This window comes from Lysinibacillus irui, from assembly GCF_028877475.1.
Lineage (GTDB): Bacteria > Bacillota > Bacilli > Bacillales_A > Planococcaceae > Lysinibacillus > Lysinibacillus irui.
The window spans coordinates 1328600-1443942 of sequence record NZ_CP113527.1; the positions used below are offsets into that span (position 1 = coordinate 1328600).

The 115343-nt window shown below is 37.6% G+C and carries 120 protein-coding genes and 3 pseudogenes (2 of these 123 running past the window's edge); 94 read left to right on the top strand and 29 right to left on the bottom strand.

The window, feature by feature from the left end; genetic code table 11:
• From OU989_RS06350 to OU989_RS06380, 7 genes are all read left to right on the top strand, one after another.
• Window positions 1–1253, top strand: the 3' portion of a protein-coding gene (locus OU989_RS06350; protein WP_274796281.1) for an amino acid permease. It extends 175 nt beyond the left edge of the window; the window shows 1253 of its 1428 coding nt (coding positions 176–1428); its start codon lies beyond the left edge, outside the window; it ends in the stop codon at window positions 1251–1253.
• 222 nt (window positions 1254–1475) lie between these two features.
• Window positions 1476–2276 carry a DUF817 domain-containing protein gene (locus OU989_RS06355; protein WP_274796282.1) on the top strand — a complete coding sequence of 267 codons (801 nt, stop codon included), beginning with the start codon at window positions 1476–1478 and terminating at the stop codon, window positions 2274–2276.
• A gap of 155 nt (window positions 2277–2431) precedes the next feature.
• Window positions 2432–3010 (top strand): pyridoxamine 5'-phosphate oxidase family protein, encoded by a 579-nt coding sequence (locus tag OU989_RS06360; RefSeq protein WP_274796283.1) that lies wholly within the window; start codon window positions 2432–2434, stop codon window positions 3008–3010.
• Between the two features lie 157 nt (window positions 3011–3167).
• On the top strand, window positions 3168–3854 hold the full coding sequence (vanR, locus tag OU989_RS06365; protein WP_274796284.1) for a VanR-ABDEGLN family response regulator transcription factor: 687 nt from the start codon (window positions 3168–3170) through the stop codon (window positions 3852–3854).
• Window positions 3855–3876: 22 nt separating this feature from the next.
• Window positions 3877–4971, top strand: a complete 1095-nt coding sequence (locus tag OU989_RS06370; RefSeq protein ID WP_274797287.1) for a sensor histidine kinase — start codon at window positions 3877–3879, stop codon at window positions 4969–4971.
• Window positions 4972–5058: 87 nt separating this feature from the next.
• On the top strand, window positions 5059–5973 hold the full coding sequence (locus OU989_RS06375) for a D-alanyl-D-alanine carboxypeptidase family protein (protein ID WP_274796285.1): 915 nt from the start codon (window positions 5059–5061) through the stop codon (window positions 5971–5973).
• Between the two features lie 908 nt (window positions 5974–6881).
• Window positions 6882–7985, top strand: a complete 1104-nt coding sequence (locus OU989_RS06380; protein WP_274796286.1) for a CamS family sex pheromone protein — start codon at window positions 6882–6884, stop codon at window positions 7983–7985.
• Between the two features lie 275 nt (window positions 7986–8260).
• Here the strand turns inward: OU989_RS06380 and OU989_RS06385 are convergent, their stop codons facing one another.
• From OU989_RS06385 to OU989_RS06395, 3 genes are all read right to left on the bottom strand, one after another.
• Window positions 8261–9169, bottom strand: coding sequence for a TIGR03943 family putative permease subunit (locus OU989_RS06385; protein WP_274796287.1), 909 nt, complete (start codon window positions 9167–9169; stop codon window positions 8261–8263).
• A gap of 11 nt (window positions 9170–9180) precedes the next feature.
• Window positions 9181–10179 carry a permease gene (locus OU989_RS06390; RefSeq protein ID WP_274796288.1) on the bottom strand — a complete coding sequence of 333 codons (999 nt, stop codon included), beginning with the start codon at window positions 10177–10179 and terminating at the stop codon, window positions 9181–9183.
• A 132-nt stretch (window positions 10180–10311) separates the two neighbouring features.
• Complete coding sequence (locus OU989_RS06395; RefSeq protein WP_274796289.1) at window positions 10312–11511, bottom strand: AraC family transcriptional regulator; 1200 nt, start codon at window positions 11509–11511, stop codon at window positions 10312–10314.
• A 155-nt stretch (window positions 11512–11666) separates the two neighbouring features.
• On the opposite strand from OU989_RS06395, the gene OU989_RS06400 reads away from it, so the two are divergent.
• Complete coding sequence (locus OU989_RS06400; RefSeq protein ID WP_274796290.1) at window positions 11667–12425, top strand: SDR family NAD(P)-dependent oxidoreductase; 759 nt, start codon at window positions 11667–11669, stop codon at window positions 12423–12425.
• 57 nt (window positions 12426–12482) lie between these two features.
• Here OU989_RS06400 and OU989_RS06405 read toward each other — a convergent pair whose 3' ends face one another.
• The 6 genes from OU989_RS06405 to OU989_RS06430 form a co-directional block, all read right to left on the bottom strand.
• Window positions 12483–14144, bottom strand: coding sequence for a methyl-accepting chemotaxis protein (locus OU989_RS06405; protein ID WP_274796292.1), 1662 nt, complete (start codon window positions 14142–14144; stop codon window positions 12483–12485).
• A complete protein-coding gene (locus OU989_RS06410; protein ID WP_274796294.1) occupies window positions 14141–15127 on the bottom strand; it encodes a BMP family lipoprotein in 987 nt (328 codons plus the stop codon). Before OU989_RS06410 ends, OU989_RS06405 begins: the two co-directional genes overlap by 4 nt.
• Before the next feature lie 384 nt (window positions 15128–15511).
• Window positions 15512–16780, bottom strand: a complete 1269-nt coding sequence (locus tag OU989_RS06415; protein WP_274796295.1) for a PTS ascorbate transporter subunit IIC — start codon at window positions 16778–16780, stop codon at window positions 15512–15514.
• A 35-nt stretch (window positions 16781–16815) separates the two neighbouring features.
• Entirely contained in the window at window positions 16816–17079 is a 264-nt protein-coding gene (locus OU989_RS06420; RefSeq protein WP_274796296.1) for a PTS sugar transporter subunit IIB, read from the bottom strand.
• A complete protein-coding gene (locus OU989_RS06425; RefSeq protein WP_274796297.1) occupies window positions 17076–17534 on the bottom strand; it encodes a PTS sugar transporter subunit IIA in 459 nt (152 codons plus the stop codon). Before OU989_RS06425 ends, OU989_RS06420 begins: the two co-directional genes overlap by 4 nt.
• Before the next feature lie 65 nt (window positions 17535–17599).
• Window positions 17600–18511, bottom strand: a complete 912-nt coding sequence (locus OU989_RS06430) for a LysR family transcriptional regulator (protein WP_274796298.1) — start codon at window positions 18509–18511, stop codon at window positions 17600–17602.
• A 138-nt stretch (window positions 18512–18649) separates the two neighbouring features.
• On the opposite strand from OU989_RS06430, the gene OU989_RS06435 reads away from it, so the two are divergent.
• From OU989_RS06435 to OU989_RS06470, 8 genes are all read left to right on the top strand, one after another.
• Window positions 18650–19615 carry an ABC transporter ATP-binding protein gene (locus OU989_RS06435; protein WP_274796299.1) on the top strand — a complete coding sequence of 322 codons (966 nt, stop codon included), beginning with the start codon at window positions 18650–18652 and terminating at the stop codon, window positions 19613–19615.
• The gene (locus OU989_RS06440) at window positions 19612–20637 is read left to right on the top strand and encodes an ABC transporter substrate-binding protein (protein WP_274796300.1); all 1026 of its coding nucleotides are present in this window, start codon (window positions 19612–19614) and stop codon (window positions 20635–20637) included. Before OU989_RS06435 ends, OU989_RS06440 begins: the two co-directional genes overlap by 4 nt.
• Window positions 20638–20689: 52 nt before the next feature.
• Window positions 20690–22351 carry an ABC transporter permease gene (locus tag OU989_RS06445; RefSeq protein WP_274796301.1) on the top strand — a complete coding sequence of 554 codons (1662 nt, stop codon included), beginning with the start codon at window positions 20690–20692 and terminating at the stop codon, window positions 22349–22351.
• Entirely contained in the window at window positions 22344–23414 is a 1071-nt protein-coding gene (locus OU989_RS06450; protein WP_274796302.1) for an MBL fold metallo-hydrolase, read from the top strand. Before OU989_RS06445 ends, OU989_RS06450 begins: the two co-directional genes overlap by 8 nt.
• Window positions 23407–24216 (top strand): hypothetical protein, encoded by an 810-nt coding sequence (locus tag OU989_RS06455; RefSeq protein ID WP_274796303.1) that lies wholly within the window; start codon window positions 23407–23409, stop codon window positions 24214–24216. Before OU989_RS06450 ends, OU989_RS06455 begins: the two co-directional genes overlap by 8 nt.
• 187 nt (window positions 24217–24403) lie before the next feature.
• The gene (locus OU989_RS06460; protein WP_284702027.1) at window positions 24404–25702 is read left to right on the top strand and encodes a M48 family metallopeptidase; all 1299 of its coding nucleotides are present in this window, start codon (window positions 24404–24406) and stop codon (window positions 25700–25702) included.
• 84 nt (window positions 25703–25786) lie between these two features.
• A complete protein-coding gene (locus OU989_RS06465; RefSeq protein WP_274796305.1) occupies window positions 25787–26605 on the top strand; it encodes a YitT family protein in 819 nt (272 codons plus the stop codon).
• 123 nt (window positions 26606–26728) lie between these two features.
• Window positions 26729–27100 carry an MmcQ/YjbR family DNA-binding protein gene (locus tag OU989_RS06470; protein ID WP_274796306.1) on the top strand — a complete coding sequence of 124 codons (372 nt, stop codon included), beginning with the start codon at window positions 26729–26731 and terminating at the stop codon, window positions 27098–27100.
• Between the two features lie 67 nt (window positions 27101–27167).
• Here the strand turns inward: OU989_RS06470 and OU989_RS06475 are convergent, their stop codons facing one another.
• Together OU989_RS06475 and OU989_RS06480 are read right to left on the bottom strand one after the other, a co-directional pair.
• Window positions 27168–27512: a GIY-YIG nuclease family protein gene (locus OU989_RS06475; protein ID WP_274796307.1), complete on the bottom strand. Its 345-nt coding sequence runs from the start codon at window positions 27510–27512 to the stop codon at window positions 27168–27170.
• A 17-nt stretch (window positions 27513–27529) separates the two neighbouring features.
• Window positions 27530–28285, bottom strand: a complete 756-nt coding sequence (locus tag OU989_RS06480; protein WP_274796308.1) for a DUF2087 domain-containing protein — start codon at window positions 28283–28285, stop codon at window positions 27530–27532.
• A gap of 257 nt (window positions 28286–28542) precedes the next feature.
• Between OU989_RS06480 and OU989_RS06485 the strand changes: the two genes are divergently transcribed.
• On the top strand, window positions 28543–29244 hold the full coding sequence (locus OU989_RS06485; RefSeq protein ID WP_274796309.1) for a ZinT family metal-binding protein: 702 nt from the start codon (window positions 28543–28545) through the stop codon (window positions 29242–29244).
• A 322-nt stretch (window positions 29245–29566) separates the two neighbouring features.
• Here the strand turns inward: OU989_RS06485 and OU989_RS06490 are convergent, their stop codons facing one another.
• Genes OU989_RS06490 through OU989_RS06505 form a run of 4 tightly spaced genes read right to left on the bottom strand, consistent with a single transcriptional unit; the run spans window position 29567 to window position 32220 of the window.
• A complete protein-coding gene (locus OU989_RS06490) occupies window positions 29567–30442 on the bottom strand; it encodes an ABC transporter permease (RefSeq protein WP_274796310.1) in 876 nt (291 codons plus the stop codon).
• Complete coding sequence (locus tag OU989_RS06495) at window positions 30442–31362, bottom strand: ABC transporter ATP-binding protein (protein WP_274796311.1); 921 nt, start codon at window positions 31360–31362, stop codon at window positions 30442–30444. The genes OU989_RS06490 and OU989_RS06495 overlap by 1 nt, the downstream gene beginning before the upstream one ends.
• Window positions 31363–31367: 5 nt before the next feature.
• Complete coding sequence (locus OU989_RS06500; protein WP_274796312.1) at window positions 31368–31769, bottom strand: DUF3021 domain-containing protein; 402 nt, start codon at window positions 31767–31769, stop codon at window positions 31368–31370.
• A gap of 1 nt (window position 31770) precedes the next feature.
• Window positions 31771–32220: a LytTR family DNA-binding domain-containing protein gene (locus tag OU989_RS06505; RefSeq protein WP_274796313.1), complete on the bottom strand. Its 450-nt coding sequence runs from the start codon at window positions 32218–32220 to the stop codon at window positions 31771–31773.
• Between the two features lie 218 nt (window positions 32221–32438).
• Here OU989_RS06505 and OU989_RS06510 point away from each other — a divergent pair, with 218 nt between their 5' ends.
• From OU989_RS06510 to OU989_RS06535, 5 genes are all read left to right on the top strand, one after another.
• Complete coding sequence (locus OU989_RS06510; RefSeq protein WP_274796314.1) at window positions 32439–33467, top strand: AbrB family transcriptional regulator; 1029 nt, start codon at window positions 32439–32441, stop codon at window positions 33465–33467.
• A gap of 161 nt (window positions 33468–33628) precedes the next feature.
• Window positions 33629–33769 (top strand): RAxF-45 family protein, encoded by a 141-nt coding sequence (locus OU989_RS06515; protein ID WP_004232534.1) that lies wholly within the window; start codon window positions 33629–33631, stop codon window positions 33767–33769.
• A 104-nt stretch (window positions 33770–33873) separates the two neighbouring features.
• Window positions 33874–35676, top strand: coding sequence for a ribosomal protection-like ABC-F family protein (gene abc-f, locus OU989_RS06520; protein WP_274796315.1), 1803 nt, complete (start codon window positions 33874–33876; stop codon window positions 35674–35676).
• The gene (locus OU989_RS06525) at window positions 35669–36460 is read left to right on the top strand and encodes a GNAT family N-acetyltransferase (protein WP_274796316.1); all 792 of its coding nucleotides are present in this window, start codon (window positions 35669–35671) and stop codon (window positions 36458–36460) included. Before abc-f ends, OU989_RS06525 begins: the two co-directional genes overlap by 8 nt.
• Before the next feature lie 470 nt (window positions 36461–36930).
• Window positions 36931–37665: a hypothetical protein gene (locus OU989_RS06535; protein WP_274796317.1), complete on the top strand. Its 735-nt coding sequence runs from the start codon at window positions 36931–36933 to the stop codon at window positions 37663–37665.
• Between the two features lie 155 nt (window positions 37666–37820).
• Here the strand turns inward: OU989_RS06535 and OU989_RS06540 are convergent, their stop codons facing one another.
• Entirely contained in the window at window positions 37821–38198 is a 378-nt protein-coding gene (locus OU989_RS06540) for a hypothetical protein (protein ID WP_274796318.1), read from the bottom strand.
• 153 nt (window positions 38199–38351) lie between these two features.
• Between OU989_RS06540 and OU989_RS06545 the strand changes: the two genes are divergently transcribed.
• Complete coding sequence (locus tag OU989_RS06545; protein WP_274796319.1) at window positions 38352–38882, top strand: NfeD family membrane protein; 531 nt, start codon at window positions 38352–38354, stop codon at window positions 38880–38882.
• A gap of 15 nt (window positions 38883–38897) precedes the next feature.
• Complete coding sequence (locus tag OU989_RS06550; RefSeq protein WP_274796320.1) at window positions 38898–40451, top strand: flotillin lipid rafts scaffold protein FloT; 1554 nt, start codon at window positions 38898–38900, stop codon at window positions 40449–40451.
• A gap of 39 nt (window positions 40452–40490) precedes the next feature.
• Here OU989_RS06550 and OU989_RS06555 read toward each other — a convergent pair whose 3' ends face one another.
• Together OU989_RS06555 and OU989_RS06560 are read right to left on the bottom strand one after the other, a co-directional pair.
• Window positions 40491–41036 carry a GNAT family N-acetyltransferase gene (locus OU989_RS06555; protein WP_274796321.1) on the bottom strand — a complete coding sequence of 182 codons (546 nt, stop codon included), beginning with the start codon at window positions 41034–41036 and terminating at the stop codon, window positions 40491–40493.
• Window positions 41037–41050: 14 nt separating this feature from the next.
• Window positions 41051–41875 (bottom strand): methyl-accepting chemotaxis protein, encoded by an 825-nt coding sequence (locus tag OU989_RS06560; protein WP_274796322.1) that lies wholly within the window; start codon window positions 41873–41875, stop codon window positions 41051–41053.
• Window positions 41876–42166: 291 nt separating this feature from the next.
• Between OU989_RS06560 and OU989_RS06565 the strand changes: the two genes are divergently transcribed.
• Window positions 42167–43372: an MFS transporter gene (locus tag OU989_RS06565; protein ID WP_274796323.1), complete on the top strand. Its 1206-nt coding sequence runs from the start codon at window positions 42167–42169 to the stop codon at window positions 43370–43372.
• A 24-nt stretch (window positions 43373–43396) separates the two neighbouring features.
• Complete coding sequence (locus OU989_RS06570; RefSeq protein ID WP_274796324.1) at window positions 43397–44125, top strand: sulfite exporter TauE/SafE family protein; 729 nt, start codon at window positions 43397–43399, stop codon at window positions 44123–44125.
• A 47-nt stretch (window positions 44126–44172) separates the two neighbouring features.
• Here the strand turns inward: OU989_RS06570 and OU989_RS06575 are convergent, their stop codons facing one another.
• The 3 genes from OU989_RS06575 to OU989_RS06585 form a co-directional block, all read right to left on the bottom strand.
• Window positions 44173–44955, bottom strand: a complete 783-nt coding sequence (locus OU989_RS06575; RefSeq protein ID WP_274796325.1) for an enoyl-ACP reductase FabI — start codon at window positions 44953–44955, stop codon at window positions 44173–44175.
• A gap of 156 nt (window positions 44956–45111) precedes the next feature.
• Window positions 45112–45705 (bottom strand): hypothetical protein, encoded by a 594-nt coding sequence (locus OU989_RS06580; protein WP_274796326.1) that lies wholly within the window; start codon window positions 45703–45705, stop codon window positions 45112–45114.
• A gap of 136 nt (window positions 45706–45841) precedes the next feature.
• Entirely contained in the window at window positions 45842–46090 is a 249-nt protein-coding gene (locus OU989_RS06585) for a ferredoxin (RefSeq protein WP_274796327.1), read from the bottom strand.
• 106 nt (window positions 46091–46196) lie between these two features.
• Here OU989_RS06585 and OU989_RS06590 point away from each other — a divergent pair, with 106 nt between their 5' ends.
• The 7 genes from OU989_RS06590 to OU989_RS06620 all read left to right on the top strand — a co-directional run bounded on the left by OU989_RS06590 (window position 46197) and on the right by OU989_RS06620 (window position 53648).
• Window positions 46197–47228 carry a YpbB family protein gene (locus OU989_RS06590; RefSeq protein WP_274796328.1) on the top strand — a complete coding sequence of 344 codons (1032 nt, stop codon included), beginning with the start codon at window positions 46197–46199 and terminating at the stop codon, window positions 47226–47228.
• The gene (locus OU989_RS06595) at window positions 47229–48671 is read left to right on the top strand and encodes a RecQ family ATP-dependent DNA helicase (protein ID WP_274796329.1); all 1443 of its coding nucleotides are present in this window, start codon (window positions 47229–47231) and stop codon (window positions 48669–48671) included. It abuts the gene before it with no gap.
• A gap of 86 nt (window positions 48672–48757) precedes the next feature.
• The gene (locus OU989_RS06600) at window positions 48758–49498 is read left to right on the top strand and encodes a LysM peptidoglycan-binding domain-containing protein (RefSeq protein ID WP_274796330.1); all 741 of its coding nucleotides are present in this window, start codon (window positions 48758–48760) and stop codon (window positions 49496–49498) included.
• 113 nt (window positions 49499–49611) lie between these two features.
• Window positions 49612–50373: a metallophosphoesterase gene (locus tag OU989_RS06605; RefSeq protein ID WP_274796331.1), complete on the top strand. Its 762-nt coding sequence runs from the start codon at window positions 49612–49614 to the stop codon at window positions 50371–50373.
• A 113-nt stretch (window positions 50374–50486) separates the two neighbouring features.
• The gene (locus OU989_RS06610; RefSeq protein ID WP_274796332.1) at window positions 50487–51452 is read left to right on the top strand and encodes a YpdA family putative bacillithiol disulfide reductase; all 966 of its coding nucleotides are present in this window, start codon (window positions 50487–50489) and stop codon (window positions 51450–51452) included.
• A gap of 59 nt (window positions 51453–51511) precedes the next feature.
• The gene (locus OU989_RS06615; RefSeq protein ID WP_274796333.1) at window positions 51512–52072 is read left to right on the top strand and encodes a glycerol-3-phosphate acyltransferase; all 561 of its coding nucleotides are present in this window, start codon (window positions 51512–51514) and stop codon (window positions 52070–52072) included.
• Between the two features lie 4 nt (window positions 52073–52076).
• Window positions 52077–53648 carry an aminotransferase class V-fold PLP-dependent enzyme gene (locus OU989_RS06620; RefSeq protein ID WP_274796334.1) on the top strand — a complete coding sequence of 524 codons (1572 nt, stop codon included), beginning with the start codon at window positions 52077–52079 and terminating at the stop codon, window positions 53646–53648.
• Here OU989_RS06620 and OU989_RS06625 read toward each other — a convergent pair.
• Window positions 53628–54596, bottom strand: a complete 969-nt coding sequence (locus tag OU989_RS06625; RefSeq protein ID WP_274796335.1) for an asparaginase — start codon at window positions 54594–54596, stop codon at window positions 53628–53630. The genes OU989_RS06620 and OU989_RS06625 overlap by 21 nt on opposite strands.
• 84 nt (window positions 54597–54680) lie before the next feature.
• Here OU989_RS06625 and prsW point away from each other — a divergent pair, with 84 nt between their 5' ends.
• The 20 genes from prsW (at window position 54681) to OU989_RS06725 (ending at window position 72704) form a co-directional block, all read left to right on the top strand.
• Window positions 54681–55355, top strand: coding sequence for a glutamic-type intramembrane protease PrsW (gene prsW / locus OU989_RS06630; protein WP_004232588.1), 675 nt, complete (start codon window positions 54681–54683; stop codon window positions 55353–55355).
• 98 nt (window positions 55356–55453) lie between these two features.
• Complete coding sequence (gene sleB / locus OU989_RS06635; RefSeq protein WP_274796336.1) at window positions 55454–56263, top strand: spore cortex-lytic enzyme; 810 nt, start codon at window positions 55454–55456, stop codon at window positions 56261–56263.
• A gap of 15 nt (window positions 56264–56278) precedes the next feature.
• The gene (locus tag OU989_RS06640; RefSeq protein ID WP_274796337.1) at window positions 56279–57562 is read left to right on the top strand and encodes a PepSY1/2 domain-containing protein; all 1284 of its coding nucleotides are present in this window, start codon (window positions 56279–56281) and stop codon (window positions 57560–57562) included.
• A gap of 86 nt (window positions 57563–57648) precedes the next feature.
• Window positions 57649–58308: a flagellar brake protein gene (locus OU989_RS06645; RefSeq protein WP_274796338.1), complete on the top strand. Its 660-nt coding sequence runs from the start codon at window positions 57649–57651 to the stop codon at window positions 58306–58308.
• Window positions 58309–58403: 95 nt separating this feature from the next.
• Window positions 58404–59078 (top strand): (d)CMP kinase, encoded by a 675-nt coding sequence (cmk, locus tag OU989_RS06650; RefSeq protein WP_274796339.1) that lies wholly within the window; start codon window positions 58404–58406, stop codon window positions 59076–59078.
• Window positions 59079–59180: 102 nt separating this feature from the next.
• Window positions 59181–60317: a 30S ribosomal protein S1 gene (gene rpsA / locus OU989_RS06655; protein ID WP_274796340.1), complete on the top strand. Its 1137-nt coding sequence runs from the start codon at window positions 59181–59183 to the stop codon at window positions 60315–60317.
• A 1268-nt stretch (window positions 60318–61585) separates the two neighbouring features.
• On the top strand, window positions 61586–62896 hold the full coding sequence (gene der, locus OU989_RS06660; RefSeq protein ID WP_274796341.1) for a ribosome biogenesis GTPase Der: 1311 nt from the start codon (window positions 61586–61588) through the stop codon (window positions 62894–62896).
• 107 nt (window positions 62897–63003) lie between these two features.
• Window positions 63004–64020, top strand: a complete 1017-nt coding sequence (locus tag OU989_RS06665; protein ID WP_274796342.1) for an NAD(P)H-dependent glycerol-3-phosphate dehydrogenase — start codon at window positions 63004–63006, stop codon at window positions 64018–64020.
• Window positions 64021–64244: 224 nt separating this feature from the next.
• Entirely contained in the window at window positions 64245–64457 is a 213-nt protein-coding gene (locus tag OU989_RS06670; protein WP_155590613.1) for a DUF2768 domain-containing protein, read from the top strand.
• Between the two features lie 23 nt (window positions 64458–64480).
• A complete protein-coding gene (locus tag OU989_RS06675; RefSeq protein WP_274796343.1) occupies window positions 64481–65263 on the top strand; it encodes a YphF family lipoprotein in 783 nt (260 codons plus the stop codon).
• Window positions 65264–65355: 92 nt separating this feature from the next.
• A complete protein-coding gene (gene spoIVA, locus OU989_RS06680; RefSeq protein ID WP_274796344.1) occupies window positions 65356–66834 on the top strand; it encodes a stage IV sporulation protein A in 1479 nt (492 codons plus the stop codon).
• A gap of 198 nt (window positions 66835–67032) precedes the next feature.
• The gene (locus tag OU989_RS06685) at window positions 67033–67305 is read left to right on the top strand and encodes an HU family DNA-binding protein (RefSeq protein WP_004232618.1); all 273 of its coding nucleotides are present in this window, start codon (window positions 67033–67035) and stop codon (window positions 67303–67305) included.
• Window positions 67306–67515: 210 nt separating this feature from the next.
• Window positions 67516–68085 (top strand): GTP cyclohydrolase I FolE, encoded by a 570-nt coding sequence (folE, locus tag OU989_RS06690; protein ID WP_036126769.1) that lies wholly within the window; start codon window positions 67516–67518, stop codon window positions 68083–68085.
• 62 nt (window positions 68086–68147) lie between these two features.
• The gene (gene mtrB / locus OU989_RS06695) at window positions 68148–68366 is read left to right on the top strand and encodes a trp RNA-binding attenuation protein MtrB (RefSeq protein ID WP_008180408.1); all 219 of its coding nucleotides are present in this window, start codon (window positions 68148–68150) and stop codon (window positions 68364–68366) included.
• Between the two features lie 313 nt (window positions 68367–68679).
• Entirely contained in the window at window positions 68680–69450 is a 771-nt protein-coding gene (locus OU989_RS06700) for a heptaprenyl diphosphate synthase component 1 (protein WP_274796345.1), read from the top strand.
• Window positions 69451–69465: 15 nt separating this feature from the next.
• A complete protein-coding gene (locus tag OU989_RS06705; protein WP_274796346.1) occupies window positions 69466–70170 on the top strand; it encodes a demethylmenaquinone methyltransferase in 705 nt (234 codons plus the stop codon).
• 19 nt (window positions 70171–70189) lie between these two features.
• Complete coding sequence (gene hepT, locus OU989_RS06710; protein ID WP_274796347.1) at window positions 70190–71164, top strand: heptaprenyl diphosphate synthase component II; 975 nt, start codon at window positions 70190–70192, stop codon at window positions 71162–71164.
• 86 nt (window positions 71165–71250) lie between these two features.
• The gene (ndk, locus tag OU989_RS06715) at window positions 71251–71667 is read left to right on the top strand and encodes a nucleoside-diphosphate kinase (RefSeq protein ID WP_016994415.1); all 417 of its coding nucleotides are present in this window, start codon (window positions 71251–71253) and stop codon (window positions 71665–71667) included.
• Window positions 71668–71773: 106 nt separating this feature from the next.
• A complete protein-coding gene (locus OU989_RS06720; RefSeq protein WP_274796348.1) occupies window positions 71774–72169 on the top strand; it encodes a hypothetical protein in 396 nt (131 codons plus the stop codon).
• On the top strand, window positions 72132–72704 hold the full coding sequence (locus tag OU989_RS06725) for a tyrosine-type recombinase/integrase (RefSeq protein ID WP_274796349.1): 573 nt from the start codon (window positions 72132–72134) through the stop codon (window positions 72702–72704). The genes OU989_RS06720 and OU989_RS06725 overlap by 38 nt, the downstream gene beginning before the upstream one ends.
• 941 nt (window positions 72705–73645) lie before the next feature.
• On the opposite strand, the gene OU989_RS06730 is transcribed toward OU989_RS06725, so the two are convergent.
• Together OU989_RS06730 and OU989_RS06735 are read right to left on the bottom strand one after the other, a co-directional pair.
• The gene (locus tag OU989_RS06730) at window positions 73646–74044 is read right to left on the bottom strand and encodes a hypothetical protein (protein ID WP_274796350.1); all 399 of its coding nucleotides are present in this window, start codon (window positions 74042–74044) and stop codon (window positions 73646–73648) included.
• Between the two features lie 42 nt (window positions 74045–74086).
• Window positions 74087–74308 carry a helix-turn-helix domain-containing protein gene (locus OU989_RS06735; RefSeq protein ID WP_274796351.1) on the bottom strand — a complete coding sequence of 74 codons (222 nt, stop codon included), beginning with the start codon at window positions 74306–74308 and terminating at the stop codon, window positions 74087–74089.
• 151 nt (window positions 74309–74459) lie between these two features.
• On the opposite strand from OU989_RS06735, the gene OU989_RS06740 reads away from it, so the two are divergent.
• On the top strand, window positions 74460–74750 hold the full coding sequence (locus OU989_RS06740; RefSeq protein WP_274796352.1) for a hypothetical protein: 291 nt from the start codon (window positions 74460–74462) through the stop codon (window positions 74748–74750).
• A 180-nt stretch (window positions 74751–74930) separates the two neighbouring features.
• Window positions 74931–75119: a hypothetical protein gene (locus OU989_RS06745; RefSeq protein ID WP_274796353.1), complete on the top strand. Its 189-nt coding sequence runs from the start codon at window positions 74931–74933 to the stop codon at window positions 75117–75119.
• Between the two features lie 171 nt (window positions 75120–75290).
• Here OU989_RS06745 and OU989_RS06750 read toward each other — a convergent pair whose 3' ends face one another.
• Complete coding sequence (locus OU989_RS06750) at window positions 75291–75719, bottom strand: hypothetical protein (RefSeq protein WP_274796354.1); 429 nt, start codon at window positions 75717–75719, stop codon at window positions 75291–75293.
• Between the two features lie 255 nt (window positions 75720–75974).
• On the opposite strand from OU989_RS06750, the pseudogene OU989_RS06755 reads away from it, so the two are divergent.
• The 23 genes and pseudogenes from OU989_RS06755 to OU989_RS06865 form a co-directional block, all read left to right on the top strand.
• A pseudogene (locus OU989_RS06755) lies at window positions 75975–76103 on the top strand (recombinase family protein); the annotation flags it as partial.
• Window positions 76104–76226: 123 nt separating this feature from the next.
• Complete coding sequence (locus tag OU989_RS06760; protein WP_274796355.1) at window positions 76227–76460, top strand: hypothetical protein; 234 nt, start codon at window positions 76227–76229, stop codon at window positions 76458–76460.
• A gap of 319 nt (window positions 76461–76779) precedes the next feature.
• Window positions 76780–76992, top strand: a complete 213-nt coding sequence (locus OU989_RS06765) for a hypothetical protein (RefSeq protein WP_274796356.1) — start codon at window positions 76780–76782, stop codon at window positions 76990–76992.
• Window positions 76993–77253: 261 nt separating this feature from the next.
• Window positions 77254–77376, top strand: a pseudogene (locus OU989_RS06770) (nucleoside-diphosphate kinase); the annotation flags it as partial.
• A 252-nt stretch (window positions 77377–77628) separates the two neighbouring features.
• Complete coding sequence (locus tag OU989_RS06775; RefSeq protein WP_274796357.1) at window positions 77629–78777, top strand: thiolase family protein; 1149 nt, start codon at window positions 77629–77631, stop codon at window positions 78775–78777.
• 16 nt (window positions 78778–78793) lie between these two features.
• A complete protein-coding gene (locus OU989_RS06780; RefSeq protein WP_274796358.1) occupies window positions 78794–79561 on the top strand; it encodes a 3-hydroxyacyl-CoA dehydrogenase in 768 nt (255 codons plus the stop codon).
• An 82-nt stretch (window positions 79562–79643) separates the two neighbouring features.
• Entirely contained in the window at window positions 79644–81269 is a 1626-nt protein-coding gene (locus OU989_RS06785) for a long-chain fatty acid--CoA ligase (RefSeq protein WP_274796359.1), read from the top strand.
• Window positions 81270–81394: 125 nt separating this feature from the next.
• Window positions 81395–81625, top strand: a complete 231-nt coding sequence (locus OU989_RS06790) for a hypothetical protein (RefSeq protein WP_274796360.1) — start codon at window positions 81395–81397, stop codon at window positions 81623–81625.
• Window positions 81626–81706: 81 nt separating this feature from the next.
• Entirely contained in the window at window positions 81707–82480 is a 774-nt protein-coding gene (locus OU989_RS06795) for a CheR family methyltransferase (protein WP_274796361.1), read from the top strand.
• A gap of 302 nt (window positions 82481–82782) precedes the next feature.
• Window positions 82783–83964, top strand: a complete 1182-nt coding sequence (gene aroC / locus OU989_RS06800) for a chorismate synthase (RefSeq protein ID WP_274796362.1) — start codon at window positions 82783–82785, stop codon at window positions 83962–83964.
• 3 nt (window positions 83965–83967) lie between these two features.
• Window positions 83968–85059 (top strand): 3-dehydroquinate synthase, encoded by a 1092-nt coding sequence (gene aroB, locus OU989_RS06805; RefSeq protein ID WP_274796363.1) that lies wholly within the window; start codon window positions 83968–83970, stop codon window positions 85057–85059.
• Window positions 85056–85421, top strand: coding sequence for a chorismate mutase (gene aroH, locus OU989_RS06810; protein WP_274796364.1), 366 nt, complete (start codon window positions 85056–85058; stop codon window positions 85419–85421). The genes aroB and aroH overlap by 4 nt, the downstream gene beginning before the upstream one ends.
• Window positions 85422–85443: 22 nt before the next feature.
• On the top strand, window positions 85444–86544 hold the full coding sequence (gene hisC, locus OU989_RS06815; RefSeq protein WP_274796365.1) for a histidinol-phosphate transaminase: 1101 nt from the start codon (window positions 85444–85446) through the stop codon (window positions 86542–86544).
• Window positions 86541–87638 (top strand): prephenate dehydrogenase, encoded by a 1098-nt coding sequence (locus OU989_RS06820; protein ID WP_274796367.1) that lies wholly within the window; start codon window positions 86541–86543, stop codon window positions 87636–87638. The genes hisC and OU989_RS06820 overlap by 4 nt, the downstream gene beginning before the upstream one ends.
• Window positions 87639–87697: 59 nt before the next feature.
• Window positions 87698–88990 (top strand): 3-phosphoshikimate 1-carboxyvinyltransferase, encoded by a 1293-nt coding sequence (gene aroA / locus OU989_RS06825; protein ID WP_274796369.1) that lies wholly within the window; start codon window positions 87698–87700, stop codon window positions 88988–88990.
• 89 nt (window positions 88991–89079) lie between these two features.
• On the top strand, window positions 89080–90348 hold the full coding sequence (locus tag OU989_RS06830; RefSeq protein WP_274796370.1) for a tetratricopeptide repeat protein: 1269 nt from the start codon (window positions 89080–89082) through the stop codon (window positions 90346–90348).
• A 14-nt stretch (window positions 90349–90362) separates the two neighbouring features.
• Entirely contained in the window at window positions 90363–90920 is a 558-nt protein-coding gene (locus tag OU989_RS06835; protein WP_036123193.1) for a ReoY family proteolytic degradation factor, read from the top strand.
• A 140-nt stretch (window positions 90921–91060) separates the two neighbouring features.
• Window positions 91061–91510, top strand: a complete 450-nt coding sequence (locus OU989_RS06840; protein WP_274796371.1) for a DUF2487 family protein — start codon at window positions 91061–91063, stop codon at window positions 91508–91510.
• Window positions 91511–91664: 154 nt separating this feature from the next.
• Entirely contained in the window at window positions 91665–92171 is a 507-nt protein-coding gene (locus tag OU989_RS06845; protein WP_274796372.1) for a QcrA and Rieske domain-containing protein, read from the top strand.
• Window positions 92172–92185: 14 nt separating this feature from the next.
• Window positions 92186–92860 carry a menaquinol-cytochrome c reductase cytochrome b subunit gene (gene qcrB / locus OU989_RS06850; protein ID WP_008181573.1) on the top strand — a complete coding sequence of 225 codons (675 nt, stop codon included), beginning with the start codon at window positions 92186–92188 and terminating at the stop codon, window positions 92858–92860.
• Window positions 92861–92901: 41 nt separating this feature from the next.
• Window positions 92902–93675: a menaquinol-cytochrome c reductase cytochrome b/c subunit gene (locus OU989_RS06855; protein WP_274796373.1), complete on the top strand. Its 774-nt coding sequence runs from the start codon at window positions 92902–92904 to the stop codon at window positions 93673–93675.
• A gap of 224 nt (window positions 93676–93899) precedes the next feature.
• Window positions 93900–94496 (top strand): lipoprotein heptaprenylglyceryl N-acetyltransferase LhaT, encoded by a 597-nt coding sequence (locus tag OU989_RS06860; protein WP_274797288.1) that lies wholly within the window; start codon window positions 93900–93902, stop codon window positions 94494–94496.
• 60 nt (window positions 94497–94556) lie between these two features.
• A complete protein-coding gene (locus OU989_RS06865) occupies window positions 94557–95231 on the top strand; it encodes a zinc metallopeptidase (protein ID WP_274797289.1) in 675 nt (224 codons plus the stop codon).
• A 55-nt stretch (window positions 95232–95286) separates the two neighbouring features.
• Here OU989_RS06865 and OU989_RS06870 read toward each other — a convergent pair whose 3' ends face one another.
• Window positions 95287–96156: a YitT family protein gene (locus OU989_RS06870; RefSeq protein ID WP_274796374.1), complete on the bottom strand. Its 870-nt coding sequence runs from the start codon at window positions 96154–96156 to the stop codon at window positions 95287–95289.
• A 115-nt stretch (window positions 96157–96271) separates the two neighbouring features.
• Between OU989_RS06870 and OU989_RS06875 the strand changes: the two genes are divergently transcribed.
• The 6 genes from OU989_RS06875 (at window position 96272) to OU989_RS06900 (ending at window position 101310) form a co-directional block, all read left to right on the top strand.
• Window positions 96272–96607: a nucleotide pyrophosphohydrolase gene (locus tag OU989_RS06875; RefSeq protein WP_274796375.1), complete on the top strand. Its 336-nt coding sequence runs from the start codon at window positions 96272–96274 to the stop codon at window positions 96605–96607.
• Window positions 96607–97404: a 4-hydroxy-tetrahydrodipicolinate reductase gene (gene dapB / locus OU989_RS06880; RefSeq protein ID WP_274797290.1), complete on the top strand. Its 798-nt coding sequence runs from the start codon at window positions 96607–96609 to the stop codon at window positions 97402–97404. Before OU989_RS06875 ends, dapB begins: the two co-directional genes overlap by 1 nt.
• A gap of 19 nt (window positions 97405–97423) precedes the next feature.
• The gene (gene mgsA, locus OU989_RS06885) at window positions 97424–97828 is read left to right on the top strand and encodes a methylglyoxal synthase (RefSeq protein WP_274796376.1); all 405 of its coding nucleotides are present in this window, start codon (window positions 97424–97426) and stop codon (window positions 97826–97828) included.
• A gap of 33 nt (window positions 97829–97861) precedes the next feature.
• Window positions 97862–99007: an N-acetyl-alpha-D-glucosaminyl L-malate synthase BshA gene (gene bshA / locus OU989_RS06890; protein ID WP_274796377.1), complete on the top strand. Its 1146-nt coding sequence runs from the start codon at window positions 97862–97864 to the stop codon at window positions 99005–99007.
• Entirely contained in the window at window positions 98994–100163 is a 1170-nt protein-coding gene (locus tag OU989_RS06895; RefSeq protein ID WP_274796378.1) for a CCA tRNA nucleotidyltransferase, read from the top strand. The genes bshA and OU989_RS06895 overlap by 14 nt, the downstream gene beginning before the upstream one ends.
• Before the next feature lie 163 nt (window positions 100164–100326).
• On the top strand, window positions 100327–101310 hold the full coding sequence (locus OU989_RS06900; protein WP_274796379.1) for a biotin--[acetyl-CoA-carboxylase] ligase: 984 nt from the start codon (window positions 100327–100329) through the stop codon (window positions 101308–101310).
• 43 nt (window positions 101311–101353) lie between these two features.
• Here OU989_RS06900 and OU989_RS06905 read toward each other — a convergent pair whose 3' ends face one another.
• From OU989_RS06905 to OU989_RS06915, 3 genes are read right to left on the bottom strand one after another with little or no spacing between them, the layout of a single operon-like run.
• The gene (locus tag OU989_RS06905; protein ID WP_274796380.1) at window positions 101354–102190 is read right to left on the bottom strand and encodes a DUF4097 family beta strand repeat-containing protein; all 837 of its coding nucleotides are present in this window, start codon (window positions 102188–102190) and stop codon (window positions 101354–101356) included.
• On the bottom strand, window positions 102187–102792 hold the full coding sequence (locus tag OU989_RS06910; protein WP_274796381.1) for a DUF1700 domain-containing protein: 606 nt from the start codon (window positions 102790–102792) through the stop codon (window positions 102187–102189). Before OU989_RS06910 ends, OU989_RS06905 begins: the two co-directional genes overlap by 4 nt.
• The gene (locus OU989_RS06915; RefSeq protein WP_274796382.1) at window positions 102785–103105 is read right to left on the bottom strand and encodes a PadR family transcriptional regulator; all 321 of its coding nucleotides are present in this window, start codon (window positions 103103–103105) and stop codon (window positions 102785–102787) included. The genes OU989_RS06910 and OU989_RS06915 overlap by 8 nt, the downstream gene beginning before the upstream one ends.
• A gap of 410 nt (window positions 103106–103515) precedes the next feature.
• Here OU989_RS06915 and panB point away from each other — a divergent pair, with 410 nt between their 5' ends.
• The 10 genes and pseudogenes from panB to dinG all read left to right on the top strand — a co-directional run.
• The gene (gene panB / locus OU989_RS06920; protein WP_274796383.1) at window positions 103516–104355 is read left to right on the top strand and encodes a 3-methyl-2-oxobutanoate hydroxymethyltransferase; all 840 of its coding nucleotides are present in this window, start codon (window positions 103516–103518) and stop codon (window positions 104353–104355) included.
• Window positions 104352–105206: a pantoate--beta-alanine ligase gene (gene panC, locus OU989_RS06925; protein ID WP_274796384.1), complete on the top strand. Its 855-nt coding sequence runs from the start codon at window positions 104352–104354 to the stop codon at window positions 105204–105206. The genes panB and panC overlap by 4 nt, the downstream gene beginning before the upstream one ends.
• 2 nt (window positions 105207–105208) lie before the next feature.
• Window positions 105209–105592, top strand: a complete 384-nt coding sequence (gene panD, locus OU989_RS06930; RefSeq protein WP_274796385.1) for an aspartate 1-decarboxylase — start codon at window positions 105209–105211, stop codon at window positions 105590–105592.
• A gap of 412 nt (window positions 105593–106004) precedes the next feature.
• On the top strand, window positions 106005–106562 hold the full coding sequence (locus OU989_RS06935; protein WP_274796387.1) for a hypothetical protein: 558 nt from the start codon (window positions 106005–106007) through the stop codon (window positions 106560–106562).
• Window positions 106563–106966: 404 nt separating this feature from the next.
• Entirely contained in the window at window positions 106967–108736 is a 1770-nt protein-coding gene (locus tag OU989_RS06940; protein WP_274796388.1) for an ABC transporter ATP-binding protein, read from the top strand.
• A 31-nt stretch (window positions 108737–108767) separates the two neighbouring features.
• Window positions 108768–109304 (top strand): MauE/DoxX family redox-associated membrane protein, encoded by a 537-nt coding sequence (locus OU989_RS06945; protein WP_274796389.1) that lies wholly within the window; start codon window positions 108768–108770, stop codon window positions 109302–109304.
• A gap of 37 nt (window positions 109305–109341) precedes the next feature.
• Window positions 109342–109872, top strand: a complete 531-nt coding sequence (locus OU989_RS06950; RefSeq protein ID WP_274796390.1) for a TlpA family protein disulfide reductase — start codon at window positions 109342–109344, stop codon at window positions 109870–109872.
• A gap of 29 nt (window positions 109873–109901) precedes the next feature.
• A pseudogene (locus OU989_RS06955) lies at window positions 109902–110102 on the top strand (aspartate 1-decarboxylase); the annotation flags it as partial.
• Window positions 110103–110320: 218 nt separating this feature from the next.
• On the top strand, window positions 110321–112471 hold the full coding sequence (locus OU989_RS06960; protein ID WP_274796391.1) for a 5'-nucleotidase C-terminal domain-containing protein: 2151 nt from the start codon (window positions 110321–110323) through the stop codon (window positions 112469–112471).
• 181 nt (window positions 112472–112652) lie between these two features.
• Window positions 112653–115343: the 5' portion of an ATP-dependent DNA helicase DinG gene (gene dinG, locus OU989_RS06965; protein ID WP_274796392.1), read on the top strand. The gene runs 81 nt beyond the window's last position; only the first 2691 of its 2772 coding nucleotides appear in the window; it begins with the start codon at window positions 112653–112655; the stop codon falls past the right edge of the window.

Consider the following 115343-nt stretch of genomic DNA (forward strand, 5'->3'; position numbering starts at 1 on the left):
TAACTATGCTATGTTTGGGTGAATTGTCTGTTGCAATGCCAGTATCCGGTTCATTCCAAACATATACGACGAAATTTATTGGCCCTGCAACTGGTTTTGCTGTTGGATGGTTGTATTGGTTAGGCTGGGCAGTAACTGTGGCCCTTGAATTTTTAGGTGCTGGACAACTTATGCAAAGATGGTTTCCTGAATCACCAGTATGGATGTGGTGTCTACTATTTGCTGCCCTGCTCTTTGTATTAAATGGATTATCAGCAAAAGCATTTGGTGAAGCAGAATTTGTCTTCTCAAGTATTAAAATATTGGCCATCCTAATGTTCCTTGGGGTTGGCGGAGCGGCAATGTTTGGTCTAATCGATATGAAAGATGGATCAAATGCCCCATTCCTTTCTCATTTTTATGAGGGTGGACTTTTTCCAAATGGTGTAACAGCACTGTTAATTACAATGATTACGGTGAATTTCTCATTCCAAGGGACGGAGTTAATTGGTATTGCGGCTGGGGAAAGTGAAAATCCTGAAAAGACAATCCCTAAATCGATTAAACAAACAGTTTGGCGCACGCTATTCTTCTTTGTTTTATCAGTCGTTGTGCTTGCTGGAATGATTCCTATGGATAAAGCTGGTGTTGTTGAAAGTCCATTTGTTGTTGTACTGGATAGTATAGGTATTCCTTATGCAGCAGATATTATGAACTTTGTTATTTTGACAGCCTTATTATCTGTTGCGAACTCTGGTCTCTATGCAGCAACGCGTATGCTTTTCTCTCTTTCTGTTGAAAAGATGGCAAGCCCTTTATTAGGGAAGGTTAATAAAAGAGGGATTCCAATGAATGCCTTATTGATTACACTTGCTGTGGCTGGTTTATCACTACTTTCAAGTGTATTCGCCGCAAAAACAGTATTTGTTTGGCTACTCTCCCTAGCAGGGTTAGGTGCACAAATTGGTTGGATTGCTATTACTGCTTCGCAAATTGCTTTTAGAAGATCCTATATCCGTCAGGGAGGAAAAGTAGAAGATTTAAAATTCAAAGCACCATTATACCCAGTAATTCCTATTTTAGGTTTGTTGGCAAACTGTATAGTTATGGCAAGCTTGGCTTTTGATCCTGCTCAACGATTAGCTCTTTATTGTGGAGGAGCATTCTTTGTTGGCTGTTATATCGTCTATTATTTAAAAGTGAAGAAAGTTGTGAACTTACAAATAAACCAACAAGAAGTACAACTAAAATTAGATCAAAAAATGTATCTTTAATGACAAGAGTGGCTGCATGTTGCGGCTACTCTTTTTTATTTGTTAAACCCATTTCCTTCCTAATCAGGAACAAGAAAGACGTATTTTGCAAAGAATAGTTGCAAAATAAAGAGAAAAAAATTTATCGTTTTTCGATAAAAAAATATTGAAATAGAATAATTAATCGTTTATTCTTCATACAAGAAGAAATTAAATTCTGACCAAGTTCATTGAGGTGGGTGCATGTTAAAGAAGCTTTTTAAAGATCTAGGAGTCTTTACTTATCATCAAGCATTATCTTGTATTTTTCCTGTTGTCATATTTATGACACTTGCACTTTCTAAAGCTATTCAAATTCCTGGCGTAGCAAGATACGACTTCATTCTGATCATCTGTCTTGTGACCCAATATTTAATGTATAAATTTGGCTTAGAAACAAAGGATGAAATAAAAGTAATCTGTCTGTTTCATATTATTGGCCTTGTGCTAGAGCTCTATAAAGTGAATTTTAATTCGTGGTCCTATCCTGAAGAAGCATGGACAAAAATAGCAGGTGTGCCATTATACAGTGGTTTCATGTATGCCAGTGTAGCCAGTTACATTTGCCAGGCATGGCGTCGCTTTGATTTGAAAATCGTCAGATGGCCCAAAAGTTATGTAGCCATTCCTCTTGGTGCCATGATCTACTTAAATTTTTTTACCCATCATTTTATATATGATTTTAGGTGGGTATTAATGGCTTTACTTTTTATAGTGTTTTATCGAACAGCTGTCAAATTTACAGTACGAGACTCTATCTATAAAATGCCTATCGTTGGGTCATTCTTTTTGATTGGTTTTTTCATTTGGATTGCAGAAAATATCGCCACTTTCTTTGGGGCATGGTCCTATCCTAACCAAGAAGTATCGTGGAAGATCGTTCATTTTGGTAAAATCAGCTCTTGGTTTCTGCTGGTAGTCATTAGCATTATGATTGTTGCACAGCTTAAATTATTTTATCGCGATGCAGGTGAGGATGAAAAAAAGACAAAAAGAAAGGCTTGAGAAATTATTAACTAAAGACTTCTAAAAGAGCACAATTAAATAGAAGAAATTTCTATGGTTTTTAGTTGTACCCATTCCTTTTCATTAAACTGTCTCTTTTTTAGTGATAACACCTACTGTAGACTCCTTTTATAAGATATAAGGGGGACATAAGGATGGACAAAGACATTCGAATGAAGAACAGAGCTTGTATAGATGAACATCACATAAAACAATTTTTAGAGCACGCACAAACCGCTTTTCTAGGTTTAGTGGATCAACATATCCCATATGTTATTCCGTTAAATTATATCTTCAAAGATGGTAGTTTCTATTTCCATGGTGCCAATGAAGGAAGAAAAGTAGCCATACTGACGACCAATCCGAATGCTTGTATTACCATATGTGAAAGCTATGGAACAATGGTAGATCCCATTCCAGCTAAGACGGATACAGCTTATATGAGTGTCATCGCCAATGGTGAGGTCGAAATTGTCACAGATATCAATGAGGCAACAGTTGCTATGCAGGCAATGCTTGATAAATATGTGCCAGACTATTACCAAGCCCCATTGTCAAAATCACATATAGAAAAGTATCAATCATCTTTAGGTAGCAAAACGCTTGTATTAAAAGTGAGACCAAACAATCTAACTGCAAAAGAACATAAACTTAATGAACAAATGCAATATTATCCTGGGAGAGTTGTGACACAGGACCTGAACAGAAAATCCTCTCCTCTAGCAATCAATTAAATTTAAAAGTAGATTTAGGGAAAACATATTTTTCTAAATCTACTTTTTTATTTGTCCACAAGACATTTTCTTATTAATAGATATAACTACTAGTAAATGCTATAATGCCTGTGAAAAATCCATTAGCATCAGGGTGGTAGAAGGAGAGGGGCATTTATTGAATATTTTAGTTGTAGATGATGAAAAAGAAATTGCAGATTTAATTGAGCTTTATTTAAAAAATGAAAATTACCATGTGTTTAAGTATTATAATGCCCAAGAGGCTTTGGCATGTATTGAGCGCGAAAATGTGGATTTAGCTGTTTTAGATATTATGATGCCAGATATCGACGGCTTTACTATTTTACAAAAAATACGAGAAAGATTTAATTTTCCAGTGATTATGCTTACGGCAAAGGAAGAAGAGATCGATAAAATAAATGGATTTTCTTTAGGGGCAGATGATTATATAACAAAGCCTTTTCGTCCATTGGAAATGGTTGCTCGTGTAAAGGCACAAATACGGAGATTTACATTGTATAACCAAGGTTCAAAGCAAAACGAGGATATCATTGATTTCGCAGGTTTGATGATCAACAAGAATACAAGACAAGTCTTTTTAAATGAAAGACCATTATCCCTCACACCCACGGAATTCGCGATTTTATGGTACTTATCTGCAAATCGAGGGAAGGTTATTAGTTCAGAGCAATTATTTCAAGAAATTTGGGGAGAAAAGTACTTTAATAGCAATAACACTGTAATGGTTCACATTCGGCATTTACGAGAAAAAATGAAAGATTCTGTGGACAACCCAAAATTTATTAAAACCGTATGGGGAGTGGGGTATACCATTGAAAAATGAGTTTGGCAGACTGAAGAGAAAAATGGTAGTACAAATTATTATTATCCTTCTCTTAGCGATCATCATAGGTTTATTTATAAATTTTGCATTCATTGATGGAGTCTTGCAAGCTCCTTTTGCAGATGCCTTTGTTGACTTTTGTGAAAAAGTCTTGCAGCTCGATTATTTTGCTGCACAAAATGCCTACAATGTGTTATTCCAACAAAATAAACCCCTTTGGCTTGCTATCGGTTTTATTGTATTATTATTAATCATTTTTTATATTGCCTTATCTCGCTTTACTCGTTATTTTCATCAAATTAGTACGAGTATCACAATGCTTGCCGATGAGTCAGATAAGGAAATTCAACTTCCCGAAGAGCTTGATTTCTTGGAGAAAAAACTAAATGATGTGAAAAATAAATTAGAAAAACGTGCGAGAGATGCTCAAGAAGCGGAACAACGTAAAAATGATCTAGTTGTCTATTTAGCGCATGATATTAAAACACCCTTAACATCCATTATTGGCTACTTAAGCCTTTTAGATGAGGCAAGGGATATGCCTATTGAGCAAAAAGAGAAATATGTTGCGATTACGCTAGAAAAGTCAAATAGACTAGAACAATTAATTAACGAGTTTTTTGACATAACAAGATTTAATTTACAATCCATCGTTTTAGAAAAAGACCTTATTCCTCTAAATTATATGCTAATGCAAGTAGCTGATGAATTTTACCCATTGCTAGCACCAAAAGGGCAAAAAGCGGTTGTCAAAATAGATGAAGAAATTAATATATATGCAGATGGTCATAAATTAGCAAGGGTATTTAATAATATTTTAAAAAATGCCATTGCCTATAGTGATTCAAATAGTACAATTGAAATTAGTGCAAAAAGCGAAAACAATCAAACGTATATTTCGTTTACTAATACAGGAAAGACAATTCCTCCTGAAAAATTGAACATGATATTTGAAAAGTTTTACCGTTTAGATAATGCTAGGTCTACACAAACAGGTGGAGCTGGTCTTGGTTTAGCCATTTCAAATGAAATTGTCCAAGCCCATGGCGGGACCATTACGGCAGCTTCTAATAATGGGAAAACAGTTTTTACTGTGATGATTCCAACGAATTCTTAAGAAACCTTAAGAATTCACTAATAGTTAATTAAAAAAAAGCTCCTTTTTTTATGGTTGAATAAAACTATAAGAGAAGGAGTTGTTTTTATGACGAGAAAAGGTGTTTTAAGTATATTGTTCCTTATCATCATGCTACTTGGTTATTTACTAGTAAAAGAAACACCCGTGTCACTACGTCAGGAAATTGTCGAATCACCTAACGTAGTGCAAACAATGGGTAGTAATATGCTCAATATCGATTTATACAGTGCTAATGCAATATTAGTGAATTTAGATGAAAATCAAGTGCTACTAGAAAAAAAAAGTGAGGAAATGATTTATCCTGCATCCTTGACAAAAATGATGACGGTTTTAGTCGCGATTGAACAGATTTCAAATTTACAAGAAGAAATCGTGTTACAAAAAAATATCTTTAATGATTTATTCGAGGAAAATGCGTCTGTGGCGGGGTTTCTCCCGAATGAGAAGGTAACTTTAGAGGATTTATTATATGGTTCCATGTTACCCTCAGGTGCAGAAGCATCCATTGGTTTAGCTGAATATGTTGCTGGATCAGAAAAGGAGTTCGTAAAACTTATGAACGATAAGGCACAGCAGCTAGGAATGAAAAATACACATTTTATGAATACAACGGGATTGCATCATCCTAAACATTATACGACAGTAAAGGATATGTCTTTACTCTTACAATATGCATTAACCAATCATGAGTTTCGCAATGTTTACACAGCAGAACGATATTCTATTAAGCAAACAAACCTTCACCCCGAAGGCATTACATTTACAAGCCGCATGTTTCAGCATATGACTACATCTGCATTGCCAGGAGGAGAAATTGTAGGTGGTAAGACAGGCTATACAGATGAAGCTGGTTTGTGTTTAGCAAGTCTAGCCGTTGTAAATGGACAAGAATACGTGTTAGTAACAGTAGGGGCAGAAGGAAATCCTCGTACGGAGCAATACAATATCACCGATGCGCTTTCGGTATATAGTCAATTATAGGCTGCATAAAAGTGAGGAAAATACTCCAATGTGATGGAGCTTTTGATCAAAAATGTGTGGCTCCCACTCCAAGTTGAGGAGAGGGCGCTCATAAAAGGATGGCCCCCGCTCCAAATTTGGGAGTAGCCCGCTCATAAAAGAGAGAACCGCTCAAAGTTCAGGAGAAGCCGCTCATAAAGTGAAGAAAAGCGCTCCAATAAGGTGAGAAGTCGCTCATAAAGTGAAGAAAAGCGCTCCAATAAGGTGAGAAGTCGCTCATAAAGTGAAGAAAACCGCTCCAATAAGGTGAGAAGTCGCTCATAAAGTGAAGAAAACCGCTCCAAAGTGGTGAGTAGTCGCTCACAAAGGTAAGGAAAGCGCTCCAAAGTGAAAGCAACCGCTCATAAAGTGAAGAAAACCGCTCCAAGGAGAGGAGAAGTCGCTCAAAAAGGTAAGAAAACCGCTCCAAAGTGAAGGGTACCCGCTCATAAAGGTAAGAAAACCGCTCCAAGAAGGTGAGAAGTCGCTCATAAAGTGAAGAAAACCGCTCCAAAGTGAAGGGTATCCGCTCATAAAGGTAAGAGAAGCGCTTCAAGAAGGGGAGTACCCGCTCCAAGTTGAGGAGAGGTTGCTCATAAAAGGATGACCCCCGCTCGAAAGGTGAGGAGTACTCGCTCAAACAAGAAAGGCAACTGCTCTAAGTGATTGACCCTATGACGAGGGACATCCTATATTAATCAGATACTCTATTAAAGATCAATGTTCATTTTTCTTGAGCATTGATCTTTCTTTTGTGATTGACCTTGTATAGAATGGTGAGATTTATTAATTTATAATGTTTTATTTTGGAAAATTTGGTATGGTTAAGTTATAGGAATAAACAATTATTACATAATCGTCAAGGAGTAATCGTAATGAGGAAAAGGCGAATGTTATTTTTAATTGCACCAATATTGTTAGTAGCCTCTTGTAGTAGTGATGTTGAGGGTGTTCCTACTAATGAGAAAATGTATACTTCATCTATACAAAAAAAGGAAGTTTATGAATTTCAACAGCCTGCAAAGTCCACTATTGCTAGAGGCTTAATCACCAAAAATATGAATAATGCCTTGAATATAAATGAGATAGAAAATGGATTAATGAATTTATCTGTGAAGCATTTTCCAACAGAAAAGTTTTACATGCAGGAAGGTCAATATTTGGATGAAAAAATGATTAGTCAATGGTTAGAAAGAAAAACAGAAGAAGGTATAGGTTTAAACCCTGCCATTGAAAATAGGACGGGTAATGTTTTAGAGGATGAAAAAAAGTATCCTTTGATACTCTCTCATGTTTTAGAACATAATTTTATAAATAAAAAAACTAACAAAATAGAAGGTATGTCGATCGCAATATCTCTTAATGAATTTTATGATATACGAGTAACGGATGACAACGGTTTAATTTACACTGGCCAAGTGAAAGTTGATGAAAATGATGATGATATTCATGATGTGAAAAGGTATGGGAAAGAAGTAGCTGAAAAGATTATTAAAGACCTTAGAAAAAATGAAAAAGTACCTCGTGTTCCCATTTATTTAACTTTATATCAGGAATCTAATATCAATGATATTATTCCAGGCGTATTTTTAGCTGAAACATTTATGACACAAGGGGAAGATACCATAACAAAGTGGTCTGAGGTTGATAAAAAGTATTATTTATTCCCATCAGATGCGTTATATAGTTTAGACCAAAATATGTATAATAAATTATTAAATTTTAAAGAAGAAATACAAGATGGATTTAAACATTTAAACCCGAAAATTATAGGGAAACTTCGATATGAGGATGACCAATTAACTGATATTAAAATCGATGTAAATGTTCCTCTTATTAATGATACAGAATTGGTAGGGCTATTACAGCTGATTAGTACTAAACTAAATTTTGATTACATTCCCATTACAGTTCGAGTTATCGATCAGGGAGCGGATGTAGGCATTGTTCTTTGGGACCCAATTGAAAAACAAATTTTTGCAACCCCTTTGTGAGTAGTTAATCATTTCAAACATAAAAAATCTAAAGGCTCAGCTACCTATTGTTAATTTCGTAACTTGTATTTACAGCTATGCTCTTTTATGAATTTGGTGCTCGTTAATAGAGTACCTATCTTTTATGGATAAATGGCATGGATGTTAGCGCCAAATTGATAACTATTCCCGGTTATTGTAAAAATGAAAAGACACTTTTTTTATGGGTAGGCATTTAGCTGTTTCTGGGATTAAATGATGAAAAAGGGCAAATTATTCGCTTTGCCCTTTTATTACTAGAAGCTCATTCGGATATTAATAGGATAAAGGTAAGGTGATTCGGGTTGTTCTATTGTTACCCAATCTTCAATATGGATAACAGGTAAGCTAGTTCCCTCATAGGTTGTTTGACTAATTGTACCAACCACTTCAATCCATGTATCTTCTGTGAGAGAGGGAGCCTCAGGAAATTCTGTTAGGAAGCCTACGATACTTGCATCAGCTACACAATGGGTAATAAGAAATCTTGAAATAACGAGTTGCTTTTCTGTAAAGCTTTCTTCTTTTAAAACAAAGCCCTTCAGCTGTATTTTCTTCCCTAAATAGTTGACCAAATTTTGATTAATCTCTTCATAATAAATCGTATAGTCCTTATCAGTCATTTTCAGTATAGGTTTTTGTGAGAGTTGTTGCTTTAATCGCTCATATTGCTTTTTTGTCATCTCCTGTTTTTCCTCCAACAGTCGGGGATCAGCCTCATGTTCATCGTAAATATTTTCATCAATCGTTTCATTTGAAGTGAGGTAATCCTCTATTTTAGATGATTGACTTTGTTGGGTGAGAATAAAGGCACCACCTTTTTTATCAGCAATGGCAGCATCTAAAATTTTAGCTGGTACGAAGAAGCCTGTCAGTATGGGGGTCATGATAATGAGATAGGCTATCCATGAGTAACCATGGTGGTGATGAGAGCAACAAGCTTGTCCAGCATGATCACAGTGATGGGGAGACTTTGAAAAAGATATAACTCTAGTCAATTGAACAAGAAAGAGTACAAAAAATAAAATGGCAGCTGTTTTACTGAGGCTTTCATATTTAGGGTTTATGAATTTTGTTAGTTCCCCGGTCCAATGCAGGCTGGCAATCATAGCTGAAAAGGCGAGTAACATCAAGGCTTTTAACGCTTGTTGAAAGTGAAATTTCATGGCTTTCCCCCTTAGAGATACGCTGAAAGAATCCATATACTAATGTAGACAACTGTAGCCACTAAGGCGATTAACCATAAGACAAATTTAATACGAAATACGCTCATCAACATAATAGTATTTTTTAAATCAATCATAGGGCCAAAAATGAGAAATGCCAGAATGGATGGAGTGGAGAAAATAGCACTAAAGGATGCACCAATAAAGGCATCGGCTTCCGAGCAAAGTGATAAAATGAAGGCTAAGCCCATCATAACTAAAATAGAAGAGGGGACACCTTCTCCAATTTCTACGAGTGTTTTGGTAGATACATATGTTTGTACAAAGGCAGCTAAAAATGCTCCGATAATTAAGTATTTGCCCATATCAAAAAATTCATCAATGGCATGTTTGAACATATTTATTAGCTTTGTGACAAAGGATGGTTGTTGATTAGTTGTTGTCAATGAAATGGGTTGTACAGAGCTCTTAAATTGTGAACCTTTAAAAAACAAGCTACTGAGTAATGCGATAATAATAGCAATGACAAAGCCAACTAGCATCCGAAGGCCAGCTATTTTTAAATCATTTCCAAATGCCATGTAGGTGGAGAGAATAACAATGGGATTAATGAGTGGACCAGTTAACATAAATCCTATAGCAGCATGTATTGGTACGCCTTTGGCAATCAATCTTCTAACAATAGGAACAATCCCACATTCGCAGGCAGGAAATAATGCTCCTACAAAACAACTCATGACAACAGCCATCAACGTATTGCGAGGAATCCATCTTTGGATATGTTCCTCTTTAATGAAAATTTGAATAAAACCGGCAATCAGTATCCCAATTAAGACAAACGGTAATGCTTCAATTAAAATACTTAAAAATATAGTGTGTAGACTGAGTAAAGAAGAACTTAGATCTTTGAGTGCTGAGAAGTTGAATAAGATTAGTGGTAGCAGACTTACGAATAGAATAAAGAGGAACCAAAAATTCAATACATATCTAGTAATAGGGAGACGTTCCACATATACCTCCTTAAAGTGTAATGATTACGTTTTAATGTAAGGTATGTTTTAGGAGATACAGGTATTACTTCAAATCAGGAAAGAGAAAGTAAAAGTAGGTGGCTACAGTGCTTCACTTTCTCTTTTTTTACATCATTTACGAGAATACTCATTTCTATATTGCTTAGGGGTGATATCCGTAAATTTTTTAAAAACTTTAATAAAATAACTTTGGTCTGTGAAGTTCAGTAATGAGCCGATATCAAGGATTGGATAGTTTGTAAAGGTTAATAGTTTTTTCGCCTCCTCAATTTTTTGTTGCTGAATATATTCGCTTAAGGAAATTCCTACTTCTTTTTTAAATAAAGAAGAAAGATAATTTGGGCTTAAGTGGCAAATTGCTGAAAGTTGATCAAGTGTGATTTCACCATATAGTTGATTTTCGATCGTGTGGATGCAAGTTGTAATGGGTGCTGAATATTTCTGTTTATTTGTCTTTGACACACGACGCGTAAAATCGTAAATAGCTTCCTCCATTAATGAAAGAATGTCGATTAAGCTATTTTGATCCTCAAGCTTTTGTATGTAGAAATCATTTAATGTAAAGGCTGTTTCTTCATTTAAACCACCTTCAATCGCTGCACGACATATAAGGGCAACTCCTGTAATCATCAAGTACTGTACACTTCTTAAATTATTACGTTTGGAAAGTACTCCTAGTTCTGCTTGCTCCATAATGGAATAGTTTAAAACTTCATTTAGATTTTCCATACGTCCATTTTTCACATAGTCTAACAGTATTTTTTCGTAGTAAAGATTTGTATGAACAATAGCATTTCTTCTAGCATGTGAAAGTTCTATCGCAGTATTTTCCTCATGACGAATTAGGGGCTTTAATGCTTGGTTGTGTTGAATAACAGCCGTTTTAGTTAATTTCTTTTGATAGATTGAAAAATAAACAAATAAACTAATAGCTAAACATTGCTGATAATGAAGATGAGGAATCATCTCGTGCTCATGATAAGTAGTTGGATTCACAGCGTCTTCCATTTCTGGTGAAAGGGAAGGGCCAACGACAATGGCTCCTAAATATTGTTCATCGATTTTTAGGTTGATATAGAAAAAATTAAATTCAGCATGAGAGAAAAAAATTGGATAATCATTTGAAGCTCTATGATATGGATATGCTGTTAACTGTTCCTTTAAAGAATGATAGGAAGGATTATTTTGATAGTCAGCTGATGGAAAGTCAAAAATAACTTCTCCTAATGCATTAATATAAGAAACAGGAAGGTGATGGGTTTCATAGATGAGTTGACTTATGTATTGAAGATCAATTGTCGATATTTTCACGTTTCTTCCCCCGTTTATAATAGTAATGAAAGCAATTACAATTTTTATTGTATAGACAATGAGAAAGTACTATTTTGTGTAGAATAATACAATAAATTAAGAAGAAGTAGCAATAAAATAGATACTGAATTCAAGATGTTAGGGAGGAATAGAAGATGGATCTTTTGAATAAAATTGCAGTTGTAACAGGTGGAGGAAGTGGTATTGGAAGAGCCAGCAGTTTGAAACTTGCTAGCAATGGTGCAAAAGTGGTAGTTGTTGATTTCAACAAAGAAACAGGGGAAGAGACATTAAACTTAATTAAAGAGCAAGGCGGAGAAGGCATTTTCGTTCAGGCTGATGTTTCAAAAAGTGAAGATGTTCAGAAATATGTCAATGCGGCAGTAGATACTTATGGACGTATCGATGTATTTTTCAATAATGCTGGAGTTATTCAAAAAATTTCTCCATTAACAGAGATCGATGATTCAGAATATGATCGTATTATGGCAATCAATGTGAAGGGTGTATTCCTTGGCTTAAAACATGTTTTAAAAGTAATGGAAGGACAAGGAAGCGGCTCTATTATTAATACGGCTTCAACAGCTGGCGTTCGTAGTGAGCATAGTATGGCTGTCTATTCTGCAAGTAAGCATGCAGTAGTAGGTTTAACAAAGTCAGCTTCCTTGGAATATGTGAAAAAAGGCATTCGTATCAATGGTATTTGTCCAGGTGGAGTAGAGACAGCGTTAACAAACAGCGTAACAAATATGTTTGAAACAGGTGGCTATATTCCTGAGGAACTTCCGAATATGAGAATGGGACGCTATGCGAAACCAGAGGAACTTGCTGAAATGGTTGTGTTCCTAGCATCAGATAAAGCAAGCTATATGACAGGCTCAATCGTGCTAGTAGACGGTGGCTTAACTTTATAACATTTAGAAATCCAGTGAATGTCTTCACTGGATTTCTTTAGGTATTGCGTCTAATGGCTATAATGTAAATTTTTTTAGCTCATTCATCAATGTATCTGTCATTTCTTGAAGGTCGATTATTTTTGTATTAATTTTTTCGAAGGCTAGTAGCTGTTCCTGTGTCGATGCAGATATTTCTTCTGTACCAGCCGCTGTTTCTTCAGTAATGGCTGAAATATTTTCAATAGTACGATTTACTTGTTGGCTCATGTCATTCGTATGACCCATTTCTTTTATAAGATGTTGTAAATCATGATGGATATTTGCAATTTGGGTCGCAATCACTGCGAAAGATTTTTCTGTTTCTTCCATAGATTGTGCTTGCTCATTTGAAAGCTGATAGCCACGTTCAGCGGTAGTTAGTATATGGGTAATGCCATCTTGAATTTGCGTTACCATTGAAGATATTAAAGTCGTTGCATGCTCTGTTTCTGTTGAGAGCTTTTTAACTTCATCTGCGACAATGGCAAACCCTTTACCCGCTTCTCCCGCGCGTGCAGCCTCGATAGCGGCATTTAAGGCAAGTAAATTCGTTTGGCTTGCAATCGTGTGGACAGCATTAGCTGCTCCTTCAATTTCTGAGGTAAATTGGGAAAACTGCGTAACAGCCTCTTTAATATCAAGTGATGTGGTTGAAATATCCTTCACAATAGTAGCTTGCTTTTCTAATGAGTACTGCCCATTATGAACGGCTTCCAATGCCTGTTTACCTTTTGTAGCTGATTGCTCGCTTGTTAGCATGACACCTTTGAATTGATCAGCCATACCATTCATCAGAATTGCAACAGATTGGATGTCCTCTGACATTGTGTAGCTTCCTTTTGCTAATTCATCAGTAGATGTAGCGATTTGGTTACTGCTTTCATGAATATTTTTCATATGGCTCGTAACATCTTGTGTAAATAAATTAACATCCTGTCCGATATGATCAATTGATTGTACTGTACCTTTTAGATTATTCATCATCTGTGAAAAGCTTTCTGTTAATCGATCGATTTCGTCTCGACTGTTTGGTTGATAGAAAAGGGTAGCGGTATCAATCGTTAGATCCCCTGTAGCTGCGGCCTGTGCACATTCTACAATTTGATTAATCGGTTTGGTAATTCTTTTCGCAGCCAAATAGGAGTAAATAATTGTTGCGATAATTAATAACACACTACCTATGATTGTCGAAGTTGTAATGAATCCTATTTTTTGCTTTGTGACTTGTATCATCTCCTGATACCATTCGTTCGTTTCTTTTTTCAGCAAATACATATCATTTAAAATACCTTTGATTCTGATGGACTGCTTTTTAATTTCAGAACGGTTGTTTTCTTGAAAGCCGCTTTCTGTAGCTTGTTCTAGATCTTTAAATTTACTAGCTATTTTCTCGATGATTGCTTGATGCTCTGGTATTTTTGAGAGAGCGGCTAATTCGTCTACATTACTTTTTGTTTCTTGTAATATAGCAAGTGCTTCGTTTTTATTGGCTTCACTTTCTAAATAGGTGTAATTATTTAATGATTGGCTGGCAACCACCAGACTTTGTTCAAGTTCCTTTACTACAAGTAAAAGTTCAGTGTCATCCTGTGCTGTTGTTTGAATCGTAAATGTTTGCATGATAATGAAACCAATCATAGCCATTGCCAGTACGATTGGGATCAGTGTATTCATAAATAATTTTTTACGTAATGTCACTGGCCATCCCTCTTTTCTGCAGTTACTTTTATCGTACCTGCAACAATGGCTTCTCTTGCTTTTTCAATGGCAGCTTGTTGCTCGGTTGTCAGTTGAATAACGCGAATATCGGCTAGTCCCACGCCTTGATCGGCGAGACCTAAGGCAAACGATTTTTCCGTTATTTTTCCGTCTTCTACTAATGTCTTCGCAAGTTGATAGACGGCAAGGTCAACATTTTTTAGCATGGATGTAACCACCGTTTTTTCAGCAACAAAAAATTGATCAATATCAACACCGGCTGCATAAATGCCTTTTTCTTCGGCCTTTTTAATTGCCCCAAAGCCAGTAAAACCAGCGGCATGGTAAATAAAATCAACGTTATTTTTAATATATTGATCAGCTATTGCTGCGCCTGCCTGAGTATCATCAAAAGTACCAGCATATTTACTCAAAATTTCAATAGTAGGTTTTACGTAACGAGCTCCCTCAATAAATCCATTTTCAAAGTGATGGATAACAGGAGCATCTGCCCCACCAATAAAGCCTATTTTTCCTGTTTTGCTTGTCATAGCTGCCACCATACCAACTAAAAAGCTACCTTCCTGTTCTTTAAAGGTAATGGAAATTATGTTGTCGACCTCGGATTGTCCATCAATCAGTATAAATTGCTGCTCTGGAAATTGTTTTGCTGTCTTTTCTAGCGCTTCTTGTACTGAAAAACCTAGGCCGATGATGATATCGTATTTTTCAGCAACAAGCTCGTTCAGCTTTTCCTCGTAATTACCATCAGGTGCCTCTTTGTAATCAAATAAAATGCCAAGCTCATCTCGGGCCTTTTCTAGCCCCTTAAAAGCAGAATCATTAAATGACTCATCACCAAGTCCTGCATCTGAAAGTAAAATACCTATTTTATATTCCTCAGTTGATGATTCTGTCTGAGCTGTCGAGCAACCTACTGCTAACAGAGCAATCAAAAGAAAAATAACCATTAATTTTTTCAAATTTTGTACCTCCTGTTGTTTATAGAGTATATATCGGCAAAATGTGAAGTTTTTTAGTCTGATGTCAGACATCGAGAAAAAATAAATATTAGTTTTCTGCTATATATCCATACTAAGTGACACATATAAAGGAGGATTACAAATAAAGTAATCGTTTTATTAAAGTTTCCCCAGCAAAAAGCCTACCGCTAATAGCGCTAGGCATTCATAATATAATTTTTATGAAAATTGATAAGACTTTCCATGCCAGAATTGCTTGGTGATGAATTCCTGGTGGCATGCAATGAGCCGCGCGATGCCACTAGAAAAGAACGCTGGCATAACCAAAATCAACTCCACGTCAATCGTTCTTTATTAACAAAATGAAAGCTAATTACATCAGCTTTAAACCGCTCCAAATAATTTTAATAAATTAATAATAATAATACCGATAACACCGAAGTCTGAATCGCCAAAGGTTGTTCCTTCATAGCCAATGTCTCCCATAAAGATAAGAAGGATAGCTGGGATAAAACTAATTAATAAACCGTTAGCAAAAGCTCCTGCCATGGCACCAATTCTGCCGCCTGTGGCATTACCAAAGACGCCTGCTGCAGCACCTGTGAAGAAATGCGGAACAAGCCCTGGAACAATAACCTTTAGTCCGATGAAGGGGAGGATAAACATAGAAACCACCCCTGCTAAAAAACTAAAGATGAAACCAATGATGACGGCATTCGGTGCAAAGGGGAAGATGGTTGGGCAATCTAGTGCTGGCTTTGTATTTGGTACGAGTTTATCAGCAATTCCTTTAAAGGCTGGAATAATTTCTGCAATTAACATCCGAACGCCTGCTAAAATAATATAGACGCCTGCAGCAAATGTAATCGCTTGCATAATCGCGAAAATAATAAAGTTAGACCCATTAGACAATTGTGCCTCGATATAAGAAGGTCCTGCGAAAAGGGCAACAATGACAAAGAATATAGCCATTGTTAAAGAAATAGCGACAGAAGTATCACGTAAAAAGCCAAGTGATTTTGGTACTTGTATGTCCTCTGTTGTTCTCGCTTTATTACCAACTAACTTGCCGATTTTGGCAGAAACATAATAGCCAACACTGCCAAAATGACCGACGGCAAAATCGTCACTACCAGTGATTTGTCGGACTGTTGGTTGTAAAATAGCAGGGAACACGACCATACAAAGACCGAGGATAATAGATCCGACAATAATAAGTGGTATACCACTCATCCCACCTACAGACAATGAAGCAGCGATTAAACAAGCCATAAATAATGTATGATGCCCAGTTAAAAAGATATATTTTAATGGCGTAAATCGCGCTAATAATAGGTTCATAATCATTCCGAATACCATAATCAGTGCAGTAGCTGTACCAAAATTAGTCTGAGCAGCTGCCACAATGGCTTCATTGTTAGGAATGACCCCCTGTACTTGAAAGGCATGGTCGAACATTTTACTAAAATGATCTAAAGAGCCAATTAGGACAGTTGCTCCTGCACCAAGGATGACAAAGCCCATTATGGTTTTTAAAGTACCTGAAAGAACTGTAGAACTTGATTTCTTTTGAATCAGTAAACCAATCAATGCGAATAGGCCGACTAATATAGCTGGTGTTCCTAAAATGTCATACATGATAACATCTAACATATTCAACACCTCATCCTATCCAATTTTTTAAGTGCCTAAAGAAATGGTTCTAGCTTTTCTTTAATTTCCGCAATGCTCATCATATTAACGATGCTCACAATGATTCCTTTGTCTTTTGCTAGTTCATTTACAATGTCGGCGGCGCCTAAATAAATATCTGCTGTCTCCGCCTTTGCGGATGCTAAATCCGTATGTGATACCTCAGCTTCTTTCCCTAATGCCTCTAATGCTTTTTTGACATTTAACTCTAAAATAAAACTACTGCCTAAGCCGCTCCCACATACAACTAAAATTTTCATTCTGTTGACTCCTTTGTTGTATATTGTTTGATTTTCTCCCATAGCGTGTCTTGATGCTGACAGGCAATAAGGTCGTCAATCTGGTCAGGATTTTGTAATACTACTATCAAATCTGCCAAGGCTTGTAAATGTGACATATTATCGATGGCCGCTAACACAAAAATTAAGTAAACAGGCTGATTGGGACTGAAAAATACAGGCTTTTCTAAGCATAGCAAACTCATTCCTTGTTCATAAACGCCATCAGTTGGTCGCGCATGTGGAATGGCCACTTTCGGTGTGATAACGACGTAGGGACCATATTGCTCAATGGATTGAATCATAGCTTCGATGTAACGTTGTTCAATCTTGTTGTACTGTAATAATGGGCTTGCCGCTAAATGAATGGCTTCCTGCCACGAATGGACAAAATTTGCAAGCTGTATACAATCCTTTGTCAACAGCTTGGTTAGCAAGGACAACCCTCCTTTCTAAAAGAATAAAATGTCCCCATTTCATGTTATTACGGCTACCTGTGGAATTATGTCATGACGGAAGACTTTTTTAATTGTTGTGCAACTTCATCAATCGACTGTTTGACAAATTTATCAATCGTGTGATCTAAGCGTGTTTTAGGATAAATAAATTGAATTTTTCTCTTAAGTGTCACATCATGTAAATCCTTTTTTACTAGTAATCCGGATTTTAATTCTTCCTCTATTAAAGCAACAGATAAAAAAGCCACATTTTTTTCAAAGGTCAGCATCTTTTTAATCGTGCTTACAGAATCCAATTCAATCGTATACATAGAGGGCTGAAAAGGATTCATCCATTTTTCAATAAAGTGATTCGTGGAGCTAGAGGACGTGTGCAATAATAGTTTGTTTTTAAGAACATCTTCTTTTGTGATGTTCTTTTTTGTTGCTAGCTCGTGTGTAGGACTGCATGCCAAAACGAGTGCATCTTCACCAATAGTCTCGTAATGAAGTAAAGGATTTTCCTGTTTAGTTTCCATAATAAGTCCGTAATCTAACTCTTGCAGTGCAACTTTTTCTTCAATTTCAGGTGCTGTTTTTACTTCCAATGAAATGCGAATCTCTGGATAAGCTGTTGAAACTTGATGGATTAAATCTGGCATGAAAATATGCGCAGGCAATCCACTTGCCCCAAGTCGCAATGAGCCAATATGTCCTGCCAAAAGGGTTTCGACAAAACGATTCATATCCTTTTGGAGTTGAACGATTTGACGGGCATAATGATAAACACCCTCGCCAGCCTCTGTTAAACGATATCCTCCTGCATTTGTTCGAAACAAGCGAATGCCGTATTCCTCTTCAATAGAGCGGATATGAAAGGACACTGTAGGGGCTGTAATGCCAAGTTCTTTGGCAACAGGGGCTAATTTTTTTAATTCTACGAGTAAGCAAAATGCCTGTAATTTACTATTATTCATTTTATCCTCCTAAAGCAAATTAGAAAAAATCTTGCATTTACTTTAGTTTATTAGATTTATTTTAACGAGTTATTAATAGTAGATTAATATTTTCTAAATATCTGGAATTTATAGTTGTACATAACGAGGAGGATATGTATGAAAATCTCATTAACAAATATCGAGAAAAAATATGGGCAATCCCAAGCATTATGGCCTATCGATGTGGAGTTAGATCAACAATTCATTACCATTCTTGGACAATCAGGCTGTGGTAAAACAACCTTACTAAAATTGCTTGCAGGCCTTGAACAACCAACGAAAGGGGAAATTCGATTTGATGACACCGTAATCTATTCTTCGGAATCTCGCAAAAATGTCAAACCGAATAAACGCAATATTGCCATGGTTTTTCAGGATTTTGCACTGTGGCCACATATGACCATCTATCAAAATATTGCCTTTGGCTTAAAGGGGATTGTTCCTAAGTCAGACATTCCGGCTCGAGTGGAGCATGTCATGCAAATGGTTAAAATGCAAGGCTATGAGCTACGGAAGCCTGGTGAATTATCGGGCGGCCAACAGCAACGGGTAGCATTAGCGAGGGCTTTAGCAACCAATCCTAAATTGATTTTATTTGATGAGCCACTGTCAGCTCTTGATGCTGTCCTCAGAGAGCAAATGCAATACGAAATCATGCATCTTATTCATGAGCTTGATTGCCAGGCTATTTTTGTCACACACGATCAAACAGAGGCCATGACCATGTCTGATCAAATTATTGTCATGGAGGCAGGGAGGATTGCTCAAATCGGCTCACCAGAGGAAATTTATCGAGCACCAGCAACACCGTACGTAGCAGATTTTATTGGCAAAGTGAATTGGCTACAAAATGGACATTCCATTGTACGTCCTGAAGGCGTTTCGAGTATCCAACGCCCAGGGACGATAACGAAGCAAGCGGAGATTATGAAAAGTACGTTTGTGGGTGACCGTTATTTAGTGCAAGCACAGGTGGAAGGAAAGCCATGGAGTTTTTATGAAAATCATCCCTTAGAGCAGGGAAAACGACTACAAGTATTTATTGATGAAAAACAAATCTATCAATTGGAGGGTTTACATTGAAAAAACGACGTTTTAAGTTATGGGCAACTGCTGGGATTTTATTGACATTAGCATTAGCAGGTTGTGGTAATAAAGAGGCAAAAGATGTGAAAGAAGCAAGTGCAAAGACACCGGAGGAGAAAGTACTGACGGTATATTCTGCTGGTCCAGATGGTTTAGCTGCAAATATTCAAGAAGCTTTTGAAGAAAAAACAGGGATCAAGGTTGAAATGTTTCAAGGAACTACTGGTAAAATTCTTTCTCGTTTAGAGGCAGAAAAAAATAATCCTGCAGCAGATGTTGTGGTGCTTGCGTCCGTTGCCTCCATGGATGGCTTAAAGGCAACAGATCAATTGCAAAGCTATCAAGATGCTGCCAACAAAGACAACATCAACAAGGACTGGTCTGATGGAGAGGGCTATTTCTATGGCTATAGTGCTTCAGCTTTAGGTATTGCGTATAATACGAAAAATACAACACAAATACCTGAAGATTGGTCCGATTTAGCAAAAGCCGACTGGCAAAACAAAATCAATATCCCCGATCCTAGCTTGTCTGGTTCTGCTGTTGATTTCTTATTCGGCTATACGGAAGCAGATAACAAGGCTTGGAGCACGATTGATACGTGGAAGAAAAATGGCTTACAAGTCAATGGTGCAAATAAAGAAGCATTAGATGCTGTTATTACGGGTGAGAAAAATGCCACGATTGCAGGAGTAGATTATATGGCGTATAAAGCAAAAGCGGACGGTGAGCCGGTAGAGATTATCTACCCGAAAAGTGGGACGGTAGTTAGTCCTCGTGCTGTTGGTATTTTAAAGGAAGCTAAACATGTAGAAGCTGCAAAGGCCTATGTTGATTTTTTACTGTCAGATGAAGGCCAAAAACTTGTAGCTGATGCTTATTTATTACCTGGAAATAAAGAGATTGCTGTTAAAGATCGCGCCGCATTAGATGAAATTCCACAGCTACATGTCGATTGGATTGGTGCAGAAGCTAAGCAGCTGGAAGTACTAACAAAGTTTACTGATTTATTTCGTTAAATAGGGGGGCTATACCTCCTTTTCAGTTTTCTATAGAAGGGTTGTAGTAGTCATGATTATGGAAGGAAGACGAGCTTTTGGATTTTTAATGGCACTTGTCACCGTTTTTGCTGTCGCTCCATTACTGGCAATATTATTTTATACCTTTGCAAAAGAGGGGCAATTCGATGTTTCTCAGTTTGGCCGAATGTTCGAGCATGAAAGATTATGGAAGACACTTGCCAATTCAGTAGGACTAGGGCTGTTCGTTATCATCGGGACAACGGTTATCGCTTTTCCTATGGCGTTTATCCGAACGAAAACAAGTTTATATCAATATGATTGGCTTGATATTGTGTTAACAATTCCATTTATGACACCGCCTTATATTGGTTCGATGGGCTGGATATTGTTTATGCAAGAAAACGGATTTCTTCAGCAACTAGTTCCAAGTGCGGCTTGGATGACGGACTCTTTCTTTTCTTTATTTGGCATGGTCATGATTATGAGCCTCCATCTCTTTCCGTTTTTGTATTTAATGTTAAAAAATACATTGCTTCGAATGAATGGCTCGTTTTTAGATGCGGCACTTATTTTTGGAAGAAGTTCTTGGCGGAATTGGCTAACAGTTGTTTTACCACTTGTACTTTCAAGCTATGTTTTAGGCAGTCTACTCATTTTTATCAAAACGCTTGCTGAATTTGGAACTCCTGCCACATTTGGTAGTCGTATTGGATTTCAAGTATTTACAACCGAAATTCACACGTATCTATCGAGATGGCCAGTCGATATTAGCATGGCGACCTCTCTCTCTTTATTTTTACTATCCGTTTGCTTAATCATTTGGTATTTCCAAAATCTTATTGGACGTCGTTATACGTATGGTGTACTTTCTGGAAAAACACCTGCTAAACGTGAAATCAAAGACAAGTGGTATATAAGAGCAAGCTCATGGATATTTGTAGGCATGGTCCTATTGCTGTCTATTGGTATACCTTATTTTTCTATTATCGTTACCTCTTTGCAAAAAGTAAGAGGAGATGGTTTACAAGCCGGAAATTTCAGCTTCGCTTCTTACCAGGAGGTATTTACAGGAGGAAGTGCAGGCTTAACGGCATTTATAAATAGCATTACTTTTTCAATTATGACAGCTATTATCACAGCCATTGTTGGATTATTAATTGCTCTTTATATTAAAAAAGGAGAAACCAAAAAACAACAGGTTTTAGATTTTTTTAGTTTAATGCCTAATATTATTCCAGGGATTGTTTTTGTTGTAGGGCTAATTATGTTTTGGAATGCTCCATGGCTGCCAGCAACCATTTATAACACGAAAGCAATGGTTGTTGTCACATATTGTGTTCTATTCCTACCCTACTCGGTACAGTATATTAAATCTTCGTTTTCCCAATTAGATGCTTCTATTTTTCAATCAGCCTCTATTTTTGGGCGTAGTAATTGGCATGTGTATCGTCGCATCATTCTTCCGTTATTAATGCAAGGGATTCTGACAGGAATGATGATGACCTTTATTATTTCAATGCGAGAGCTAGTAGCAGGTCTCCTCATTTTGCCGCCTTCTGTCGAGACAGGTGCCACATTTATCTATAGTCAATTTGAGCAAGGGAATGTAGGAGTAGGGATGGCGGTTGCTGTCATCACAGTCATTATGACAGTAATTTTTATGTTTCTATTAGATTGGCTGCAAAGACGAGGGGGTCAGGCCAATGCTTAATATTGACATTTTAGGTGGCGTTGGGGAGTATGGGCGCAATTGCTTTTATATTGAAAACCGAGGACAGGCCATATTATTGGATTGTGGCATTATGAAAAATGCTGAAAAAACGCCACCAAATTTAGCGCCTGCCCATATAAAAAAGCTACAAGCTGTCTTTATTTCCCACTCGCATATTGATCATGTAGGCGCATTGCCATTACTAAAAAAGATGGGGTATTCAGGACAAGTACTGATGAGCCACAGGACCGCACAGCAGCTTCAACAGCCTATACCAAATCTTCATACTTTCCATCCAGATTCCATAGGAAAATGGATTAAGGTTAATGACTGTATTGCCTTCCAATGGGGCTATAGCGGACATTTAATCGGAAGTGTGTGGTACAAAATTCAATTTTTTGATGAAGTACTTTTTTTCTCAGGCGATTATGTAGCCGATTCTTATTTGTTAAAAGCAACCCTACCAGAGGAGGACGGGACCGTTTATGATGTAGCGTTTATTGATAGCGGCCATATAGAAAAATGTATTGATAATCTGGAAGTGTTACAGCAACTTGCTGCTTTCATTAAGGCTCAACAAAATCACGCTTTTATTTTTCCCTCCTCGTTTTCTGGCAAAACAGTTGATATGATCAGCTATCTTTCTGAACATACTTCGCGAGCTATCCATGTAGATACTAAATTACAAAATTTATTGGAGCAATATGATGAAGACCCTGACAACCTGTGGCCAAGCAAGAAGGTGTTGCCATTACGTCATCAGCACCTAGCGGACAGTGATCATATGCTTTATTTCGTTATGGAGCAGAATGACGCTTGGTTAGAGGAACTTGTAAAGAAGTATCCAACGGCCATTGTCATCCAAACTGGTTATGCTCATTCCTCGCTTAAGAGAAAAGATTTGAATCGTCCTGTAACGGAGTTTTTTTATAAAACGCATCCTGACTATCGAGATCTTATGAAGCTGTCGCAATGTATTCATGCGCGAAAAACTATTTATTTTCACAGTACTCATACAAATTTAGCAACAACATTAAAAAGGGAGGAAATCAATTATGGTTAACTTGAAAAAATGGGCTGTATATATGTGTGTGATGGGTTTGACAATTATCAGTATTATGGGTGTAAGCACAACAAAGGTGAAAGCAGCAATTGAGCCAGGACATGAAATTAAATTCAATGTCAAATCAGAGCTTTTCACAGAATCATCCAATATTCTAGAGGTTTTTCAGGCGGTTAAGAAGGATGATGTGAAGATTTACTTTTATGATACGCCTGATCAATCCTTTCTCCAAAACGATTATATTCACCGCTTGCGTGTATACAAAGGAAGCAATAAGATGGATATTACCTATAAAAAGCGCTTTTTGAATACACCATTGAGCGAAGCAATTGCAGAGACAGAAAGTCATGGTTTCACTGGTTCTGAATCCAATTACAAGTTTGAATTAGATATAAAGGGAAATCATCGTACGTTTACCATTAGTCGTAAAGAATCTTTAAAAACATCCTCGAATGTTTCTTACGATGAGGTAGATACGAGTACTGCAAAAAAACTGATTGTTGATAATTCACCAAAGAAAATTCTAAATTGGGATTCTGATGCTTGGTATAAAAATACTTTATCTCAAGCCGTTGTGTACGGTCCTGCTAATGCTACTACTTATAAAGGAAGCTTTTTTGGACAGGATGCAGATATTGAGGTGTGGCAGTATAAAGGAGACATTATGGTTGAGCTTTCTACAAAAGTAGATCATGAGGCTCAGGCAGCCGTAATTGAAAAGCAATGGTATGAGCAGCTACTATCAGCTGGCTATTTAAGTGAAGACCAACGAGGAAAAACAGCTTTTGTCATGGATAAATAGGATATAATATATTCGCAATATTTCGAAACAGTGAGAAAGCTTTTATGTACTCATTGATAGAAATGTTGCGAATTTTTTCTTAGTGAGCGGAGATGTTAAAAAAGTAGGTCCTTGTTTGTTCTAACTTTGGTAATTTCGCTTACACTTACTATAGGACAATCTTTGGGTGATATGAGGGGGAAATGACATAGCAAAAAAAATGGGCATTGTTACGCTGCTTCTATTCGGTGTTTACGTGCTTTGTATGTACTGGTATATATTCCATAGTGGTGGAGGGAAAATACCTAGTGCTTTACAAGGAACGGTTGCAGATCCAGTGATGTTTATGTCTGGCAAGGAACTTTTTTTGAGTGGTGAATATTCAAAAATACGGAACTTTTTATTCTTTGTAGCGACACCTTTGGAGTGGCTTGTTTACCTTATGATTTTATTGCTGGGCGTCTCGCGGTATTTTGAGAAGGTGGCTACATCTCAATCGAAATGGAAGCTATTACAAAATGCAGGCTACTTATTCCTATTGTCTTTATTAGTCTATGTAGTTTTATTCCCACTTAACTATTATCGCTACTATCTTAGTAAAAGCTATGGGATTAGTACTCAAGCCTTTGGATCGTGGATGAAGGATGGAGTCATCGATTTTTGGATCAACTTTGGAATGAGCCTGATTATCGTTACCGTTATTTATTGGCTTATTAAAAAAAGCGAAAAAAGATGGTGGCTCTATGCATGGCTATTAACTATCCCATTTACAATTTTTGTAATGTTCATCCAGCCAGTAGTCATCGATCCTTTGTACAATGATTTTTATCCGCTAAAAAATAAAGAGCTAGAAACGAAGATATTGTCACTTGCTACGCAGGCAAATATCCCGGCAGAGCATGTTTATGAGGTGAATATGGCGGAAAAGACCAATTCCTTAAATGCTTATGTGACAGGGATCGGTAGCAATTCGAGAATTGTGTTATGGGATACCACCTTAAATAGACTTACGGACAATGAAATTTTATTTATCATGGCGCATGAAATGGGACATTATGTAGAAAAGCATATATATTTTGGAATCGCAGGCTATCTTCTGCTTACCTTAATAGGGTTGTGGATAACGGCGAAACTTATGCGGCGTCTAGTTGCACGATATGGACAGGTTTTGAAAATTAATAAAGTGAGTAGTATCTGCTCGTATCCATTATTTTTACTCATCACCTCCATTTTATTATTTGCTTCCAATCCAATGTCAAATTTCGTGTCAAGATATCAGGAAACACGAGCAGACCAATATGCGATTAACCTCATGAATGATCGTGAAGCGGCAGTAACAGCATTTCAAAAGCTAACGATTTCAGGCTTAAGTGAAGTCAATCCACCACTATTGGTGAAATGGTTCCGTTATACCCATCCACCAATGCTAGAGCGTATTTATAAGGTTGCTGATACAAGCGTTCACAAGGAGAATGGCCCTTTGAAGGAAGAAAAAAAGAAAAAGTAAGGTCGTTAGGTTTTTCATTTAATGAAGTTGGGTAGTCTAAGAGAAAGTTCTATCAAAAATCGGTCGATTATAGGGGACATCATTATGCGTAATGTGATTATAATTACACTTTCTTCCATCGTAGTGGCCTTTGCTTATAATTTTTTGTTAATTCCTCATGAAATTCTCAGTGGTGGATTGAGCGGGATTGCCATCATGCTTGGGATTGTGACACCTTTAAATACAGGAGTGTTAAATTTACTCCTTAACTTGCCCTTGCTAATTATAGGTGTAATGAAGCTTGGCAAACGTTTTATTAGCTATACAATTCTTTCTGTGGCTGTTTTGTCAGTAAGTTTATATATTATTCCGGTTTACAAAGCGACACAAGAGCCAATCCTTGCATCGTTATTTGGTGGTGTCATTGTGGGTCTTGCAATGGGGCTAATTTTCCGTGCTGCAGGTTCCTCAGGGGGCTTTGATATTATTGCGATGCTTCTGAGCCGTAAACGAGATTTTCCTCTAGGTACTTTACTTGCCGGAATGAATGGTATTGTAGTGGCTGTTTCTGGTTTTGTCTTTAGTTGGGATGCTGCATTATTAACGCTTGTTTCTATTTATGCTACTGGAAAAGTGGTTGATACGATTCATACTAGCCATATTAAATTAACACTAATGATTATTACGAATAAAGGTGAGGAAGTTAAACAGCAGTTATTAGAAAAACTTCATCGAGGCGTAACCATTATTGATGCCAAGGGAGCCTACTCTGGTGAAGGTCGGAAAGTGTTGATCACTGTAATTACGCGTTATCAACTTGCTGATGTGAAAAGCACAATCAAGGAAACCGATCCTAAGTCATTTGTCAATATTCTACAGACGACAGAAGTAATAGGGATGTTTGATCGAGGTACAAGTAAATAACGCTATTTTCTACACACGTTTTCGATTATACTGACTATAATCGAACGTGTGTTTTTGTTATCTTCATTCTAAGAACAAGATAACAAGTAAAACAAAGCTTATGGAATGAAAGGGAAATGTAGGATGGAAAAGGAAAAGATTCATGCTTATTGTCTACAACTTCACGCAACAACCCATGACTATAAGGAAGAATGGCAGGCAGACCGTTATCATATTGGTGAGAAGATGTATGCCATGATTGGTGGTGATGGAAAGGGGAGACTAGTACTTACGTTAAAATGTGAGCCTGCTCGTGCAGAGGTTTTACGTGAATCATATGCCAGCATTATACCTGGCTATTATATGAATAAGACTCATTGGAATTCGATTTATATGGATGCTACAGATGTCCCTATGGATTTGGTAGAGCAACTTATCCAACATTCGTATGAGCTCGTTTACAGTAAGCTAACAAAAAAAGCCCAAAAGGAAATTGGATTAAAAGAAACTAACTAAACGCAATGCATGCAAAAGTTTAAAGCGCATTTACCTATCTTATTAGAGTAAATGCGCTCATGTAAAATTAAGAATGATAACCACGCTCACCAAAAGGCTTTAACGTGTCCAGCCATTTTTGCTCTAGTTTTTCGAGTTCTCTTTTAGCATCGAAATAGCCCTCTTCTTTTTTCTTCAAATATTCAACAATTTTCACTTCAAAAGCATCTTGGCCAAACGTATTGTAATCAGCTTGAAGCTCTTTATTGGTATGTGTATTTGTTTTTAGCATAAATTGAAAGCCATTTAGCCTTTTCAAGTTATTAAAGCTACCGACAAACACTTTTCCTGTTTGTGTATTAGTCATTGTAAAAACGCCTGCTTCAATTTTCATGTCTTTATACATTTCTTTTAACTCTTTTTTCTGATCCATGTGAAAAACCCGCTTTCTTATTTTTTTACCCAATAGGCACTACCGTCTGCTTTTCGGTCTAGAAATCCATATTCAATTAAGTAGCGACGAATATGGACATAGTCTTCATACATCGGTTTGATTACTTCATTCAATTCTTTTTCCGTGTATTGTTTTTCTGCGTCAAATAGCTTTGTTATGGCACGGAGTACTACAATTTTCTGCTTTTCTCGTTTAGGGAAACGTACTAGCTCCTTGCCGATACCATGTGGAAAGAATTTTTCTAATAATTGCTGTTCTTCCGAGTGGGTGACGTTGTAGCGATCGTCCACCATTGTAGCTGTTTTATGAATAGGCACAAATGGTTCCTCCTTCTGATCTTGTTCCTTCAATAACTCCATCATTACCAACAATGTTTTGGCTTGGCGTTCTTTTTCTTTTAACGCAAAACGGTGGTGGCGAATAGTCGTGGCACTTCCAATCTCTAATTCCTCTTTTATATCCTGGTCGGATTTACCTTCATAAAATAAGCGTAAAATATGACTTTGGTGTTCTGTTAAGCCTGTCATTTTTTTATTGAGACCATTTAAATAATGAAAGACAGATTGGTGTGCAACTGTTATATGTTGCTGCATCATTTTTTCCGCTTCATACAGTAAGCCTTCATAGGGATATATAATCCCTTTCTCTACTTTTTCACCGCACAATAAGCAAGTGAAATGTGTCTTTTCGTCGATGTAGCCCTTTTTGAGGTCGTTGATAGGAGCTTGCCAAAATAGTTCGTTTACATCCATGAGAAATCCTCCTATTTAACAAACGTTTTTGATATTCGTTTGTTAATTTATATTTAAAATAACAAAATGTTTATAAAAAATCAATGAAAACAATTCGTTTTATAAACGATGTGTCAATATGTTGGGGAAGCTTTTAAATTTTTACTAATACTAGATAAGCGAAAAAATAACCCTAGATGATGAAAACTATTTACAAATCGTAATGATTACTATATAGTTTTAAATCGTAAACATTACTATTTACAAGGAGGGTAACAATGAATAAAAAATGGTTAGTGCCATTTGCAGTAGCAACAATTGCTTCTACTTTAGTGGCGTGTCAGGAGAAAGAAAAAGAGGAGGATGTGGTTGCTAAAGCGACAGAGCATAGGGAGGACCATGAACAACATCACAATCACAGCCATGGGGAACAAACAGATAAGGATAAACAGATTTCCAAAGGTTATTTTGAGGATAGTGATATTACAGATCGCCCATTAACGAATTGGCAAGGTGAATGGCAATCTGTCTATTCCTATTTGTTAGATGGAACATTAGATGGGGTATTAGAGCATAAAGCTGCTCATGGCGATAAAACGGCTGAGGAATATAAGGAATATTACAAAGTTGGCTACCAAACAGATGTCACACAAATTGAAATTGCCGAAAATACAATGATATTTTATAGGAATGGAGAAGTTGTTACAGGTACATATGTGTATGATGGATATGAGATTTTAACATATGACAAAGGTAATCGTGGCGTTCGCTATATATTCAAGCAAACAGATGAAAATTCACAAGCGCCAACATATGTACAATTTAGTGACCATATTATTTCAGATCAAGCATCAACACATTTTCATATTTACTTTGGTGATGATCGTGCAGAGCTGTTAGAGGAGCTGGATAATTGGCCCACATTTTATCCGAAATCATTAACAGGGGAGGAAATTGCTGAGGAAATGGAGGCTCATTAGTAGTAAATAGACACGAGGTTTCTGGAAGTCATTAAAATAATGGTTTCCATCGAAGTTGAAAATCATTTGTTTTAAAATTACTATATACGATAAAACAGGCTGGAGCCAGCATTTTTTTTCCCATGTTTTATCCGTTAGAAGTAAGACTACTCGAAATGTAAATGCTTTCTAATTGGAAGTATGATTGATCACAAAATACACATTATAACCAATAAATACCTCCCAGGTTATTAGATTACTTAGGGAGGTATTTATTAATCTGACTTTATAGATAGCTGTTTCGACAGAGGGGAAGACTTGGTACATATTCTATTAACTAATTTTATTTATATTTTCTTTTGAAAAGCATGATAGACGCAGCTGCTAGTATGATAGTTGTGCTGACTATAATGAAAAAACTAGTTGACGTACTAAGTATATTTCCATGAAGGTCATAGATGATGCCATAATTGATTTTATAATCCTCAACATAGGTAGTTGGCACACCATCAAATACTTGAGCAATAGAGCCTTCCATAAAAGCATTTCGTAATAATAATGTTGTATGACTAATAGGGAAGTACATAATTAAATTTTGAGCAAAGTTTGGTAGTGCGCCTAGTGGTACATAGACACCACATAGAAATCCGAGTACTGTCCCGACGATTGTTCCTAATGTTGAGAAAGCACTTTGTGTTGAAACAAATAGCGAAAGGAATAAGTTAAAGACACTTGCAAGTAAGACAGCTAAAAATAAAATGCTGATGACTTGAACAAAACTTTGGAAGCTAAGAAGCTCACCACCGGTTGCTACAATAAATATCTCGCAGCCAATTAGGGCGATAAAGGTAAAAATACTTCCGATAATCAGTGCATTAACTACATAGCTCATCTGTATAGTGGCACGGGAAAGAGGAGCTGTTAAAAAATCCGCCTGCGTTTTGGATTCCTGATCCTTTACGGCAATGCCATATGCCCCAAGTGTAGTAGTAACAGCAATCATGGACAGTAATCCTGCTACAAGCCATTCATTGACAAGGGTAATTAATTCCGGTGTCGCTTCGGTTATTTGTTCAATGGCATCAATTTGCATCTTTTGGAGAAATACAGCGTAGAGCACAATGACAATCAGGACTGATAGTAGCGAAAAAAAGACTTGAGTCTTATCTCGCCTAAATACTTTACTATTACGCTGGACTAAAGTTAACAATGCTTCCACTAAGCTACATCCTCCTCTGCCATTATGTGAATAAAGACATCATCCATAGACCCTTTAATGACCTCGAAGGAGGAAATAAGTGGCTCAGCCTTTTTTAATAGGGAGAGCGCTTCTAGAGTAGAATCCAAACGGATCGTATAGATGTTCTGTTTTTCGGTGTAGGGAATGGCAAGCTCTTCAAGCCATTTGACGCCATCTATAGGATGCTTGAAAACAAGGGCCATTGAATCATAAGTATACTTAGTCTTTAACGCATCAGGAGTCCCTTGTGCGACAATTTTCCCTTGTTTTAGGACAACAACTTGATGGGCGACTGCAGCTTCCTCCATATAATGTGTTGTTAAAAAAACGGTCATATTGGTTTCAAGTTGAAGCTGCTTAATGGCCTGCCAAACAAATTGTCTTGTTTGAGGGTCTAGTCCTGTGGTCGGTTCGTCTAGAAATAGAATTTGAGGACGATGAATAAGAGCGCGAGCGATATCAGCTCGTCTTTTTTGTCCTCCAGATAATGTTCCATATTTGTGCTTGTCAATATCTTCTAAATGTAAATACGTAGAGATAAATTGATAGTTTTCGGCAAGCTGTTTTTTCGATAAACCGTATGTTCTGCCTCGATGTAAAATGTTTTCACGCACTGTTAATCGCTCATCTAATAAATTTTGTTGGAATACAACGCCGATCGATTTACGGATATCCGCATTTTGATTGCTTGCATCAAGCGTGAAACCATTAATGGTTACTTGACCACTGGATTTTTTTAATAATGTACATAGAATCTCAATTGTTGTTGATTTTCCGGCACCATTAGCACCTAAAAAAGCGAAGAGCGTGCCTTGTTCAACTGTAAATGAAATGCCTTTGACTGCTTGATGTTCACCATATTGTTTACATAAATTTTCAACTTCTATCGCAAGGGTCATCTAGGCTAATCCTTTCTCTTTTGAATTTCTTGATTCATTTTTTCAATATCATTTAATTGAAGAACATAGAGAATACACCAAACAATCAAGTAAATAATGGCTTCTGCGATCAGTACATACCATACACCGGAATCAAACCAATGACCAAAATAGCCCGCGGTTAATACACATGCTGTCACCGCTACTAAATGCAATAGAAGCTGTATCGTAAAAGGCAATGGCTCAATATCAAAAATGATGGATAGCAGTCCAATTGCAATGCCAAGAATGGCTGCGATAATAATTTGTTCTAGTAACTCTGTACCTAATGCAACTTCATTGCTTGATAGGAGGCTTAACGTGACTAAAATGTACGAAGAGCTAAGTGAAATGAGTAGTCCAATAATCATCATGCGTAAGTACCTCATGCTATGAATCCCTCCCAATACCTAAGTGTCGCTTTAATTCTTTTAAATATTTTCGACTGACATGAATGGCTACGTCATTTTCAAGAAGGAGTTGTGTTGTACCGATTTTGCCCATTTGAATGGAAGAAATTTTTTGAATATTAACAAGGGTGGATTTACTTACTCGTACAAAGTCTTTCGCTAGCTGTGCCTCTAGCTCATATAATTTTCGCTTTGACTCAAATTCATGTTCATCCGTTTGCAAAAATACTTTGGCATCCTCTGCGTAAATGGAATAAATTTCAGAGATTTTTAGTAGATGAATTTCTTGTTGAAAATATCCATCTAGCATAGTAGTTTGGGATGCTTGCAGCTGTTTCATCAGTCTTTCAATTTGTTCGTTATATTCCTTGGCGTGTATATGAACCTCTGTTTCTTCAAGTTCATGATTGATGGTTAGATGAATTTTCATAGGAGGCCTCCTTTATTCTCCGGTTGGAGAAACGCTGAATCAAGTAATACTAATGTAGCATAGAAAATTTTAGTCAGGATAAATTGTTGGATAAGAGGTTAAATTTCCTCCATAACAGGTTCTTTTTTAGCAATAGCAGACAGCTCAAAGTCAGTCTGGTAGAAAAAAGGGGTAATAAAGGTCATAATAGGCTTATCCAGTTGTAAGGGGTTGCTAAAATGTTTGTTTTTGATAAACATATGCTTATCACATTATGTATTGGCCTCATCGGCGCTGTTGTTTTTCAGTTATTACATATTCCTATGCCTTGGCTATTAGGTGCGATTACAGCGGTGCTCATTGTACAATTGTCAACTAATGTACAATTGAAATGGCATCATTATTTCCGTAATTTTGGTTTAATTGTAGCCGGATATTCTATCGGCTATGCCTTTACACCGGAGGCCGTTCAGGATATTAAGCTCTTTTTAGGGAGCATGATCCTTTTAAATGTGTTATTTATTGTGCTATTTTTCGCTGTGAGTCTTCTTGTAGCCAAACGTACAGATATAGATTTTGCTACTGCTCTGACATGCTGTGTACCAGGGGGAATGTCACAGGTTGTAGCATTTGCGGAGGAGCAAGGAAATATGGATATGGCTGTCATCACCTTTTTTCAAATCCTTCGTGTTCTTTTAATCGTTGGCTTTGTGCCATTAATGGTGGCAGGCGCTGGTAGCAATAGCTCCCTTATTGAGGGAACATATTCATGGAGCCTTGTTGCTATCCTCGTTGTTTGTGGACTAGCTGGGTGGCTTGCTCAAAAGCTTAAAATTCCAACAGGTTATATGCTTGGTCCAGTGTTTTTATTGATGGGCATTAATATGGCTGGGATAGAAGTGCCTAAATTGCCATTATCCCTTTTGCATATTGCTCAACTAATGATAGGTATTTATATTGGATTACTTTTGAAAAAAGAGGATTTACATTTATCAAAGGAGCATATTTTTTATGCCTTTGTATCAGCAGGCATTTTTATCGGCGCAGCCTACGGGTTAACATTTATTATGACTAGTTTGTATAAGCTCGATTTTAGGACAGGCTTTTTAAGCGTTGTACCAGGTGGGCTAGATCAAATGGGGATTATCGCTGCTTCTGTACACGCAAATGTCACGATTGTTACGGCTTTCCAATTATTTCGTGTATTAGTGGTCTCGGTTTTCCTTGTGCCTGTGGTGAAAATGTTTGTGAAAAAAGCGAAAACATGAGGGAGAGGGTAATGACCCATCCTTCATGTTTTTTTAATTGTTCGAGCATCTAGTGTCAATGATGCCATGTAACATGGAAAAATTTAATAAATTTAACCCTTTCCAAATAATCTGAATAATGTTATGATACAAATAACTATGACGAACGGAGGTGAAAAGGAATGAATAAAAACGCTACGAAAACATGTGTAAAAGTGGATACAGCTATGTATTTTGCACGTGTAATTACTTTTGATTTTGCTAACAACGGGATAGGTCTGTCCATTTTTAAGCAAAATCAAATAACAAACGTAGCGAATTAACCATTCTTTTTCACAAATGTAAATGAGAAGAAGACTGCTTGTTAATGAGCAGTCTTTTTTGTGTTTAAAAGATGTTTTCGCACGTTTCATTGGAGGAAAAAACGATGCAAATGAAAGCTGAACAAATACAAAAAATTATGGGTGGAAATATATTATTTGAAAATTTACAGCTTGAGGTCAATAGCGGTGAACATGTGGCCATTGTTGGCGTGAACGGAAGTGGAAAAACTACTCTATTACAGCTATTGGCAGGCGTAGATATACCGGATAAGGGACGTATTATCAAAAGTAAAGATGCCACAATTGGCTACTTACATCAAATCCCGCAATATCCACTACATGCTGTGCAAGAAGTACTGGAGGAGGCATTTGCGGATATTTATGCTTTAAAGGCTAAAATGACGGCACTTGAGCAAGAGATGCAGTCGGCTGTAACAGATAAAATACTGCTACAATACGGGCAAGTTCAGGAGCAGTTTATGTTACTAGGGGGATATGAAGTAGAAGCACAGTTGGCAATGATTGCAAATGGACTTGGCATTACAGATATGCTGGATCAGCCTTTTAGTAGCTTAAGTGGTGGAGAAAAAACAAAGGTGATGCTTGGGCAAATTTTATTAAAAAGGCCTTCGATTTTATTACTGGACGAACCAACAAACCATCTTGATATGCAAGCAATTGAATGGCTGGAACACTATGTGCGAAATTTTGATGGCATTGTTATTGTCGTTTCTCATGACCGACATTTTATGAATCAAATAGCACATAAAATTATTGAAATTGAGGATGGAGAGGCATTCACATATAACGGTAATTATGATGCCTTTATGGCTCAAAAAGAGGCGAAGATTGAACAGCAGTTTGCTGACTATGAAGAGCAGCAAAAGAAAATTAAAAAAATGCAGGAAACGATAAAACGATTAAAGCAGTGGGCGAATGAAGCAAACCCACCCAATGCCTCCATGCATCGACGTGCTAAAAGTATGGAGAAAGCATTAGCGCGCATTGAGCGAGTGAAGAAGCCGATCACTAAAAAGAAAATGAATTTAGCTCTCACGATGGCTGAACGCAGTGGTAAAGAGGTGGTGCACCTACAGGCTATTCATCACGGATATGATAAACCTTTATTCAAGGACAGCAACCTTGCCGTCTATTTTGGGGAAAGGGTAGCCATTGTTGGGAGCAACGGTAGTGGGAAATCAACTTTATTAAAAATGATAGTAGGAGAAATTGTACCCAATCGTGGTGTCTGCCATATCGGTAGTAATGTGAAATTCGGCTATCTATCTCAGCAGTTTGAACATCATAATCCTACTATTCGTTTAATTGATGCCTTCCGAGAGAGTGTCGCAGTGTCCGAGGCTGAAGCACGTCATATTCTCGCACGATTTTTGTTCTATGGCTATGATGTCTTTAAAAAAGTGAAGGATTTAAGTGGCGGAGAAAAAATGCGCTTACGCCTGGCACAATTAATGCATGAGGATATTAATGTATTGATATTAGATGAGCCGACCAACCATTTGGATATTGAAGCAAGAGAGGTATTGGAAGAGACACTGGAATCCTTTGAGGGGACTATTCTTGGTGTGTCACATGACCGCTATTTCCTACAGAAGATCTTTGCGAAAACGGCGTGGATTGAGGATCAAGTCATTCATGTTTTTGAGGGAGATTATGAATGGGCAAGACAAAAGAGACAGGAATTTTCCAAGAAAAAAGTGGTTGAAAAAGAAATACTCGCAAAAGTGCAGCCAGCAAAGAAAGAGCTTTCGATTGACCAACAAATTGAAAAAATAGAGGCAAAACTACAGGAACCTTCGCTTGCAACAGAGCAACGACAGAAGCTTGAAAAGCAATTAGAGGAGTTATATGAACGTTGGATGGAAGAGGGGACAGGAAATGCTTAATTTAGAACGTATTATGCAACTTGATATCGATTATTTAAAGAGTTTTAGTGAGATGGAAGAATGGAAAGAGGGAGCCTTATTTTACAATAAGACAATCCCAACCTATTATGATGCAAATCATGCACATATTTGGAGAAAGATTGATCATCCCGATGCTTTTTTGCAAGACATAAAGGATTTTTATCAATCAAAGTCACTGATCCCGCGGATGTATCTATACAACGTGGAAGACAATCATTCTTGTCTCGATGCACTAGAGAAGAACGGATTCCAATATGAAGATTTTCAGGATGATATCCAGTGTTGGAATGGTGAGTATGTGCAACTAACGCCTAATCCTGCGATTCAAATTGAACGGGTAACAGATACGAATATGGAGGAAGCATTATCAATAGAAATGAGCATTTCTGCATTTGGGGAGCCTACTCTAATTAAACAGGCATTTGAGCAAACCTATCATTCACCAAACTTTACGTACTATTTATTAAAACTTGGTGGTGTGGCTTGTTGCACAGCAAATATATTTATCTCAGGAAATCAAGGACGGATTGAGAGTGTCGCAACGCTTGAAAGCTATCGAGGACGTGGCCTAATCGGCTATATATTGCAGCATATCCAACAACAATCAGTAAAGCTCGGACTAGAGTATCTTTGGATTTTACCGATTAGTGAGCAGGTTGCGAAAGTCTATGCCAAAGCAAACTTTAAATCAGTCGGCACTATTACATCCATTCATGCCTTTACAGAAGGTAAAAGCATTAAAGAAATACGACAAGACGCCTAAATCAATTAATCGTCGCCCATTTCCTGTGAAACTCACAAGGAATTGGGTGACGTTTTTTAGAACGTTACTTGCCAGTTAAGATTACAGGTTGCTTGGAAGGAAGAATGCTTTAAAATATAATCAGCAATTAGCTCTGTCATGTCGAATTGTATTTCCTTTACCACATAGGGGCCCATTTAATTTTTGCGACGAACGCCTACAAATGGTCACAGGTAGGCTCTATTTTATTGGCGCTTGTTATTCTTTCTAGTCGTGGAATATGTTTCGAATCGTGTACGAATCAAGCTTGTAAAGGGGTAAGTCTTGATTTCTGAAAAATAGTAAAGTCCTGAATAGTATACTATTCGGGATTTTTGATTTATTCTTAAAAAGAAGGATTTTCAATTATTAAAAGTTTTTTACTTGAAAAATTACCGTATTCGATTTATTGTCTTTAGAGATACTTGTTTAATGGACTTGGAGGATATGGAATGCACGGAATTTATATATGCTATAATGTCTCAAAAGAAACCCCAGCAGCACAATGGCCCAAAAAAATGGATGCATTTGCGTATGTTCAACGAGGAAAACCACAACAAGACAATGACAACTTGCTGTCAATAGAAGAGCTAAAAAGCCATGCTATTCGCTATATTAAAAGCTTAAAAGATAATGCAAGTGTCCATTTAGTAGAGCAACGCAACGGCGAAATTGAGCATTTTGATCGACGCTATATGGAATCCTTAAAATTAAAGGAAAGCATCGATTCACAGCTTATTAATTTAGAAGAAATCCGTTTATTATTGCAATTAATGAATGTCTTGAATTTATCGCATGCATTCGGTGAAAATGCTGGAAAGCTCTTACGTCAAATTACTCCATATGCAAAAGAGGTAGAGCATCCAACATTCCAAACTACTCGTGTTGAGCGACATTTTTATTCGGAATTAATAGAACAAATAGAAATGGTGTATGTTCGAATTATGCGACAACACAACCCATCTACAACGGAAATGCAGCAATCAGAAAAGCTTTGGACAACAGTCTGTGAGCAAGCAATAGAAAAGGTAGAGGCACGAATTGAACGTCTATCATCAATCAAATTAAAACATGAGAAAAATTTGCTAGAGTTTAGTCACTTAAAACAGCAAAATATCGAGGCAAAGGAACGCTTAGATCTAGCTGTTAATGAACTGGATGAAATTTTAAATGTATTAGAATCTTAAAAAAGCATGTCTACCGATTGGAGAGCCAGTCGGTGACATGCTTTTTATCTTGAAGACAGATAGAAACGCCAAATTGCCCGATAAAAGCTACAATGTGACGGATAGAAAAGAAAAAACGGTGGATTAAGCCGTAGAAGTGACGGATACCACTAATCTTATTTTGTTTTTTCTTCTGTTTGTTCCCGTTTGCTTTGGCGTGAAATACGCAGTAAATCAAGTCCAAGCAACACAACAATGATATAGAATAGAGGACTTGTGAACGATAAGCCAATTTGTGATTGACCACCAAGCAATGTTAAAACAATCCATAGCGCGACTGTATATAGTGTTAAACCAATATAGGCCTTTTTGGATAATTTTTTATATCTACCTTTGTCGATAGCTAGCTGTATGATGACTAAAACAACTAATATAAGTAGAATTATTTTTTTAGTTAATAGTGCAGCCATCGCAGTGTCAGGAAAGAAATCATTGACGAATAATAACGTGAAAAATACTAAAATAACAAAATTGATGATAGTCGAAAGCTTCATGCCGTATCTCCTTAGTTGCCATAATTCCTTTCTATTGTAACATGGTTCGACATAAAGAAAAAAATAATACTTGAAGAAAATATTTGAAAATTTTTGAAACTTTCCTATGTGACATCCGTATAGTAGGTAATATGATGAAAAGGGGTGAGCAACTTGACGCTATTTGGCTATTCACTCGAACAAATCTTTTTAGTGGTTTTGATTTTCGCTGGCCTTGCCACAATATTAGTTATGTTTTTTGGTGATGCTGTCGAAGGTATTGGGGAAGGACTACCCATTTTGAATCCGAGTGTCATTCTATCTTTCATTACGTTGATGTCAGCAGCAGGATTTATTTTAGAAAAACTAGCCTTATTCTCTAGCGTTTGGAATATCATTGCTGCATGTATCATTGGCGCTATTTTAAGTACTTTATTTTATTTATTCGTTCTCGTTCCGCTACGGTCTGCTGATGTTTCTTTAGCTTATACCGAGGAATCACTAGGTGGGCAATTAGGGAGAGTCATTGTTCCCATTCCAGTAGATGGCTTTGGAGAGGTTGTCATCGAAACGACAAGCGGCATGATTTCAAAGCGGGCAACTGGCTATGATAATGAAGCGATTGCTTATGATAAGACCGTACTTGTAGTGGATGTGAAGGACGGTACACTTTTTGTTAGAACGTATGAGAAAAAATTTGTTTAAAGGGGAGATACATCTATGTCAACCGAAATTTTAACTGTATTAGGAATTGTAGCGTTTGTTTTAATTGCGCTAGTCGGATTGTATGTGACAAAGTATCGTACGGCGGGTCCTGATGAAGCACTGATTGTGACAGGTAGCTATCTTGGCTCAAAAAATGTACATAAGGATGAGTCAGGAAATCGTATAAAAATTATTCGTGGGGGAGGTACATTCGTATTTCCCATTTTCCAGCAAGCACAGCCGTTAAGTTTATTATCTAGTAAACTAGAAGTGACTACGCCAGAAGTGTACACAGAGCAAGGTGTTCCGGTCATGGCAGATGGTACAGCCATCATCAAAATTGGGGGTTCTATCACAGAAATAGCTACAGCTGCAGAGCAATTTTTAGGAAAGCAAAAAGCGGAGCGAGAAGGTGAAGCCCGTGAAGTGTTAGAAGGTCATTTGCGGTCAATTTTAGGTTCCATGACAGTGGAGGAGATTTACAAAAACCGTGATAAATTCTCACAGGAGGTTCAACGTGTGGCCTCGCAGGATTTAGCGAAGATGGGTCTTGTAATTGTATCCTTTACGATTAAGGATGTACGAGATAAAAACGGTTATTTAGATTCACTAGGTAAGCCAAGAATCGCACAGGTGAAACGTGATGCTGATATTGCAACAGCAGATGCAGAGAAGGAAACACGTATTAAGCGTGCTGAGGCGTCTAAGGAAGCCCAGAAGGCGGAATTAGAGCGTGCAACAGAAATTGCGGAAGCAGAAAAAGAAAACCAATTAAAAGTAGCAGAATTCCGTCGCGAGCAGGATATTGCTAAAGCGCGTGCTGACCAAGCATATGAGCTTGAAACAGCTCGTGCAAAGCAGGAAGTAACGGAGCAAGAGATGCAAATTCGCATTATTGAACGTCAAAAGCAAATTGAATTAGAAGAAAAAGAGATTTTACGTCGCGAGAAGCAATATGATTCTGAAGTGAAGAAAAAGGCGGACGCTGACCGTTATGCGGTAGAGCAAAATGCTGAAGCCGAAAAAATGCGAGAGCTTGCTCAGGCAGATGCAGAGAAATATCGCATTGAATCATTGGCAAAAGCGGAAGCGGAGAAAATTCGTTTGGACGGTCTTGCTAAAGCGGATGCAGAACGAGCAAAAGGGGAGACAGAGGCAGATATTATTCGTCTACGCGGTCTTGCAGAAGCTGAAGCTAAACGTAAGATTGCCGAAGCCTTTGAATACTATGGTCAAGCAGCTGTGCTGGATATGGTTGTGCGCATGATGCCAGAGTATGCAAAAGAGCTTGCAAGCCCACTTGGCAATATCGATAAGATTACAGTTGTCGATACTGGTGGTGGAGAAGGCAGTGGAGCGAATAAAGTCACATCCTATGCAACCAATTTAATGTCTACACTACAGGAAACGTTAAAAGAAACGTCAGGGATTGATGTGAAAGAACTGATTGAAAGTTATGCGGGTAAGCATACATTGCGACCAGAACTAGAACAAATTGCTTTAGGTCTAGAAAAAAAGCAAGCACCTGTTGAAGCCGTAGAGACGAAGGAAACAGTAGAACAATCCTAATAAAAGCGACCTGATGAATTTATCATCAGGTCGCTACTTTTATTTTTGTTGCTGCCATTCACTCTTGAGCATGCCATAGACCACATGATCTACATAATGATCATAGAGCCATTCTGCTGCACGAATCGTCCCCTCTTTAACTAGACCAAGTCGTTCAGGGATCGCGCGACTTTTGTAATTGGCCTCAGCAGCACGGATTTCTACTTTATGAAGCTGCAATGTTTCGAAGGCATAGTGTAATAAGGCTTTAACTGTTTTGGTCATGATACCATGCCCTTGTGCTCCTTCACTAAGCCAATAACCAATCGTCCCAATTTTATTAGTAGCATTAATAGAATTAAAGCCAGCAATGCCAACAATTTCGTTTCTAAAGACAATAACGAGAGAGAGGCTACTGTTTGCTTCATGTCCTTTGATACAGCTCTCAATATAAGCGCGTGTATCTGCTACCTCCTTTGTATAATCCAACCATGGTAGCCATTCTTTTAGATACTCTCTAGAGGCATTCGTTAAGGCAAATACTTTTTCTGTGTCCCCAAGGGAAATTGTCCGTAAAGAGAGTTCTTGATTAATTGTGATCTGCAAATTGTTCACCTCACTTATTTTAAGGCATTATGCATAAAGCCTTTCATTTCACGACTAAGCACAGTCAGCTCTTCAATGATTTCGCTAAAATCCTGTACGAGCTGTGCCTGCTCATTCGTTGCATCATTGACTTGTCCCATATTTTGTTTTAGATTTTCAAGATTTCTATTAATATTTCGTAAAGAAGTTTCTATATTTTCAGTAGCGCTGGATGTCTCAAAGGACAATTTTCGAACCTCTTGTGCCACGATATTAAAGCCTGCACCATGCTGACCAGCACGAGCTGCCTCAATGGATGCATTTAAACCTAGTAAATTGGTTTGGCGTGAAATACTTTTAATTAAATCGGTCACTGCATTTGTTTTCTCAGAATGCTCTAATGCGTGCTGCGCTTGCTTATTAATTTCCTCACTTGTCGCCGCTAATTCCTCTGAATGAGAAGCAATGGTATGTACTTTATCTTGTAGACTGTTGATAATATTATCCATGGTACCCATATATTTTTCGAGCTTTAGTTCATTATCAATTGGTAGACCAAAAGCCAATGCCCCTACAACTTGACCATTTTCACGAATGGGGAATGAAAAAGCATTAAGGGCTACGCCGTATACCTCCTCTGGAATAATCACATCTGCATTTTGTCCATTAAAGGCAATGTAAACATTCTGATCATTAGGATTTACTTTTTGTCCATCTTTATCACCGGTATCCACACGTTTACCTGCCAAATATTTAACGACTGTTTCACTTTCCTTTTCAACAACAGCTACAATAGCTTCTTGTTTTAATGCAAGATGAATATAAGGTGCTGCTAGGGCTAAAGCCTCGATAATTTTCATAAAAATTCCTCCGAGTATAGTCAATGAAAAATAGGTAGATCATCTAATTTTTTTGTGACAATGGTTCTAGATGATTTCTAGTTTTACTGTAGCACAATAGTTGCCTAAGCTAAAATAGTAAATTTCAAAAAAATGAATAAATAGCATTATTTCTTTTTGTCAACTAAAATTGGGAATCCCTCATAAAAAATGATGAAATTTTTGTCTGTTTTTTGACAAACTGTTGTGTGTTTTGCGAAATATTGTATTAGAATAATAGTAGTACGTTGTAGAAGTGAAGGAGAGAGATATATGGAGTATATACAAAAGGGCACGAGAGCATTTTATAAAACAAACTGGGCATTGTTTTTAGCAGGCTTTATTACCTTTGCGAACTTGTATATAACACAGCCATTATTGCCAACATTTGCAGACATTTTTCACGTCTCACCAGCTATGGCTAGCTTATCTCTTTCGGTAACTACCTTTGCTTTAGCATTAAGTTTAATTATTGTCAGTTCGCTATCCGAGGCATGGGGACGAAAATCGTTGATGACCATTTCGATTTTTGCAGCTTCTATCCTTACGCTTGCACTAGCATTTTCTCCTAATTTTGAAACGATTATTATATTACGCATTTTTCAGGGGATTGTTTTCGCGGGATTACCTGCAATCGCTATGGCTTATTTAGGAGAGGAAATGGAACCAGCGAGCTTAGGGGTTGCTATGGGCTTATATATTAGCGGTAATTCAGTAGGAGGGCTTAGTGGGCGAGTTATCATTGGCACAATAACGGATCATTATAACTGGCATATAGGGATGATCGTGCTAGGGGGAATTAGCCTTCTTGTCAGTGTGTTGTTTGTCTGGATGCTGCCTAGTTCCAAACATTTTAGCGCCCGACCGCTACAATTAAAAGCATTGGCCAAAACACTTTATCAACATATGAAGGACCCTTCTATGTTATGTCTTTATGGTATAAGTTTTGTGTTAATGGGGAGCTTTGTTACACTTTACAACTATATTGGCTTCAAATTGATGGCACCCCCCTATAATTTGAGTGCAACCATTGTAGGCTGGATATTTGTCATTTACTTAGTTGGAACATTTAGCTCTGCATGGTTTGGTAGTCTGGCTGATCGATATGGTCGACAACGAATGCTGTTACTAGCTATTGCGATTATGTTAGCAGGTTCCATTGTCACGCTTAATGGACTACTTACTTTAAAAATTATAGGCATTACGGTTTTTACCTTTGGTTTTTTTGCAGCTCATTCTATTGCTAGTGGCTGGGTGAGCAAACGGGCCTCCCACGATAAAGCACAAGCTTCATCTCTTTATTTATTTTTCTATTATTTTGGTTCGAGTGTTGGTGGGACAGTAGGCGGTGTCTTTTGGGTGAAATACGGTTGGGTAGGTGTTATAGCGATGATTGCTCTATTTCTAGTGATAGCTTGTGTGCTATCTTATTTATTAAATAGGATTATTGCTAAACAAAATAGCGCAACAACTTTATAACATTTGATGATGTGAGGTGACGTTTTGCAGGAATTATTTATTTTCTTTTTTATTATCCTAACGGCATCGATTTTGCAAACTAGTACAGGATTTGGTTTTTCCATTATGGCTACGCCTTTTTTACTGCTGCTTTTTTCACCGCAAGAGGCGATGCAAATGAATATAATTCTGTCCCTTGTTATTTCCTTTTCCTTGATTTTAAAAGTAAGACAGGATATTGATCTGACCTTGCTCAAAAAGGTGATTATAGGAAGCGTTGTAGGCGCACCTTTTGGTAGCTTACTCTTTGCGTTGGTTGATGTGACGACATTCAAACTGCTCATCGCTATCCTTTTATTAGGGTTAACGATTCTTTTAATTAAAAATTTCTCCATTCAACAAACAAGCGGTAGAGATTACGGTGTTGGCTTCATCTCCGGTATATTTACAACGAGTATTGGCATGGCAGGACCACCGTTATTACTATATTTTGCGAGCACGAAAAAGAATAAAGAAATGATTCGAGCAACTTCATTAGCCTATTATATATTTATTTATCTAATTAGCTTACTATCTCAACTAACGATTGAGGGCACCAGTTTAATGGTTTGGCTCTATAGTCTATACGCCTTACCAATTGTTTTGATTGGCCTTATTGTGGGACAAATCGTATTTAAAAAACTTCATCAAAGGCTATTTTTAAAATTGGTATATTTATTATTATTTGCTGCAGGCATGATGCTATTAATACAAAGTATATGGACAATGCTGTAGACATAAAAAAGTATGGAAGATTATTCATCTTCCATACTTTTTCGTTGTTAACCCATAATATTATAGCCAGCATCGATGTAGATTGTTTCACCAGTGACACCGCGTGATAGGTGAGATAGCATCACAAGCGTCATATCTGCTACTTCGTCTTGTTGAACATTACGTTTTAAAGGAGCAGTTTCTTCGATTTTGTGTAAAATTGTATTAAAGGATGGGACACCTTTTGCAGCAAGAGTACGAATAGCACCAGCTGAAATAGCATTGACGCGAATATTATCTTGGCCGATATCAGCAGCAAGATAGCGCATAGAAGCCTCTAATGCAGCCTTTGCTACACCCATAACATTGTAGCCATCCAGTACACGTTCTGCACCTAAGTAACTCATTGTGACAATAGAGCCACCCTCAGTCATGTATGGATGAGCTGCTTTTGCTGTTGAAATTAATGAATAAGCACTTGTATCTTGTGCAAATGCATAGCCTTCACGTGTTGTTTCAAGGAAGCGATTGTGTAAATCTTCTGCATGAGCAAAAGCTACTGAATGAACAATACCATGAATAACGCCAACCTTAGAGCCGATTTCATCGAAAGCTGCTTTTGTACTGTCATCACTATTTACGTCGCATTGAACAATGAGAGAATCGGATTGTCCAATATTGTCTAATTGTTTTTGTAATTTTTTTAATGAGCGTTCTTGACGATACGTGAAAATGACGTTTGCACCTACATCAAATAAGCGTTTCGCAATGCCCCAAGCAATACTTCGATCATTTGCAACACCCATAACAACAATGTTCTTATCTTTTAATTGTAATAAATTATCCATCATTATGAAGAACTCCTTTGTGAGATAATATCTGTTATTAGTACCAACTACTAAAATCTTATCATACATAAAATAGCGTTGCAATAATAAGATAAAAAGAGAGGCTGTTAAATAGCAAAAAAAATTCATCCCAGAAGAGACGAATTAAATAATGGCTATTTATTTTATAACATGATATTCATACATATCGATTGCTCGATTAACTGCATTGTTGACAGCAATTCTAAAGCAATTTTGAGTGCGAATAGCTTGCACAAGAACTTTAATTGCTCTTGTTTGATCTCTATGAAAAGAAGCGTTGTCAGTTTGAAAATCATCCTCTAAATAAGCGAGAAAATATGGCTTCTCCTCTGGTAGCTCTAATAAATCAGACTCAGCACTTTTTTCAACGGTATTGTAAATCCACAAGTCTATGGCATTCCCTAATTGAAAGGCAACGAAGTATTGTAAATCATCATTATCACATTCTCTTATTTTTTGAATTATTTGAATTTTTTTGAGCTCATCTATTAAAAATGTATTGATTGAGTAGTAGATAGCTTTAGAAGGATTGAGAATAAGTTCATCGGTATGCTGAGATTTAAAGAAAATCCAGCTATTTAAAACGCTGGCCCATGAATCTAACGTATTCAAACATTTTGCATATACATCTGGAAAAACTGTTTGCCATTTTGCCGCAAGAGTTTTAAATAAATCAATATGGTCTTGATCAATATGAAATAAACTATGCTCTACTTGTAACTGCTTAAACATCATCATTCCTCCAGTAGATTGTTATGTATAGAATGGACCATATGATTATTATCTGATGCAAAAATTAGCAATAATTTTAATCAATAAGAAGGCATCCAATGAAGGATGCCTTTTAGGGTATACATTCAATTGAAGACTATTCGTATTTTAATGCGTCACCATCGAAAGTTTCATCTGCTACTTTGATAGAGTCTGTTGGACAACCTTCAAAAGCATCTTGCATATCTTCTAATAGATCTTCTGGTACTTCAGCAGTTCCCATGTTATCATCTAAAATAACGAAGGCAATCCCTTCATCATCATAATCATAAATGTCTGGCGCTGCGGCTCCACATGCGCCACAAGCGATGCATGTATCTTTATCAACAATTGTGTATTTAGCCATTTTATTCTCTCCTTTAACGATGTTCCTACAAAGCTTCATACTCATTTTAAAGATGTTTATCTTACATTTCAACTTAAATACTATTAAATTGGAGGAATTTGCGTCAATGTTTCATCAAATTTTATTGCAAATCTTTCAAAAACTCAATAATGAACGTACAATTTCGGCTGCCTATCATGTTTTAAGAGGTAAGCGCTCAGGCCAGACAATTCAAGATATTGGCCTTTTTCAGTTACATTCATATTTCGGCTTATTACCAAAACTACCTCGTGCTACATTTGATGAGGCTGTTACCTTATTTATGCAATATAGTTGGTTAAAAGTGCAGGAATCTGGCCATTTCTACATGGAAAAGCTAGGATTGCAGCGAGCCCAACAAACACCGAGCTTTTTCTTTGATGGCTGGCATTATCGTGGGAATGAGCATGTTTTTTTTGCCCGGCTATCTTTAATTGTCCAAAGTTTGTCACATCAAGCTGCAGCAGTTCGTTCGTTTTCTCCCATCAGTAGAGATCCAGCGATACAAGCATGGGTGCGGTCATTTTTACAGGGGCACCATTACAAAGAAGGGCATTTACAGCAACAATTATTAGTAGAATGTACAAATGTACTTAACATTCTTCCTATTTCAGATGCTAATAAGCAGCTAGTTCTATACCGTTTAAGCGGTCATCGATTACCTGGTTGGACGTGGCAACAGCTTGCGGATGAACGAAAGGAATCCGTGCTTGATAGTCAGTTAGCTTTTATTGAAACACTACATATATTATTAAATGAAGTGCATCAAACAAATAATGATTATCCTTTACTTGGGCAAATAGCAGAAGGATTAAAAGTGAAAATATTGTTAACCGATTCTGCACAACAAACAGCACAATTATATGAACAAGGCTATTCAATAGAGCAAATTGTACAATTGAGGAAGTTAAAACAAAGTACAATAGAGGATCATTTTGTGGAATTAGCAATGTATGAACCGAACTTTTCTATTGGACCATTCGTCTCATATGAAGAAGCACAAAAAGTTTGGCAGGCGTCGGCGCAATATCAAACAAAAAAATTAAAAATATTACATGAAGCTTTAAATGATATGAGTTATTTTCAATTAAGGCTTGTCCTTGCGAAAGGAGAAGTTTAAATGGAACTTGAACAATTATTGCAAAAGCATTTTGGTTATTCATCCTTTCGACCAGGGCAGAAAGAAGTCATTGAAGCTATACTGGAGGAACAAGATGTTATTGCGTTATTACCAACAGGAATGGGGAAATCACTTTGCTATCAGCTCCCAGCCTATACGTTAGAGAAGCCGGTATTAATTGTTTCGCCATTGCTCTCATTAATGCAGGATCAAGTGGAGGAACTGAAACGTTTCGGGGAAAAAAGGGTTGTTGCACTAAATTCCTTTTTAACCGTCACGGAAAAACGCTATGTGCTACATTATTTAGAACAGTATCGCTTTATTTTTACATCACCAGAGATGCTCCTTCAACAGCAGGTACAAGAAAAACTAGCACACATAAAGCTAGGATTAATTGTAGTAGACGAAGCGCATTGTATCTCACAATGGGGATTTGATTTTCGGCCGGATTATTTACGCATAGGTGAATGGTTTTCGAGGGGAAATCGTCCACCAATCTTAGCATTGTCAGCAACAGCAACGAAAAAGGTTGTTCAAGATATTAGGGAGACCCTATCACTTAAGGCTCCATTTGAGTTTATGTATAATGTGGACCGACCAAATATTCATTTAGGTCGCATTGTAGTAGAGGATAAGGCTGATAAATCTAAGTGGCTCATGCAACATATTAAAGAAACGGCAGGCCCAGGTATTTTGTATGTTTCCTCTCGTAAACGTGCGCAACAATACAGCGAGGCCCTTTTACAAGCCGGTATTCGGACTGCTGCATACCATGCGGGCTATGGTGCAGAGGACCGTCAGTTTATCCAACAACAGTTTATAGATGGTGAACTGGATTGGATAGTAGCAACAAATGCTTTCGGCATGGGGATTAACAAACTAGATATACGCCAAGTAATACATGAATCTATGCCTGGCAATATTGCGAATTATATGCAGGAGATTGGACGTGCAGGTCGAGATGGTCATTCTGCGCTTGCCATTTTACTGTATAGTGATGGAGATGAAGAGCAGGCGAAATTTGTTGTGACAGGTGATTTGCCGACACCTCACCATGTTGATCGCTACCAGGAATTACTTAATCAGCAAATCCAGCCAGCACAAATGCTAAAGAATGGCGAGTTGAGTGAGACAGCCTTTCGAGTGTTGGACTACTGGATTCAACAAGAATCTACGGAACAAGTAAAGGCCCGACTAAATCATTTAGCCCTAGAGAAGTACCGTGCAGTGGACGAAATGCTTAAAATCATTCAGACAAAAGACTGTATTCGTGAACATTTAGTCGGGTATTTTGGGCAAAAATTGCAGAAAAGGCCGGAAAACTGTTGTGAAAATTGTGGAATCCATTATGATGAAATCAAGAAAACACGCTTAAAAGAAGATAAGAAAATGGAAATGATGTCATGGGAAAGTCGATTGCAGCAACTTTTAATGGGTATTTAGACTAAAACTGACGGTCATTTACTTTTTTCGTAAAATTCGTCATAATAGAAATGATAGAAAGCGTAGTAAGGTTGGGGGAAAGGCGAATGAATAAAGAAGATTATCGCGATAAAATAGAAGAGCATCGTCAATCATTTGAAGATGAACAAAAAGAGCAGTCTTTATCGAGAGTTTCCAGAATGAATAAAAATGGCAATAAAAACAAAAAGCCAAAAAATTCAAAACGAAAAACACCATTAATGACAATTCTTTTTGTTATTTTTATCCTTATTCCATTAACGATACTCATTTATTTTTGGAAGTTTTATGAACCAGGAAAAACGATTGAACAAGCTGAGAAGGATACAGCAGAACAGGTCGTCGAATTAGATCCTTCAGAAGCATCTGCATCAAATCAAGATAAAAAGGATCAAGACGGTCAGGCTGATAAAAAAGCTCAGGAGCAATCTCAAAAAGATGCAGATAAACTAGCGGCTGAACAAAAGGCCGCGGAAGAAGCGAAAAAAGCGCAAGAGGCTAAGAAGGCTGAAGAAGCGAAAAAAGCCGAAGCAGCTGAAAAAGCCGAAGCAGCAAAACGAGCTGAGGAAGCTAGAATAGCTCAACAACAGGCGGAGGCTGCGAGAAGAGCCGAAGAGGCTAAAAAAGCCGAAGAAGCAAAACAAAATGCTAAAGCAAGTACACATACTGTGAAAGCAAATGAGAACTTATACCGCATTGCATTAAATCATTATGGCGATGGCAGTGAAGCGACATTAGCAAAAATTCGCGCAGCCAATGGCATGTCTTCGAATACTGTCATGGTTGGTCAAGTAATAAAACTACCTTAATGTATAAAATAACAGACAAACGTTCACACCAAAACGTATGTCTGATTTAGCAAAAAGGCGATTCGTTTGTTAAGAAGAATCGCCTTTTTGCTGTCGTAAGGAGAAGTGAGGGAATGCTATATTTAGGGCTATTGCTATTAATAGCTATTGCCTTTCTACTTTATATGTGGAAGGTAGCGCATGAAAACAATGTTTTGCATCACCAGCTAACATTACAGGGTGAGCAGGAGAAGGTACGATTATTTTTTATTTCAGATGTTCATTTGCGTAAAATAAATAAGAAAATGATTGACCGGTTAGAGGGCCATTTTGATGCTGTCATCATTGGTGGGGACTTTGCAGATAGTCGTACACCCATTGCACGAATTCATGAAAATTTACAATTAGTAACTTCTATCGGACCAACCTACTTTGTTTGGGGGAATAATGACAGAGAAGTTGGAGAGGAAAGGCTGAAGGCCATTTTACAAGAGCACCAGGTTCAAATCATCGTTAATGATGCTGTGCTACTTCCCACCAAAAATCGCTTTTGGCTAAGTGCCATTGAAGATACAACGGTGAAGGAATATAGTTTTGAAAAGGCCTTTGCGAAGGTTGGAGAGCAGGATTTGGTTGTTTTTATCGCTCATAATCCAGGTGTTTTTGCCAAAGTTCGTGCAAAGTTCCATGCTGATTTAATGATGGGAGGGCATTTACATGGGGGGCAGATTCGATTTGGTCCCTATGGTGTACATCCAAATGGTTCTTATCGAGAGCGAGATGGTGTCATGACCTTAGTTAGTAATGGCTATGGCACGACATTAGTACCTTTCAGACTAGGTGCTAAGCCGCAATGTCATATTATTGATATTGATATTGATATTGCGAGTAAATAACCAACCAAAATCTGTGAGAAGGCGTATAATAAAAAGATATCATCTATTCTATGATGATGTGAAAGTATGGAGCAGCAAATTGTGCTGGTCCAATTCGATTGGAGTGTCAAGAAATGCAGCAAGCAGATGCAATTATTGTTGGAGGAGGCCCTTGTGGTTTAGCAGCAGCAATAGCTTTGCAAAATATTGGATTACAACCTATTGTGATTGAAAAAGGAAATATCGTAAATGCTATTTATCATTATCCAACACATCAAACATTTTTTAGTACAAGTGAGCGTTTAGCAATTGGTGACGTACCCTTTATTATTGAAGGACGTAAACCAAAACGCAACCAAGCATTGGTCTACTATCGTGAAGTTGTCCGTTTAAAAAATATACAGGTTAATCGCTTTGAAAAAGTACAAAGTGTTGTGAAAAATAAGGATATGTTTACGGTTACTTCCGATAAAGATACGTATGAAACGCCGTATGTTGTCATTGCAACGGGTTACTATGATCACCCAAATTATTTAAATATCCAAGGCGAACAGTTACCGAAAGTATTCCATTATTTTAAAGAGGGTCATGAATTTTTCGATACAGATGTTCTAGTTATTGGTGGTAAAAATTCAGCTGTGGATGCAGCTTTAGAATTGAATAAAGCGGGTGCCCGAGTAACGGTTGCCTATCGAGGAAGTGAATATTCTTCAAGCATCAAACCTTGGGTATTACCTGAATTTGAAGGGGTAGTTAAAACAGGGGAAGTTGCTATGCATTTTAATACGAATGTGTTAGAAATTCGCGAGCATGAGGTTGTTTTAGAAATAGATGGTCAAGAGCAAATAATCAAAAATGATTTTGTTTTTGCCATGACTGGCTATCATCCAGATCACTCCTTTATTAAAGCAATGGGAGTAGAAATTGATGAAGAAACAGGGCGTCCTTATGTTACCCCAGAAACGATGGAGACTAATATCGAAGGATTATTTATTGCGGGCGTCATTGCAGCTGGGAATAATGCAAATGAAATTTTTATCGAAAATGGGCGTTTTCACGGAGAATGTATCGCTCAAATTATCGAGCAAAGAAGAAAATAATGAAATGGGCTGTATAGGCAATGTAGCTTATACAGCCTTTTTAGCAAGGAGGGCCTTTTTTGTTTGGGTGGTACTGGCTATTCAGTTATATAATAGGAAACTTTATGACGGCCTATTTCGTTGGAAAGATATATAAGGTTAATTTACAGCAAGAGCGCAGTAAAAACTTAGGTGCTCGAAATGCAGGAAGTGTTATTGGAAAAGCGGCCTTTATTTGGACTTTGCTCGGGGATTCACTGAAAGGTGTGCTAGTAGTCGGATTAGGCCATCTGTGGCATTTGGATGAATGGATCATTATTGGGGGTGCTGCATGGGTTATTGTGGGGCATCTATTTCCTATTTGGTTGAAATTTAATGGGGGAAAAGGTGTGGCTACTTTTATTGGTGTAGGTCTCGCTCTATCTCCGAGCCTATTTTTTTGGATGATTATAGGAACTGCGTTTGTGATGGTTTTTACAAGAAGTTTGACACTTGGCATGGTCGGGGGCTTTATATTCTATGTCGGTGCAATCATTCTTGCAGGGAAACTAGAGCTCTATAGTCTGTTAGTCTTAGCCATTGTATGTATGCTCATCAAGCATAGGTCTAATATTCAGGAGTCGTTGACAAGAGGGAAGTGAAGAGATGTATTGGTGTAAAATTGCACAAACGAATGAGGAATTTGAGGCCATTGCCCAACTGAATTATGAGACTTTTGTAGAAGAAATTCCACAGCATAAACCAAATGCGACAAGAAAAAAAGTTGACCGATTTCATCAACAGAATACGTATGTTGTCGTGTACAAGGAAACAGAACTAATTGGAATGTTGGCATTTAGAGATCAAAGACCATTTTCCATAGATGAAAAAATTGGTAAGGTTGAACAGTTTTTAGAGAAGGAAAATTGTGCTAAGCTATGTGAAATTCGCTTGCTTGCAGTAAAAAGAGGTTATCGGACAGGGCGTGTACTTCTAAAACTTACACAGGCCTTAAACACATTTGCCTACGAAAAAGGCTATACAGCGGCAGTGATTTCAGGTACAACTCGTGAAGAAAAGCTCTACCGACAAATGGGTTTTAGACAGTTTGCGCCAGCGGTAGGGGAAAAGGAAGCATTATTTTTACCGATGGTGCTTACTAGACATGAATTTGAGCAGTCACTACAACATAGACTATCTGCGGACCATTTTACTTTTTATCCAGGGCCTGTAAAGCAATTAGAGCAAATTGGTTATACAGATTTATCACACCGTTCATTACCATTTTATGCACTCTATGAACGTGTACAAAAAAAGTTACTGCATTTATCGAAAGCAAATCATGTTGGCATCATCGTTGGTACAGGGACGTTGGCAAATGAAGTGATGCTTGCGCAACTAAAGGAACAACAAGTTGGAAAAGGACTAATCTTAACAAATGGAGAATTTGGTGAACGTTTAAGAAAGCAAGCTATTCGTTGGTCATTACAATTTGATGTGGTAAGAAAAGACTGGGGGACAGCGTTTGATTTCGATGAAGTGGCGTCGCTGTTAGCAACAGGTTCTTATCAATGGATGCTAGCAGTACATGGCGAGACTTCTACAGGGACTTGTAATGATTTAGAAAGTCTTAGTAAGCTCGCCAAACACTATCAGGTAAAGCTGTGCATAGATAGTATCAGCACGTTCGGGGCCATGCCATTTTCTTTACAAGACTGCTATTTAGCAACTGCCGTGAGTGGTAAAGCTATAGGTGCATTAAGTGGGCTAGCTTTTGTTTTCTCTCAATCACTTGCACCATCATCTGCCACGCTTCCTACTTACCTAGATTTAGCTAATTATCAGCAAGGAGCCATACCATTTACGCTCCCAGCAGTGTTACTTGGCAATGTTGATAGGTCATTGCAAGCCTATCCAGAAAGGTATGAGCAACTACAGCAACGCTTTAAGGCATTGCTGAAGCTACCGATCATGCAGTATCAATATTCAACAGTTCAATATCCAATGTTGGTAACTGTTCAACTGCCGAGCACCTTTTCAAACTTACACATTGATTTAGCATTAAATGGACTATTCGTGCATGGTGATAGCCATTATTTACGTCAAAAGGGATTCCTCCAATTTTCGGTTATTCAACCAGATTTCGATGAAGCCCTCCAACGACTTGGCGAAATATTGAGCTACTATGAAAAGGTCATAAAGACAGAGACGTTGACTTTACAGGAAAAAGTCCTTTAAATTTAACGGAGAGCCTGTAGTATTAAGTCCAATTAATAATTTTAAACGTGCCTTTTGACCATTAATCCCTGTGGCAAAAATTGCGCCCAAATCTTCTAGCATTTTACCGCCACCAACATAACCATAAACACCCTCTGCAATACCATTGAAGCAGCGGGAAACAAGTATAACAGGAATGTCTCGCTGTATAAGGCTTTCAATGCCCTTTACAACAGATGGTGGGACATTTCCTTGTCCTAAGCCTTCAAGCACAACACCATCATATTTACAAGCAAGCACAACATCAAGTAAATCTTCTTCCATACCGGCATAAACCTTTAACATTGCTACACGCTTTGATAAATTATCAACTTCTACATATTGTCTACGAATAGGTGCATGATGGAATAAGATACGTGATTTTGTAATCAATCCAATCGGTCCATACTGAGGGGATTGAAAAGTATTTACTGAACTTGTGCTTGTTTTTGTTGTATTAACCGCAAGATGAACTTCATCATTCATCACAACCAATACTCCTTTGTCACGAGCTTCATCATCAACAGCTACACGAACTGCCTCCACTAAATTATAAATGCCATCTGCCCCTAGTTCGTTAGATGAACGCATTGCACCTGTTAGCACGATCGGAATGGCTAAATTTGTTGTTAGCTCTAAGAAATAAGCAGTTTCTTCCAAAGTGTCAGTGCCGTGTGTAATGACAACTCCATCGATTTGCTGTGACATAATTTGTTCCATCATGACATGGCGTAATTGCAGCATTTCTTTCGGTGTAATATGAGGAGATGGAAGATTAAAAGCTTCTATTTCAATGATGTCTGCAAGGGATGCCAGTTTATTACTTTCCTTCATGAGTGGATTTTCTATATTTGGCATGACCGCTCCTTCAGCACTCATGGCCATGGAGATTGTGCCGCCTGTATGAATTAATAAAATTGTCTTTTTCATAAAAAATAAAATCTCCTTTTAAAAAGTTTTTTTGTCATTACATGGTATAATAATAGCAGTCTATTGTTGAAAGGAGCCGGCATCATGATCATTTTATTATCTGCTGCCATTGCTCCCGGTCTAGCGCTTTTTAGTTATTTCTATTTGCGCAATCAGATGGCTACGGAGCCAAGAAGAACTTTACTACAAACGTTTTTATACGGTGCATTCTTAACGTTCCCTATCATGTTTTTACAGTATGTATTAACAGAGGAAGGGGTATTTCGATATCTTTATCTTCAAGACGTCCTTTTTTCTAGTGTTATTGAAGAGTTTTTTAAATGGTTTGTTCTATTAATTGCCATTTACAATCATATAGAATTTGATGACCCTTATGATGGTATATTGTATGGTGCCAGCATATCACTTGGTTTTGCGACAATTGAAAATGTCCTTTATTTACTTTCTTTTGGCTTGGACACGGCATTCATGCGAGCCTTATTACCAGTCTCAAGTCACGCATTGTTCGGTGTCGTCATGGGCTATTACTATGGACGTGCTAAGTTTTCGAAGCTTGTAAAGACAAAAGAAATGATTGCAATGGCGCTTTGTGCACCTGTTGTACTTCACATTCTATACAATACAATATTATCATTCAAAGGTCACTGGGTTTATTTAATGATTCCTTTTATGTTGTTTTTATGGTGGTTTGGCTTGCGAAAAGTAAAGCTTGCCCATTACCATCTAGTTCAACATTTGCATATGCAAAAGAAAATTTAAAGCGTAGAAATCGTCAAAGATTTCTACGCTTTATTTCTTTATTAGCATGTATAAATTACTTCTTTTGTTTCAAGCTATAAAAAAAAGGAGTGATAAAAGTGCGTTTAGTCAGCATACTTTTTGCTTTGATATTAGGAATTAGTATAATTGCGATTCCTCAAAATGATGCAATAGCTTTTAGTGACCAGCAAATTACTCGTGGTGCCTACGGAGATGATGTCATTGAATTGCAATCCAGATTACAATACTTAGGTTTTTATAAGAGTAAAATCGATGGCAAATTTGGCTATAACACATACTGGGCTTTACGTAATTTCCAAGAGAAATATGGTTTACCAGTAGACGGGATTGCTGGCGCAAAAACAAAGAAAGCGTTAGCAGGCTACTCTGATTATGATGAAAAATGGGTAAAAGCACAATTAAATGCGGGTAATCAATTTACTTATTATGGTGGCAAGCCACTTGATCAGCAGGTACAAAAAGGTACTGGTGGCGGTAATAGTAGTGGGAGCAGCAATAATAATGGAACTCAAACGCAAGTCCCACCAAAATATACAGAACGTGATTTGCAGTTAATGGCGAATGCTGTATATGGAGAGGCTAGGGGAGAACCGTATGAGGGGCAAGTAGCAGTAGCAGCTGTTATTTTAAATCGTTTAGAAAGCCCCGATTTCCCTAATACAATTTCAGGTATTATATTCCAACCACTAGCTTTTACAGCAGTAGCTGATGGACAAATTTGGTTAGAACCTAATGAACGAGCAAAAGAAGCCGTTATTGATGCAATGAACGGCTGGGATCCATCTGAAAATGCGTTATATTATTTCAATCCAAAAACAGCAACAAGTAAATGGATTTGGTCACGTCCACAAATTAAACAAATAGGAGAGCATATTTTCTGTTCATAGAAAGGAGGAACATCGATGAAAACTTGGCTCGTGGTCTTAACGATTGCTGTTATTGGGTTAGGGGCATACAGCATAGATTTACATGGCGATAAAGAAGATTTACAACGTACCGTACTAGCGCAATATACAGATAAGTTAACAGATGCATCTGAAAAACTATCCCATCTCCAGCGGGCTGTATCACAATCCCTCTTGTTTCAAGACGAGCAGGCGATTCACAGTGAACTAGACTCGGTTTGGCGCTTAAGCTCAGAAGTTCGTTCTTCCATTGCTAATATCCCGATTGGACAAGAACTATCGAATGAATGGATGAATTATTTAGGAAGACTTGGCGATGAAGCAAAAAGAACAGCAAAAACAGGTGATTATGAGGCTTGGCGTGATAAGATGCCGCAGGTCTCCGCAAATTTACAATCCCTTTCTGATGATTGGACAGCTGCAACAGTTGATTTTTATAAGCATGATGGAAAAATGGATGTTTGGCTACAGCAAGTTGATAATAAAAATCCAAACACAAAATTTGATACTGTAAAAGATACGTTAAAGGGTTACGGAGAAAAGGATTTCCCGCTAACACTATCAGAATCTGATTGGCAGAAGAAAATCGAGTTAAAAGCATTGCAGGATGCTGTGATTACCGAAAAAGAAGCGTTAGAAAAAGTCAAATATTTATTCCCTGCCATTAAAGACGCAACATTTACGGTCACTAAAAGTAGTGACACCGCACCGTATCCTTTCTATCACATTCAATTCCATCAAGGGATACGTTTAGGCTATGTAGATTTGACGGAAAAGGGAGGACATTTACTGTCCTATTTAGTAGAACGTCCTGTTGATGAAGCAAAGCTCTCACAAGAGGAAATCCTCAAAAAAGCTCAGGAATATGTGAAGAAACTAGGCATGAAAGATGTGGCTTATGTGGAATCACGAGAAAATCATCAAGCATGGCATGTGACATTTGCCCGTGTACATCCAGGGGACAATGCGTTAATTTATGCGGATGGTGTTCAATTAAAAGTAGCGAAAGATACAGGTGAGCTGTTAGGTGCGAATGCAATGGAGTATATTCAAGAAGAGAATATTAAACCACAAACAGCGAAACCTATTGATTGGAAAACATTCTTCCAAGACGATATTCAAGTACAAGAGGTAAAAAATATTTATACAGATAATGGCCAATTTGAACAGCGACTTTGCTATGAGGTCATTGCATTACGTGACGGAAATACTCAGGAAACATTTAGAATTGTTATTGATGCGGAAAACCACAATGTATTAAAAGTGGAATATCTAACTTAATAATAAGAAAATACTACCAATTTTTATAGCCAAAATAAACTTCTCATGAGATAATTAAACCATATTTTTCGTACGAGGAGATGCTCATGGAAATAAAAATTGGTACACATTTACAACTTGAACCTACGTATACAGAGCAAGTGGAGAAATTCCGCTGTAAAGTTGTAGAGCAACAAGATCATATTCTTTATATTGATTATCCAATAAATATGGCAACGAAGAAAACAGCATTTTTAATAGATGGCTCAGAATTTAGAGCAACCTTTCGTACCGAGGATAAACAATCCTTTGCTTTTAATACAGAAGTAATTGGGCGTAAAGCAGGCAATATACCAATGATTATGTTGCATTGTCCAAAGCCCGAGGAATTTATAAAAATTCAACGACGAGAGTATGTTCGTGTTGAAACGCCAGTGGACGTTGCTATTCAGTTCAACGATTACAAGTATCAACTTGTGACTGTTGATATTAGTGCTGGAGGCTTGGCACTCATCTTGAAGGGAGAAGTAGCTTTCAATGATGGTGATGAGATAAAATTAACGATTGTATTACCTTTTGCGAATGGAGATGTCAAATACGTCATTACGGATGCAACAGTCGTGCGCATTTTTGAAAAAGACGATAAACGCATTGCGACCATTCAGCTAACGGATACAGATGATGTCGATCAACAGCATATTGTACGTTTTTGCTTTGAACGCCAATTAGTCAATCGTCGTAAAGAAGTGAATCCTTTCAATGTTTAATTTCCTTCATAATATTTTTACAAAGCCCTCTCCTAGCAGAGGGCTTTTTTGGGGTTATATGTTACAATATGAGGTGAAGAAAGTAGGGAAGAATAATGAAGAAAAACATTCAAATTGCGATAGACGGGCCTGCAGGTGCTGGTAAAAGTACAATAGCCAAAATAGTTGCTGAAGCACTTGGTTTTACTTATATCGATACAGGTGCCATGTACCGAGCAGTTACGTATAAAGCGATGCAACAAAACATACATTTAGATGATGAAGCAAAATTAGCAGAGATGTTAATGACTAGCACAATTGAATTAAAGCCATCTCCACAGGGCCAGCTTGTTTTTTTAGATGGTCGCAATGTATCGGCTGAAATTCGTTCAAATGAAGTTACTTCCTCTGTTTCTCAAGTAGCTGCCCATGCAAATGTTCGAGAGCTATTAGTTGCTCAACAACAAAAGCTTGCAGCTAATGGCGGTGTTGTCATGGATGGACGTGATATTGCTACACATGTTTTAAAGGATGCAGAGCTAAAGATTTTTATGTCTGCAACAGTAGAAGAACGTGCAAGAAGACGATTAATCGATAATCAAAAAAGAGGGATTGATTCTTCTCTTGAAAAACTTCAGGAAGAAATTGCGCTACGTGATAAAAAAGATAGTGAGCGTGAAGCATCGCCACTTATTCAAGCTGAAGATGCAATATTTTTAGATACAACAGCATTGTCCATTGATGATGCAGCACAAGCTATTTTAAAATTAGCAGAAGAAAAAATGCTATAAATCCTAAAATTTCAGACATTTTTTGAATTTAAAGGATTTATTTTTGTCTTTGTCTTCAATATCGAATAAAATAGTAAGGGAAGATGCGAAGGAGGGTTACATATGTCTGAAGAAATGAACTATGCAGAACAAACGTTTAACGAGGGTGATATCGTCAAAGGTATTGCAGCACAAGTTGATGAAAAGGCAGTATCTGTATCAATTCCAGGTGCACCGTTTGATGGTATTGTACCGATTAGTGAATTATCAAGCTTACACATTGAGAAAGCGTCTGATGTCATCTCTGTTGGGGATGAGTTAGAGTTGATGATTACAAAGGTAGAAGAAGAGAACTTTGTCCTATCAAAACGTAAAGTGGATGCTTTAAAAGCATGGGATACACTAGAGCAACAATTTGCCGCAGAGGAAATTTTCGAAGCGGAAGTAAAAGATATTGTTAAAGGTGGTCTTGTCGTAGATTTAGGTGTACGTGGCTTTGTACCAGCATCACTTGTAGAAGACTACTTTGTCGATAATTTTGAAGGCTATAAAGGAAAAACGTTAAGCTTTAAAATTGTTGAGCTTGATAAAGAAAAAAATCGCCTAATCTTATCTCATCGTGCAGTAGTTGAAGCAGAAAAAGCTTCACAGAAGAAAAATGTCATTAATCAAATTAAAGCTGGCGATGTATTAGACGGTAAAGTACAGCGATTGGCTTCATTTGGTGCATTCATCGACCTTGGTGGTATTGATGGGCTTGTTCATATTTCGCAAGTATCACATGAGCATGTGAGCGATGTGAGTGAGGTTTTAGCTGAAGGACAAGATGTAACAGTGAAAGTTCTTTCGGTGGACCCAGAAAATGAACGCATTTCATTATCCATCAAAGAAACAATTCCGGGACCTTGGTCAAATATCGAAGAACGCGCAGCTAAAGGCACGATTTTAGATGGCCGAGTAAAACGTCTAACTTCATTTGGTGCATTTGTAGAAGTATTCCCTGGTGTTGAAGGCTTAGTGCATATCTCTCAAATCGCCCATAAGCATATCAACACGCCACATGAAGCGTTAAAAGAGGGACAAGAAGTACAAGTAAAAGTACTTGATGTCAATGCAGAAGAAGGACGCTTAGCGCTGAGCATTAAAGAATTACTAGAAAATCCAGAAGCAGAAGAAGTGATTGACTACGAATTACCAGAAGAAAACACAGGCTTCTCATTTGGTGATGTAATTGGCGATCAATTAAAAAACTTTAAATAAAGTGCGGGGCGAGGATGCAAACATGCATCCTCGCTTTTTTGTTGGGGTGGAGGATAGAGCTTCTTAAATGATGGATAGAATTCATAAAGTAGTGGAAATAACTTAAAGTAGCGGATAGAACTTCAAAGTGGAGGATAGAACTTGAAAAGTAGTGGATAGAGCATTCAAAGTGACGGATAGAACCCGTAAAGTGACGGATAAAACTTAAAGTAGCGGATAGAACCTTCAAAGTGGTGGATAGAACCCAAAAAGTAGTGAATACAATCCATAAAGTGAAGGATAAAACTTAAAGTAGTGGATAGAACCTTCAAAGTGGCGGATAGAACTAATAAAGTGAAGGATAGAACTTAAAGTAGCAGATAGAACCTTTAAAATGGAGGATAGAACCCAAAAAGTAGTGTATAAAGTCCTCAGAGTGGCGGATAGAACTATTAAAGTGTTGGATAGAACTTAAAGTAGCAGATAGAACCTTCAAAATGGAGGATAGAACCCAAAAAGTAGTGGATACAATCCATAAAGTGAAGGATAAAACTTAAAGTAGCTGATAGAACCTTCAAAGTGGTGGATAGAACTTGAAAAGTAGTGGATAGAGCCTTCAAAGTGACGGATAGAACCCGTAAAGTGACGGATAGAACTTAAAGTAGTGGATAGAGCCCTCAAAGTGGCGGATAGAACTAATAAAGTGAAGGATAGAACTTAAAGTAGTAGATAGAACATTCAAAATGGAGGATAGAACCCAAAAAGTAGTGGATACAATCCATAAAGTGAAGGATAAAACTTAAAGTAGTGGATAGAACCTTCAAAATGGAGGATAGAACCCAAAAAGTAGTGGATACAATCCATAAAGTGAAGGATAAAACTTAAAGTAGTGGATAGAACCTTCAAAGTGGTGGATAGAACTTGAAAAGTGTTGGATAGAACTTGAAAAGTAGTGGATAGAGCCCTCAAAGTGGCGGATAGAACTTAAAGTAGTGGATAGAGCCCTCAAAGTGGCGGATAGAACTTAAAGTAGTGGATAGCCCTCAAAGTGGTGGATAGAACCCCTAAAGTGTTGGATAAAGCCCCAAAATTGAAGGATAGAATCCATAAAGTACAGGATAGAATCAAAATACCTATAACCCCATTAAAGTACTGCTTAGACTCTTAAAAATAAATCCCGAGAGTGATGATTGCCATACATAGCGTTCTACTTTATGGATATGATATGATATAATGGCATTTTTCGTGTATAATAGCGAAAGACAAGAAGTTGGAAGGATGAAGTACAGATGACGAAACCAGTAGTAGCCATCGTAGGTCGTCCGAACGTAGGTAAGTCGACGATTTTTAACCGTATCGTTGGAGAGCGTGTTTCTATTGTGGAGGATATCCCAGGCGTAACACGTGACCGTATTTATAGTTCGGCAGAGTGGTTAACACACGATTTTAATATTATTGATACAGGTGGCATTGAAATAGGGGACGAGCCGTTTTTAGAACAAATTCGTCAACAAGCTGAAATTGCCATTGATGAAGCGGATGTTATTATTTTCATGACAAATGGTCGTGAGGGAGTAACGGCAGCAGATGAGCAAGTTGCTAAAATTTTATACAAAACAAAAAAACCAGTCGTATTAGCGGTCAATAAAATTGATAACCCCGATATGCGTGAAATGATTTATGACTTTTATGCACTTGGCTTTGGGGAGCCTTGGCCAATTTCAGGGTCACACGGCTTAGGCTTAGGGGATTTATTGGACGAATGTGCGAAACATTTCCCGAAAGAGGATGAAGAGCAATATGGCGATGATGTGATTAAATTCTCTTTAATTGGTCGTCCGAATGTTGGGAAATCCTCTTTAGTCAATGCATTCTTAGGGCAAGAACGTGTTATTGTAAGTAATATTGCTGGGACAACACGTGATGCGATCGATACGCCTTATGAATATGAGGGTCAGGAATATGTCATTATTGATACAGCTGGTATGCGTAAAAAAGGGAAGATCTATGAAACAACTGAGAAATACTCTGTTTTACGTGCTCTACGCGCCATTGAACGCTCAGATGTTGTTTTAGTGGTACTGAATGCAGAAGAAGGCATTCAGGAGCAAGATAAGAAAATTGCTGGCTATGCGCACGAGGCTGGAAAAGCTGTTGTGATCGTCGTGAATAAATGGGATGCGATTGAAAAAGACGAGAAAACGATGAATGTCTTTACACAGCAAATTCGTGAGCATTTCCTATTCTTAGACTACGCACCTATTATTTTCGTATCAGCCAATACGAAACAGCGTGTACATCAAATTTTACCGATTATTCAACGTGTAAGTGAGAATCATGCGATGCGTATCCAGTCATCTATTTTAAACGAAGTAATTGAGGATTCAGTGGCGCGTAATCCTGCGCCAACTGATAAAGGTCGTCGTTTACGTATTTACTATGCTACTCAGGTTGCGATTAAGCCGCCAACATTTGTTGTATTTGTGAATGAACCAGAGCTTATGCACTTCTCATATGAACGGTTCTTAGAAAACCGAATTCGCGAAACATTTGATTTTGAAGGGACACCAATACGTTTAATTACACGTGCTCGTGCTTAAATGAAATAGCGGTACACTATAATACGCCAACCTGACAGAATTGTTGGGTGGCGTCTTTTTACAAAAAAGAGCGTATGATAGACAACCCAGCAAAGGGAGGATTTTTAATGGAAAAAGTTTGTGTGTTAGGGGCAGGCTCATGGGGTACTGCACTTGCAATGGTACTAGCGGAAAATGGACATGATACGCTTGTATGGACACATAGAGCTGAACAGGCAGAGGAAATCAATAACCTGCATACGAATAAAAAATATTTACCTGAAACCGTTCTGCCAGCAAATTTACATGCGACAAGTGATATTGCAAAGGCGGCTATGCATGCAGAGACTATTGTTGTGGCTGTCCCAACAAAAGCTATTCGAGAAGTTTGCGAGAAATTGACGGTTGAATTAACTAGGAAAGTGTTGTTCGTCCATGTCTCTAAAGGGATTGAGCCGGATTCTTTAAAACGGATTTCTGAAATTTTAGCTGAGAGTTTGCCAGCTGAGTATGTGGAAGAGATTGTCGTTCTTTCAGGCCCAAGTCATGCGGAGGAAGTGGTATTACACCACCCTACAACGGTAACTGCTGCATGTGCCAATATAGATGCAGCAGAAAAGGTACAGGATTTATTTATGAATCAATTTTTCCGTGTCTACACAAATGAGGATGTCATTGGAGTAGAGATTGGAGGAGCATTGAAAAACGTTATCGCTTTAGCAGCTGGTATTACAGATGGCTTAAATTATGGAGATAATGCAAAGGCTGCACTCATTACACGAGGTCTTGCAGAGATTTCACGTTTAGGTGTAAAAATGGGTGGTAATCCATTTACGTTCTCGGGGCTAACTGGTATGGGCGACTTAATAGTAACTTGTACAAGTGTTCACTCTCGAAATTGGCGTGCAGGGAATCTGCTAGGGCAAGGGATGAAGCTACCGGAAGTTCTGGATCAAATGGGTATGGTTGTAGAGGGTGTACGTACCACAAAGGCAGCCTATCAATTAGCAGAAAAGTATGGTGTAGCCATGCCGATTTCCACAGAGCTTTATAGTGTGCTATTTAATGATGTTGAACCAAAAGTGGCGGTTGATGCATTAATGATGCGTATGAAAAAACGAGAAATAGATGATATGAAACATTAATGACAATTTTTTGATTAACTTTGTCATAAAATGGACATAAATGAGGTGTCTCAACGAAACTGTTGTGACGCCTTATTGTGTGCTATTAATTGAATAGTGTAAGCAGCATAAAAGAGTTGTCCATTTCTTGATCGTTATGGGACAACTATTTCTTTTTAGCAGAGGCACATAGTATAATATACTTTGATTGTGTCTTGACATTGAAAGAAAGGTGGTTATTTGAAATGGGCCCGTTAGCTCATATGCCTGCACTAGATGTAATGTGGGTATCATTTTATTGCATCGCATTTATGATTATATCAGTCGGTTTAATTTATTTAGCTCGAAATAAAATTTCAAATGTATTTTTACGAACAATCGTAAATTTATGTGCATACATACTGTTTGGACTTGGCACATTTTTAATGGTACTAGTAGTTGCCACATGGCCAGCATAAAAATTTAATGAGGTGTCAGTAACATGAAAAAACTAAGTTCTTTTCTGTTGGTATTTGCAACCGCCATACTATTAGTAGGATGTGCGTACCCAGAAGACGAAAAAAGAGCAAAGGTCACGCCTGATGTCGACCAACTAGCTGCAGTTCAACGTGCTGTGAACGAATATCGTGAAGCAACTGGTGGGCTAGTACCGATTAAAAATAGTGAATTAGATACAGACATTTATATCAAATACTTGATCGATTTTCAAAAGCTTATGCCGAAGTATTTGACGACGATTCCTGGAAATGCCTATGAAAAAGGCGGGATATATCAATATATTATTTGGGATCCTGAACATGAAGCGACAGTCAAATTAGTAGATTTAAATGCGGCAGAGCGGATTCGTGAAATAGGCATTCGCAAATTATCTACACAATATTTACCGATAAAAGGTTCTTCATCTGACAATGTTTATCAAATTAATTATAAAGATTTAGGCTATAAAACAGATGTGACGGTGAAAAGTCCTTATTCTGGCGTCGAACTACCACTTTTTATGACGGGTGACGGTGAATTGCACGTAGATTATTCTGTGGATTTAGGGCAGCTTTTAAAAGAGGACAAGCCTGATGTGAAGCCTGGTGATGATATTCGCCAGCTACTAGTGGACAAATATCCCGTAGTGCCTGCTTATTCTATTCCTTATACTGTCGATAACAATGGGGAACCAGTTTATGATATGGAAACCTATAATGCAGATGTTCAAAAGGCCAAAGAGAGACAAAAACAAGAGGCAGAAGCTGCTGAAAAAAAAGAACAATAAGAAACAGGCTCCTTACATTTGTGAGGGGCTTTTTCATATTTGTCTACAAGCTTGCATATAGTGAAAAAGCGTAGATAAAGGAGGCAGAAACCTTGAGTGAAGCAGTATTTAGAGAAATTGCAGAGCGCACAAATGGCGATGTTTATATTGGTGTTGTCGGTCCAGTACGTGTAGGTAAATCAACATTTGTAAAAAAGGTAATGGAATCAGTCGTGTTACCAAACATTCTGGATGAGACGGAAAGAATGCGAGCACAAGATGAGTTGCCACAAAGTTCACCGGGGCCAGTCATTATGACTGCTGAGCCGAAGTTTGTGCCTGCCCAAGCAACACGTATTGTGGTCGGTGATGATGAGATGCCATTCCAAATCCGTTTGGCAGATTGCGTTGGTTATATTATCGAAGGAACGAAAGGCTATGAGGATGAAAATGGACCAAAATATGTTCATACTCCTTGGCATACAGAGCCGATTCCATTCCAGGAAGCAGCTAAAATTGGCACAGATAAGGTAATTCGTGATCATGCAAATATCGGTATTGTCGTAACCACTGATGGTACTGTGAACGGGATTAGCCGCCGTGCCGCAGAGAAGGCAGAGGAAGAAATTGTTGAGCAATTAAAAGAAATCGGCAAGCCTTTTGTGATTTTACTCAATTGCCAAATGCCAGCGAGAGAAGAAACGGTTCAGCTTCGCAATGAATTGTTTGAACGTTATAATGTACCTGTTATTGCTATGTCTATTGATCAAATGAGAGAAACAGATATTCAATATATTTTACAAGAAGCTTTATTTGAATTTCCGATTCGTACAATTGAGGTAGAAAAGCCAGATTGGCTGGATGTATTAGATGCCACGCATCCGTTGAATGTTGCGTTGATTGATTCAATGGAGGAAGTACTTTCGTCTGTGATGAAAATTAGAGACGTACAACAGGCATCAGATGCTTTTAAAGCGATTGATTTTATTGATCAAAGTGAAGTAGTTCATGTTGATGCAGGTGTTGGAACGGCTGTGATTCGTGTATCCTTACAGGGTGAATTATACAAATCGGTGTGTAATGAATGGCTAGAAGAACCGATTGAAACCAAAAAAGATTGGCTGCTCTTTATTAAAGAGGCTGCGGAGGCAAAAGAAGCACAAAAACGCTTTAAGAGTGCAATCCATGATGCGGATACGACAGGCTACGGCGTGACATTACCAATGATGCAGGAATTTGAGCCGACAGCACCAGAGCTCATTAAGCAAAATAATTTCTTTGGCGTTCGAATGAAGGCAAAAGCACCATCTTACCATATTATTCGAGTAGATATGGAATCAGAATTCGCACCGTTGATCGGCTCAGAGTTCCACAGTCAGCAACTACTTAAAGACTTAAATCATGCTTATTTACATGATCGTGAGGCATTATGGAATACGCAACTATTTGGAACTCCGTTACATGAAGTATTAAAAGAGGGTATACGCTATAAAATGGATGCTGTACCACCTACTGCCAAAAAACGGATGCGACAAACAATTGAACGAATGGTTAACGAAGGTGATAGAGGTTTAGTAACATTTATTTTATAGTAATAAAATTGAAAAAATGTGTGAAAAATAGGTGTAGGGCTTTTCGTTTTTAAGCGAAAAGTCCTTTTATTTTTGTTTTTTGGGTGAAAATCTAATTTTTTGGTTATAATCATGTATGAATACAGTTGCGTAGCGGTTTTCTATGTGTTACTCTTTTTACAGAATTGGTTCATGACCCTTTGAGAGGAGGTGAATGGTGTGAATAAAACAGAATTAGTAAACTCTGTTGCTGAAGCTGCAGGTCTTTCTAAAAAAGACGCTTCTAAAGCAGTTGAAGCTGTATTTGATACAATTCAAGATGCTCTTGCAAAGGGTGACAAAGTACAATTAATTGGTTTTGGTAACTTTGAAGTACGTGAACGTGCGGCTCGTAAAGGTCGTAACCCACAAACTGGTAAAGAAATCGAAATCGCTGCTAGCAAGGTGCCTGCTTTCAAACCAGGTAAAGCGCTTAAAGACGCGGTAAAATAATACACGTCTAGTAGTTACATAGAGCAGTCTTCATGTTAACGAACATGAAGGCTGCTCTTTTTAACTTTTTACATAAGAATTCTACGAGGATTTACTACTCTAAAGGCAATTTTTTTATGAAACAGGTAAGTCATTTTGCGCTAACCATTTGGATGTGCTACGATGCATAGGGAAATGTGTAATGTTTTGATACGCAGGAGGTTTTTTCGGATGTCGAATATTGATTTATTAAAAATAGAAGAAGCAGTAAAAATGATTTTAGAAGCGGTAGGTGAAGACGTAAATCGCGAAGGTTTATTGGATACACCGAAACGTGTAGCTAAAATGTATGCCGAAATGTTTAGCGGCTTGCATGAGGATGCTAAAGATTACTTTAAAACGGTATTTCATGAGGATCATGAAGAATTAGTCCTTGTAAAAGATATTCCTTTTTATTCAATGTGTGAGCATCATCTAGTGCCTTTCTATGGCAAGGCACATGTTGCATACATACCAAATGACGGAGTTGTTGCTGGGCTTAGTAAATTAGGACGTGCCGTTGAAACCATTGCTCGACGTCCACAATTACAAGAGCGTATTACGTCTTCTGTAGCCGAGACGATTATGGAGATGCTTGCACCAAAAGGAGTCTATGTTGTCATTGAGGCTGAGCATATGTGTATGACGATGCGAGGACTAAAAAAACCAGGTTCTAAAACGGTAACTTCGGTTGCTCGGGGTATTTATGAGGAAGATGAAGTAAAACGAAGAGAAGTGCTATCATTTATCCAAATGTCTTAAATTACATGTCTAATTATGTTATGATGTACTAAGAATTTGTCGGATTTAAGGAGTGTACAAAGATGTCACAAGATTATATTGTAATTCAAGCAGAAGAAGATGGTGTACATGTCATTGGATTAACACGTGGAACAGATACAAAATTCCATCATTCAGAAAAATTAGATGCCGGCGAAGTAATGATAGCTCAATTCACAGAACACACGTCTGCCATGAAAATTCGTGGTAAAGCACAAATTCATACAGCACATGGTGTGATCCATAGTGAAGCGAAAAAATAATAAAAATAGTTACTAACATTGTTATTATAAAGAATTTTTTGAGTAAGTCTGAAAAATTCCGATTACAGTGACACCTTGGTAACTGATTTGTACAATAAGCACATATAAAAGCACTAGATGTGAAAAACTGAGTATAGATCTTAAGGGCAGTTAGCATTCCTTCAGCCATTTGTGGGAAAGCTTTACTGCCTGTCGTTTGAAAGAAGCAAAAATTTTTTATTCCGCATCGTTGCGTATGCTATAATGATTCAGTAAGTAAGCGTTATGCCTTAGATAGGACTAGCGTATCTGAAAGTGAAATGGAGTAAGGTCTATGAATGCAACATACATTCAAAATTCAATTGCACAGTTAAAAACAGAGATTTTCATGGATGTTCGTCATAGAACTTTGCAAAAATACACAGGGGTACCTGTGATAGATGAAAATCAATTGTTTTATTTGTTAATCCCGTTTTTGAATGGTGAGGAGTGGCAACAAGAACAACAAGAGGCTGCAATTACTGTTGGCATTGTATACGCGGCATTAGCGGCTCACGATCATATAAAAGAATTAGATGCAACATCAAAAGAACAGCAGCTTACCGTTTTAGCTGGAGATTTTTATAGTGGTCGTTATTATGAACTATTAGCAATGTCAGGGAATGTTGCTTTGATTCGTAGTTTGTCACAAGGCATTGTGGCACGCTGTGAACATCAGATTAAAGTATATGAAGCGGAACAACGAACAAAGGAGCAATGGTACGCGTCGATGAGTACGATTGAATCGGGGTTAATTGCTCAATTTTTCGCTCTTTATTCTTTTAGTGAATATATACCACTTATAGAAAAAAGTTTATTAATCTTGCGTTTAGAAAGAGAATGGACGGCTTATCAACGTGGGCAACAAATGTCTTTAATGGGTAAGGCACTAGAAGAAAGTGTCAGACGAAATGACGCAACCTTTAATAGCGTCATCCAGGAAAAAATTGTGCATTTAAAAACAGAGCTTTTACAGTTGATCGAACAGGCAAGTTTTTTACAAAGTGATATCAAACAAGCTTTACATGCACATGTAGAGGCATCTATTGCTTCTACTAACGGATAAGAGAGGTTTTTCAAAATGGCTAAAACGAAAGAAGAACACGTTCACGAAGTATTTGAGAGTATTTCGGAAAACTACGACAAAATGAATGGTGTGATTAGTTTCCAGATGCATGTTGGCTGGCGTAACGATACGATGAAGCACATGGCTGTTAAACCTGGAACAAAAGCACTCGATGTATGCTGTGGCACAGCAGATTGGACGATCGCATTGGCAGAGGCAGTTGGTGAAAGTGGAGAAGTAAAAGGACTCGACTTTAGTCAAAACATGCTGAAAGTTGGCGAACAAAAAGTAAAGCCGTACCCACAAATTGAACTAATTCATGGAAATGCAATGGAATTACCTTTTCCAGATAATTCATTTGATTATGTGACGATTGGCTTTGGTCTTCGCAATGTACCTGATTATTTACAAGTCTTAAAGGAAATGCATCGTGTTGTAAAACCGGGTGGTATGGTTGTGTGTTTAGAAACATCTCAATCAGAAATTCCTGGTTACCGTCAACTGTTCCGTTTTTATTTTAAATATATAATGCCGATATTTGGTAAAATATTTGCGAAAAGCTATAAGGAATATTCTTGGCTTCAGGAATCTGCGAATGATTTCCCAGGTATGAAGAAGTTAGCGGCATTGTTTGAGCAGGCAGGATTAGAAAAAGTAACGTACAAAGCATACAGTGGCGGGGCTGCGGCAATGCATATGGGCTTTAAAAAGGTACGTTAATGGGGGAAGGTTTTCACACGTGGAAAAGATGAAGTTAAAACTACTCTATTCCGATTTGAAATCAGATATTGATATCATTGAACGAGAGTTAGAAAAAGCAGTGGACTCATCTTCATATTTGATCAACGATGCTTCTCTCCATTTATTACAAGCTGGTGGCAAACGGATACGACCAATTTTTGTGTTATTAGGTGCAAAATTTGGCGATTATGATATTGAGAAGATGAAGGATGTAGCGGTGCCTTTAGAGCTCATTCATATGGCATCACTTGTGCATGATGATGTTATTGATGATTCCGATATGCGAAGAGGACGCCCGACTGTCAAATCACAATGGAATAATAGGGTAGCAATGTACACGGGCGATTTTATTTTTGCACGTGCGCTAGAATATATTACAAAGCTTGAAGACCCACTTGTTCATCAAATTTTAGCACGTACCATGGTAGAGATTGTTAACGGTGAAGTCATTCAAATTGAAGATAAATTTAGATTAGATCAGGGCTTAAAAGATTATTTTAGAAGAATCAAACGTAAAACGGCATTACTTATTTCCTCTAGCTGTGAGCTGGGGGCGGTCGCTGCAGGCGTTGATGCAAAAACAGTGAGACATTTAAAGCGCTTCGGCTACTTTGTGGGCATGAGCTTCCAAATTATCGATGATGTTTTAGATATTATGGCAACAGATAAAGAATTAGGTAAACCCGCGGGTAGTGATTTGTTGCAGGGCAATATTACCTTACCGATCTTATTACTGAAAGATGATCCAGAGATGCAACCTTATTTAGTTAAAGTATTTGCAGGTACACTAACAGAAGCGGAACGTCAAAATATGTTGCAATATGTGCGTAAATCTCATGCAATTGAACAAGCTAATCGTATGAGTGATAAATATTTGAAAAAAGCCTTACAAGAAATAGATGCTTTACCAAAACATCCAGTTAAGAAAAAGCTGCGAGATGTTGCATTGTTTATGGGTAAGCGCAAATTCTAGCTTTTTGTTGTATAAAGGCTCGTTTTTTGTTAATATTTATCGGTAGGTGTAAAACCTGTTAGACGAATTTAAGGAGTGTTTTAAACATGGCAATTGAACAAACTTTTTTAATGGTTAAGCCTGACGGCGTTGAACGTCAAGTAGTTGGAGACATCGTTGATCGTTTCGAACGTCGCGGTTTTGTAATGAAAGGTGCTAAATTAATGGTAATTCCTAAAGAATTAGCAGAAAAGCACTATGCTGAGCATGCTGAGCGTCCATTCTTTGGTGAATTAGTTGATTTCATCACTTCTGGTCCTGTATTCGCTATGGTATGGGAAGGCGAGAACGTAATCAAGCTTGCTCGTACAATGATGGGTGCAACTAAACCTGAAGAATCAAACCCAGGTACAATCCGTGGAGACTATGCAACAACTGTTTCTCACAACATCATCCACGGTTCTGACTCTCTTGCTTCTGCTGAGCGTGAAATCGGCTTATTCTTCGGTGAAGATTTAGTTTAATTCGTTAAAGATCGGATTATAATCGGATAAAACTCCGTATTGTACAAAAGCATACTCGCTATAATAGCGGTTAACCCTCTAACTATTTCAGTTGGGGGGCTTTTTGTTGTCTTTTAATAAAGTCGATTCAAATGTAGATTTAAGTTTATTCGATATTAACTCCAGGCGTAAGTCTGCTAAAAAATTCGGTTTCAATGAGGAATCGAATACTCGGAATATTAAAGTCAATCATGCAATGAAAATTGTTAATCAACAGTGGAAATTGCTCGGGCTAAGACCTAGTACAATTGACAGTTATAATTACAACTTTTCGAAGTTTGTCGAAGTAACTAACGTTGTCTATCTACACGAAATTAATAACGATAAAATTTACGAATATTTATCTTCTTTTAAAGACGTTAGAGATACAACGCTAAAAGGTCGACTAAAGCAGATTAGCGCCGTTCTAGCACGTTTTTATGATAATGGCTGGTTTAGCGTCGGTTTTTTGGAAAAGCATTAAAATAAAGGTCGACACGCCCCTTAAAGAGGCTGCTACGGAAAAAGAATTATCATTACTTATTTCTTTGTTAGATAAGTCTACTTTCAGTGGGTTCCGAGATTCTATTGCTATCTTATTGCTTTATAAAACTGGGATCAGAATTAAAAGTTTAGGTTTATTGCGTGAGAAGAATATTGACTTTGAAAGTAAGACGCTCATTTTACCTGGTGAGATTATGAAAAGTCATCGCACTTTAATGCTACCTCTCGATGATGATATATGTGCTTTATTGAAGGAAGTAATAAGTGTAAACAATGACATTAGGAAAGAACATCGTCAGAAAAACGATTATATATTTGTATCAAATGTCGGAATCCCTATTTCTAATTCTGTTTCATCATCTAATTTAATTTCCAAAAATTTGTGGATGTACAGTAAGCGTTGGGGACTTAAAAATGTCAACCCGCATTCAATAAGGCGCCTTTACGGCCAGAACCTTTTAAAACGAGGTGCAGATGTAAATTTAATTTCACACGCCTATGTCACAGTGATTTGAGTACGACATCTCCCTATCTAGGGTTGGATACTTCTACAGTTGTACGTAATTTACGTGATTATTTATAAAAAGATAAAAGCCGCTAGTGCGACAACACTAACGACTCTTAAAATGATTACACTATCGTTGGCAGGCAAATAGTGTTTCAACCATAACTAAATATGAGCGATGATATGCCTTCATTTTACCTCGAAAAAACGTAATATGCAAAGGCCTGCTTTCCTATTGTCTTTTTTAGGATCGCTCATTGACGAGAAGCCGTTAAGCGTCATTAAAAAACACGTCAGGTTACGCCGAGCCAACGCAGTAAATTCGGCTATATCGCAGGTCAACCCGTTTCCTGTTACGGTTCCGATGAATTGGTGAGCGCCACCATTAAGGGCGCGGCATGGTTTATCGGCTAGTTACGGCTAGGGTAAGCATGTACAAGCGGACAATCAGCGTACAAATACGCTCAATTAAGGACTACTGCACGTCTAGGACGATAATTAGACGAGTACATACGGATAGAAATATTCCGATTTAACAGGAGCAAACGAGAAACCTCGGACGTCTCCATGACGTAGCAATGCAGTCGTTACTTATTGTCGCTTGATTCGTTTTCTACGTTTCTTGCGGTAGTAGGTAAAGATATTGCGCCGATTTCCTGGAGCAAGCTGCCATTTCTGCTAGCAAGAGAGTACGGTTGTCAATCACAATCTTACATTTAATATTAACATTTTGCGAAGCAACCTTTAATTTTATTTTTCTTTATAAGTAAGGACTGCTAAAAATTTAAAGTGTAAATATACTGGTTACACTTTTTCTTCGTCTACTTCTACAAAATCGATTATCTCTATTATATTATTAATTCCTAATGTCTCAGTATTCCTTTATAAGAGATGAATTGAGCGGTCAGCCTTCCACTCTAGTTCAGTCAACGTTGTCCACTCTGTTTTACTTTATAAGTCTAAAACAAATTCAGGAATTTCATTTTTAACAACAATCTTTATAAAATCTTTATAAGGTTCCGAAACGACTCTGTTATTTATTTTGGTTTTTAAAATTTTATAGTTTTCTCTATCGGAAAGTTTGTCAGATAAGCTCATTTGTTCAATAAACTTCTTAGTATATTTAACTACATTATCGTGATTATTATTATTATCTATCAAATATATGAAATTCTTTTGTTCATTTGTTTCAAAATCAATATAAATAACAGCATATCCTACTACTTCTATAGTTCTCCCATCCCAATATTCATCGAAATTATCAGAATTGTTTACTCCGAGAATAAAAAAAAATTCAAGATTGCGATTTAAAAATAAACGACTAAATGAAAAACTTTCATGTTGCAACATAGTAGCTCCTCCTATAATTTCAGCAAAGTATGAAGATAGCCGTTATTGGCCGTCGTCTTTTTCGTTGTCTACTATTTCGATTAGATCACTAATATCACAATTCAAAGCTTTGCAAATCTTCTCTAATGTATCGAACTTAATTCCGTCAGTTTCCTCGTTATACAAACGTGAAAGGCCATTTCTATGTAATCCAGTTGCTTCCGCCAACTCAGAAATCTTCATTCTTTTCTCACCTAATAAACGAGATAAATGTACTTTAATCATATGTAGTCACAATCCTTTTTTAATTTCATTTTACACTGTAGTGTATATAACTTCAATTTATTGTTGATAGTGCACACTGTGGTGTATATTATATTAATTGTGGAGAACACTGCGGTGTGTAAAAATGACACTGGGAGAGGCGGAATGTGAAATGTTTACGACGTTAGACGAGGGCAAATGGTTAACAGACAATGAAGTTTGGTCAGTGGAGTATCAAATTGTATCGTTTGAAAAAGAAGGTGTATTCTCAACGTCTTATCAGGTGTTTGTGAAGCGACCAAACTGTAGGTGGGATTATACAGTTTCTTCGACACCAGTTCCTTTATACATACAGGAAATGATCGACGATACTATTCGTAAGTGCAAACGTTTATTAGCAGATTATACGAAAAAAGTAGCCGATAAAGCTACGGAAATTGTAATCGCAGATAGTAGTGACTAATTAGATAACTACGAGGCTGTATCCACAGAGAAAGGCGCATGGCGAACGATTGTAATGCGTTTATCAAATACAGCACTTAAAACAATTCCGATTTTCGATCATATGCATGTTGTTTGTTCAGACTTTTATCGTGCCTTGATAGGTTGATGGTCAGGAGTTAGTGATTGGAGGTATTCCAGCATGAAACAAGGTGTTGCGCGTAAAGCGCCAGTACAGTCGTTTGAACGAGAATATAATAAGGCTTACATTAAGTTACTAACGAAAGCTGCTGCCAATGCAGCTAAGCAGATAGACGCATATTTTTTCGGTGAAGAAGGTGAGGACGGTGAACTTAGAGTGTGGTACTACGGTTATATGTGTAACGATTAATTTGTGAAAAGTTAAACGCTCAACTAGCGCCAACTAGTAGAGTCATATATAACGCAGATCCTGCGCCAACAGGACCGGCAAATATTCGCTAGAGCTTGCGCCAACAAGCGATAGTAGAGGTCTTTGCGCCAACATTGACAAAAATAAAACTAGAGGCGCTTGCATTCGTCTCTAGTCATTTTTTGATATTAATTTTCGTGATTTTACATCATAAATTTCGTACCCCATAGTAAACATAGCGTCTTTTGTAATATTCACCTTACAATAGTAAGGAATTGACTTACCATAAGCATCTAGTTCGGGGATATCGAAAGAGGTATATTGTTCGCCAGTTTCGATCATTTCAAAAGTTGCTGATGTACGGTGCCCCAATGAACCAACTTCAATCGTACAATCTCCATTAATAACGTCATAATCATTTTGAATAACTGACTTTAGACTTGGTAGGGTAATCGCTAACAACGCAACACCTACTAAAAAACCCAAAAGAGACTTAAATCCATCAAAGGATAGCAACTCTTTATCTTGATACAAAAAAATTAATAATATAGCTTGTGAGAGAGCTAGTATTAATCCTATTGAAATTGCTACATAATACAATTCTTCACTTCCTATGTATAACTGTTGAATATTTCCTTGTTAGCCTAACATATTTTATCGTTTTATTCTTATCAAGGTAAACAGGTTTATTATTCCATTAAATATTATATTTAATTAATTTGAATAAGGTGGTCCGAATTCGAGATTATACTCGGGTATAGATAGTAGGGAAGTTAATCCCCTTCATTTCACCTTTATAAACATGGTTGAAAACGGTTTTAAATCGCAAGTCAACGTATTTATCATGAGGAGGCTAAAGAGGGTATCGATGTTGTCGAGGCGTTATTCGAGCGCGGTGTACGCGTACATGTACTTAACGTAGGACTATTAGAGAACACGACAATGGGATGCTTCTTCCTTACTACCTTACTAGCGGTGGCAGAGACTCCCCCAAGGGCCCCGATTCTGACAGGCGCTTTCTGCTGATCTGACCTTACGTACAACTTTTTTTCTTTTTGAAGTATAGTAGTTATAATAAATACATTAATACGTAAAGATGGTGAAACGATGGAACTGGTGCTAAAGGAAATAATGTCTCCAAGTAATCAATATAAAGTTCAAATTATAAAACGGAGGGATGGTCTTTATACAACAGAAGTATATATGTGGCAAGAAGACTGTGGATATGAATTTTGGAGTCCTTTTAAAAAAGGATTGAGTTTGATTGAGACTGAGGAAGTAGCAGTAACATTAGCCATTGAACAATTAAGACAATACTCCGGTGAAATTATCACTCTTTAGTTACCTAACTTATTCAGACGCAATCCTAACGCATCGAGAATTGCAAAGTAGGATAGTTGTACGTGTGGAATCGTCTGAATGCCACTTTTAACGCTAAACTGACGCAATCTATTTTAATAGGAAATAACACTAAACGTTATTTATTACTGAAAACGTAATTAACGTTGATATGACGCGGTTTACAAGGTATTTTTATTCTTGCATTTTATAGTCGTAGGTTGTATAGTTTGATTCGACGTCAAATATAACTTGCTAGCGGTTAGAGAGCGAGGAAATACCGATGGAGAAGAATTATAAAAGTGTGCCAGAAGTGGCTAAGATGTTCAAAACTAATGTCACGAAGATAAAAGACATTTGCGATTTAATGTCGGACGATATAACGAAATTTGTTCTTAGGAATGAACAAGGTCATCGTCAACTGTCAGAACATAATATACTTATTATTGCCGCAGTTATCGGCTTAACAAACTGTATGAAATTAATAGATGCGGTAGATTACGTGAAAAAAGAATTTTACGGAATTATCGTTTAAGTTTCTGCTTGTTATTGCGTAGAAATGTCGGTAAAACATTCCGAAACAAGCAACTATACTCATTTGAGCTTCAGAAAACGTTTGAGTAGAAAAAGAAAAAAACGGATAAGTTTTATTGCAGAGTACGTTGATAGTAGTAGTGTATATTTGAATCGTAGAGGGTAAAACCAAGTATGCCTCACGTACAATTCGATTATTATAACCGACATACCAATCTGATAATATCCGGTAATTAATTTTATATCCGATAAGTATAACGAGAACCCAGGTACAATCCGTGGAGACTACGCAACAACTGTTTCTCACAACATCATTCACGGTTCTGATTCACTTGCTTCTGCAGAGCGCGAAATCGGCTTATTCTTCGGTGAAGATTTAGTTTAATTCGTGAATAGATTAGGCAATTCCAATTCATTTGGGATTGCTTTTTTTATTACCTTGAGAAACGGAAGAATTACAAAAGGTAATGTTCTATTGCAACATATAAATAAACTTCTTCTAGATACATATAGAATTGTTAAAAACTTCTTACTCATGTACAATAAAAAATATAATATTCAGACAATTAAGTTAGGAATAGAATTGTAGACCTGTCAATAAACTGTGAAGGATGACGAGGAAAAGGGGTTATAGATAATGAGAGAAGTGGTAATTGTCGCAGCAGTTCGAACTGCTGTTGGCCGAAGTAAAGGGGCATTAAGCCAAGTTCGAGCAGATGATTTAGCAGCAGATGTGCTAGAAGAGGTTGTAAGGCGTGCAGGGATTGACAAGGAACAAGTGGATGACGTTATTTTGGGCTGTGTAACGCAAACAGCAGAACAAGGTGCCAATATTGCGCGGACATCCTTATTAATGGCTGGCTTCCCGGATAGTGTGCCAGGGGTAACCATTGATCGTCAATGTGGCTCTAGTCAGCAAGCCGTTCATTTCGCCGCTCAGGCAATTTTAGCGGGAGATATGGATATTGTCATTGCTGGTGGCGTGGAAAGTATGTCGAGAGTACCGATGGGGTCAAACATGCAACATGCGCATAGTAGTAAACGCTTACAGGAGAATTATGACATTATCCATCAAGGGTTATCTGCGGAGAAAATAGCAGCAAAATGGTCTTTATCGAAAGAACAGCTAAATAACTATGCTTACCAAAGCCATCAACGGGCAATTTCTGCTATTGAAGCGGGTCATTTCAAACATGAAATACTACCTATTCAAGTGCCACAAGAGGATGGATCAATGACAACGTTTGCTGTTGACGAGGGACCACGTGCAGAAACAACTATCGAAATTTTAAATGGCTTAAAGACTGTTTTTCAAGAGGATGGCGTCATAACTGCAGGCAATGCAAGTCAGATGAGTGATGGGGCATCAGCAGTTGTGGTGATGGCTTTGGACAAGGCGCAGGAGCTTGGCATTCAACCACTTGCCAAAATTGTGACAAGAGTGGTCGTTGGCTCTGATCCAACATTGATGTTAACAGGGCCAATCGAAGCAACTAGAAAGGCGTTAGAACGAGCAGGCCTCAACATTGAAGATATCGACACTTATGAAGTTAATGAAGCCTTTGCACCAGTGCCACTTGTATGGCTACAAGAAATTGGTGGAGACCCGAATAAGCTTAACCCAGATGGCGGTGCTATAGCACTGGGGCATCCGTTAGGGGCTACAGGCACTAAATTGTTAACGACCATGCTACATCGTATGGAGCGAGAGAATTATCGTTACGGTTTACTTGCTATTTGTGAAGGGATGGGAATGGCTAATGCCACGATCATTGAAAAAATGTAAAAGGGGATAGAGTTGGATGAAAAATCATGAAGTGATTGCAGTAGTAACGGGCGGTGCCTCAGGTTTAGGTGAGGCAACTGTCCGTAAGCTGGTTGAACAAGGTGGCAAAGCAATTATTTTTGATGTGAATGATGAGCGTGGACAAGCTCTAGTACAGGAATTAGGGCAAAGCGTACATTATGTGCGAGTGGATGTCACAAAAGAAGAAGATGTGGCAACAGGTCTTGAGCAGGCCATTGCAGCATTTGGTAAGGTGAATGTGGCGGTAAATTGTGCAGGCATTGCAGATGCGAGTAAAGTCATCTCGAAGCGAGGGGTTCATGCTCTTGCTTTATTTGAAAAAATAATCTCTGTTAATTTAATTGGTACGTTCAATGTTATCCGTCTAGTTGCTGAGAAAATGCAGCATAACGAACCAAATGAGGATGGACAACGTGGCGTCATTATTAATACTGCATCGGTAGCAGCATTTGATGGGCAGATTGGACAAGCGGCTTATAGTGCATCAAAGGGCGGTGTGGCAGCGATGACCTTGCCAATTGCACGAGAGCTTGCAGAAATCGGTGTCCGTGTAATGACCATTGCGCCTGGGATAGTTGAAACGCCAATGTTTGCATCGTTACCTGAGCCAGCAAGAACGGCTCTTGCCCAAATGACACCATTCCCTAAGCGACTTGGTAAACCTTCAGAATATGCCCTGTTAGTTGATAGTATTATCCACAATGGTTTGTTAAATGGGGAGGTCATTCGTCTAGATGGGGCCATCCGCATGCAGCCAAGGTAACTATAAAGTCTATTTTTAATTGGTTTGTAGCAGCTGTAGAGTTGATCGTTTCAAAAATTCGTTTATGAAGGGAAGCGGTAGAATGCATATGATGGATACACCTTTATTATTAACAAGTTTTTTGAATCGCGCTGAACGATTTTTTCACTCAAAGAAGATTTATTCACGAACAAATGCTACAACCATTCACGAGTTCACGTACAAAGAATATGTTAAACGTACCCGCCGTTTAGCTGATGCTCTGACGAAGCTTGGAATGGAGCGAGGTATGAAAGTGGGCACATTTGCTTGGAATCATCATCGCCATTTGGAAGCCTATTTTGCTGTACCGTGTGCAGGGGCAGTACTGCATATGATTAATATTCGATTAGCACCAGAGCATATTGCCTATGTCATCAATCATGCGGAAGACGAAATATTATTAATCGATGACAACCTAGTGCCTTTAATTGCACCAATTGTGTCACAGCTTAAAACGGTAAAGCACTTTATCATTATGGGGGATGCTGTCGAGGTAGAATCTGTGCCCATTCCAAATGCTCTTTCTTATGAGGCATTACTAGCTGAGGCCGATGAACATTTTACATTTCCAGATGACTTAGATGAGAATACGCCTGCAGGCATGTGCTATACAAGTGCAACGACAGGTATGCCAAAAGGGGTTGTTTATACTCACCGTAGCATTGTCCTGCACAGTTTAACGGCTGGTCTTGCTGATAGTATTGCTATTTGTGAATCCGATGTGGTGTTACCTGTTGTACCGATGTTTCACGCTAATGCATGGGGCCTACCCTTTGCTAGTGTTGCATTTGGTTCTACACAGGTGTTACCAGGCCCGATGTTTACCCCACAGCTTTTGCTTGAGTTATTTGAAGTGTATAAAGTCACGTTAACTGCAGGAGTACCTACAATTTGGCTCGGTGTTCTACAAGAGCAACGTCAACATCCACGTGACTTATCGTCTATGCGATTAATTGTTTGTGGAGGATCTGCGTCGCCAATTGGTCTTGTCCGTGGCTTTGAACAAGAACTTAATATCCCATACATGACAGGCTACGGTATGACAGAGACATCACCGCTCGTTAGCCTATCCACGTATTTAACACATATGCAGGACTACACAGCTGATGAAAAGATGAATGTTCGTATTACGCAAGGTATGACGATGCCTCTCATTGAAAGTCGAATTGTTAATGAAAATGGTGAAGTGCCATGGGATGGTAAAACAATGGGAGAATTAACGATTAGAGGACCGTGGATTGCCCATGAGTACTATCAAGATGAACGAACGGAAGAAGCGTTTAAAGACGGTTGGCTATACACAGGTGATATTGCCGTGATGACAGTAGATGGCTATATAAAAATCACAGACCGTACGAAGGATTTAATTAAGAGTGGAGGGGAATGGATCTCCTCTGTTGAACTTGAAAATGCATTAATGTCCCATCCAAAAGTATTTGAGGCGGCTGTCATTGCCATTCCGCATGAAAAATGGCTGGAGCGACCATTAGCCTGTGTCGTAGCAAAGCCAGAATTTAAAAATTCTATTACCAAAGAGGAGCTATTAGAGAGTTTACAGGCACAATTCCATAAAACGTGGATCCCTGATGATATTGTCTTCATTGAAGAGGTACCGAAAACGTCTGTTGGTAAATTCCTGAAAGCTAAATTACGAGAAGATTTAAAAGAGTATCGCATTGAAGTTTAACGAAAATGGATAGAATGAAGGTGGTGAAAAGCTACCTTCTTTTTTTAATTGAAATATATCCTAAAAAATGAAACTATTTTTTCCATTTTGCCGTATAATCTTAGTAATGAAAGGAAGTGGACGGAGTGTCAATTGCGATTGTAGCGATTATTGGAGGCGTCATCATCTCATTAGCAGGGATTTTTACAGATGCTCGTACAAGACAGCAAAAAATTAAATTAAAGGCTATCGAAAAAGAGGTGGAGTTAGAAAAGCTTAGGCTGGAAAACTATACAATAGAAACAGAAAAAATGCGTCTGGAATTAGAACAGTCTAAAATGCTATTATTAGAGGAAAAGCAAAACGCAAGTAAGTAGATAGGCAGTTAGAAAGACTATTTCAGGATTGGGACTTTTCCGCTATAATGGAAATACGACGCTAGAGGGGAAGATGACCATATGTCTGATTATGAACAGTTTATAGAAGGTATAAAGCGCAAAACAGGAATAGATTTAGCGTTATATAAAGAGGCGCAAATGAAAAGACGATTAACCTCTCTTTATGAGAAAAAGGGCTATCGTAATTTTGTAGACTTTCTAAAGGCACTTGAACAAGATCGTGATTTAATGAATGAATTTTTAGATCGTATGACGATTAATGTTTCTGAATTTTATCGCAATGGGAAGCGTTGGGAAGTGTTACAAAAGAAAATATTTCCGAAGCTGTTACAAACAAATAAGCGTTTAAAAATTTGGAGTGCTGCTTGTTCAACAGGAGAGGAACCTTATTCTTTAGTGATGGTATTATCTCAATTGTTGCCTTTATCTCAAATTCAAATTATTGCTACTGATTTGGATGAAAATGTAATCCAAAAAGCGAAGCTAGGTGTATACCCTGAACGATCTTTAGCAGAGGTTCCCAATGATATTAAAGCGAAATATTTTGAACAAGAAGGATCCTTTTATCGTGTGAAGGATGAGATTAAGCGTTGTGTTACCTTTAAGAAACATAATTTACTGAACGATTCCTATGACAGCAATTATGACTTAATCGTTTGTCGCAATGTTATGATTTATTTCACAGAAGAAGCGAAAGACCAAATTTATAATGATTTTAGTAAAGCACTGCGCAAGGATGGCGTTTTATTTGTTGGATCGACAGAGCAAATTTTTAATCCAGCACGTTATGAATTTGATGTAGAGGATACATTCTTCTATCGGAAAAATAATTAATAATATGGATGAAAAGCTTTGTACAAATGACCAGAATAGTCATGTACATATAAGTAAGCCGGCATTAAACATAGATATTTCGTACGCTTTTCGCTTATCATAAGCAAAGGCGTATTTTTTATAAAATTGAGCACTTCACTTCAGTAGTGAAGTAATTTTTTAGAGAAGTCATTCAGAATATTCGCATTTGACTATGAAAATGGTAAGCATTTAAAAGACATTTGTAAAAGGACTGTTTTTTTAAAGAATATATGTTATAGTGAAAAATACATACTTTAGCGAGTTGAAGGGAGAAAGTGTTTATGCGTTACTTAACAGCAGGTGAGTCACACGGACCTCAATTAACAACAATTATTGAAGGTTTACCGTCACTCTTATCTATTACAGCAGAAAAAATTAATCACGATTTAAAACGACGTCAGGGAGGTCATGGACGTGGGCGCCGCATGCAAATCGAAACGGATACAGTAGAGATCGTTGCAGGTGTACGTCATGGACAAACACTTGGATCTCCAGTCGCACTTGTCGTAACAAACGATGACTGGAAGCACTGGACTAAAATTATGGGTGCTGAGCCTTTAGCCGATGATATTAATCCAGAGGATATCAAACGTCAAATTTCCCGACCTCGACCAGGTCATGCCGATTTAGTTGGGGGCATGAAATATGGACATCGTGATTTACGTAATGTATTAGAGCGATCCTCTGCACGCGAAACTACTGTTCGTGTTGCAGTCGGGTCAGTGGCGAAAGCTTTACTGAATGAATTGGGTATTTCTATTGTTGCTCATGTCACTGAAATTGTGGGGATTAAAGCTGATACCTCTTTAATAGAAGGAAAAACAGCTGATGAAATCCGTGCCATTGTCGAAGCAGATCCATGTTACTGTGTAGATCCAGAGGCTTCTGCCAAAATGGTTGAGGCAATTGATGAGGCGAAAAAAGCAGGTGATTCCATCGGTGGTGTCGTAGAAGTCATCGTTGAAGGTATGCCAGCAGGAGTTGGTTCATATGTTCATTATGATCGTAAGCTCGATGCAAAACTAGCAGCAGCGATGCTATCTATTAATGCATTCAAAGGTGTTGAATTTGGGCTTGGCTTTGAAATGGCACGCCGAAAAGGCTCTGAAGTGCATGATGAAATTATTTGGTCTGACGAAGAGGGCTATACACGTGCAACAAATCGATTAGGTGGCTTAGAAGGTGGCATGTCTACTGGAATGCCAATTGTTGTTCGAGGTGTCATGAAGCCAATTCCTACATTATATAAACCATTACAAAGTGTGGATATCGAAACAAAAGAGCCGTTTAAAGCAAGTGTAGAGCGCTCTGATAGCTGTGCAGTACCAGCAGCATCTGTAGTGGCAGAACACGTTATTGCCTGGGAAATAGCTAATGCTATTTTGGAGCAATTTCATAGTGATCAACTTCCACAATTAAAAGCTCAAATTGATGAGCATCGACAATATACAAAGGGGTTCTAATATATGCGAGTACCAGTAGCAACAAAATCCCATCATTATGAGGTTGTTCTTGGTCATCAATTTCTAACGGAAGCTCTTCAAGCATTTGCTGATAAGCTTCAAAAAGCAGATAAGCTGATTGTATTTACAGATGCCAATGTATGGGCTGCACAGGGAGACTATTTCAAGGCTCATTTCCCATATGAATTTAACGTGTTTATTTTGCCTGGTGGCGAAGCATGCAAAACCTTTGAACAGTACAATGCTGCTCAAACATTTTTATTGGAACAAAAATGCTCACGAAAATCATTTATTTTTGCCTTTGGTGGAGGAGCTGTTGGAGATTTAACTGGCTTTGTTGCAGCAACCTATATGCGAGGGATTCCGTTTATTCAAATTCCAACGACCATTTTAGCTCATGATTCTGCGGTTGGGGGTAAAACAGCTATCAATCATCCGTTAGGAAAAAACATGATAGGTGCATTTTATCAGCCAGAAGGTGTTATTTATGATACAGCTTTCACGGAAAGCTTATCTGAGCGCGAAGTACGTTCAGGAACAGCAGAGTTAATTAAGCATGCGATGATTTCTGATCCAGCATGGCTTGAGGAATTAATGGCAGCAGATTCAATCATTCATTTTAATCAACATGAACTAGCAAAACAGCTGAAAAAAGGAATTGAAGTGAAAGCACAAATTGTGGCAGAGGATGAAACAGAGCAATCTGTTCGGAAATTTTTAAACCTAGGCCATACATATGGACACGCCATTGAAGCGGCTGCGGGCTATGGCAAAGTAGCGCATGGTGAAGCGGTAATGATAGGTCTTGTTTATTGTTTATTGCTAAGTGAACGCTATGGAGAATTAGATCGTGCGTTTACCAAAGCGTTTTTACAATTTGCGTTGAAAAATGGTTATCCTTTTGAGGCTGTAAATGATTATTCATTCGACCAGTTAACAGGTTATTTAATGAAAGATAAAAAAACGGAATATGGCATTTTGCAATTTGTTTTACTGGAAAATATAGGTAAACCGTTTGTGAGGGCCATTGAGTTAGAAGAATGCAAAGAAGTAGATGCAGAATATAGACAGTTATTAGCGGAGGTGCTTGTATGATTCGTGGACTAAGAGGGGCAATAACAATTGAATCTGACAAGCCAGAGCTTGTATGGGATGAGACAGCAAGATTAGTACGTGAGGTTGTGGCAGCAAATAACGTGGAAGTAGATGATATTGCATCCATTCTTATTTCCACTACGCCAGATATTACCTCAGCATTTCCTGCTCGTGCGGTACGCATGATGGATGGGTGGCAATATGTGCCTGTAATGTGTACACATGAAATGGATGTGCCCAATGCGTTACCATTGTGTATTCGTATTTTAATCCATGCAAATGTTGAGGTAGCGCAAAAAGATGTCAAGCACTTGTATCTCAATGATGCAGTGAAATTAAGACCAGATTTGGCTAAAGGCTGAATAAGTAGAGGAGATGTTTTAAATGAAGTGGAAACAACAATTGGACGGTATGCAAGCATATAAGCCAGGCAAACCAATTGAAGAAGTTCAGCGTGAATACGGCTTAAAGGAAGTCATTAAATTGGCATCTAATGAAAATCCATTCGGATGCTCACCTAAGGTAACCGCTTATTTACAAAATAATACAGTGAATCATGCACTATATCCTGATGGCTACGCACAAAATTTACGTACGGCTGTTGCGAATCATCTTGGTGTTCAAGAAACACAACTTCTTTTTGGTAACGGATCTGATGATATCATTGCTATTATTACTCGTGCACTGTTGTATCCAGGGGTAAATACGATAATGGCTGACCCTTCCTTCTCTCAATACTGGCATAATGCGGAAATTGAAGGGGCTGAAGTACGTAAAGTTCCTTGTATTGAAGGCGCTCATGATTTAGATGCTATGGCAGCTGCAATCGATGACAAAACATCTATTTTGTGGGTATGTAGTCCGAATAATCCTACAGGGGTTGTCATTCCAGATGCTCAATTACGTGCCTTTCTCGCCAAAGTTCCGAGTGATGTACTTGTCGTATTGGATGAAGCGTACATTGAATATGTTACACATCCTGATCATAAAGATACGCTACCTATTATTGATGAATATCCAAATGTTCTTTTATTACGTACTTTCTCTAAAGCGTACGGACTAGCAGCATTCCGAGTTGGTTATGCAATAGGGCAACCGGACATTATTGCTAAGCTCGATCCTGTCCGCTCACCGTTTAATAATACGATTTTAAGTCAAGCTGTTGCGGCCATTGCTCTTAGTGATCAAGATTATATTGAAGCATGTCGCAAAGCGAATGAAATCGGTAAAAAGCAATATGTAGAATTCTGTGAAAAGCATAACTTAACATACTACCCATCTAATACGAACTTTATTTTCTTTGATACACATGCTGATAGTGATGTTGTCTTCCATGAGCTTATGAAAAGAGGATTTATTGTCCGTAGTGGCAATGCTCTAGGATTACCAGGGTTCATCCGTGTCACAATTGGTACAGAGGCGCAAAATGCAGCCTTATTGAATCAACTTGACGAAGTGTTAAAGGAACAAGGAGTATTTGCATGACACGCAAAGTACTCGTTATTGGGCTAGGATTAATTGGCGGTTCCATAGCCCTTGCCTTACAAAAAGCACCTGAAACAAAAATCATTGGCTATGATATGGATGCTCAAACACGTGAACAAGCGAAAACATTGAATATTGTGCATGAAATTGTGACAGATCCGCAAGCTGTTGCTGCTGAAGTTGATATTATTATCTTTGGTACGCCTGTTAATGCAACGCTTGATTGGATGGAGCAATTAAAATCATGGCCGTTAAAAAATAAAGTCATCGTAACAGATACAGGGAGTACAAAAAAATTAATTATGCAAAAAGCCAGCGAATTACGTGAACTTGGCATAACGTTTATTGGAGGACATCCAATGGCAGGTTCACATAAAAGTGGTGTGTTGGCAGCGAAGGCGCATTTATTTGAAAATGCATACTATATGCTTACACCGCTCGCTGGAGAAGAAATTATTCATATGGCGCAGCTTGAAAGTTTACTAAAGTTTACGCACGCAAAAGTCGTTAGCGTTTCGGCCAGTGAACATGATCATATGACAGCTGTAGTAAGTCATTTCCCACATGTCATCGCAGCCTCACTTGTACATCAATTAGGTGGGGAAAATGGGGAATATCCAATGACACGTTCTTTGGCAGCTGGAGGTTTTCGTGATGTTACACGAATCGCCTCTTCCAATCCGATTTTGTGGCGAGATATTACGCTACAAAATCGTGAGGAGCTACTCACGCAATTAGAGGGCTGGGAAAAAGAAATGACTCGTATTAAGGAGCTGCTGACGAATGGTTCTTCGCAGGACATTGAAAACTATTTTTCTGTTGCTAAAGAACTGAGAGATGAATTACCGATTAGTGCAGGGGCAATGTACACACCGTTTGACTTATATGTGGATGTTCCCGACTATCCTGGTGTAATTTCGGAAGTGACGGGCTTTCTTGCGGATGAAGCAATTAGTATTACGAATTTACGAATCGTCGAATCACGGGAAGATGTTTTCGGTATTTTAGTCATTAGCTTTCAAAGTGAAAACGATCGTGAACGTGCTGCAGCATGTATTCAAAAACGAGCAAATTTCGAAACGTATATTTCATAGTTCAAGAAAGCGTCGGTATTGCGGCGCTTTCTATCTTCATATTGGAGGGAAGAAAGTTCATGAGTGAAAAAGTTTTGCAATACAATAAGCCATCTTTACAGGGAGCTTTAACTGTCCCAGGCGATAAATCTGTATCTCACCGCTCTGTGATGTTTGGTGCCATTGCAAGTGGGACTACAACAGTAGAGGGCTTTTTATTAGGAGAAGATTGTTTAAGTACCATCGATTGTTTCCGAAAGCTAGGTGTTGATATTGAGGTGGAAGGAACAAATGTAACCATCCATAGTCCAGGTATGGATAGTTGGCAGGAGCCATCAGAAGTGTTATATACAGGAAACTCTGGTACCACAACACGTCTAATGCTAGGCATTTTAGCCGGATCTTCTGTCCACACTGTGATGACAGGTGATGCATCTATTGGAAAACGTCCAATGCGACGTGTCATAGATCCACTGCGTCAAATGGGAGCACATATTACAGGGCGTGCAGACGGGCAATATACACCACTTGCCATTCAGGGTACGACACTACAAGCCATTGATTATAATATGCCTGTAGCAAGTGCACAGGTGAAGTCTGCTATTTTACTAGCGGGCTTGCGTGCAAATGGAACAACGATAGTTCGAGAAATGGAAGTATCTCGAGATCATACAGAGCGAATGCTACGTCAATTTGGGGCGCATGTTGCAGTAGATAATGGGGTTGTTTCAATTGAAGGAGGACAAGCTCTAAAGGGGACACATGTTTCTGTTCCAGGAGATATTTCTTCAGCAGCCTTTTTCTTAGTGGCAGGAGCAATTTGCGAAAATAGTCAAATAACCCTTCATAATGTTGGCATCAACCCAACACGTGATGGCATTATCGAGGTTCTGCAAAAAATGGGAGCAACGATGACCATAACGCCAAATGATGATAATCAAGCTGAACCTACAGCAACGATTCAAATAGCAACATCTACGTTAAAAGCTACAACGATTGAGGGAGATATTATTCCACGCTTAATTGATGAGATTCCGATTCTAGCATTACTAGCTACACAAGCACACGGTCAAACTATTATTAAGGATGCAGAGGAGCTAAAAGTGAAAGAAACGGACCGTATTACGGCTGTTGTAACGGAATTGAAAAAGCTTGGTGCGCAGATTGAAGCTACAGAAGACGGTATGATTATCAATGGACCAACACCTTTAAAAGGAGCAAACCTTCAAACATATGGTGATCATCGTATTGGCATGATGGGAGCGGTCGCGGCTTTAGTAACGGATGGAGTCGTTACGTTAGATGATGCACAATGTATTGCTGTATCCTATCCATCTTTCTTTGAGCATGTTGAGGCAGTGAGGAACAATTAAAGATAGACTCTCCAAGCTTTTGGGGAGTTTTTTCTTGTTTCAAAGGTAAATGTTTTGTAGCATAAAGGTATCAATGAAAGAATAGGTGAATGACTGTGAACAATGCGATGACTGAAATGATGCAAGCACTTGAACAAGGAGACTTAGCATTAATAGATCAGCTACTAGAATCATTTTTAATGAAGGAGCTACCCGAAGAGATTTATGCACTTGCTGAGATTTTTATGCAATATGGGTATATGAAAGAAGCTGACCGTGTACTGGAGCATTTACAATTTTTATTCCCAGAAGAGGCACAGTTAAAAATAGATCGTGCAAATGTATTAATGGAGCTTGGTGATGAAGATGAAGCATTAGAATTATTATTAGAAATCGAAGAAACATCACCAGAATATCCTCAAGCTTTATTAGTTTTAGCTGATTATTATCAAATGCAAGGGTTATTTGAGGTGGCAGAAAAACGTATAAATGAAGCATTAGTGATTTTACCAGACGAGCCATTATTACATTTTGCAAAAGCAGAGCTGTTATTTGAAACAGGACGTTTTTTAGAGGCAGCAAGATTATATGAGGAACTATATGAACAGCAAGAGGAATTCGCTGGGATACAACTGGTTGAACGATTGGCCGAGGTGTACCGAGCAGGGGCAGCCTATGAAACAGCTTTCGATTATTATGTAAAGGCTCTTGAGGATGAGGTAAAGCCAGATATTTTATTTGGAGCCGCTTATTCTGCCTTTCAATCACAAAAATACGAGATGGCTATTAAACAATTAGAGGAATTAAAGGAATTAGATCCTGATTATTTTTCAGCCTATTTATTGCTTGCTGAAAGCTACGCTATGACAGAGGATAATTCAAAGGCCTATGCTGCCATTCAAGAGGGATTAAAACGCGATGAGTATGATAAATCACTTTATTTATTTGCTGGTAAAATGGCATTGAAAAATGGTTTACCAGAAGAAGCAGAACAACACCTAAGAGAAGCCATAGCGCTTGATCCTGAATATATGGAAGCGGTACTGGCACTTATTTCTGTGTTAGGCCAACAAGAGCGCCATGAGGATGTTATTGAATTATTTGAATCTTTACAGCAAAATGATTTTGAATGGAGCGCATTATATCCTTTTGCGGCAGAAGCATATGAAAATTTAGAATTGTACGACCGTGCATACGAATTTTACCGTTTGGCATATAATGATTTTAAGGAAGACGCAACATTTTTAGAGAAATATGTTTACTTCTTATTAGAGGAAGGAAAACGTTCAGAGGCAAAAGAGGTTCTTGGACAATTAATCAACATTCAACCGGGTGAACCAGAGTGGCAAGAGAAGTTAGAAACCTTAGAATTTGAGTAAAGGAGGGAGTGGGTATGACTGCTTCTGTATCAGTTGTTGATAAAAAAGCATTTGTTCGATGGTTTTTAAAAAATTATCAATTGAAACGTCGTGAGTGTGTATGGATTTTAAATTACTTATTAAGTAATGATGACCTATTAAAAAGAATCCGATTTGTGGAAGAAGCTCATTATTGTCCTAGGGCAATGGTGATGTCGACAGTAGACTCAACAGGTGTGCCTTTTCGTTTCTATAAAGGCAATGTAATGACGGCAGATGCTGAGAAGTCTTTCCATGATTTACGACTACATGAACAAGAAGATATGTATATACAATTGAATTTTCCAAATATACCACCAAGTGCACAATACTTAGCAGTTCTCGAAGAAAACCCTTATATGCCAGAAACACTGTTAGTCAGTGAAAAAGATCGTTTACTGGCAGAAGAGCTGCTTTCCAATAGCTTACTCGTATTCCAGGAAGAAAAATTACTCGCACAAATTGATGAAGCCCTCGACCAGGGAGATGAAGAGCGTTTTTATGAATTGTCTAATTTGTTACAAGCACTAAAGGAAACGGCCAATTTACGTTAATCATAGGTAAAATTTGAATGTCCTTTATCCACTTCAATATGGTAACATTACTAGTGAATGATTGTTTTCACTTTTAATTGGGTATCCTATTGAAGAGTGGATAAGGGATTTTTATTTTGCAATAAAAGGAGGTTTGTTGGATGTATTTTAATGCAAACGATGTGACATCGTTTATGGCACAGAAGGATTTCATTGATACTGCAATTGTTCCACTCGTATCCATTGATCTATCTTCTGAAAAAATGAAACAGAGTGGTGCGGAAGTAGATTTTGTTATGTCTTTAACTTCATTTATAGAGCAACAGTTCAAAGGCCGTTTACTAGTCATGCCACCATTTTCTTATATGACAACTTTAAAAAACGAAGATTTACCACAGCAATTAGAAGCACAATTACATAATGCTGGATTTAAGCATGTGTTCTTCATTACTTGTGACCATTTTTGGACAAATAGTGGGGATATAGTAAATATTATTTGGTTACCAGCTATTCCATTAGAAAGTATGGATGCCAGTGTGAAAAAATCCATTCTGGAAGATCAACTACGACAAGTGATTCCGATGCTTTCGACCAAATGGGCACAGATTTAACAATTAGTTTCAATAAATGTTCACATTCTCCAGCTTTCCACAGAATGCTATATTGACCAAGCTATGGACTTGATATATCATATATATGTCCTAGTATTACTATTTGTAAAAGTATGTCCGTTGGACTGACCTTTAAGTTAGAGGGGGGAAAATAATGAGTAATAATCGAGTTTCACGTCGTCAATTTCTTAGCTATACACTAACTGGTGTAGGTGGATTTATGGCGGCAGGTATGCTAATGCCAATGCTTCGTTTTGCAATTGATCCAGTGTTACAAAAACATGATGGAGGGAATTTCATAAAAACGGAGCATAAAATCGCTGATATTACTGAAGAACCTGTTAAAGTTGACTTTTCATTCGAACAAGTTGATGCATGGTACAAATCGGATGTTACAAATGTAGCGTGGGTATACAAAAATGGCGACCAAATAGTAGCCTTATCTCCTGTTTGTAAGCATTTAGGATGTATGGTGAATTGGGGAGGAGATTCAGCACACCCAGAACAATTCTTCTGTCCTTGTCATGCTGGACGTTACGAGAAAAACGGTAAAAATGTACCAGGAACACCACCTACAGGTCCGTTGGATGAATATGAAGTTAAAGAAGAAGATGGTTACTTATCAATTGGTCCAACTAAAGCAAACACTCTAGTTAAGTAAGGGGGTACAAAACAGTGCTAAATAAAATTTATGATTGGGTCGATGAACGCTTAGATATTACACCGATTTGGCGTGATATTGCTGACCACGAAGTGCCTGAGCACGTAAACCCTGCACACCATTTTTCAGCATTCGTTTACTGTTTTGGTGGATTAACGTTCTTCATTACAGTTATACAAATTCTATCTGGTATGTTCCTAACAATGTACTATGTACCAGACGTTGTGAATGCCTGGAAATCAGTTTATTATTTACAAAACGAAGTAGCATTTGGTGAAATCGTCCGCGGTATGCACCACTGGGGAGCTTCATTAGTAATCGTAATGATGTTCTTACATACGCTTCGTGTATTCTTTACAGGTTCTTATAAGAAACCTCGTGAATTAAACTGGATGGTTGGTGTAGGTATTTTTGGTGTAATGATGGGTCTTGGCTTTACAGGATACTTATTACCTTGGGATATGAAAGCATTGTTCGCTACTAAAGTAGGTATCGAAATTGCTGCATCTGTACCGTTTATCGGTTCAATGATTAAAGTATTATTAGCGGGTGACACAACGATTCTAGGTGCTCAAACGTTAACACGATTCTTTGCGATTCATGTATTCTTCTTACCTGCAGTATTGTTTGGGTTACTTGCAGCGCACTTTATCATGATTCGTCGCCAAGGAATTTCAGGACCGTTGTAATTGTCTTGACGGTTCGATGATCTTTAAAAGGAGGGGACACTATGCATCGCGGAAAAGGAATGAAATTTGTTGGTGATTCTCGTATTAAAGCGAATCACAGAATGCCGAACGTTCCAAAGGATTATTCCGAATATCCAGGTAAGACGGAAGCTTTCTGGCCAAACTTCTTACTGAAGGAATGGATGGTTGGTGCTGTATTCTTAATTGCTTATTTATTATTAACAGTTGCTCATCCATCGCCACTTGAAGGGCCGGCAGACCCAACTAGAGCATATACACCACTACCAGACTGGTACTTCTTATCTATGTATCAACTTTTAAAATACTCATTTGCTTCTGGTCCATACCAAATCATAGGGACTCTTGTAATTCCAGGTCTTGCATTTGGAGCGCTATTATTAATGCCATTTTTAGACAAGGGTCCAGAACGTCGTCCATCTAAACGTCCGTTACCGACTGCGTTTATGTTATTAACTTTGGCTGCTATGTTCTACCTAACTTGGGAGTCAGTTGTTAACCACGACTGGGAAGCTCAAAAAGCTATGGGTGCAATCGTTGAAACAGTAGAGTTCGATAAAGAATCAGAAGGTTATAAAATCTATGCTGGTTCTGCATGTATTACATGTCACGGTGAAGGCTTAGAAGGTGGAGCAGGTGCGCCATCTCTAATGAACACAGGTTTAACAGCTGATCAAATTAAGGACATTGCTCATAATGGTTCTGAAAGTGGTAAAATGCCAGCAGGATTATGGACAGGTTCAGATGAAGATCTTCAAAAACTTGCTGAATTCATCGAAAGCTTAAAAGCAGAGTAATAGTAAAAGAGTCAGGAAACTGGCTCTTTTTTTCTACCTTGTTATAGTAATGGGACTGAAAGCCAAACTAAAAGGTTCCCGTGTGTAAAGAATTTTAGCGAAAAATGTCGAAAAGCCGTTTAATCTAGGAATTAATAAGCGAATTAAATCAAAAAAATAACATATCCTAGGTCTCAAAGCTATACATACTGAATGTTTTTAAAAAGAGGAAGGAGTTGATGATGATGCAATTAACAAGAGCAAATATTTGGTTTCTTCTTACTCATAAAACTTTTTTAATCGCGCTATTAATTATTAATTTACTAGGTACAATTTATGGCTATTATTGGTATGGATGGCAGTTAGCCATTACAAAGCCTATTTTTTATATTTTTGTGCCAGATAGTCCGACAGCAAGTCTTTTCTTTTGTTTTGTGCTGATAGCTTGGATTATGGGTAAAAGCTGGCCACTCATGGAAGTGCTGGCACTCGTTACATTGGTAAAGTATGGCCTTTGGGCAGATGTCATGAATATTTGGTCATTAATTGAAACAGGAACGATAGGCTGGCAAGGCTGGATGCTTGTAGGATCGCATTTTGCAATGGCTTTTCAAGCCATATTATATATGAAGAAATATGTTTTCTCTTATTGGCATGTAGCTATAGCTGCTGTATGGACGCTCCATAACGATGTTATTGACTATGTATTTGGTCAAATGCCTATGTATCGAGATTTAGCCGATTACACAAGCTATATTGGCTACTTCACGTTTTGGTTATCAATTGCATGTATTTTTCTTGCAATTTTCTCAATTAGATGGCGCAAATATTTGCCGAATTAGGGTATAAATTATAGAATTATAGTATCGAGGTAGAAAGGGGTTAGGATATTGTCAACAGGCATGTATATCGTTTATTTTGTTATTATTATGCTGCTGCCACTTTACGCACAAATGAAGGTAAAAGGCACGTATAAAAAGTTTGCAAAACAACGTACAATGAAGGGACAGACTGGTGCAGAAGTAGCGCGTGCGATTCTAGATGCGAACGGACTATATGATGTACGAGTTGTGCCAACGCAAGGTGTGTTGTCTGATCATTATAATCCGGCAACCAAAACAGTTGCTTTATCGGAAAGTAACTTTTATGAAGCGAGTGTTGCAGGTGCTGCGGTAGCTGCCCATGAGGTAGGTCACGCCATCCAACATAAAGAAGCTTATTCTATGCTTACACTACGTAGTAAGCTCGTTCCAGTAGCAAACATTTCTTCCAATATGTCTTGGCTTTTTGTGATGGTTGGTATTTTTACGAGTATGTCGAATTTATTGCTGTTAGGTATCATATTATTAGCAGCAGGTGTTGTTTTCCAATTAGTGACACTGCCAGTGGAATTCGATGCTTCGAAGCGTGCGTTAGTACAAATGAATTCATTAGGTATCATTACTAACGAAGAAGAACGTCCAGCTCGAAAGGTGTTAAGTGCAGCCGCACTCACATATGTAGCAGCGGCAGCAGTAGCTGTACTTGAGTTATTACGTTTAATATTAATTTTCACAAATATGCGTAGCGACGACTAAGAAAAAACTTGTTATAGTGGTACACCACTATAGCAAGTTTTTTATCTTCGTATGCTTAATGAAGTGGCTGCTTTTGGTCATCTAGCGTGAAGCCTTCACCCGCAACATCTCGAACTTCTATTATCGAAACAAATGCGTGAGGATCAACTTCATGGACAATTGATTTTAAACGTACAACTTCATTGCGGCCAATTACACAGTATATTACCTCTTTAGGTTGCTTAGTAAAATGACCATGACCTTCTAAAATGGTGATACCTCGTTCCATTCTTAAGGCAATTGTTTCAGCAATCATACCCGACTTTTCAGAAATAATTAAAGCACCACGTGCAGCGTAGGCACCTTCTTGTACAAAATCAATGACACGTGCACCGACAAATACAGCTACTAGTGTATACATCATAGAACGTGCATCTAAGAAAGTTAACCACGAAAGAATGATAACAATGGCATCGAAGACAAACATTGTCTTACCCATACTCCATCCAAAGTATTTATGTCCAAGTCGCGCCAAGATGTCGACACCACCTGTCGTGCCGCCAAATCGGAAAACAATACCAAGACCAAGACCAACAAATACACCAGCAAAAAGGGCAACGAGTAGCATATCGTCCTCTAAATGAATGGTAAATTGATATTTTTGGAAAATTTTTAGAAAAAGAGATACAGATAAAGTGCCTACAAGTGTATAAACAAATGATTTTTTTCCAAGCAATCGATAACCTATAATAAACATGGGAATATTTAATAACAGGTTCATTAAGGCGGGATCCCAACCTAGTGTAAAATAAAGGATGAGAGTAATCCCACTTAGTCCACCTTCACCTAGCTGATTTTGAATGTTGAAGTGAACAAAGCCGAAGCTGAAAATGGCAGCTCCGAGCATAATTGCGATAATATTGCGAATTTTAATCTGTTTTAGCATTTGACCTCCTGAAGTTCCAAACAAATGAAGTTGTGTTATCTATTATCTGACATTTTATTGGTTTTGACAACAATGGTGTAAATTTTATACGATGGTAAATAGGAGTGTGATTTTTATGACAGAGCAACTATCAATGCAAGCATTGCAACAGCGTGTTGATGATTATATAGGACAATTCAAGGAAGGATATTTCCCACCATTCGAGCTACTTGCGCGTTTAACAGAGGAATTAGGTGAGCTGTCACGCGAGGTTCAAGATGTTTACGGACAAAAAAAGAAAAAGAGTACAGAGGACACAAATAGTATCGAAGAAGAGCTAGGAGATTTTTTCTTTGTACTAGTATGCTTTGCAAATGCACAAGGTATTAAACTAGATGAAGCACTTTTACGCGTCATACATAAATTTGAAACTAGAGATAAGGATCGCTGGACTAGAAAGGATGAAGAATGATGTCGATTCGTGTAGCTATTGCGGGAGCTAGAGGAAAAATGGGAGCTGAGGCTGTACATACGGTCATGAAACATGACAAAATGGAATTAGTAGCTGTACTAGATTATAAGGAAGTAGGAAAAACATTAGCTGATTTAGATATGTTTCCAGCAAGCTATACGATACCTATTTTTACAGAAATGCATGATCTTGTAGAAGCAACTGCACCCGATGTGTTAGTCGATTTAACTAACCCTCATGCAGTATACAAGCATACTAAGGAAGCATTGCATTTAAATGTCCGACCTGTAATTGGTACAACAGGATTTACAGACGCACAACTAGAGGAATTATCAGCCATGGCTAAAGAAAAAGAGTTAGGCTGTATTATTGCACCTAACTTTGCGATTGGCGCTATCCTGATGATGAAATTTGCGAAAGAAGCGGCCAAATACTTGCCAGATGTAGAAATTATTGAAATGCACCATGATCAGAAGCTTGATGCACCATCAGGAACAGCAGTAAAAACGGCACAATTAATACAAGAGGTTCGTACGCCTAAGACGCAAGGACATCCAGAAGAAAAAGAAACCATTGAAGGTGCAAGAGGTGGAGACTTTGATGGCATGCGCATTCACTCCGTCCGTTTACCTGGTTTAGTGGCACACCAGCAAGTATTATTTGGAGGAGATGGGCAGCTACTAACGATTCGTCATGATTCATTAAACAGAAACTCCTTTATGTCAGGTGTTGCCTTTTGCATAGAAGAGGTTATGAAAATGGATCAGCTTGTTTATGGTTTAGAAAACATCATCTAAAGATTGGGATGGAAGCTATATGAAAATCGCATTGATTGCACATGATCGTAAAAAAGATAATTTAGTACAGTTTGCTATTGCTTACCAAGATATTTTACATGAACATACGCTTTATGCTACCGGCACAACAGGACAACGTGTAATCGAGGCTACTGGCTTAGAGGTAACGCGTTTTCGCTCAGGGCCACTTGGTGGCGACCAACAAATTGGCGCTATGATTGCCAATAATGATATGGACATGGTTATTTTTTTCCGTGATCCATTAACAGCACAACCACATGAGCCAGATGTTTCTGCACTTATCCGTCTTTGTGATGTTTACCAAGTGCCACTGGCGACAAATATGGGAACAGCAGAAATATTACTAAAAGGCCTACAAGAGGGCTTTGTGGATTGGAGACTGATACAAGAAAGACGCAATTAATAAAAGACGTGATTTAGAAAGGATGATCATCGAATGAAAAAGCTAAAAATCGGCATTACCTGTTATCCTACAGTTGGTGGCTCTGGTGTCATTGCAACAGAATTAGGCAAAATGCTTGCAGAAAGAGGACATGAAATTCATTTCATTACCTCAAGCGTACCATTTCGATTGAATAAAATTTATCCAACCGTCTTTTTCCATGAAGTCGAAGTTAATAATTATTCAGTGTTTCAATATTCTCCATACGATATTGCATTAGCGAGTAAAATGGCAGACGTCATAAAGGATGAAGAGTTGGATGTGTTGCATGTGCATTATGCCATTCCACATGCAGTATGTGCGGTATTAGCACGTGAAATGAGTGGTAGAGATATTGGCATCGTCACAACCCTTCATGGCACAGATATTTCGGTGCTGGGGCAAGATTCTACGTTATCACAGGCCATTAAGTATGGAATTGATAAATCTGATATTGTGACAACCGTGTCACAAGCATTAAAAGAACAAACCTATGAGTTAATTGATACAGTAAAACCAATTGAAACGATTTATAATTTCGTGGATGAACGTGAATACTTCCCTCGTAATTCAGGAAACTTAAAAGAGCAATTTGGTATTCAAGAAGATGAAAAAGTCCTCATACATGTATCTAACTTCCGTAAAATTAAAAATCTTCCACATGTTGTAGATGCTTTTATGAAAATTCGTGCAAACATGAAGGCAAAGCTCCTACTAGTTGGAGATGGTCCTGAAAAGCATCGTGTTATGGACCAAGTAAAGGGAAGTCCCTATATGAAGGATGTTTTATTTTTAGGAAAACAAGAAAACTTGGCTGAATTATATGCGATTAGTGATTTGAAACTATTACTTTCACAGCAGGAATCGTTTGGACTGGTTTTATTAGAAGCAATGGCTTGTGGTGTACCTTGTATTGGGTCCAATGTAGGTGGCATCCCAGAAGTCATTGAACATGGCGTAGATGGCTATATTGTTGAATTAGGGGATACAGATGCAGTAGCTGAGTATGCTACTCAATTATTGCAAGATGAAGAACAACTATTGCGTTTCCGAGAAGCGGCCATTCGTGCAGTAAGTGAAAAATTCCATTCAACAAAAATTGTTAAACAATATGAAAATTTGTATGAGAAGGTTGCGGAAAGAAATCATGCAAAACAATAATGAATGGCAGGCAGCCTTTTTTGTAATCGAACAGCTAGAACAGGCAGGATTTGAGGCTGTTATTGTTGGTGGGGCTGTAAGAGATGCTTTACTCAATCGGCCTGCCCATGATGTAGATGTTGCAACAAATGCCTTGCCTGAAGAAGTAAAATCTGTCTTTCCACGGACAGTTGATATTGGGATTCAGCATGGGACGGTACTTGTTATCGTGCCCGCTGGACCTGTTGAAGTGACTACCTACAGGACAGATGGGGAATATACGGACCACCGCCGTCCAGAAAAAGTACAGTTTGTGCGTTCCTTGCAAGAGGATTTACAACGTCGTGATTTTACGATGAATGCCATTGCTATGCGTCGTGACGGTTCTTTTGTAGATTATTACGGTGGGCTTCAAGATATCGACAAGCATATTATTCGAGCTGTTGGTGATGCACCAAATCGCTTTGCAGAAGATGCTTTACGGATGCTGAGAGCGATTCGCTTTTCCGCGCAGCTTGATTTTACAATCGAGGCAAATACATTGACAGCCATCCAACAAAAAGCCGCTGATCTGGCTTTTATTGCAAAAGAACGTATAAAAGCAGAGCTGGATAAGCTTTGGGTAGGACAAACAGTTTTTGGTGGTCTACAGAAATTAGAGGAAAGCGGTTTGACTGCCTATTTAATAGGAGATTTTCATGCTGCGCATTGGCTTGAATTTCATACACAGGACAAGCGCTTGGGCTGGGCCTATTTTGCTTTACTGCAAGGGACAGATTGGCGAGGGGTTTTGCGAGATTATCGACTATCAAATAAAGAAATGGCGTTTGTCAAATCGGTTTTAAGTGCCTATGATGCTCTAAAAGGTGGATGGACAAACACACATTATTTTATGTACACAGAGCAGGAGCTAGAGGCGGCACGCTATTTTGCCCAGCTGACTCAATTGGACGCTCCTATACCTCAGCTGTCTGTAAGAGAGTTACAGGCAATGCTACCCATTAAACAGAAGCAAGAATTAGTGGTGAATGGGGCAGATTTACTGAAATGGTCAGGAAAAAAAGGTGGACCTTGGGTAAAAGAAGCCTTGGAGGACATGCTGACAGCCATTCTTCATCATGAGCTTCAAAATGATCGACAACAAATACGAAACTGGCTGGAGCTACACTATTTCTAGAAAGGCTTCACTTACTTTAAGCCATATTATATACAGCAAATTGCCGTCTCAAAAATGTGGGACGGCTTTTTTCTTTGGTAGTCATTTACGTTAATTTACAGTATGATAAAGACAAAATAGGTACATAAAAAATAGCACAGTTGACTAAAGGATTGATGTGAAGATGACAATTTCGATGAAGGATGAAATTTTAAAAAGAATACTAGCTGCAGATGGTGAAGCTGTTTCAGGTCAGGAACTAGCAGATTCTCTTGGTGTCTCAAGGACGGCAATCTGGAAGCACATGCAGACATTACAGGAGGAAGGCTATACATTTGAAACAATTAAGAAAAAGGGGTATGTTTTGACAGGCGTACCAAATAGCTTGAATCCAACACAAATCGAGCTTTTTTTAAAGACCGAGCATTTTGGTCGTGAAATTCATTATTTCGATGTAGTGGATTCTACACAAACTATTGCACATAAGCTTGCCCAAGAAGGGGCTCCACATGGAACGATTATCATTGGGGAGGAGCAAACAGCAGGTCGTGGTCGAATGGCTCGTCCTTGGGAATCGGCACATGGCACAGGAATTTGGATGACGATTATCGTACGTCCAGATGTGACACCCCAGCAGGCATCCTCTTATACACTTGTAGTGGCAGTAGCGGTAACGATGGCCATCAAAACATTATATGAGCATGTAGAACCATTAATTAAATGGCCAAATGATTTGTTGATTAATGGCAAAAAGTGTACTGGAATATTAACAGAGATGCAGGCAGAGGCAGATCTTGTTCAGGCTTTACTTGTTGGCATTGGCATAAATGCAAATCAACAGGCTACTGATTTCTCACCTGATATTGCAGATATTGCTACTTCTCTACGTCTAGAAGCTGGCGAAGAAATCAATCGGGCAGCATTGGTGGCCTCCATTTTACACTATTTAGAACAATTTACAGAGCTCTATGTAAATGAAGGTTTTGCAAGTATTAAAACACTGTGGCAGCAATTGTCCTGTACCATTGGTCAACGTATTGAGGTGACAACATTACGAGAACGTTTTGAAGGGGTTGCTAGTGGAATTACAGACGATGGCGTCCTCCAGCTTACCCAAGATGATGGGACAATACGAACGATTTATGCAGGTGACATCAAAATTATATAAAAAAGAAGCTGCAATGAACGTCTTGTTCTTGCAGCTTCTTCATTTACTTGAAAGTTACATCTAAATCACCTTGTGATAAAGATATATGTAGCTGATCATTACCATTGTTTACTTGAGTAACTGTACTACTTTGTTCTTCGTCATTAATTGTGAGATCACCGAAGCTTGTTATGAAGTTATAGCCTAGGTCAGATTGTTTGTTTTGTAAGCGAAGGGTCGTATCACCAAAGCTTGACGTAATGGTTGATTGACCATTTAATGTCCCATCTATACTGATATCTCCATGTTCACTTTTAATACTAATACCGTTACTAGCAAGGCGTTGGAGCGTCAAATCACCAAAGGACTGAGTAATCTCTGTGTTGTTACCAATTATGTTGGTAAAGGTAGCATCTCCGTAATCTTGCACTAGGTTAAGCTGCTGATAATGTAGCTCGTGAATGGCTATATCACCGAAGTCGCTATCTATAGTAACAGCATCTATATTTGCATCCTTTGGTACATAGAGCTTGATCGAAGGAGATGAAAAGCTTCCAAAGCCAATTTGGAAATCACTCTTTTTCTTCGCTACGGTTTCAATCGTTAAAGTCCCATCTTCAATATGATAGGTCACATCCTGCTGCTTAAGGACCTTTGTGTCTAATTTATAGTCGTTATCACTAGCAACAATATCAATATCGCCATATTCATTTACGATCTTGATATTTGTAAATGCATCTAATTTGTGAGAATGACTTACTAATTTAGTAGAGCTTGGTACGTGAAGACCCTCTGCATCTTTTTCAATAAACCAGCGACCACCTGAAAAATAGCCGACCAGTGCAAGTAAAATACCTAAAGCAATCATGGTCATAGCAATTAGCGTATTTTTTGATGTCATTTAGAAGCCCCCTTTCCCTTTTTTGTTATTTTGTGAAATAGTCTCCCTAATGTTTCAACTGAGACAAGAACCGTTTTCTTGATAAAACGAGCGACAATAGGAAAGAGTAGGACACCTAAGCCCGTTACAATCAATCCGACACCCATAAAGAGCAGAGCGGTAGGCCAATGCTCTGTTAAAATCAGGAGGCCAGATATAAGCGCCACAAAACCACCGACAAAGATACTAATGACTGTAGCGATAATAGCGAAGATTAAACTGACAATGACTGCGCCAAATGAAAAAATAAGTGCGATTGCAGTAGCAAGTAATGGCAATGAAAGAGGCGCAGATAGGATGGCTAAAATAATAAGCCAAATAGCCGATATATTCTTTTTTGTCGATTTTGCCGAGGAGGTATCCAAATCCTTCAATGCGAAATCAGCTAATATTTGTGAGGCGACATGTGAAGGAGAGCCAAGTTGTGAAATAACTTGTTGCTCATTTTCTTCTCCTGCTTCCTCGAAGTATTCCTCATAATAGGCAATTGCAGAGTCAAACTCATGCGCAGGAAGCCGACGCAATTTGCCTCGTAGCTGTTTCAAATAGCTAGCTCTATCCATCTAATTTCCCTCCTAAAAGTACACAATCAACCTTTTCCTTATACACTTGCCATTCTTTTAATAGCTCTAATAACCGAATACGTCCTTGCTCTGTAATTTGATAATAGCGTCTATTTCTGCCTTGATAGGGCTGATCGTAGGTTGTTAAGTAATGCGCTTTTTGTAAGCGACGTAAAACGGGGTACAGTGTAGATTCCGAAATCTCCATGACGGATTGTACTTGCTGTGTTAGTGAGTAACCATAGGCGTCCTCTTTGTCGACAATAGCGAGTACACAAGCGTCAAGTAAAGCTGAACCAAGCTGAAATGTCATCTTTCCACCTCACATGTAATACTTATATTTCATTTTATATTATATATCGTATAGTATGTGGATAGTATATGACGTATAGTATTAATTGTCAATTAGTTAAAATAAATTCTGTTATTATAAGAAAATAATATTTGAAGATTACGAGGATTATTGTTATAGTATGTGCTGAAGGGCAGTATCCATTGTGAACGGCACCTTCACAAGCGCAAGATCCAATACAACAAATATCTGCCTTGATCTTTTCAGACAGGGACGGAAGAAAACACGCGTTCAACATAGCTGCTAGCTATCGCCTCTTGTCAACACTTCATCAAGAGGTATTTTGTGACGAACGAAACACTACCCTTCTGTCTATTTTCGAAAACAGAAGGGTTTTTCTGTTTTCTTCCCTTAAAAAGGAGGACTACAAATTGAAAACGACTACAGATTTTTTAAAGATGAAAGCGGCCGGTGAAAAAATTGTCATGGTGACAGCCTATGATTATCCCGCTGCTAGATTTGCTGAAGACGCTGGTGTAGATATGGTACTAGTCGGTGATTCACTTGGGATGGTCGTGCTTGGCTATGATTCTACAATGCCAGTGACTGTAGCGGATATGGTGCATCACGCTAAGGCGGTTCGACGTGGTGCGAAGAATACGTTTATTGTCGTTGATATGCCATTTGGTTCTTATCATGGCGATGTCAATGAAGCATTAAAAACGGCTGTTGACATGATGCAACAAACAGGAGCCGATGCTTTAAAGGTTGAGGGTGCAGGAGAGGTCATTTCGGTCATACGTAAACTTACATCAGCCGGTATTCCAGTAGTAGCGCATTTAGGTTTATTACCACAATCAGCAGGTGTGCTTGGTGGTTATAAAGTACAGGGAAAAACGGCAGAACAGGCTGCTACCCTTATAGAGGATGCAAAGAAATGTGAAGAAGCAGGAGCTTGTGCTGTCGTGTTAGAATGTATCCCACATCAGCTAACAAAAATTGTTTCAGCTAGCCTTGTGATCCCGACGATTGGTATAGGTGCAGGAGTAGAAGCTGATGGACAAGTGTTGGTTTATCATGACATGTTAAGTTATGGCTCACACCATGTGCCTAAGTTTGTTCAGCAATTTGCTAATATGGGGAAAGAAGCAAGTACTGGTATGGTTCACTATGTTGAAGCAGTCAAAGCGGGTACATTCCCTGCACCTAAGCATTTCTTCACAATGAAAGAGGAAGCGTTAGATCAGCTATATGGGGGCGTCAAAGCATGAAAGTAGTCACTACCATACAAGCATTAAGAGTAGAAATTGATGCAGCAAAGCAGGCTCATAAAACGATAGGTCTTGTCCCAACGATGGGCTATTTACATGAAGGTCATTTGACATTGGCAAAAACAGCACGTGCAGAAAATGATCTAGTTATTATGAGCATTTTCGTCAATCCAACACAATTTGGACCGAACGAGGATTTTGAAAGCTATCCTCGGGATTTACCTAGAGATACCGCTTTAGCACAATCTGTAGGTGTTGATATTGTGTTCGCTCCAAGTGCGGAAGAAATGTATCCGCATGATGGTGGTATTCGAATACATGCTGGTGAACAGGCAACAATTCTTTGTGGTGCGAGTCGACCAGGTCATTTTGATGGTGTGCTACAGGTTGTCTCAAAATTATTCCACTTAACACAACCAACTCGGGCTTATTTCGGACAAAAGGATGCACAGCAGGTTGCGATTATTGCCACAATGGTACGTGATTTTAACTTCCCATTGGAATTGCGAGTAGTCCCAATAGTGCGTGAGGAGGACGGTTTAGCCAAATCTTCTCGCAATATCTATTTAAGTGAATCAGAGCGACAGGAGGCTCCTGCGATTAATGAAGCTTTGCAATTGGCACGTGATAGCTTTTTAGCGAATGGTGATGCTGAGCGCGCACTGGTTAAAGCGAAAGCGCATATTCATGCACGAACGCATGGCCGAATTGACTATATTGAGTTATTAGCGTACCCCGATCTAACACCAGTAACTGCAACGACACAGCAAGTCCTGTTGGCAGCAGCCGTCTATATTGGCAAAACACGCTTAATTGATAATTGTATTTTTACTGTGAAAGAAGGACTGTAAAGATGTTACGAATGATGATGAATAGTAAAATCCACCGTGCAACAGTGACACAGGCCGATCTAAATTATGTCGGCTCCATAACAATTGATGAAGATATTTTAGATGCGGTAGGTATGCTGGCGAATGAAAAGGTACATGTCGTTAACAATAATAATGGAGCCCGCTTTGAAACATATATTATTGCTGGTGAGCGAGGTTCCGGTGTAATTTGCGTTAATGGCGCAGCTGCACGACTTGTACAACGTGGCGATATTGTAATTATTATTTCCTATGTATATGTGGATAATCATGAGGCAAAAGAGCATAAACCAACCGTTGCTATTATGGGTGAGGGTAATAGGATTAAAGAAATGATTACACATGAGCAAGAGGCAACAGTAATGTAATTTCAGTGTAGCTTTACATGATGATTAAGAGGTAAAAGTAGTAAGATGTATTTCCTAAAGACTTATAGTAGATTTTTTTTGAAATATATAATTTTTATTAGTCATTTTGAAGAAGATGTTGTCTGTATTTATATAGGCAGCATCTTTTTTATTACCATTTTATATTAGAATAAACACTTATATATTTATATTTATACTTTTTTAAAAAAAAATTATAAATTCATAATTTATAGTAGAAGATTTATGTAAATAAGTTCAACTAATTATTCTATCTTAAAAGTATTAAAGAAATTAGTTTTGATTACAAAATTTATATTAAAATGGAATTTTTTTATATTTATTGTTGACAATTGGAATGTTTTATAATTAAATGTAAATATAAGTTAATAAAAAAAGGAAGGTGTTAAATAATTTGTCATATATAGAAAAAATATCCATTATTATTATATTAGGTTGTTTAACAACATTATTAATAAAAATGTTTTTACTAATAAAAAATAATAATACAAACAATATAGTTGATTACGGTATTGAAAAAAATGATGAATTAATGACACCACTCCAATTTGGAAAGCTTATAATGAGTAGTCATTTTGAAAAATCATTAGATATATATAAACCGAAGATTTTAATACTAATTAGTAAAGATTGCCCGTATTGCAAAGAGATTTTCGAGATATATTGGAATGAATTCCATAGTGAAATAAATAATTATAGAGATATTTTTATATTAGTAGAAGATATTGATGAAAATTCAGAATCTTTTCTAAAACTATATGATTATAATTTCAATATACTTAAATATGATAGGCAATTTCTTGCTGAAAATTCAATTGATACTGCCCCTTCATTCATTTATTTAAATGAAATAAATGAAATAATATTAAAAACACCAAATGTATATAGCTTTTTTAATTTAGTTTATAATTCTAATTCTACATTCAAAAAAAAGGAGGAAGTATTATTATGAGTAACTTTCTAAATAATTTGATTCAACCAGCAGCAGCAGCTTGTTCACAAAAAACTTTTTACAAATGGTGTCAAAGTCACGCAAATTGTGCTAGAGATGGAATGATAGGAACTTTGGGAAGATGGGTTGACAAGAACAATCCGCAATGGTACTGCGATGGCACTATACAGTTTTGCAATTGTGGTTGCACTAAATAAAAAAATAGTAGTTTAATATAAAAATTAAATAAAAAATAGTCTAATATTGTAGAATTAGAATTTATAATAAAGGTTGGACTTTAAAGGTTCAGCAAACCGTAGACAGTTTTCCTTTGTCTACGGTTTTTTTAGAACATTACAGCAAATTCTTCCATGGGATAGTTTCATTAAAATATAGTTTCAATAAATTATTAGGGAGAACTAAAAATGTTATTTTATATAATAAATTTTTATATTAAAAACTGTTTAAAATTATCAATTTTTAATATAATTTTAAAAATAATAAATGGATTTTCTCCAGTAGTTTCCATATATTTTTTCCAATTGTTAATTAATGAAATAATAAATTACATAAAAGGGGAATCTGAGCTAAATAAATTAATATTTCTTTTTTTGCTTCAAATTTTACTATTAATTATTCCTTATTCTATAAATCACTTACTTTCAATAAATGAACAAATACTTACAAATAAAGTAACCAAAATACTTACAAATGAAATTTTTTTTAAAACCTCTCAAACAGAATTTTTGAATTTTGAAAACCCAGAATTTTATGATTCTTACCAAAGAGTCATTTCAAATAAAGAAAATTTAAATAATGCTTTTAATGCTTTGACTTATCTTGTTAGTGCTTTAATAAGTTTAATATCTTCACTGGCTTTGCTAACGATTATTGATAATTTAGTTGTAATAATAGTAATTTTGGGAGTTATTCCTTATTTCATTATTCAGCTTAAATTCTCTAAAAAGAATTTCCTATTTTTATCAAAGTTAATACCTATACATAGGAAGGAACAGTATATCTCATTTGTACTTAGCCAACGCGATATGTTAAAGGAGACCATTATTTTTAATAGCTTTGATTTTTTTGTAAATAGATGGAATAACTATTTTCATGAATATACAGATTCCGAAATAAATTTCATGAAAATTAAAACTAAATATCTTTTTTTATCAGAGATAATTCTAGTTCTAACATATGCTTTTTCCGGAATTATTGTAATTTTGAATTTAAAAACAAGTACTACAGCTGGGGGGGTATTAGCAACTTTACAAGCAATACAGTTATTACAAAGCAATTTAAGCCTTTCTACTAAATATTTTTCAGATTATAAAAATTCATCTTACTTTATTAAAGATTTTCTGGAATTTGTAAAAACTCCAGGAAAATCAGAAAAGGAGTATTCTTTATCTATTAAAGAAGAATTTAGAATAAAAAATATTCAAATTAAAGATCTTTCTTTTAAATATCCAAATATGAGTGAAAATACGTTAAAAAATATAAATTTGGAAATAAATTATGGCGAAAAGGTTGCTATTGTCGGTCAGAACGGTAGTGGCAAAACAACCTTAATGAAAACTATTTTAGGCTTATATTCTAACAAAAGTGAAAATATAAAAATAAACAATATTAAATTTAATGATTTGGAAATTAAGAAATATCAAGAAAAAATTTCTGTTTTATTTCAAGACTTTGTTCATTATGAACTTACAGTTAAAGAAAATATTTCATTTGAAATTGATGAGAATTGCGATAATTTTCGCATTAAGAATGCTATCAATAAGGTTGGCCTAACAGAATTTGTTGAGAACTTACCTCATAAGTATGACTCGGTATTGGGACGACAGTTTGAGGGAGGGAATGAATTATCAGGAGGGCAATGGCAAAAAATTGCATTAGCAAGAGCAATATATCGTGATAGTGATTTAATTGTGTTGGATGAACCGTCTTCTGCGCTTGATCCGATTGCAGAAAAAGAAATTATGAATAACCTTTTAAATATTTACGAAGGTTCAATTTTATTTGTTACTCATCGATTAAAAATAGCCGCCTTAGCAGATAGAATTATAGTTTTAAAAAATGGTGTAATTATAGAAGAAGGTACTCATCAAGAATTAATAAATAAAAAAGGATATTATAACGAAATGTATAATGCCCAAAATAACATTCATAATATTGAATTTTTAGTTCACTAAACTTTTTAAGAATAATTAGGAGGGAAGGGTTTTGTATTCTATTTATTGGATAAGTAATTTTCTTTTAATTTTTTTAATATTCATTTTTAGTACTTCTGCTTTGGATAAAGCAATTAACTTTAAGAAAAGTATTGTAACTTTCTCTAATTTTGGTATTAAGAAAAAATATGCTCAAATTGCTTTAATATTTTTATTAGTCGTAGAATTTTATATTGCTATATCTTTGAAAATAATTGGCATAACTTCAATTAATTTACTTTTTATCACTATTTTTTTTAGCACTGTATCAGTAGTAATATTCATAAATATCAAGAACGGGAAAAAAAATATTTCTTGTGGATGTGGTGGGATTTTAGAAAGTGAAAATCTATCATATTTGATTATCTTTAGGAATATAATTTTTATTCTAATAAGCTTATGTTTATACAATAAGGAATTAGATATTTCTAATGCACATTTAATTATTATTTTTATTGTAATAGCTTCAATAGGATTTATTAACTTATCAATAAAAAATCTTAGAATTTTCAAAAACAATATGATTAACATTATTGAAAAATTACAATAAAATCTTATAAACCTATTATTAAGAGAGGAAGATGAAGATGTTTATTAATTTTATTATTGGAATAATTTCAGTAGTTTTACTTGTGGAAACATATGTAATTTATAGTTTAATTAAACTTATAAAGAATTTCTTAACTGAAATACATTCAATAAAAGGTATTCAATTTGGTACAATTGCACAGGGAGATTCAGCGCCATTATTTAGAGCAGAAAATCAAAATAAGTCTAGAATAGTTTTAAAAGATATATTAAAAAATAATGAAGTGACTTTATTATTTTTAAGTAATAGTTGTTCTCAATGTCAAGACGTATTAAAGAATAGTAATGAAATCTTTAATGATTCTACAAGATATACCATTATTATTATGCAAGACCAATTAAAAGAAGATATGTTCTTAAATAATGAAAAAATCAGTTTGATAGTTGCACCAGATTTATTTAAAAATTATAAAGTAACAAAAACACCATACCTTTATTTTGTAGATAAGAACGGTCTAGTGAATTTTTCTACAGAAATTTCAAATCCCAAGCATCTTAAGAAGTTATTATTATTAGAAGATGCTTCTTAATATATAATATTGTTTTTAACAAAACGTAAGGTGAGCGAGGTTCCGGTGTAATTTGTGTTAATGGCGCAGCCGCACGACTTGTACAACGTGGCGATATTGTAATTATTATTTCCTATGTATATGTGGATAATCATGAGGCAAAAGAACATAAACCAACCGTTGCTATTATGGGTGAGGGTAATACGATTAAAGAAATGATTACACATGAGCCTGAAGCCACTGTGATGTGATCAGACCATAGATAGAAGAAAGGGGAGGATTGGCAATGTTTTGTCAATCCTCTTTTTTGATTGCATCTATTACAAAAGTAACTGGTAAAATTTTGTTTTTCTTACTATTAAACTAGTTTTTAAAATTATAATTTTACAAATGTTCTAGTATTTTGGGTCATATTTATGTAGAATTTAGTTGTAAGTACATCAATTTACTAGTGGAGGTATCATTTGTAATGGAAAATAAACGTAACAAATTTTTAACAGCAACTGCTGCAGCATTGGCTGTAACTGCGGTGGCAGTAGCCCCGGCATCAGCTGCAAGTCCTTTTTCAGATGTAAAAGAAAGCCATGCAGACTTTGAAGCAATTTCTACACTTTATGCAGCAGGGATTATCAGCGGGTATCCAGATGGTACATTCAAACCAGATACAAATGTCACACGTGGACAAGCTGCAAAAATGATTGCAGGCGCATTAAAGCTAGATACAAAAGATGTAGAGAATCCAAACTATAAAGATATTGATGTTTCTAATCCATATTACGGTCCAATCGCAGTACTTGCAGGATTAGAAGTGATTACAGGCTATGGTGATAATACTTTCCGTCCCAATCAAACAATTACACATGGTGATTTAGCTAAAATTTTAGCGTCTATTCCAACATTACCAGAGCTAGAAAGTGCTAAAAACCACGCGGCAACTGATAAAGTTACACGTGGACAGCTTGCAACATTGATTGCAGAAGCTTTAACAAAATCTAGCACAGAAACACCAGAAACTCCTGAAACACCAGAAACACCAGAAACGCCTGAAGGTGCATTTTCTCTATCTGTTTTACATGTGAACGATACACATGCTCGTGCGGATAAGTTACCTCAATTAGCAACAGCGGTTAAAGAGCAACGTGAAACGAAGAAAAATGTCTTAACTTTACACGCTGGTGATGCATTTAGTGGAACACTATACTTTAACGAATTCCAAGGGAAAGCAGACCTAGCGCTTTTAAATGAAATTGGCTTTGATGCGATGGTATTCGGTAACCATGAATTTGATTTAGGTTCTTCACCAGAAGGTCATCAGGCATTAGCGGATTTTGTTAAGGCTGCTAAATTCCCATTTGTGGATGCTAATACAGATTTCTCAGCAGATGATAAATTCACAGGTTTATTTACAGACTTAGTTTCAAGTGAACCTGAAAATGGTAAAATTTATTCAGGTATTGTGAAAGAAATTGATGGCGAAAAAGTAGGTATTTTCGGCTTAACAACAGAAGAAACAATGGATATTGCTTCTCCTGATAAAGTGACTTTTACAAATTACATCGATGAAGCGAAAAAAGCAGTAGCTGCCTTTGAAGGAATGGGTGTTAACAAAATTATTGCTTTAACACATATTGGCTACAATGATAATCCAAATGTTGATAATGATATTTTACTAGCGAAAAACGTACCAGGAATTGATGTCATCGTTGGTGGACATGACCATACAAAATTAGAAGAGCCAGTTGTTGTTGATACAAACACAGTGGGTGAAGCAAAAGAGGCAACATTAATCGTACAAGCTAATGAATATGTAAATTATTTAGGTACACTTGACGTAACATTTGATGGAAATGGTGTTGTTACAGAGTATGGTGGCGAATTAATCGACCTTGGTAAAGTTGCACAAGACGAGGCTTTAGTGAAGTTACTTGAACCATTTAAAGCTAAAGTAAATGAAGTGAGCAACAAGGAAATTGGTGTGAAAATTGCTGAGGAGTTAGCAAATCCACGTGCAACTGAAGAAAATCTAGAAAGTGTTCGTAGTAATGAAACAGCTCTAGGTAATATCATTACTGACGGTATGTTGGCAAAGGCACAAAAATATACAGATAAAACTGTTGTGATGGCATTACAAAATGGCGGTGGTATTCGTGCGGCGATTCCAGCTGGTAATATTACAGTTGGTCAAGTGATTACGGTATTACCATTTGGTAACACATTAGCATTAATGGATGTTACAGGTGCAGAGTTAAAGGCTGCATTTGAAGTATCTCTGAAAAGTGCACCAAAAGAAAATGGTGGTTTCCTACACATTGGTGGAGCGAAATTACAATATGATTCTTCAAAAGAAATTGGCTCACGTGTAGTATCTATCGAATATTTAGATAAAGCAACTGGAAAGTATGTTGCTTTAGAAGATACGAAAACATATACAGTAGCAACAAATGCTTTCACTGCTAAAGGTGGGGACGGCTTTGATATGTTTGCTAAAGCATATGAAGAAGGTCGCGTTACAGACTTAGGTTTATCTGATTGGGAAAACCTACAAGAACAATTACTTTCATTAAAAGAAGTAAAAACAACAACAGAAGGTCGTATTGTTGATCTTGCTAAAAAACAATAATCGAATAGCTTGAATTACTATTTTATTTAACTACTATTCATTTACGCAACCTTAGGGGCTTCCTCTAAGGTTGTGTTTTTTTGTATAGATTAAGTGATTTTACAAGGAGGAGAAAGGATGCTGCAAAGCCAAATCTATGATAAAATTCAACTTATCTAATGTGAACTGTGAGTTGAGATGTATGATGGAAAGTCAAAAATATGCCATTGTCGATTTGGAGACAACGGGTCATTCACCAGCCAATGGGGACCGGATGATTCAAATAGCAATTGTTATTATGAAGGATTGGAAAATTGAGCGTACTTATACGAAGTTCATTAATCCAGGAAAAACCATTCCATCTTTCATTCAAGATTTAACGCATATAACGGATGAAGATGTAAAGGATGCCTTGCCATTTGAGGCACATGCGGATTACATATATGAGCTATTAGCAGACTGTGTGTTTGTCGCACATAATGCAGATTTTGACTTATCCTTTTTACAAGCAGAGTTTAAGCGAGCAGGACTTCCGAAGTGGCAAGGTAAAAAAATGGACACGGTGGAGCTTGCTAAAATTTTATTTCCTATGTCCCTTGGCTTTAAGCTAGGCGATTTAGCGGCAGATTTAAATATTGAGCTAGCCAATGCGCATCGGGCAGATGATGATGCACTGGCAACAGCAGAATTATTCAGATATTGCTGGAGGGAGCTTTTAAACCTTCCTCAGCTAACGTTGGAACAGATGCATAAACGTTCTTTCCGTTTGAAATCAAATGTTTCCCAGCTCTTTTTTGAGGCTTTGCAAATTAAACGACAGCATGTGACAGGTCATGAGAATGTACATTATTACCGCAATTTTGCCATTTGCAATGGTCGCAATAAGCATGAAAATGCATCAGAACCACTAGCCTATCCGCAAACAGTAACTGAAAAGGTAGCTTTAATGTCAAAGGCCCTTGCGAATTTTGAGGAACGTCCAGCACAATTTGAGATGATGGACACGATCTGGCAGGCATTACATGAACAAAAGGAATGTGTGATTGAAGCCTCCACTGGTATTGGCAAAACGGCTGGCTATTTATTGCCTGCGATTTTGTACGCCCGTACTGTCGATAAAAAGATTGCCATTAGTACGTATACATCGTATCTACAGGAGCAGCTTGTAGAGGAGGAACTACCTAAGATTGAAAAAATCCTAGGAACAAAAGTAAATGTATGCGTATTAAAGGGAATGCAACATTATATTGATCTTGAACGCTTTGAGCAATGTATGGCCCATGCAGATGAGTCCTATGATGAAACATTTACTATTCTACAAATACTTGTGTGGCTTACTAAAACAGAGACAGGTGTGTTAAGTGAATTAAATGTTTCAGGTGGCGGACAACTATTTTTAGAGAAAATCCGAAAAATACCAAGTGACAAGCCTTCAAAGGGCTTTGATTTCTATGAACAAGCTTTAAAAAATAGTGCCGTTGCGGATTGTATTGTGACGAATCATGCTATGGTATTAAGCGATTTAGTTCGCCAAACACCACTCTTTACTCAAATCGATGGATGGATTATTGATGAAGCACATCAATTTATTCAGGCAGCCATGCAGCAGGATGAAATTGCCTTCTCCTATACACAATGGAAGTATATCTTTGGACAAATTGGTACGATGGAGGAGACCGCCCTTTTTCACCAGTTTTGTGAAGCAGCGAAGAAAAAACAGCGCGTAGCCATGCAAAATTTGCAACGTCTGGATGCCCAATTTATACGCTTGCAGCGGTCATTTGATGAAACCATTCAGTTAGTTATTCAAAAAATACAGCAACAAGTTAAAGGGAAGCAAGTAGGTAGTAAATGTACCCTATTTTTAGAGGATCTATCATTTGCGAAAGAATCATTCGTGCAAGTTAGTAAGCAGACACAACAATGGCTAGACCTTGCAACTGCAATTACGCAGACATTCGAAAATAATATTGAGCAATTAGATAAAAATGATCTTTATGTTTTATCTGAATGGCAGTATTGGATACGAGAAGTGAAAATAAAAATTGCTGAATGGGAAGATATTTTTCTATCACCACATGAAGGTAATTCAATATGGCTAGAACTGGATCTCCGTAGTGTTCCTGGCAGTCTTCATGTCTTTAAGAAACCAGTCAATGTCACACCGATTATTGAACAAGTATTAGCACCGCTTCGTAAAGAGGCAAGCATTGTTTGGACATCAGGTACATTAACCGTACCAGGCAATGAGCGCTTTGTCACACGCCAGTTAGGAATCTCTGATGATGTTGAGATCATAAAACTCCAAGCACCTCCAGCCTATTACGCTGGTGCCAAGGCTTTTATTGTAACTGATATGCCAGATATTCAGCATGTTAGCCAGGAAGAATACATTGAGGCTGTTGCACATGCAATTACTCGGACAGTCCGCATGACGGAGGGACGCTGTTTTGTGCTCTTTACAGCACAGGATATGCTTCGGAAAACCGTCGAGCTCATTCAAGAAAGTGAACTTTTAGATGACTACATGCTTTTTGCACAAGGTGTTACTGGTGGAAGCCGTATGCGCATTCTAAAATCATTCCAAAAATTTAGCCATGCTGTTCTGTTTGGGACAAATAGCTTTTGGGAGGGTGTTGATGTACCAGGAGATGCTCTCGCTTCTGTCATTGTGGTACGATTACCATTCTCTTCACCAGAAGAGCCAGTATTTAAGGCAAGAGCCAAGCATCTGACAGCTCTAGGTGGCAATTCATTCACGGAGCTTTCCTTACCAGAGGCCATTATGCGCTTTAAACAAGGCTTTGGTCGATTAATTCGTTCTTCCCAAGATAAAGGAGCCTTTATCGTCCTCGACCGACGTATCACTAATAAGTCTTATGGGAAAGAATTT

What these genes read in the sequence shown, in the direction of transcription:
- OU989_RS06355 (WP_274796282.1), top strand. Translation starts at nt 1,476, where the DNA reads ATGTTAAAGAAGCTTTTTAAAGATCTAGGAGTCTTTACTTATCATCAA.
- OU989_RS06360 (WP_274796283.1), top strand. Translation starts at nt 2,432, where the DNA reads ATGGACAAAGACATTCGAATGAAGAACAGAGCTTGTATAGATGAACAT.
- OU989_RS06370 (WP_274797287.1), top strand. Translation starts at nt 3,877, where the DNA reads ATGGTAGTACAAATTATTATTATCCTTCTCTTAGCGATCATCATAGGT.
- OU989_RS06375 (WP_274796285.1), top strand. Translation starts at nt 5,059, where the DNA reads ATGACGAGAAAAGGTGTTTTAAGTATATTGTTCCTTATCATCATGCTA.
- OU989_RS06380 (WP_274796286.1), top strand. Translation starts at nt 6,882, where the DNA reads ATGTTATTTTTAATTGCACCAATATTGTTAGTAGCCTCTTGTAGTAGT.
- OU989_RS06385 (WP_274796287.1), bottom strand. Translation starts at nt 9,169, where the DNA reads ATGAAATTTCACTTTCAACAAGCGTTAAAAGCCTTGATGTTACTCGCC.
- OU989_RS06400 (WP_274796290.1), top strand. Translation starts at nt 11,667, where the DNA reads ATGGATCTTTTGAATAAAATTGCAGTTGTAACAGGTGGAGGAAGTGGT.
- OU989_RS06415 (WP_274796295.1), bottom strand. Translation starts at nt 16,780, where the DNA reads ATGTTAGATGTTATCATGTATGACATTTTAGGAACACCAGCTATATTA.
- OU989_RS06420 (WP_274796296.1), bottom strand. Translation starts at nt 17,079, where the DNA reads ATGAAAATTTTAGTTGTATGTGGGAGCGGCTTAGGCAGTAGTTTTATT.
- OU989_RS06430 (WP_274796298.1), bottom strand. Translation starts at nt 18,511, where the DNA reads ATGAATAATAGTAAATTACAGGCATTTTGCTTACTCGTAGAATTAAAA.
- OU989_RS06435 (WP_274796299.1), top strand. Translation starts at nt 18,650, where the DNA reads ATGAAAATCTCATTAACAAATATCGAGAAAAAATATGGGCAATCCCAA.
- OU989_RS06445 (WP_274796301.1), top strand. Translation starts at nt 20,690, where the DNA reads ATGATTATGGAAGGAAGACGAGCTTTTGGATTTTTAATGGCACTTGTC.
- OU989_RS06450 (WP_274796302.1), top strand. Translation starts at nt 22,344, where the DNA reads ATGCTTAATATTGACATTTTAGGTGGCGTTGGGGAGTATGGGCGCAAT.
- OU989_RS06455 (WP_274796303.1), top strand. Translation starts at nt 23,407, where the DNA reads ATGGTTAACTTGAAAAAATGGGCTGTATATATGTGTGTGATGGGTTTG.
- OU989_RS06465 (WP_274796305.1), top strand. Translation starts at nt 25,787, where the DNA reads ATGCGTAATGTGATTATAATTACACTTTCTTCCATCGTAGTGGCCTTT.
- OU989_RS06470 (WP_274796306.1), top strand. Translation starts at nt 26,729, where the DNA reads ATGGAAAAGGAAAAGATTCATGCTTATTGTCTACAACTTCACGCAACA.
- OU989_RS06475 (WP_274796307.1), bottom strand. Translation starts at nt 27,512, where the DNA reads ATGGATCAGAAAAAAGAGTTAAAAGAAATGTATAAAGACATGAAAATT.
- OU989_RS06480 (WP_274796308.1), bottom strand. Translation starts at nt 28,285, where the DNA reads ATGGATGTAAACGAACTATTTTGGCAAGCTCCTATCAACGACCTCAAA.
- OU989_RS06485 (WP_274796309.1), top strand. Translation starts at nt 28,543, where the DNA reads ATGAATAAAAAATGGTTAGTGCCATTTGCAGTAGCAACAATTGCTTCT.
- OU989_RS06495 (WP_274796311.1), bottom strand. Translation starts at nt 31,362, where the DNA reads ATGACCCTTGCGATAGAAGTTGAAAATTTATGTAAACAATATGGTGAA.
- OU989_RS06500 (WP_274796312.1), bottom strand. Translation starts at nt 31,769, where the DNA reads ATGAGGTACTTACGCATGATGATTATTGGACTACTCATTTCACTTAGC.
- OU989_RS06505 (WP_274796313.1), bottom strand. Translation starts at nt 32,220, where the DNA reads ATGAAAATTCATCTAACCATCAATCATGAACTTGAAGAAACAGAGGTT.
- OU989_RS06510 (WP_274796314.1), top strand. Translation starts at nt 32,439, where the DNA reads ATGTTTGTTTTTGATAAACATATGCTTATCACATTATGTATTGGCCTC.
- OU989_RS06515 (WP_004232534.1), top strand. Translation starts at nt 33,629, where the DNA reads ATGAATAAAAACGCTACGAAAACATGTGTAAAAGTGGATACAGCTATG.
- abc-f (WP_274796315.1), top strand. Translation starts at nt 33,874, where the DNA reads ATGCAAATGAAAGCTGAACAAATACAAAAAATTATGGGTGGAAATATA.
- OU989_RS06525 (WP_274796316.1), top strand. Translation starts at nt 35,669, where the DNA reads ATGCTTAATTTAGAACGTATTATGCAACTTGATATCGATTATTTAAAG.
- OU989_RS06535 (WP_274796317.1), top strand. Translation starts at nt 36,931, where the DNA reads ATGCACGGAATTTATATATGCTATAATGTCTCAAAAGAAACCCCAGCA.
- OU989_RS06540 (WP_274796318.1), bottom strand. Translation starts at nt 38,198, where the DNA reads ATGAAGCTTTCGACTATCATCAATTTTGTTATTTTAGTATTTTTCACG.
- OU989_RS06550 (WP_274796320.1), top strand. Translation starts at nt 38,898, where the DNA reads ATGTCAACCGAAATTTTAACTGTATTAGGAATTGTAGCGTTTGTTTTA.
- OU989_RS06560 (WP_274796322.1), bottom strand. Translation starts at nt 41,875, where the DNA reads ATGAAAATTATCGAGGCTTTAGCCCTAGCAGCACCTTATATTCATCTT.
- OU989_RS06565 (WP_274796323.1), top strand. Translation starts at nt 42,167, where the DNA reads ATGGAGTATATACAAAAGGGCACGAGAGCATTTTATAAAACAAACTGG.
- OU989_RS06575 (WP_274796325.1), bottom strand. Translation starts at nt 44,955, where the DNA reads ATGATGGATAATTTATTACAATTAAAAGATAAGAACATTGTTGTTATG.
- OU989_RS06580 (WP_274796326.1), bottom strand. Translation starts at nt 45,705, where the DNA reads ATGTTTAAGCAGTTACAAGTAGAGCATAGTTTATTTCATATTGATCAA.
- OU989_RS06585 (WP_274796327.1), bottom strand. Translation starts at nt 46,090, where the DNA reads ATGGCTAAATACACAATTGTTGATAAAGATACATGCATCGCTTGTGGC.
- OU989_RS06590 (WP_274796328.1), top strand. Translation starts at nt 46,197, where the DNA reads ATGTTTCATCAAATTTTATTGCAAATCTTTCAAAAACTCAATAATGAA.
- OU989_RS06595 (WP_274796329.1), top strand. Translation starts at nt 47,229, where the DNA reads ATGGAACTTGAACAATTATTGCAAAAGCATTTTGGTTATTCATCCTTT.
- OU989_RS06600 (WP_274796330.1), top strand. Translation starts at nt 48,758, where the DNA reads ATGAATAAAGAAGATTATCGCGATAAAATAGAAGAGCATCGTCAATCA.
- OU989_RS06605 (WP_274796331.1), top strand. Translation starts at nt 49,612, where the DNA reads ATGCTATATTTAGGGCTATTGCTATTAATAGCTATTGCCTTTCTACTT.
- OU989_RS06610 (WP_274796332.1), top strand. Translation starts at nt 50,487, where the DNA reads ATGCAGCAAGCAGATGCAATTATTGTTGGAGGAGGCCCTTGTGGTTTA.
- OU989_RS06620 (WP_274796334.1), top strand. Translation starts at nt 52,077, where the DNA reads ATGTATTGGTGTAAAATTGCACAAACGAATGAGGAATTTGAGGCCATT.
- OU989_RS06625 (WP_274796335.1), bottom strand. Translation starts at nt 54,596, where the DNA reads ATGAAAAAGACAATTTTATTAATTCATACAGGCGGCACAATCTCCATG.
- prsW (WP_004232588.1), top strand. Translation starts at nt 54,681, where the DNA reads ATGATCATTTTATTATCTGCTGCCATTGCTCCCGGTCTAGCGCTTTTT.
- OU989_RS06640 (WP_274796337.1), top strand. Translation starts at nt 56,279, where the DNA reads ATGAAAACTTGGCTCGTGGTCTTAACGATTGCTGTTATTGGGTTAGGG.
- OU989_RS06645 (WP_274796338.1), top strand. Translation starts at nt 57,649, where the DNA reads ATGGAAATAAAAATTGGTACACATTTACAACTTGAACCTACGTATACA.
- cmk (WP_274796339.1), top strand. Translation starts at nt 58,404, where the DNA reads ATGAAGAAAAACATTCAAATTGCGATAGACGGGCCTGCAGGTGCTGGT.
- rpsA (WP_274796340.1), top strand. Translation starts at nt 59,181, where the DNA reads ATGTCTGAAGAAATGAACTATGCAGAACAAACGTTTAACGAGGGTGAT.
- der (WP_274796341.1), top strand. Translation starts at nt 61,586, where the DNA reads ATGACGAAACCAGTAGTAGCCATCGTAGGTCGTCCGAACGTAGGTAAG.
- OU989_RS06665 (WP_274796342.1), top strand. Translation starts at nt 63,004, where the DNA reads ATGGAAAAAGTTTGTGTGTTAGGGGCAGGCTCATGGGGTACTGCACTT.
- OU989_RS06670 (WP_155590613.1), top strand. Translation starts at nt 64,245, where the DNA reads ATGGGCCCGTTAGCTCATATGCCTGCACTAGATGTAATGTGGGTATCA.
- OU989_RS06675 (WP_274796343.1), top strand. Translation starts at nt 64,481, where the DNA reads ATGAAAAAACTAAGTTCTTTTCTGTTGGTATTTGCAACCGCCATACTA.
- folE (WP_036126769.1), top strand. Translation starts at nt 67,516, where the DNA reads ATGTCGAATATTGATTTATTAAAAATAGAAGAAGCAGTAAAAATGATT.
- mtrB (WP_008180408.1), top strand. Translation starts at nt 68,148, where the DNA reads ATGTCACAAGATTATATTGTAATTCAAGCAGAAGAAGATGGTGTACAT.
- OU989_RS06700 (WP_274796345.1), top strand. Translation starts at nt 68,680, where the DNA reads ATGAATGCAACATACATTCAAAATTCAATTGCACAGTTAAAAACAGAG.
- OU989_RS06705 (WP_274796346.1), top strand. Translation starts at nt 69,466, where the DNA reads ATGGCTAAAACGAAAGAAGAACACGTTCACGAAGTATTTGAGAGTATT.
- ndk (WP_016994415.1), top strand. Translation starts at nt 71,251, where the DNA reads ATGGCAATTGAACAAACTTTTTTAATGGTTAAGCCTGACGGCGTTGAA.
- OU989_RS06725 (WP_274796349.1), top strand. Translation starts at nt 72,132, where the DNA reads ATGGCTGGTTTAGCGTCGGTTTTTTGGAAAAGCATTAAAATAAAGGTC.
- OU989_RS06730 (WP_274796350.1), bottom strand. Translation starts at nt 74,044, where the DNA reads ATGTTGCAACATGAAAGTTTTTCATTTAGTCGTTTATTTTTAAATCGC.
- OU989_RS06735 (WP_274796351.1), bottom strand. Translation starts at nt 74,308, where the DNA reads ATGATTAAAGTACATTTATCTCGTTTATTAGGTGAGAAAAGAATGAAG.
- OU989_RS06740 (WP_274796352.1), top strand. Translation starts at nt 74,460, where the DNA reads ATGTTTACGACGTTAGACGAGGGCAAATGGTTAACAGACAATGAAGTT.
- OU989_RS06745 (WP_274796353.1), top strand. Translation starts at nt 74,931, where the DNA reads ATGAAACAAGGTGTTGCGCGTAAAGCGCCAGTACAGTCGTTTGAACGA.
- OU989_RS06760 (WP_274796355.1), top strand. Translation starts at nt 76,227, where the DNA reads ATGGAACTGGTGCTAAAGGAAATAATGTCTCCAAGTAATCAATATAAA.
- OU989_RS06765 (WP_274796356.1), top strand. Translation starts at nt 76,780, where the DNA reads ATGTTCAAAACTAATGTCACGAAGATAAAAGACATTTGCGATTTAATG.
- OU989_RS06775 (WP_274796357.1), top strand. Translation starts at nt 77,629, where the DNA reads ATGAGAGAAGTGGTAATTGTCGCAGCAGTTCGAACTGCTGTTGGCCGA.
- OU989_RS06780 (WP_274796358.1), top strand. Translation starts at nt 78,794, where the DNA reads ATGAAAAATCATGAAGTGATTGCAGTAGTAACGGGCGGTGCCTCAGGT.
- OU989_RS06785 (WP_274796359.1), top strand. Translation starts at nt 79,644, where the DNA reads ATGCATATGATGGATACACCTTTATTATTAACAAGTTTTTTGAATCGC.
- OU989_RS06795 (WP_274796361.1), top strand. Translation starts at nt 81,707, where the DNA reads ATGTCTGATTATGAACAGTTTATAGAAGGTATAAAGCGCAAAACAGGA.
- aroC (WP_274796362.1), top strand. Translation starts at nt 82,783, where the DNA reads ATGCGTTACTTAACAGCAGGTGAGTCACACGGACCTCAATTAACAACA.
- aroB (WP_274796363.1), top strand. Translation starts at nt 83,968, where the DNA reads ATGCGAGTACCAGTAGCAACAAAATCCCATCATTATGAGGTTGTTCTT.
- aroH (WP_274796364.1), top strand. Translation starts at nt 85,056, where the DNA reads ATGATTCGTGGACTAAGAGGGGCAATAACAATTGAATCTGACAAGCCA.
- hisC (WP_274796365.1), top strand. Translation starts at nt 85,444, where the DNA reads ATGAAGTGGAAACAACAATTGGACGGTATGCAAGCATATAAGCCAGGC.
- OU989_RS06820 (WP_274796367.1), top strand. Translation starts at nt 86,541, where the DNA reads ATGACACGCAAAGTACTCGTTATTGGGCTAGGATTAATTGGCGGTTCC.
- aroA (WP_274796369.1), top strand. Translation starts at nt 87,698, where the DNA reads ATGAGTGAAAAAGTTTTGCAATACAATAAGCCATCTTTACAGGGAGCT.
- OU989_RS06830 (WP_274796370.1), top strand. Translation starts at nt 89,080, where the DNA reads ATGACTGTGAACAATGCGATGACTGAAATGATGCAAGCACTTGAACAA.
- OU989_RS06835 (WP_036123193.1), top strand. Translation starts at nt 90,363, where the DNA reads ATGACTGCTTCTGTATCAGTTGTTGATAAAAAAGCATTTGTTCGATGG.
- OU989_RS06840 (WP_274796371.1), top strand. Translation starts at nt 91,061, where the DNA reads ATGTATTTTAATGCAAACGATGTGACATCGTTTATGGCACAGAAGGAT.
- OU989_RS06845 (WP_274796372.1), top strand. Translation starts at nt 91,665, where the DNA reads ATGAGTAATAATCGAGTTTCACGTCGTCAATTTCTTAGCTATACACTA.
- OU989_RS06855 (WP_274796373.1), top strand. Translation starts at nt 92,902, where the DNA reads ATGCATCGCGGAAAAGGAATGAAATTTGTTGGTGATTCTCGTATTAAA.
- OU989_RS06860 (WP_274797288.1), top strand. Translation starts at nt 93,900, where the DNA reads ATGCAATTAACAAGAGCAAATATTTGGTTTCTTCTTACTCATAAAACT.
- OU989_RS06865 (WP_274797289.1), top strand. Translation starts at nt 94,557, where the DNA reads ATGTATATCGTTTATTTTGTTATTATTATGCTGCTGCCACTTTACGCA.
- OU989_RS06870 (WP_274796374.1), bottom strand. Translation starts at nt 96,156, where the DNA reads ATGCTAAAACAGATTAAAATTCGCAATATTATCGCAATTATGCTCGGA.
- OU989_RS06875 (WP_274796375.1), top strand. Translation starts at nt 96,272, where the DNA reads ATGACAGAGCAACTATCAATGCAAGCATTGCAACAGCGTGTTGATGAT.
- dapB (WP_274797290.1), top strand. Translation starts at nt 96,607, where the DNA reads ATGTCGATTCGTGTAGCTATTGCGGGAGCTAGAGGAAAAATGGGAGCT.
- mgsA (WP_274796376.1), top strand. Translation starts at nt 97,424, where the DNA reads ATGAAAATCGCATTGATTGCACATGATCGTAAAAAAGATAATTTAGTA.
- bshA (WP_274796377.1), top strand. Translation starts at nt 97,862, where the DNA reads ATGAAAAAGCTAAAAATCGGCATTACCTGTTATCCTACAGTTGGTGGC.
- OU989_RS06895 (WP_274796378.1), top strand. Translation starts at nt 98,994, where the DNA reads ATGCAAAACAATAATGAATGGCAGGCAGCCTTTTTTGTAATCGAACAG.
- OU989_RS06900 (WP_274796379.1), top strand. Translation starts at nt 100,327, where the DNA reads ATGACAATTTCGATGAAGGATGAAATTTTAAAAAGAATACTAGCTGCA.
- OU989_RS06905 (WP_274796380.1), bottom strand. Translation starts at nt 102,190, where the DNA reads ATGACATCAAAAAATACGCTAATTGCTATGACCATGATTGCTTTAGGT.
- OU989_RS06910 (WP_274796381.1), bottom strand. Translation starts at nt 102,792, where the DNA reads ATGGATAGAGCTAGCTATTTGAAACAGCTACGAGGCAAATTGCGTCGG.
- OU989_RS06915 (WP_274796382.1), bottom strand. Translation starts at nt 103,105, where the DNA reads ATGACATTTCAGCTTGGTTCAGCTTTACTTGACGCTTGTGTACTCGCT.
- panC (WP_274796384.1), top strand. Translation starts at nt 104,352, where the DNA reads ATGAAAGTAGTCACTACCATACAAGCATTAAGAGTAGAAATTGATGCA.
- panD (WP_274796385.1), top strand. Translation starts at nt 105,209, where the DNA reads ATGTTACGAATGATGATGAATAGTAAAATCCACCGTGCAACAGTGACA.
- OU989_RS06940 (WP_274796388.1), top strand. Translation starts at nt 106,967, where the DNA reads ATGTTATTTTATATAATAAATTTTTATATTAAAAACTGTTTAAAATTA.
- OU989_RS06950 (WP_274796390.1), top strand. Translation starts at nt 109,342, where the DNA reads ATGTTTATTAATTTTATTATTGGAATAATTTCAGTAGTTTTACTTGTG.
- OU989_RS06960 (WP_274796391.1), top strand. Translation starts at nt 110,321, where the DNA reads ATGGAAAATAAACGTAACAAATTTTTAACAGCAACTGCTGCAGCATTG.